Here is a 115343-nt window from a genome sequence, read left to right on the forward strand (position 1 = left end):
TGTGGCTAATCCGAACCTTCACTATGTCTGATAAAAGTCGCTCGGGTGAGATATATAGAAATTTCACATCCCCATAAATGCAATTATCTAAAGCAATATCTACTTCTCTTTTACCCATTCCTGAGATAAGAGCAATCGCTTTAATTCCCTTTTCATTTAAATTCTCCACTTGATCTTTCATCAAGGCAATTAATGGAGAAACAACGATACAGATACCCGGATTTAAGAGTGCAGGAACCTGAAAACAAATTGATTTACCTCCACCTGTTGGCATCAAGGCAAGTGTATCCCGCCCATCTAAAACCGATTGGATAATTTCTTCCTGTAGCGGACGAAACTGATCATAGCCCCAATAGTTAGAAAGAACGCTGTGGATGGTCATAAATAAAGCTTGTAAGGCTTAAAATTAAAGGTATTGAATTAATGAAGAAAGATATTTTTAAAATAAAAATTCTGAACAAATGAATTTACAACAGAATTGATTTTTCGTAAATATGAGTAAAAAAGCTTGTTTTTAGAATTCAACCTCAATCCTCCCTTATCATCTGCTCTGCTTCTACCGTTTCTCTACCTTTGAATTTCATTTTTCCAGACCAGGTTCCTTCACTCTATGTGTAGATATAAATCATATCGTTATCAAAGGTATAATCATCAAAGTCTCTCGGGTTCTTTTTTAAGTTCGGAATATTTGTTTTATCCGAATGTTTATAAATAACTATTTTATACTCTGCATACTTGGTTAGGTCTTTTGCCCTGTTTTTATAGGCAAAGCTATCTACGGTTCGTTCATTTTGGTAATTATCGCTATAGTTTTGAACAATAAAAACATGAGTTTTGTAAAAATAGGGCTTGCCATTGTCTGACATGGTGTCTATCCTAGAAAACTGAACTAAGCTTTCAAATTCTAAAGCCTCTTGTTTGCAAGAAACTATTGTACACAAAAACAAAAATAAAATTACATTTTCCATGGTTGTTCTTAATTTAATTACAATAACTAATGTTTATAATATGTTAGCCATTTGCTATTACAATATTTCATAAAAAAATTTAATAAACACCATTTTTAATTACATCATAGGCAATAATTAAATAATATTTTCAAAATAAGGGTAAACTTCCTTACGATAATTTTATGCTTTAGGATTTGCTTTTGTAACAAATTTCAAGACGATTAAAATTAATCATAATAACCTATGTAATCAATGAACCAAGTTGCATTTTCCTTAGTTAAAGTAAAAAGCATTTTAGTATAACCATAATTTTTAGATGGTGGGACATAAAATTGAACTATCGCTTTATCCTTCACGATCGATATTTTTTTAAAAACACCCGAATTGTATTGCAATAAAATTCCTTCAGGTTCAAAACTTTTAAAAACAACATCCAAGTTTAAACCCAGAATAGCATAAATTCCTTCGGTTTTTGGAGATGAATTAAAGGTCTTTAATTCATCTCCAATTTTTTGAAAATATTGCCTTAGATTATTAATAAAAGTTTCAGAAATAGAGCCGCTTGATTTTAGCCAGTTCAAATAATGCTCAACAGCCAGCATATCAACAGAAGGCTTAATAAGTGTATCAATCTCGTTCCAAACTAATATACTTCTATGAGACTCTAGGGTGTCCACAATTCTTGTAGGTTTTGATTGCTCTTCAACATACCACTTTAAAAAGTCTATTTTCGGGTAGGATTATAATAATCTACATTAAACTCAAGATCGTCAATTAGCCACTTTTCTTCAACTTTTGAAAGTGTAAAAATCAAGTGGACGTGATTAACTATATCAAATTGGGCAATAGCTTTATCGCCTACTATATAAATTCTTGTAAAAACACCTTTGTTTATATAATCTAATGTCTCTTCTGGTTCAAAACCCAGAATCAAGTCCGCTTCTAATCCTCCGATAGGGCCAAAATAATCGACTAAAGGATATTTTTTTAAGGTGTCGGCTATTTCTTGATAATAATATCGAATGTTATTTAAATAAGACTGCGAAACAAAATTTGATTTTTTTAGATTAAAAAGGTAAACATCAACTGCATCCATATCTATTCTTGCTAAACTATCCCCTTTTTTTTCCTCATTTTCGTTTAGGCCTTTAATTATTCGTACGGTTTCTATTTTGTTTTCATTGTTTTTATACCAATGCAAAAAAAATGTTATGGTATGCTTTATATTTAATTTATCACCATTTTTTTCTTGACTATAGCTATAATTAACAAATAGTAAGAGAATAAGTGCAAAGGCGTATTTTTTCATTTTTACTAATTTTTATACTTTTTCTAAATTGCTAACAATATAGTCATGCATTCCTTGCTGATTTCTGTATTGTGTTATTGATGTCTTTCCTGTAATTTTAGCAGCACTCGAGGAATAGTACAGACGATCATTATGATTTGCACCTATGCAGCGATTGTCTGTCGCACTATCAACAAATTGAATTAATCATAATAACCAATATAATCAATCAGCCAAACTCCATTTTCTTTAGTTAACGTAAAAAGCATTTTAGTAAAAGTTTTAGGAATGTTAAACTTTACAATAGCTTTGTTTTCCAGAATTAGTACTTCTTCCAATTTTCCCTCATCAATGTGATTTAAAATTAGCTCTGGTTCAAAATTTTGGAGAATAAAATCTACATCAAGACCATCTATTTTTACAATACTTCCAATATTAATTGGCGGACTTTTTATTAAAACACTATCTATTTCATAAAAATAACCTCTTAAATTGTTTAAATACATTTCTGATAAAAATGTACTTGTTCTAAAAAAGTCTATATCTTTCGACCCCTGCTTTATTTACTCTTCGCTTTTTTAAGTTTTTAGATACAATTAATTCCTTTATAAGTGTGTAAGGCTTAGGGGTGGGGTCATGAAGATGATTAATTTTATGCCATTCTAGAAAACCAACAATGTTGCGTTTAATAGAGTCTTGAATAGGTTGTTGGGCGTTTAAATTTATTGATACCCCAATTAATACTATTAGTGAAAATATCTTTTTCATGCCATTTATTTCTTAATGCTCTTTCTTATTTGAGAAATGATAAAATCTATATATCAAAACTAAACTGCTGCACTTGTATTTAAAATATCTTTATGGTTAAATTTAAACTAAAATTTGAATATAATTTATCTATTTGAGGCATTCTGATGAGAACTTTTTCAATTCTGCCTTTGCCAAAGAATCTAATTCACGACTGGCATAAAAATGCAATGCTTGTGCCATAAAATAATTTTGATCCTTTTTACATTCCACGCATAAAGCAGGCGGTGGTAGATTTTTGACAAATTCTTTGGAAATAGAGTCTATCTTTTTGAAAAGTGTAGGGTCATAAATTCCGTCATAAGGATTACCTAAATCTCTTTTATTGATTTCTTTTATGGCATCCGTGCCTTTATAACTCTCTTGAAGAATAGAAAAAAACACTCGATCTTTAAACGCATTTAAGCATGGCTTAGGGCCATTATTAAAGTCAAACCTTGGTAAATTATAGCTTGCTTTACAAGCAGAAAAAACCATGATGAAACAACTGGCATATAATTTAATTTTTTTCATAATTGTTAAACATTGTTTTATACCCAGATATCAATCCTCCTTTATCATCTGCTCTGCTTCTACTGTTTCTCTACCCTTGAATTTCATTTTACTTGTCCATGTTCCTTCACTCCATCTATAGATATAAATCATATCGTTTATGAAGGTGTAATTATCAAAATCTTTTGGGTTCTTTTTTAAGTTTGGAATATTGGTTTTATCTGAATATTTATAAATCTCCACTTGATAACTTGCGTACTTAGCTAAGTCTTTTGCTCTATTTTTATAGGCAAAGCTATCTACGGATCTTTCATTTTGATAGTTATCGCTATATTTTTTAACAATAAAAACATCGGTTTTGAAATAATAGGGCCTGCCATTGTCTGAAATGGTGTCTACCCTAGAAAACTGAACTAACTTTTCAAATTTTAAAGGCTCTTGTTCGCAAGAAACCATCACACATAAAAGCAAAAAAGTGAATATATTCCTCATATTATTGTTTTTTTAATACCTACCCTCAATTCTACTTTTAATTACAATCTTGGTTACAAATGGCTTGAATCCCTTGGTGTGTTGCAATAGCCACCATGCAGCAAAACCTGCATGTTTACCTTGGTACATGAGGGCATCGTTCTTATCCAGTCCAAAATTATCGAAAATAGTCACTTCTATATCTGCATACCATAAAACTCCACCCTCTTTTCTAAAGTTAATTAGTCTTATTTCGTTCGCCTCCGTATCATTAATGGCTATCTGTAAACCCGAAAATTTACACCATGTATCATTAAATTTTGGCCTGAACTGGTTGGTTTGTATTGCGGAAACTTGATCTATATTGCCAGATGTCTCTGTGAGCTTTTCACCAAGTCTCATTCCAAATATCTTCAAAAAATTTTGGTAATTTACTGATTTTTTGACATCCTTGGTAAGGATTGCGTTTTCAAAAGTTCCACCTGTATTACTCTCAAACTTATCGGCCATTTGGCTAGTTAAAGTACGCATTTCGGGGCTCAAAACCGATGTCTGCCACAAAAGACTACGCATCGAAGTAAATAATTCTGCATTAGTTTTATTAATCATTGAGCTCAAAATACCTGAGGTATTTCTTCCATGCACGAAAATTTTGATGTTTTTTTAAGGAAAACTGGGTGTAGGTATAAATCCAATTATTAAATTATTCTTGAAAAAACATTCCAAAGAAGAAATTAGATAATTCCAAAACTATGAATAATTGCTAAATTGCAGATTCAATTATATAAATTCATGAATAGAACGATATTATTTATTGTCGGCATGTTGCTGAGCAGCCAATTATATGCTCAAACAGCGCCAAAATGGAATGTAGAAAAGCCTACTGGTCCATCAAAATCCTTCACTTTCCAAACTAATGAAGGAACCTGGATGAATCTTGACGTGAGTCCCGATGGCCAAGAAATTGTTTTTGACCTCCTAGGTGATATTTACAAAATGCCAATTTCAGGCGGAAAAGCTGTTTTATTAGCCGGAGGTATGGCTTCCGAAGTACAACCTCGCTTCAGTCCCGACGGGAAATTAATTTCTTACACTAGCGATAAAAACGGTGGGGATAATATTTGGGTGATGAATACCGATGGTTCGGGAAAACGCGCCATAACCAAAGAAACATTCCGATTATTAAACAATGCTGTTTGGACTCCTGATAATCAGTATCTCATTGCACGTAAGCACTTTACGAGCAGCAGATCATTGGGTGCAGGTGAAATGTGGATGTATCATATTGCTGGCGGTGGTGATGGTATTCAATTAACCAAAAGGAAAAATGATCAGCAAGATGCTGGTGAACCAGAAGTATCACCTGATGGAAGATATGTTTATTTTTCTGAGGATGTTAGTCCGGGACCCTTTTTCCAATACAGCAAAGATCCAAATGGCGAGATCTATAATATCCGTCGTTTAGATCGTACAACTGGTAGAATTGAAACTATTGCAGGTGGTGATGGCGGCGCAATTCGTCCAGAGCTATCCCCCGACGGGAAATATTTAGCATTTGTTCGTAGAGTTCGCTTAAAATCCGAATTATATATTCAAGACCTTCAAACAGGTGAAGAATGGTCGGTTTATGATAATTTAACGCATGACATGCAGGAAGCATGGGCAATTTTTGGGCCTTATGCTAATTTTGCATGGACTCCCGATAGCAAAAACATTGTTTTTTATGCTCAAGGAAAGATCAAGAAAATTGAGGTTTCAACTCAGTATGTAAGTGATATACCTTTTGAAGCGACTGTAAATCAGACCATTGCTGAAGCACTTCATTTTGAGCAAAAGGTTCATAGTGATGAATTTGATGTAAAGATGATTCGTCAATTAAGCACCTCTCCAGATGGGAAGAAAGTTGCATTTAATGCTGCAGGTTATATTTATATCAAAGAAATGCCAAATGGAAAGCCCGTTCGTATTTCAAACAGTGCCGACTTTGAGTTTGAACCTGAATTTAGTCCCGATGGCAAGCAACTCGTTTATGTAAGCTGGAAAGATGAAAGCCGCGGTTCTATCATGAAATTTATTCTTGGTGATAGCGTTTCAACCAAGTTAACAACAGAAAAAGGCTATTATTACAGTCCGAAGTTCTCAAACAAAGGCGATAAAATCATCTTCCGCAAAGGTGTTGGAAATGATGTTTTGGGTTATTCTTTTGGTAAAAATCCAGGAATTTATGTCATGCCCGCACAAGGTGGAAATCCTACAAAAGTATTAGATAATGGTATCAAGCCAATGTTTAACACGGATGATAGTCGTATATTTTTCCAGAGTTCTGAAGGTGGAAAAAAAGCTTTAAAGAGTAGTGACCTGAATGGAGCAAATATTACAACTCACTATACTTCTACTTATGCTAACTCTTTTAATCCTAGTCCCGATGGCAAATGGATCGCATTTACAGAGCTTTTCAATGTGTATATCACTCCCCTAGCAATAAGCGGAATGCCTTTGGATCTATCTGCAGGTAATAAATCAATTCCACTTACAAAGGTTAGTAAAGATGCTGGGACTTATATTCATTGGAGTAAAGATTCACAGCGATTAAATTGGATTTTAGGTCCAAGATATTATTCTACAGATATCAAGAAGTCATTTTCTTTCCTTGGTGGCACTACCGAAAAGGCAAATGCAGCAGATACCTTAGGAATTGATTTGGGACTTAAATTAAAAGCTGACAAGCCAGAAGGTAAAATTGCAATTACCAATGCACGTATCATCACCATGAAAGGCGATGAAGTAATTGAAAATGGCACAATAGTGATAGAGAACAATAAAATTATTGCGGTAGGTGCTAAAATAGCTATTCCAAACGATGCCAAAATTATTGATGGCAAAGGAAAAACCATTATGCCAGGAATAGTGGATGTACATGCTCATTTAAGAGCAAGTTACGATGGTGTATCGCCTCAGCAAGATTGGAGTTATTACGCCAATTTAGCTTTTGGTGTTACCACCTCCCACGACCCATCTGCCAATACAGAAATGGTATTCAGTCAGGCAGATATGGTGAAAGCTGGAACATTAGTCGGACCACGCGTATACTCCACAGGAACGATTTTATACGGTGCTGATGGCGATTTCAAAACAGTTGTAAATAGTTTAGAAGATGCCCGTTCTGCATTAAGGAGAATGAAGGCCGTAGGTGCATTTTCAGTAAAATCTTACAATCAGCCACGTCGTGATCAAAGACAGCAAATTCTACAAGCAGCAAGAGAACTTCAAATGGAAGTAGTTCCAGAAGGAGGATCAACTTTTGTTCATAATTTAACACATGTTCAAGATGGACATACAAGTATTGAGCATAATATTCCGCCAGCACCACTTTATAAGGATGTAAACACACTTTGGAATAAGAGTACAACCTCTTACACTCCTACTTTAATTGTGTCTTATGGAGCTCAATCTGGCGAGAATTTCTGGTATGATCGCACCAATGTTTGGGAGAATGAACGCTTATTAAACTTTACTCCAAGAACTATTGTAGATTCAAGATCTAGAAGAAGAATGACTTCTGAGTTTGCTGATTATGGCCATGTTCATGTAGCTAGAGCAGCAAAAGTATTACAAGATGGAGGAACAAAAGTTAATTTAGGAGCACACGGACAGCTTCAAGGCTTGGGTGCACATTGGGAACTATGGATGTTCGCACAAGGAGGCATGTCGCCTTTGCAAGCTATTAGAAGTGCTACTTTAAATGGAGCAGAACACTTGGGAATGGGCAAAGAATTAGGCTCATTAGAAAGTGGCAAATTAGCTGATATGATTATTCTAGATGCTAATCCATTAGATGACATCAGAAATACCGAGAAAATTAAATATGTTATTATCAATGGTAGAGTGTATGATTCAGCTACAATGAATGAGACTATTAGCCGCGAGAAAGCTAGAAAGCAGTTTTGGTGGGAAATGAATAGATCAGAAAGTTATACCATTCCGCAAGGAAATGTAGAAACGTATACTTTTACTCACCCAGAATGTGATTAATTTTATTAATCAATTGAAAAAAGGAGCAGGATTTGGAATTCTGCTCCTTTTTTTGTATATTAAATTCAGTTATCAGTTATCAGTTGGCAGTTATCAGTTGGCAGTTATCAGTTGGCAGTTATCAGTTATCAGTTATCAGGCTAGCGACATCTGGATTAGTGGTTAGGTGGTTAGTGGTTAGACTAGCGACATAAGATAACCGGTGGCTGAGGTTCTCGAAGCCATTTCAGTGTAACAGAGAAATTAGGTGGTTAGATGGTTAGTGGTTAGTTGGTTAGTTGGTTAGACTAGCGACATCAGATAACCGGTGGCTGAGGTTCTCGAAGCCATTTCAATGTAATTTTGTCTTTAATCTTTGTTCCTTGTTCTAAATCAGTTGTGAGTTGTCAGTTGTCAGTTATCAGTCTAATAACATCTGGGACGTACATTAATCTTTGATCCTTATTCCTTGTTCCAAATCAGTTGGCAATTGTCAGTTATCAGTCTAACGACATCTGGGAAGAGAAATCTCAGGTTTACTGTAATCTTGTCTTTAATCTTTGTTCCTTAATCTTTGCTCCTTATTCCTTGCTCCTTATTCCAAACCAGGTTCTTAGATATTTTGTGCGATAACAAATCCACTCGACCAAGCCCATTGAAAGTTATAACCTCCGAGCCAACCGGTTACATCGACGCATTCGCCACCAAAAAATAAACCAGGTACCTTTTTTGATTCTAAAGTTTTAGAAGAAAGCTCATCTGTAGCCACTCCGCCCCTCATCACTTCGGCTTTATCATAACCTTTATCCCCAGCCGCCTTCACTTCAAATTGGTGTATTTTTTGGTCTATTAAAATCAAGTCTTCCTTAGTTAAGGAAGCTAAATTCTTTTCTACAGGAAGGTACTTATCTAAAGCTTCAGCAAATTTCTTTGTGTAGAGGTCAGAAAGCAAAGAAAGTAAGGTTTTACGTCCATTTTGCATTCTTTGACTTTGAATTAGTTCACTAATATTTTGATTGGGAAGAAGATCAATTCTAATCTGCTCGCCTGCTTTCCAATAAGATGAAATCTGCAGAATTGCTGGTCCGCTAAGCCCCCAATGCGTAAACAAAATATTCTCTTCAAAGCTGATGCGATCATTTGAAACCTTGCAAAAAATTGAATTTCCACTCAATTTGGCAAACCATTCGGCGTCTTTGCCAGTTATTGTTAGCGGGACGAGTGCTGGGGCAGTTTCAGTAATTTTTAATCCGAATTGGCGTGCTACCCTTAATCCAAAATCAGTAGCCCCCATTTTAGCTATGGGCAATCCACCGGAGGCAATAACTACGCTTGGAACAAGGACTTCCTTTATTTTATTTTGATGTGAATAGCTAACTTTAAACTCGCCTGAATCTAATTTTTGTACCTCCTTAACTTCGGCATTCGTCATGATTTTTTGATCTAGGTCTGCGCAAAGCGTTTCAAAAACACGAACAATGTCTTTGGCATTATTACTTTCAGGGAATAACTGACCTAATGTTTTTTCTTGACCATCAATGCCGAAACTTTCAAAAAAACTGATGGTATCTTCAACAGTGTATTGAGATAAAGCAGATTTACAGAAATGTAAATTTTCGGAAATAAAATTGACCTCAGAAGCATATAAATTAGTGTAATTACACCTTCCACCACCAGAAATAAGGATTTTAGCCCCTACTTTTTCATTCTTCTCAAGAATTAGCGTTCTTTTCCCGAGATAGCCAGCCTGCACAGCACACATGAGTCCGCAAGCTCCACCCCCAATTATTACAGCATCGAATGAATGATTCATGGGGTAAAGATAAGAGAAATGGTTGGTTTTGTCGGTTGGCAGTTGTCAGTTATCAGTTATCAGTTATCAGGCTGGGCGGTTATCAGGCTGGGCGGAGAATGTCTGAACTGTGATTTGGAATGATTGGATTGATTATTATGATTTTTAAAGGAATATTACAGTTTGAACGTAGGGACAGGTCGCGACCTGTCCTCTAAAAATTAAACGGAAAATGTCTGAACCGTGATTTGGAATGATTAGATTGATTCTTATGATTTTTAAAGGAATATTATAGTTTCAACGTAGGGACAGGTCGCGTCCTGTCCTCTAAAAACAGATAGAAATTGCTACGTACAACACCGACCAAAGGAACAAATATTTAAAATTCAAAAGAGGCTGTATCGCTTTATTTGATACAGCCTCTTTGAGGTTTTAAAAGCTTAAAACGACACTTATTTTAGCAATTTAGAGTCCTTTTTAAATCGCTCAAAAAATGCAGCTATTTCATCCTGATTCTTTACTTCTATCTCATTAATTCTTAAAATAATTTCTCTTCTTGGGTAATCTACTTTTTGGGTATCATTTTTAGGGACAGCATTATAAATAAGTTTAAACTGAAAAAACTTTCTTTTTTTAAGGCTATCTACTTTTTCACTTAGAGAAAAGTTAATATTTTTAAATTGTTTTTGAGGTAAATAATACAAATAGGTACTATCAGAATAAGTTTGATCAGGCTTGCTAATACTCGCGTATTTTTCATGTAAAATATTCGTTTTTTTATCTTTGGAAACACTAACTAATTTATCGTTAGGATCATTTAAAAGAGACATTTTATTGAATGCATTTGTTCTATAATTTGTGTTTTTATTTAAAAACTTAGCTACATCAAAAACCTTTCCTGTATCAACCATGATAGAATCGTACATAAGTCCTTTTTTTTCATTCGTTTTAAATAAATGGTTGCGATATCTAATTGTTACGTCCAAAATATTATTATCATCCATATCTACAACAAAATTGGTTGTATCGCCATTTTTATTGATGGTCATGTTTTTATAAGTTGTAGTAGCGAGTGGCACCCTATATAATACCATATCATCTAAATAATAAACTGAACAACTATCCTCCATAACAAGCACTTTACCGCTAACTGAATCCATAAAGGGCATTTTCGAGTAAACATTAACCGCGCTAATTAAATTTTGTTGCTTCTTATTTAATACCGTACAAGTAGAAAAAAAGATAATTATACCAAAGAGTTTTAAAAAAAGATTATTCTTCATAAGCATTGGGATTCATAATTAATTTTTCAACATTAAATACAGGAATTTCACCTATACTTAGAGTTTAGCACATGCGAATCTGAATATTAGCAAATATTTAAAAACTCCTGAATAGCAACCATTGCTTTATAATTAATTAAAAAATTAATTTAATAGTACAAAAAATATTTAAATACTACAAAAATTATCATAAAATATGGGCAATTAGGTATAGAGTATAATGAAGAGTTATTAAGGATTAGTAAATATGGAGAGTCTCCAGACACAATGTTTTGTTAGTTTGCCTAAGTTTTTTTGCTAATTAATTGTCCTTAAACAACTAGTTACGCTTATTCTTCCTTTTTATCTACCCAAAAATGTATTATGCTAGCAAACACAATGCTATAAGGAATAAAATAAAACAAATAGTAAATATTTTTCCAATAGGGAAAAGACCAAACATTGATAAATGTACCCAACAAGAAGAAAACAATTATCAAGATGAATTCAAATAGACACATTTTAACAATAAGCCTTTGTTTATATTTAATAACAACAAGATTATAAGGCAATAGCACAAATATTAGGAAAAACATAGGTGCCAAGAAAAATGTTGTTGTAAATATCAATTTTTCATACTCAATAAACGACCCGCTATATATAGAATTATCGTTTTTTATATCAATACTGATATAGTCTGAAATTAATTTTGGTATTGGTAAAAATATAAATGCCAATATAAGATTTGTAATTATTCGCTTCATCATTTTACTACTCATAGTTTAAATTTGGTAGGCATTTTTTTGATATGGAATTTAAAGGTTTCTTACCTTGTAATACATCTTTAACCAGATCCCAATTGGGACGGTTTTTTTCTGGAGCAACAATATTAGATTTACCTTGATGCTCTGCTATCCATAGAGTTCAGCGCAGCGTCACAACTAATTAGCAAATAATTGAAGTGTCCAAACTCCATAAAATTGTAAACCCAAATTAGGACAATAAAATAAAGTTAAGGCATTGCAGAATTGAATCAAAAATTATTTTTTTTTTAGGACGATACAATTTTGCTTTCACTCAATAAGTTCCCTCACTGCGTTCGGGATGACAGGTGCATGGCGCGCAAATACGTTCGGGATGTCAGGTACATAGCACTTAAAAAATCAATTTCATACCGAAACCTGCCCTTCCGCAGGTGAGGGACCTTAATTAAAACCGCAAAATCCGTAGTTTTCCATCGATTACAAAAATTGATTTTTTGTTACAACAGAAAAGCTGTTGTACTTTTCCTTAATAATCCTTAATTCCTTAATGTTTATAATTTTTACACGTAGGGACAGGTCGCGACCTGTCCTCTAAAAAACATTAAAAATTGCTAAGGTGACAATATCGACCAAACGAGCAATAATTTCAATCCTACAAACCTCTACCACTGTAGAATTTCCTTGACTATTTCCCCCCACTGTCCGTAGAGTTTCCATCGATTCCAGAAATTGATTTTCTATTACAACAGAAAGGATGTTGTATAGTTTCCTTAATAAACCTTAATTCCTTAATGTTTATAATTTATACACGTAGGGACAGGTCGCGACCTGTCCTTTTCAAATTCAATGAAACCATTAAGAAATTAAGAAAAATTATTTTTCAAGGTTCCTCTGGTCGGTGTTGTCACCGTACCAGCCCCACACAGTCCGTAGTTTTCCATCGATTATCAAAATTGATTTTCTATTTAACAGAATAGCTGTTGTACAGTTTCAGCGCAGCGGTCTCTACGGATTAAAAATATTGAGAGTCTCCAGACTCGACTCAAAAAATCTTAAATAAAAAAATACAAAACAAAAATTATTTTCCTACAAAAACTTCCCCTTCAATGCTGCCAATTTAATTGCCAAATCTGATTGTGGTTCATCAGATTCTACTTTATTTGCTCTTAATATTGGCTTTGGAGCTGGCGCCTGTGGTTTAGTTGCTTGAGGTCTTGCTTGTTCAACCGGTCTGGGTCTTGGAGCAGGTCTTTCCTCCGTTTTCATGGTCAAAGCAATACGCTTACGAGCAACATCTACTTCAGTAACTTTTACCATTACCTTCTGACTCACCTTCACCACTTCATTGGGGTCTTTAATGAATTTATTTGACATCTGACTCAAGTGTACTAAACCATCTTGATGCACACCTATATCAACAAAAGCTCCAAAAGCAGTAATATTTGTGATGATTCCCGGTAAGGTCATACCCACATATAAATCTGTGATCGCATTTATTCCATCCGAAAAGCTAAATGCTTCAAATTGTTCACGTGGATCGAGTCCCGGTTTAGCTAATTCACTCAAAATATCGTTTAAAGTAGGCAAACCCACAGTTTCACTAATATAATTTTGAAGTTTTATTCTTTTTCTAAGCTGATCATCTTTCATTAAATCTTCAAGCGTACAATTCAGGTCTTTTGCCATTTGCTCAACCAAAACATAGCGCTCAGGATGTACCGCACTACTATCCAAAGGATGTTCAGCATTTCGAATACGCAAGAAACCGGCAGCTTGTTCAAAAGCTTTATCTCCTAGTCTAGGAATCTTCTTTAAATCGTTTCTACGCTTAAAAGCACCGTTTTTATTACGGTATTCAACAATATTTTGGGCTAATTGCGGACCTAAACCAGAAATATAAGCTAAAATCTGCTTGGATGCGGTATTCAATTCCACACCAATGGAGTTAACACAGCTAATAACCGTATCATCCAATGAAGTTTGAAGTTGATTTTGGTCTACATCGTGCTGATATTGACCCACTCCTATTGATTTCGGATCAATTTTTACAAGTTCAGCAAGAGGATCCATTAATCGGCGACCGATAGAAACTGCTCCACGAACGGTAATATCCTTATCAGGAAACTCCTCTCTAGCTACTTCAGAAGCAGAATAAATAGAAGCACCACTTTCGTTTACCATGACTACGATGAGGTCAGAGATTTTCATTCCTCGAACAAATGTCTCGGTCTCTCGTCCAGCAGTACCATTTCCAATAGCTATGGCTTCAATTTTATATTTATCAACTAAATAACGAATAGTTTTCTCAGCTTCTTTAGACGATTCGTTCCCATTATGGGGATAAATATTGGTATTTTCTATCAACTGACCTTGTTCATCCAAAATAACCAATTTACAACCCGTGCGGAATCCCGGATCGATAGCCATAATACGTTTTTGTCCCACAGGAGCAGCCAGCAATAACTGACGTGCATTATCCGCAAATACACGAATAGCCTCTGTATCAGCTTGTTTCTTAGTTAAAAGACGAATTTCAGTCTCCATGGAAGGCTTCAGCAAACGCTTAAAAGCATCAGCAGCAGCTTGACGCACCTGTTCTGATGCAGCATTGGTACCAATCACAAAAAACGATTCCAAAAGATATTGTGCATCCTCTTCCGGTACCTCAATATCTAAAGTTAAAATAATTTCCTTTTCAGCTCTTCTCAAAGCCAAAATACGGTGTGATGGCGCTGTTTTTACGGCTTCCGACCAATCGAAATAATCCTTGTATTTTTGTCCCTCAAGCTCTTTACCTTTAATTAGTTTGGAGTGGAAAGTCCCAGAATTAAGGAATAATTCACGCATTTTACCACGCATTTCAGGATGTTCAGCCATAAATTCGGCTAAAATATCTCTGGCACCTGCAAGAGCATCATCAATGGTTAAAACACCCTTTTCATCATTAATATATTTAAGAGCTTCCGATTCAATATCCGATGAATGTTGCTCCATGACAAAATCAGCAAGCTTTTGCAAGCCTTTCTCTCTAGCTACAGAAGCCTTAGTTTTACGCTTAGGCTTGAATGGCAAATAAATATCTTCCAATAGAGTCATGGTTTCAGCTTCCAAAATCTGCTTTTCTAGCTCTGGAGTAAGCTTTTCCATTTCAGTCATGGATTTCAAAATAGCCTCTTTACGTTTTTCAAGTTCAACTAACTGCTGATTTCTATCGCGGATAGCTGCTACTTGAACCTCATCTAAACTTCCAGTCATTTCTTTACGATATCTCGCAATAAACGGTACTGTTCCCCCCTCCTCAAGCAAATTTATTGTTACTTGAACCTGTTTTTCTGTTACTGAAAGCTCGGAAGCTATTTTTTTATTTTTATTAATCGCCATTTTCAACTGTAGAATTTGTTGCGAATTTGAGGCTATAAATTTGAATTTCAAAAAAAGATGTGAGATATTAGAAATTAGATGTGAGACATGAGATTTGAGATGTGAGATGTTAGATTTGAGACATGAGATATTAGATTTGAGATGCGAGAGAATGAAGTGTTTTAATTTAATCTCTACAATTCATTTTCTAATTCCTGATCAAGGGATAAAATCATTCTCCCGCATAATGGTTGATTTTTACGGATTCTAAGAATTAATAAAGCAAAGAAATATTAATTTCCCCTCCAAAACTGATAACTGATAACTGATAAAGCCAACTGATAACTGACAACTAATAAATCATAACTGATAACTGATAACCGACAACTGACAACTGACAACTACCAACTGATAAAAACATTGGTGCATTCATTCAATTATTTATAAATTTGGGGAATGAACGAAGCCACACAACTTTCAGAGTTCGGTAAACTATTCATCTTTTTGATCATGGGTGTATTGTTCGTTCTATTTACTTTCTTTTTGGGATGGCTTGTTGCACCTAAAAAGCCTAATCCAGAGAAGTTAAGCTCCTATGAATGTGGTGAAGAACCTACTGGAAGCTCTTGGATTCAATTCAACTCTCGTTTTTATGTAGTTGCATTGATTTTCTTGCTTTTTGATGTTGAAATAGTGTTTATTTTCCCTTGGGCGACCGTTTTCGGACAGGAAAGTCTAATTGCTGCTGATCCACGTTGGGGCTGGTTAAGCTTAACAGAGATGTTTATTTTTATTGGGATTTTACTTATCGGACTCCTTTATGTTTGGAAAAAAGGTGATTTAAGCTGGATTAAACCTGAACCTTTTATGCCAAGCTCACCTGCCAAAATTCCATATTCCATCTACCAAGAATTTAACAATAAAACATATCAAATTAAAGAATTTTCATTAAATAATGGAGTATTGGAGGCCAAAAAAGAAGCTGAAATAATGAGTCCAGCGGCGCCTAAACCAGCATTTATACCTAAATTTAAAAGACCAAGCGCGTGAGTTTAGAGTTAAAAAGTGAAAATGGATCTGTAATGGTAGTCAAGGTTGACGATTTGCTCAATTGGGCACGTTTATCTTCGCTATGGCCAATGAGTTTCGGAATTGCATGCTGTGCAATAGAAATGATGGGATCTATGGCATCTACCTATGATTTGGATCGGTTTGGTGTCTTTCCACGCCCTTCGCCTCGTCAATCCGATGTAATCATTATAGCTGGAACGGTTACCTTTAAAATGGCAGAACGCATTAAAAGATTATACGAACAAATGCCGGAACCTAAATATGTAATTTCTATGGGTTCATGTTCTAACTGTGGCGGACCATATTGGCAGCATGGTTATCATGTGGTTAAGGGTGTTGATCGTATTATTCCCGTTGATATTTACGTACAAGGATGCCCACCACGACCAGAAGCATTGATTGGAGCGATACTAGAATTACAGAAAAAAATTGAACAAGAAAGCTTGTTAAATAGCTAATAAATAGATAGATACAAATTTTATATAAACAATTAAATTATTCATGAAAGAATTTTACGGAGAGCTTAAATTGGGTGTTTTGGGTGGCGGTCAGTTAGGTAGAATGTTGATTCAAGAATCCATAAATTTTAATATCAGCAGTCATGTTTTAGATCCTGATGCCAATGCTCCATGTAAAGACCTTTGTGAAAAGTTTGTTCAAGGCTCTTTAACCGATTATGAAACCGTTTATAATTTTGGTAAGAATTTAGATATTTTAACCATTGAAATTGAAAAAGTTAATGTAGACGCCCTCGAACAATTAGAAAAAGAGGGAGTTAAAGTTTATCCTCAATCGCGCGTAATTCGTTTGATTCAAGATAAAGGAACACAAAAGCAGTTTTTCAAGGAGAATGACATAGAAACAGCTAGTTTTCAGCTATTTAAAAACAAAGAAGATTTAATTAAAGCCAATATTCCTTTTCCCTTCATTCAGAAATTACGTCGTGATGGTTATGATGGCAAAGGCGTTTGCAGCATAAAAACAGAGACTGATTTAGAAAAAGCCTTTCATGAGCCGAGTTTAATTGAGGAATGGATACCCTTTGAGAAGGAATTGGCGGTGATTGTAGCTAGAAATGAGGATGGAAAAGTAAAAACCTTCCCATGTGTGGAGATGGAATTCAATCCGGAAGCCAATTTAGTTGAGTTTTTAATTTCTCCTTCAACTTTATCTACTGAAATCTTAGACTTAGCAAATGAAACTGCCATCAAGGTTGCAGAACGTTTAAAAATTGTAGGAATTTTAGCCGTGGAGCTATTTCTAACCAAGGATGGAAAGATTTTAGTGAATGAAATTGCCCCTAGACCACATAATAGCGGTCATCAGAGTATTGAGGGCAATTATACCTCCCAGTATGAGCAATTAATTAGGGCTATATTTAATATGCCTTTAGGAGATACTAGAAGCATTAATCACGCGGTAATGATCAATTTATTGGGTGAAAAAGGCTTTGAGGGACCAGCAAGATATGAAGGTTTGAATGAAGCTTTGGCTTTAGACGGAGTTTACCTTCATTTATATGGGAAAAAAAGCACAAAACCCTTCAGAAAGATGGGACATGTGACGATTTTAGATGAAGATCGTCAAAAAGCGATTGAAAAAGCTAAATTTGTGCAAAGAACAATTAAAGTAAAATCTTAATTAAGATTCAATTTTATATAAAATCTAGAATAACATGAGCGCAGCATCAAATTCAAACATACAGGTAGGCATTATCATGGGTAGCAAGTCGGATTTAAATATCATGCAAGATGCTGCTGATATTTTAAAAGAGCTAGGTGTAAACTTCGAAATGACCGTAGTTTCTGCACATCGTACCCCTGAGCGTATGTTTGATTATGCTAAAAGTGCCGCTTCTAGAGGTTTAAAAGTAATTATTGCAGGTGCCGGTGGTGCTGCACATTTACCGGGAATGGTAGCTTCAATTACTCAAATTCCTGTTATTGGCGTTCCTGTAAAATCATCTAATTCAATTGATGGTTGGGACTCTATCCTATCCATTTTACAGATGCCAAATGGCATTCCTGTTGCTACAGTTGCATTAAATGCAGCAAAAAATGCAGGTATTTTAGCAGCCCAGATTATTGGAACTGCCGATGCTAATCTTTCTCAAAGACTATTAGATTACAAACAAAGTTTAAAAGAAAAAGTGGAAGAAAGTGCCAGAGAGATTGAAGGGTAATTTGACAATCGTTAATAATTACACATAAATTAATCTGTCTTTAATATTTATTGTTTTTTTGAATGAATCTTGATTTCAAAATTGAGAATAAATTTATTCATAAATAAAACAGCTAAGCTGATATCCAGAACCTAGCCAAATTATATCAAGAAATCAATTCCAACGATGATCTTCCGGAAAATTAGCGATATGCGCATATTTAGGCCCTAAGCCAATAATTGCTTCTCTCCAAAGGTTTTCTTCATCTTCTACAAATACAAGTTCTGTATCATAGGCATTACTTGCCATCCAGGCATTATCAAGAATTTCAGCATCTATTTGTCCGGAACTCCAGCCTGAATAACCCACAAAAAACTTAATTTCATCATGCTTAATTTCATTGTTTTCAATGAGGATTTTCAAATCATGAAAATTACCTCCCCAAAATAAATCATCTTTAATTTTAGCACCACTAAGTAGTCGGTCATAGCAGCGATGCACAAAATGCAAACTATCTTTCTCTACGGGTCCACCGATAAAGACTGGAAAATCCGCCCATTTTAAGTCCGAAATAAGATCACTTAACAGGAATTCACTTTTTTGATTTAGCACAAAACCAACTGAACCCAGAGTTTCCAATTCGGTGAGCAATACCACAGATCGCTTAAAATTAGGATCGAGCATAAAAGGTTCAGAAATGAGTAAAGAGCCAGTTTGAGGTTGAATTGGGCTAATCATATTAATTTTAAGTTTAGGAAATGATTTAGTATCAAACAGATATTTTATCTTTTTATTATCTATATACAAAATTTCGCGATTGCGTTAAGGATGGAAGCGGCATCCTTTTTGGCTTCTTCAGCCAAAAAGATATAGCGGACAGCCTGTTAAAACGCCCTAAAAATTATAAATTTTAGATAATACATCAATATAGTCAAAATCTTTTGAATAATCTACAGCTAATAATTCATGAAATGATAGAATAACAAGGTGCATTTGTTAAGTTTGCATAAATGAGAAGATCGGGTAATTATCCTGATTATTAATTTATACTATGTCAGTAGAAAAACAAACATTAGAAAACCTTCGTCAGGAGTATAGTGCGGAGAAATTAACGGTAAAAGACGTTGCTAAAGACCCCATCAAGCAGTTTGGACATTGGTTAAAGGAGGCTATGGAAGCGGGAGTTTTTGAACCCAATGCCATGACTTTGGCTACCACTAGCATTGATAGAAAGCCTTCTGCGCGTATCGTTTTACTAAAGGGTTATGAGGAGCGTGGATTTATGTTTTACACCAATTATTTGAGTGCTAAGGGTAAAGAAATGGCCAAAAATCCGGTTGTAGCCTTGGTTTTCCATTGGGCTGAATTAGGCAGACAGGTACGTATTGAAGGTACCGTTGAGAAGCTTAGCAAAGAAGAATCTGAGCGTTATTTCCAAAGCAGACCAATTAAAAGCCAATTAGGCGCTATTGCATCACCGCAAAGTCAGGTGATTGATAGCATGGATGATATTGAAAAAGTTTGGGCTGAAACGGAGGCTCGATATGAAAATAAAACAATTCCGAAGCCTGCATTCTGGGGTGGATACTTGGTTAAACCTCAGGTAATTGAGTTTTGGCAAGGTCGCCCAAGTCGCTTACACGACCGTATTGTCTATAAAAAAGCAGATAAAAAGACCTGGAAAATTGTCAGACTTGCACCTTAATTCAAATGATGACTTTTGAGGAAATACATGCGCTTTTAAGCGACAAATTTGGTTCTAAAGTAATTGTGGATAGTCAAACAAGCGGTTTACAACCTGCTTTATTTATTCATCCAGATTACATTGTGCCTATTTGCGAAGAATTGAGAGATAATCAATTAACATGGTTTGATTTCTTGTCTTGTCTTACAGGTGTTGACCATGGACCTGAGAGCAATAAATTCTCGGTTGTTTATCATTTGGCATCCATTCCTCATCAACATCAATTGGTTTTAAAGGTTGAAATTGAACATGATCGCAATTTAGAAGTTTTACCCAGCTTTAAGAGTGTTTCAGACGTATGGAAGACCGCAGAATGGCATGAGCGTGAGGCATTTGATCTTGTTGGGATAGATTTTGAAGGTCATCCGGATCAACGAAGAATCTTGCTTCCTGATGATTGGGAAGGCTATCCTTTGCGGAAAGATTATCAGGCTGCTGAGGAATATAAAGGAATTAAAATAAATTAATTTGCCCATTTGCATTAGAATAGCATGCCGGTAAAAAAAACAAGATATGATCTTCTGACAGAGAATCTCCAAGCTGAGGAGATGATCATCAATATGGGTCCGCAGCACCCTTCCACCCACGGTGTTTTGCGCCTTGAGCTAATAACCGATGGCGAAATTGTGAAGGAAGTGATTCCACACATGGGATATTTGCACCGCTGTTTTGAAAAACATTGTGAGAGCCTCACCTATCAGCAAATTATACCTTTTGTTGACCGAATGGATTATTTGGCCTCCATGAACAATGACCATGCTTTTGTGATGGGTGTTGAACGGATGATGGGCATTGACAAGGATATTCCTAAACGGGTAGAATATATTCGTGTGCTTGTGTGCGAACTAAATAGAATTGCCTCACATCTCATTTCTATCGGTACTTATGGAATGGATATCGGTGCTTTTACCCCATTTTTATGGTGTTTTAGAGATCGTGAGCATATCATGAACATGTTGGAATGGGCTTCTGGATCGAGGATGCTCTATAATTATATTTGGGTTGGCGGATTATTTTATGATTTACCTGTGGGATTTGAAGAGCGCTGCCGAGAGTTTGTGGATTATTTTAAACCAAAATTAGCTGAGCTCAATCAATTATTAACTGATAATCAGATATTTATATCTAGAACTGCCGGAGTAGGTGTTTTGCCACTTGATGTAGCTATTAATTATGGTTGTTCGGGACCGATGTTAAGAGGTTCCGGATTAAAGTGGGATTTGCGTCGAGTTGATGAATATTCGGCCTATCCAGAATTAGATTTCGAAATTCCAATTGGTAAAGGTGAGATGGGCAAGAGTGGCGATTGCTGGGACCGCTACAAGGTTAGAGCCGATGAGGTGGCAGAATCCCTTAAAATCATAGAACAATGCCTTGACAAGCTTCAAAAAGATCTTAAACGAGGTCCTGAATTTGATCCAAGAGCTAAACTTCCCAAAAAGATAATACCTAAGGAACAAGATTTTTATATACGAGCTGAAAACCCACGTGGTGAGCTAGGCTATTATTTTATTACGGATGGAAAAACTGAAATTCCGAAGCGTGTGAAAGCTAGGGCACCAAGTTTCAATAATCTTTCAGTCTTACCGGAAATTTCTAGAAGCGTTTTAATTGCAGATTTAGTAGCAATACTCGGATCAATTGATATTGTACTTGGAGAAGTAGATAGATAAGAGCGTTTTTTTTATTAAATTCAGATTAGATAATCTATAAAACAGATTATAACAATTTAACAAAATGATTAAAAACAATAAACCCTTAGTAATAAATATAATAGCTAGCCTAATTTGCTTTTTTATATTTATTAATTCAATTAACCAAGAGACCTGGAGAATAGTCTTTTCATCGATTGGACTATTCGGTTTCACAATTCTGTCAATAGTTTCTTATAAAAAAACGTAATTGATAAATCTTAATCGATTCAAAAATTAAATAAAAAAAGAGGCTAATCATTAATCATGATAAGCCTCTTTTTTTGAGTTTATTCCAATTAATAAACCTTCACCATATAAATAAATGGCTCTAATTTTTTAAATTGATCTTTTCTACTGAGCCCGGATAAGCTATTTTTCTTACTTAAAACTAATTTCTCTTCTAATGAATCTTGAGGTATAGCCTCAATCGACTTCAAAATATAAGTTGATTTAATGGCAAATGCAGCTCCATCTACTTGTGTTTGCTTACCATTAATGATTCCAATCACATTTCCGCGCATATCTAATAATGGTCCGCCGCTATTACCTGGATTTACCGGAATAGAAACTTGATAAGCCACTGTATCGCCAGCATATCCATTTTTAGAACTCACATAACCTTTACCATAAACTTGATCATCTCTTGGGAAACCAATGGTAAATACATCTTCACCAACATCAGAAGCCGATTTTTTAAAAGTATAAGGCAATGCTGCAAGACCTTCAAAACTAGGATCCACAATTTGTAAAACTGCTAAATCATAAGCAGGATCAATATAAATCATTTTGGCTTTAAAAGCCTCACCTTCAGAGTTTTGCACATAAAGTGAATCTGCTCCTTTAATTACATGATAATTAGTAACCACATAACCATTGGATGAAAGTGCGAATCCTGTACCACCAAATTCACCTGGATTTGCTGGTCCCTTAGAAGGTTTTATATTTTTAATTAGGTCATTCTGAGACTTCTTAATACTGTTTATCTCTCTACGTAAAAGACTTACATTAGTAGAGATAGATTTAGAAAAGAAACCAGTAGAAAGCAGAGTACCAGATACAGCAATTAAGGCAACCGTTGCGGCAATGGCAGTATTGATTCTATATTTTTTCCAAAGACGGATATAAATAGGTGCTTCAGGAGCTACTTCATTCTTTAGTGCATAGATATCTAAAGATTCATGAATGATATTCATGTCGGATTTCAACTTAAGAGTTTCCGAATATTCAGATAAATGCGAAACTAAATTAGAATGCTCCACTACTTTAAGATCAAAAGCAGCATCATTAAGCCTTTTCTGTTCAAATTCAGAAATTTCGGCATCAGAAAGCTCCCCTCTTAGGTAGGCATCAATTTGATTAATAATTTCTATATCGCTTTTCATTGTTTGTTATTTAAGCTTGAAAAAATAATTTTTTCAAACGTTGCAGGCATTTATATTTTTGAGTTTTGGCATTATCCGCATTGGTATAACCAAACTTCTCACAAATTTCCTGCATGGATTTATTCTGCATGTAATAATCCTCAATAATGGTTTTGCAGGGTTCACCTAATTGAAGTAAAGCTGATTCCATTATGGCAAACTGTCTGTCTTTCTCTTCATGTCTTTCCAAATCATCTTCCACTGGAAGGAAATCTGAAAAATCTTGAACATTACGAACAGTTTTGCTTTGAGCGTTTAATCGCTTAAGCCATAATCTTCTACAAATAGAGTAGATAAAAGTTTTAAGCTTACTATTAAGCTCAAAATTTCCAGTTTTTACTTTATTGTAAAGAATAATAACAGACTCCTGAAAAATATCTTTTGCATCATCCTCATTTCCATTATTATTGAGTACTAATTGTAGCACCATCGGAAAATAAGTCACGTACAAGCGATTTAATATCTCTTTTGAGTCATTCAGTATTCCTAAAATAATCTCGCTATCTGCTGGAACTGAACTTTTTATCTCTTTTTTCACTATTAATACTTTTTATGCGGAATTGTAACCCAATGATAGCAAAAATATTTTTTTTATTTTTTTTCAATGTTAAGGGTTACCTTTTTAACTTTGAGGTATTAACTGTAAATTATTTAAATACATTTTAAAAACAAAAACATGAAAAATTCTTTCAAATTCGGTTTCTTAGCTTTAGCTATCTCTTTATCAGTTGCTGCTTGTAACTCAAACAAAACTGAAGAAGCTGCTGCTGATTCAACTGCTGTTGATACTACTGCTGTTGATACTACTGCTGTTGATTCAACTGTTGTTGATTCTACTGCTACTGATACAGTTGCTGCTCAGTAATCAATTAAAAACTACAAAAAGCCATTCAGATATTCTGAATGGCTTTTTTTGTGCCTATACCCCACCTCTGGTGGCTGAGGTTCTCGAAGCCAAATTCTCGAAGCAATTTCTTAAAGTTAAAAACAAACGAGTTTATTAAAACCCGCTTGTCCTTAACTTGTAATTTGAATTAGTCGAGAGGAGCCCCACCTCTAAACCAACCCTTAACTCTTTTTGAGTTTGAATCGCCAATTAATAACATACATGGGACTAAAATTAATGTTAAGAAGGTTGCGAAACTTAAGCCAAATATCATTGTCCATGATAATGGTCCCCAGAATGCCACATTATCTCCTCCAAAATATAATTTAGGATCAAAATCACTAAACAAAGTCACAAAATCCATATTTAGCCCTACTGCAAGAGGAATTAATCCTAACATAGTTGCCGTAGCGGTTAACAATACCGGTGTCATCCTTGTCCTGCCAGCCTCAATAATCGCTTCCTTCACATCCATCCCTTGTTCAATGAGTAAATCCGTAAATTCAACAAGTAGGATTCCGTTTCTTACCACAATTCCGGCAAGTGCTACAATTCCTACCCCCGACATTACAATTGACATCTCCATCCTAAAAATGGTTACTCCAAGTAAAACACCAATAATACTCAAGAAAATCTCACTTAAAATAATAAGTGGCTTTGTAATTGAATTAAATTGGGTTACTAGAATAATCAAAATCAATCCCAAAGAAATCATCAAAGCTGTTCCTAAGAATAACATCGTCTCTTGCTGTTCTTCTTGCTCACCCGCCATTTTGACTTCTACACCGGCAGGCGACTTAAATTGAGCGATTTCACTCTCGATAGTAGCTACTACTTCATTTGGATTATAATCACTAAGCACATTGGATGAGAGAATAATAATCCTCTTTTCTTGCTTGCGCTTAATTCCACCATAGGTATTTACATAATCAATAGATGCAAAAGATGATAAAGGTACTTGACGGATAATGCCACCCATACCCATATCCCTATATGTAACTTTCATGTTACGAAGCGCATCAAGGTTATTCTTTTGATCCTCATTGGCACGAAGATTTATTTCATAATCTTCATTTGCATCGCGGAATTTAGAAACTTCCTTGCCAAAAATGGCGGTACGAAGATCCATACCTATTTGTCCCGTAGAAATTCCCTCACGATTTGCACGCTCTCTATCAATATCGAAAATAATTTCAGGCTTATTATTCTGGAAATCTGATTTCAATTCCTCAACACCTGCAATTTGCTTAGCTTCAAGGTATTGCTTTAAATTTTCGGAAACTTTAACCAATGAATCGAGGTTATTACCGGTAACTTCAATGCTGATGGGCTTTGCTGTTGGCGGACCGGCCTGCTCTTGAGCAACCGTAATTTCGGCTCCAGGAATACCTTTAACAGCCTCTCTAATCTTATCTAGATACAATGAAGTACTTGGTCCGGTACGTTTCCCAAATTCAGCAAAAGCAACGGTTACCTTACCCATGTTTGGATATTGACCTTGATCCTCACTTTGTGGATCGGTTACTCCAATAGTCACATTTGATATAATCGAAGTTACATCCTTATTATCCTTGCCAACCACTTTGGTTACATCAGCTTCAACCTTTTTAAGGACCTCATTGGTATAAGCTTGGTCGGTACCCACTGGCAGCTGAACATATACATACACAAAATTAGGGTCGCCTTTAGGGAAAAACACAATTTTAGGCGGTACAAAATACAACAAAAGGAAAGTGAGAAGGAACAGTCCGAGTGTACCTAATAATATTGCACGAGGCCAATTAAGTGCTTTTCGAAGTAAACTAGCATACCTTTTTTGTACAGTAGGCCAAATATTGGTTTGGAAATTTTTAATTGTATTACTTAAATAGAAATGATTAAAAAGATACAATAAAGCGACAAAAACAATTAAATTTCCTAACCCGAAGTTGATTATATAAGCCAAAATAGCTATACCTGCAAAAATCAAAAGGTTACGCTTTACAGATTTATCGAAGCTTGGCTTTTCCTTTTCAAAATTTTCGGGCTTCATAAAATCAACGGCAAATACCGGATTAATGATGTAAGCCACTAACAATGATGCTAAAAGGGTAATAATCAGGGTCATAGGTAAGAAAAACATAAACTCACCAATAACACCAGGCCAGAAAAGTAAAGGCACAAAAGGTGCTAAAGTTGTTAATGTACCTGAAAGAACGGGCAAAAACACTTCAGCAGCAGCCATTTTAGCTGCTTTTTTAATGGGCACTTTACCATTATCAAAAATTCGGTGTGTATTTTCAATAACTACAATCGCATCATCCACAACAATACCTAATCCCAATAAGAAGGAAAACAATACCATCATGTTCATTGTGAAATTAAATCCAAGCATTGAACCTAATGCTGGCATAGCCATAAAGGCAATAAACATGGATAATGGGACTGATAATGCAACAAAAATAGCATTTGTAATTCCCATGAAGAACATCAATATCACCGTCACGAGGATAAATCCAATGATAATGGTATTAATCAAATCATGAAGAGTTACTCTAGTTTTATTAGATTGATCACCGGTAACGGTTATATTTAAATTTTTAGGTAATTGACCAGCCTTCATCTCTGCAATAAGCGCATTAATCTTGTCGGATGCATCAATTAAGTTTTCACCACTTCTTTTCTTAACATTCAGCGTGATTACATTTTTACCATATAAACGAGCATAACTTTCTTGCTCTTTGAAAGAATCTTTAACCTCTGCTAGATCTCTTAAATAAATAGATGATCCTGTAGGAGTTTTGATAATCAAATTGGCAATTTCATCAGCACTTGCGAATTCCTTCTTAACGTTAAGCGTTCTTCTAACACCATCCATTTTAATGGTACCACCAGAAATGGTCAAATTTTCATATCCAATGGCACGCTCAATATCTGAGAATGAAACTCTAGCAGCGGCCATTTTATTTAAGTCTGCATTGATTTGTACTTCCTGTTCCAATGCACCAACAATATCGACACCAGAAATTTCTTTTAGGCTTTCAATTTGATCTTGAATCTCTTCCGCATACTTCTTAAGACTTTTTAGGTCGTAATCGCCAGAAATATTTAGATAAATAATTGGCAAATCTGATAGATTAATATCCTGAACATTTGGTTCATTAGGCAAATCATTTGGAAGATCTTGCCTTGCCTTATCTACAGCATCTTTTACACGCTGTTTAGCATCCTTGATATCTACATTGGTATTAAATTCGGCAGTAATTATCGAAAAATCTTGATAGGAATTGGATGTGATTTTTTTTAATCCCGAGGCCGATTTTAATTGCTTTTCAAGCTGCTTAGTAACCAAATTCTCCATATTTGCTGGAGAAGTACCAGGATAAACAGTCTGCACAAATATTTTAGGAATAATAACCTCTGGGAAATTCTCTTTGGGTAAGGCTACATAAGAAAAGTATCCTATAACGGAAATAATAACAGTAAGCACATAAATGGCTGTTCTGTTTTCAATTGCCCAACTGGCAGGTTTAAATTCTTTGAAATCTTCTTTCATCTTATAATAATGTATAGCCTGTATTAATTGGATTTTATTGAATCACCTGGACTTAAACCTTGCATTCCGGCAACAATTACCTGATCACCAACTTTAAGACCCGATACTATCTCGGCGCGACCTTCAGAAATTTTGCCTGTTTTAATATCAACACGCTTAGCTTTACCATTATCAGAGATAAATACATAATCCCCATTTTCGGCCTTTTGAATAGCATTCACAGGAATAACCAATGCATTGGAGTTTTGATAATCGATGATTTTAAGCACTGCAAGCATGTTTGGGCGATAATTTTTATTAGAAGGCAGTTTTATTTCCACATTAAAACTTCTCGATACTGCATCAATTGTTTTTGAAGCGAAAGAAATTTTGGTAGCAACGGTATCTGGAACATCTGGTAAAATCACCTGAACTTTATCCCCTTGATTTACTCTGCTAGCATAAGATTCTGCAATTTGAGCCTTAGCAGTCAATTTATTAGCATTTACGACACGAATACCTGAAAGGCCTGGCATTACAGCCTGCCCTACCTTAAGATCCATAGCGTCAATAGTTCCAGAAATTGGCGACTTAATTTTATACATTGACATTTGCGACTTCACAGTTGCAATACGACGTTCAGCAGCTTCTTTTTGAGTTTTAGCGCTTAAATATTGGACTTCAGTACCAATTTTTTGATTCCAAAGGTTCTTTTGACGCTCAAAAAGTGTAGTTGCAAGCTCTAATTGATTTTGCAGCTCAGATATACTCTGACGTAAAACTTGATCATCAATTTGGGCTAAAACCTGTCCCTTAGACACATTCTGACCAACACTAGCATAAATGGCAGTCACCACACCTGGAGCCTCCGGATTTACTTGTACATTTTCTTCTGCATCAATTTTCCCTTGAACTTCTAAATAATTCTCAAAAGAACTTTCTGCTAATATTAATAAGTTTACATCCTTTAAATCGCTAGCGGCTGCAACAATACCAACTTCACTTTCAAGTTTTTCTATTTTAGCATTAAGCTCGGCACGCTCCTTTTTTAAAGCTTCAAGCTCAGATTTTTTATCTGTTGGTTTCTCTCCACAAGAGGCCAAAAAGAAGACTACAGCAATAAATAATAATTTTTTCATGTATGTTTTAATTTTATTTTTTGACGTTAATGCTTATCCATTTAAGAAGACAAGCAAATTGATTTGTATTTAATAAACGATTTTACCTAAAGCCCTATCCACATTTACCTTATTAATTAAAAGATCATAAAGTGCATTGATATAATTATTTTGAGACTCCTTTAAAGATGTTTCAGCAGATGTAACTTCAATACTTGAACCTACCCCCTGCTCATATTTAATTTTGCTAACTCTTAAAACTTCTTGCGCCAATTCCATGTTACGTTTTTGATTCTCGAGAGACTTTAAACCATTTCTGTACACCGTTTGGGCCTGCTCCACCTCTAGATTAATACCATTTTTAAGGTTTACTAGATTATTCTCAGTTTTTAGAAGTTCAAGCTTTGCATTTTTTACTTGGTAGCTTTTTATGCCTCCAGATAAAATAGGTACTGATAAACGCAGTCCAACCACTGTGGTTGGGAAACTTCTATCAAATAATGTACTGAACTTTTGAGACTGTAAACTTTGTAAAGAGCTCCCAAAAGCCACTAGCGATGGTAAAAACAAGCTTTTATATCGTTTTACATCCAATTCATTGATTTTTTTCTGTGTTTGAAGCAATGAATATTCAATACGATTTTGATAAGAAGTGCTATCATTCAAATCAATTGATTCTTCAACCTGTAAGCTAGCAATAGAATCTTTCAATTTTAGTTTCGTTTGAATATTCATACCCATTTGAAACTTCAAAAGATTAACATTCAATTCTAATAAACGGATAACATTTTCACGCTCAGTTTCGAGGTTGTTATTTAATACTTTTAAACGATCAACATCAATTTTTTCAACAAAACCATTCGCAAAAAGGGCTTGAGTATCGTTTAATGATTTCTTTAAGCGAGAGATATTAGCATCTAATAGGCTAAGCTGCTCATTGCTTACTAAAACCGAATAATATGCCTTGGTAACAGCTACGGCAGTCTCAATACGACTACGTTTTAGGCTTTTATTAGAAAGTTCTTTAAAAGTTTTGGATGCTTGCAATCCGACAAGATAAGAACCATCAAACAATAACTGACTTACCTCTATTCCAATGGATGATTGATATTGAACACCAAATCTAACCGGGACTTGCGTACCAGGTTTATCAAAAAACTCGCCAGGTAATAAACTAGTAGGCACTACCAGGAAATCTTGAAAACTGACATTACCATTCACTTGAGGTAAACCAATTCCGATAGTCTTCTTGACCGTGTTTTTTGCTATTTCCTCATCAATAATAGCATTTTGGACTGAAACCTGATGTGATTGAGCATAATCAATAGCTTCTTTCAAGCTAAAGCTGATGGTCGTATCTGATTGTTGTGCCTTAGCAGTAAGCACAGAAAAAAAGCAAACGATTAAGCTTATGTGTTTATAATTCATATTTTATTCTTCTTCAATTATTTCTTTGTATTTATTTATTAATTTATGGCCTTTAAGCGTACATATTCCGTATAAAAAGTGCTCTGTTAACTCGGCCATCACATGTGCTATCCCATATTTCCCATTGGTGTAGGATGTTGAATTACTAAAAATCAAATCCATTTGCTCTAAACGCATTTGAGTTAAAATATCTGCCTTTATATCTTTTCTGAAATAACCCTCAGCAATACCCCTTTTTAGATTATCATGAATGGTGGTGTATAAATATTTCTCACGAAAATTTTTAAAAAATAACCAAGCTTGAGGATGATACTTTTGTAAATCATAAAACAATGAGGGATTAATCCCCGACAATTGCTCTTTCATGTTAGTTAGGGCTATAAATATCTCATGGACAGCATTTTGGGAGATATTTATAGTCTCATTTATGAGCTCCCTATTTGAATTCAGCCTCTGCTCAATCACAATATTTACCAACTCATTTTTATCAGCGAAATGAGAGTAAATAGTTTTTTTTGACATCCCCAAATGCTTGGCAATATCATCCATCGTTACACTTTTAAAGCCATAGTGGCAAAAAAGCTTATCAGATTCAACTATTATATACCATTTTACGTCCAATTGTTAATTTATTTGAAAGTGCAAAACTATGGAAACTTTTTAAAACTCAAAAGTTTCCGCGAATATTTTTGTATTTGAAAACGTGAAATGGATGAAAAATACAATGAAATGACAAAGAGAGAATCACGTAGATATAATTCAAAAATCGTAACTTCGCAAAAAAAGTAAACATGAAATTATCTGCATTAACAGCCATCTCTCCTATTGATGGTCGCTATCACAATTCAACTAAAGATTTATCGTCCTACTTTTCTGAAGCGGCATTAATAAATTTCAGGGTTTATGTGGAGATAGAGTATTTCATTTCACTTTGTGAATTACCATTACCTCAACTAAAACATTTTGATAATAAACACTTTGATGCTTTAAGAGCAGTTTATATACAATTTAATGATGCTGATGCAGAGGCCATTAAGGAAATTGAAAAGACCACTAATCATGATGTAAAAGCGGTTGAATATTTTATAAAAGATAAATTTTCTGACTTGGCTTTAGATGAGTTTAAGGAATTTATTCATTTCGGATTAACCTCTCAAGACATCAATAATACGGCTATACCACATTCATTCAAATTAGCTGTTCAAGAATCATATTTACCAAATCTGCAAGAACTATTAAGTCATTTAAAGGAACGCGTTATAGAATGGTCGAAGATACCGATGCTTGCACATACCCACGGACAACCGGCATCACCAACCTTATTAGGAAAAGAATTACAGGTATTTGTAGAGCGTATAGAAGCACAATTAACTCATTTACAATCCATTCCATTTTCAGCTAAGTTTGGTGGAGCAACAGGAAATTTCAATGCACATCATGTAGCATATCCAGAGATAAACTGGGTAGATTTCGCTAATAATTTTGTAAATAATCGTTTAGGATTAAATCGCTCGCAGTTTACCACTCAAATAGAGCATTACGATAATTTTGCGGCACATTGCGATGCTTTAAAACGTATCAATAATATTTTAATTGATTTAAATAGGGATATGTGGGCTTACATTTCCATGAACTATTTCAAGCAAAAGATAAAAGCTGGAGAAGTAGGCTCATCAGCCATGCCACATAAAGTAAATCCGATAGATTTTGAAAATTCGGAAGGAAATTTAGGTATAGCCAACGCTTTATTTGAGCATTTGGCAGCTAAATTACCTATTTCACGACTTCAACGCGATCTTACCGACTCTACAGTTTTAAGAAATATTGGTGTTCCAGTTGCTCATACCCTCATTGCTTTAAAATCAACATTAAGAGGTTTTAATAAGCTTTTATTAAATGAAAGTGCTATCGCATCCGACCTAGAAGCAAATTGGCCGGTGGTTGCGGAAGCTATTCAAACCATTTTGAGAAGAGAGGGCTATCCAAACCCTTATGAAGCCTTGAAAGATTTAACACGTACCAATCAGCAAATTAACCAAAATACCATGGCTGAATTTATTGACCGATTGAATGTTTCAGATCAAGTAAAGAATGAGTTAAAAGCAATTACACCATCAAATTATACAGGAATTTAGGCAGTCATTGATGTGTCATAAATACTTGGAACCTAATTGTCGACTTAAAAATTGTTAATTTTGTATATTAAAATAAAAATATGAGTACTGCAGCTTCAACAACAAACGTATATACAGAAATCACCCCTAATCCGGCAACGCGTAAGTTCTTAGTTAACAAGCTATTAACAAATAATAGCATTGACTTTGCAACAAAGGAAAGTGCTGAGAAATCGCAATTTGCTAAGGAATTATTCAAGTTTAACTTTGTTACTGGAGTTTTCTTCGCTAGCAATTTTGTAACCATCACCAAATCTGAAAGCTCAAATTGGGAAGATATCGAACCTATTTTGAAGGAATTTGTGAAAGGTGCTGTGGAATCTGAGTATAAGATTCTTGAAAAAGAAGAAGAATTAGCAAGTTTTGAAGGAACAGAAACCGAAATCAAAATTCAGCAAATTTTGCACGACTATGTCCGCCCAGCTGTTGAGCAAGATGGTGGTGCAATTAGCTACCGTTCATTTAAAGAAGGTATTGTTACTGTGGAGTTAAGAGGTTCATGCAGTGGATGCCCATCTTCAACTATCACCTTGAAATCTGGAATTGAGAATTTATTAAAAAGAATGGTTCCAGAGGTTACTGAGGTGGTTTCGGAAGCATTATAAGAAAGAATATAAAATTGAAAGCCTCGAGAAATCGGGGCTTTTTTTATGCTTTTATTTTACACTTGGTTTAAGCTCATTTCTAATGGTTTGAGCCCAATTGATAATCTCTGTTTTTTGAGCTTCTGATAGTCTTGCATTACTATGAATCAGAGTGTATGATTTTAGAGGCATCTCCCCTTCCTGAATCATTTCTATTACCTCCTCCAATTTATGATCTGCCTTTTTAGGCTTATAAGTTAAGAATTCAGAAAAGTTCAATTCCGATTTACCTTCATTCACATGATCTGCGAGCCACCAAGCAAGCGGCTGTATTTCAGAATACCAAGGATAAACTGTATTATTTGAATGGCAATCGTAACATGACGTTTGAACCAATTGTTTAGTACTTTCAGATGCTGGAAAACTTGCGAAAATATCATTGGGACTAGCCAAAGTAGATTGATTTTTGTCTGGTCTGAAAAATTGAATGAGGATGAAGATTATTAGAAATGCTAGGAGAATCTTTTTAGTGATAGTCATAAGCTTATAATAAATATTGATAATCTAATTTAATGAAAAAATCTCTTAATTACAAGTAACAACTCCTCCGATATCAATCCATTGGTAGCAATAATCTGCCTTCTAGCAATACAGTCATCACCACCTTTAAAATCAAATACATGTCCCCCAGCCTCTTTAACCAGGACTATTCCGGCAGCTACATCATAGGAATTGAGGTTATATTCGAAATAGCCATCAAATCTACCACTCGCTACATAGGCCAAATCGATAGCTGCAGAGCCAATTCTGCGGATACCATGGCATTTCTGCATAAGTTCTCTCAATACATTTAAGTAAGGTTCCATATCGGCAAATTCATAAAAAGGAAAACCTGTTGTCAATAATGTATTTTCGATTATAGGAGCTTTTGAGACTGATATAGGTTTTCCATTTAAAAAAGCACCGCCATCTTTCCAAGCCGAAAAACATTCATCTCGATTGATCTCATAAACCACGCCCAAAACGAGTTCTTCATCGCTTTGAAGGGCTATGCTAATAGAAAATGTAGGAATTCCGTGAATGAAGTTAGTGGTTCCATCTAATGGATCAATTATCCAATGGTATTTTTCGCCCTGCTTAGAGCTTGTTTTCTCTTCTGTGACAAATCCGGCTTCAGGAAGAATTTCTGATAGTCCTTTAACTAATTTCTCTTCTGCAGTTTTATCTACATAAGAAACCATATCGTGTAAGCCCTTGTATTCTACCCTATTGCGATCAAAATTTTGTCCTTCAGCACGAATAAAAGCACCAACTTCCTTGCTTAAAGAAATTACTTGCCGACAAAGATTCTCAAGATTCATAAATCAGGAAATGGCGTATTTTTTACCATTTTTAATAGACCATAAAATGCCAATTATTCCTAAAAGAATTAAAATGGTTGAAATTAATTCGGCTTGAGTATAACTTATACCGAATGTGTGATATTTAGAATTTACCCGAATAGATTCAATCAAGAATCGTTCTAATCCATTGAAAATCAAATAAATAGACCACATAAGGCCTGGAATGTTTATTTTACTGCGAATGCTCCAAAGGAAAGCGAAGATGGCCATTCCCATTAAAACTTCATAAAAAGGTGTTGGAAATACAGGCAAGGGTAATTCATTACAGAAATTACCTACGCAACCAGGAATTGGAACACCTTCATTTACCACATTATGAGGGTATTTAAAAGACCAAACCCAATCTGGAGCCCAGCTAAGCCAATTCGGTTTTGCAGCAAGATTAACAATACCCCAATCGCCATCACCAGAAAGATGGCAGCCAATGCGACCAACGGCATAAGCAAGCATCATACCGGGACCACCAATATCTAACATGTGAATCCATTTTATACCGTATTTATTGGCATGGTAGAGTACCGCTGCACCTCCCATAATCAAACCGCCATAAAAGGTTAATCCACTGAAGGATAGTAGTCCGCCAATAGGATCCTTCACAAAATCATCCCAATACTCGAAATTATGGAATAGTTTAGCTCCTAGAAATCCCCAAATTGCAGCCCACATTAATAAATTGCCCATTATTTGGTGTGGGTGTACGGTTTCTTTAATAATTTTCGGCTGACTTAGTTTCTCTTTTTTATTCTCGGCATAAGCCCAATAAATAAATAAAGCGGCGAAGATTAGTCCCCCTAAAAAACTACCCCTTGTAGAAAGTATAAAGTCCTGAGGATTAGCCACAAAAGCGGTATAATTCAATAAACCATCCAGCAGTTTATAACCAACAAAAAAACCAAAAACACCATTTAAGGCAATTTCTTGAGCTGAAACAGGTTCACCAATTTTAACATCTCTGGTAAATGGCTTAACAAGCCCCAATTTTTCTTTCCTTTTAAATTCTTGTGAAAGTGCCCAATAGCCGGCCGCAAAAGCCAATGCAACGAAAAAACCAAAAGTTTGAATGGGAAGTGGAATATGTAATCCTGTTAAATATTCAATCAGGTGTGTAATGGTTGGGAACATATATCTTAAGAAATTGGATTATTTAGAATGTTAAGCTAATCTATAAATTATGATTAGAATTACGATTATTAATTATTGCTTTTAGTGTACAAATATTTCGGAAGGTTCAGAAATCTCCATATCTCCATCAGAAGCAATATTTTCAAGCTTAACCGTTTTAATCTCATTGATTAATAATGGATCATAAGGGGCCTTTACTTTTACGTAATTGCGAGTAAATCCATGCATGAAACCATTTTTTTGATCCGCTTCAAAAAGGACTTCCGTTGAGATACCCACTTGAGTTTCATAAAAAGCACGACGTTTTTTCTCTGATAAAATATGGAGCATTTTACTACGATCTGCACGTAAAGAACCTGGAACTGAATCTTTCATTTCTGCAGCTAAGGTGTTTTCGCGTTCAGAATAGGTAAAAACGTGTAAATAGGAAACTTCTAGCTCATTCAGGAAATTATAGGTCTCCAAGAAATCTTCTTTTGTTTCGCCTGGAAAGCCAACAATCACGTCGACACCAATGCAGCAATTAGGCATGAGTTTTTTTATTTCTGCTACCCTTTCGGCATATAATTCGCGCTTATATCTTCTGCGCATTAAGCCCAAAATCTTGTTGCAACCCGATTGTAGTGGAATATGAAAATGCGGGACAAACTTTTTCGATTGGGATACAAATTCGATTATTTCATTGGAGAGCAAATTAGGCTCAATAGAGGAAATACGAATTCGATCAATTCCTTCTACCTGATCAAGAGCTTGAACTAAATCAAAGAATTTATCTTCACGAACACCATCTCTGATGCCAAAATCGCCTAAATTAACTCCTGTAAGCACTATTTCTTTCACTCCAGATTGAGCAATTTCATTGGCTTGTTCAATCACATGTGAGATGGTATCACTCCTACTTGCACCTCTAGCTAAAGGAATGGTACAGAATGAACAGGTATAATCACAGCCATCCTGAACCTTTAAAAATGTTCTGGTTCTTTCTCCGAATGAATAAGATGAAATAAAGCTTTTTGCTTCAGATATATCCTGATTAAAGATTTGAGTTTTCTCTTTCTTAGTTAAATCAGTGATGTATTCAGTAATCATGAATTTCTCGGCAGCTCCAAGAACCACATCAACCCCAGGAATTTCAGAAATTTCTTTGGGTTTTAGCTGGGCATAACATCCAACAATAGCGATATAGGCATTTGGAGAGTGTTTTAGAGCCTCTTTTACAACCTTGCGACATTTTTTATCGGCATGATCAGTAACTGAACAGGTATTAATAAGGTACACATCCGCTTTGTCGGTAAAAGAAACCGTTTCAAAGCCTGCCTCATTAAACTGCCGACCAATAGCAGAAGTCTCAGAGAAATTTAACTTACAGCCAAGTGTATAAAATGCAACTTTTTTACTCATGATAATATGCAAATATACGAAATGTGCTTGATATGGCAGAAATAGACCACAAGCAATTGATAATCAATAAATTATTGCTCTCCCCAACGATAAGAATCATGATTAAATCCGGCTAAATCAATTACCCGATTGACCACCGTTGCGGCCACTTCTTCAATGGTTTTTGGAAGACTGTAAAAAGAGGGAGTTGCGGGGCAAATAATTCCGCCAGCCTCGGTAAGGGTCTTCATATTATTGATGTGAATCAAATTATAGGGACTTTCTCTCACTACCAAAATTAATTTTCTTCTTTCTTTTAGGATTACATCAGCAGCGCGACTGATTAGTTCATCAGAAATACCTCCCGCAATGCGACCTAAAGTACCCATAGAACATGGGCAAACGATTAAAGTATCATAACCCGCTGAACCTGAGGCAAATGGAGCGTTAAAATCACGCTTGGCATAGAATCGGTACCCATAATCATTAAAAGAGCTATTGCCTAATTCATGCTTCCAAACATCCTTGGCATTATCAGACATAACTAGTGCTAAATCAGCTATTTGATCACTTAAAGCACTTAATTTATCTAATAATACCTTGGCATAAATAGATCCACTGGCACCTGTTATAGCAATTGCAATTTTACGCTTATTCATATGATTTAATTAGATGCAGATTAACCTTTGATAATCAGGCACAAATAAAGATTTAATTTCTCTCAAAAAGTTAAAAATTAAATAAAATTACTTAGCCATTGCATAACGGATTCCTTCGAGGATATGCTTCAAGAATAAGGGGTTGGTATATTTATCATCAGCATGGCCCAAAGCGGTATAAAATGAGCGTCCGCCTTCAAATTTATGATACCATGCCATGGGATGAAAAGCACCATTGGTCCCCCCTTGATAGCTTGACTCATCTACAGTAAGCAGGACTTTAATATTGGGATTGATATTCTTGAAATTATAAAGCTCTTCTTTCATATTCCATTCGGAAGGAAAATGGCGTGTGGAAGGGTGTTTTTTATCAATAACTTTAAAAGTGGCATTTTGCTGAGCTGGGTGACCATCGAAAACAGCTCCCACCAATTTCCCATACCAAGGCCAGTCATATTCGCCTGCTGATGCCCCATGAATACCTACAAATCCGCCACCAGAGCGAATATATTGCTCAAATTGGGACTGTTGCTCATCATTTAGCATGTCACCAGAGGTACTTAAAAACACGATTGCATGATAGTTTTTTAGATTTTTAAGATCAAAAACAGTCGCATTTGAGCTTGTATCGACTAAGAAATTATGCTCCTGCCCTAATTTAGAAATCGCAGTGATTCCTGCAGGGATTGAAAGATGTTTATAAGCCGCAGTTTTATAAAAAACAAGGATTTTTTTAGGCTTAGGAGCCGATTCTACTGAAATACTTATGGCAAATAATATCAAAAAGCATAAAATTCTATGTTTCATAGCTTCAATATTTAATGATTATCGATTTTTGAATTTCATTTTAGCTTTTTCACGAGAGGTATAATTATAATCCTTCACATTACTATGCTTTTTGGGATGAAAGGCAGCACCAATTTCTAGCTCTGGGCTATCATTTTTATTCGATTTCTTTGGCTTATCCTTTTCAATGACTAAATCGTCAGGTAATTCGGCAATTGGAATTGGGAGTCCGATAGTCTGCTCAATCTTTTTAACCATTGAAAGCTCTAAATCGGTCGCAAAGCTAATTGCAAGCACATCCTCCTCCACATTGTCTGTATTTTTAACAATCCGACCGATAAAAGTTTCCATTTCAACAGGCATTTCCAGATGAAAAATAAATGGAATACCCTGAATATCAATTGATTCTCTCAAATCATCTGCAATGAGTAAAATTCGAGCATCTTCAGAATTTTTAAAATCTTCCATTTGGTCGAAGCCCGGATGATCAAAAAATAAAGGCTTATAAATTGCTATTTCTTTATCAAGGTATTTGAAAAGGCTTTTAAATATCTTTTCGGCGGTTAAACGAGTATTTACAAAGACCAATACTTTATTGAAAACATCCTTATCTTTTAGTAAAAGGTTCAGGAGGTTAACTTTAGTTTTAAAATCTGGGACTTTATACAAAATTTGATCGACGGTAGCGAGTTTTTGTTCGCCTAAATTATCCACCTCAATCATGGTTTCATTATTCATAAACTGACTGGTTAGAAGGTTCAGTTTATCATGAAAAACATCGGTAAAAACAAGATGTTGGCATCTTACAATGCTTCTAGCTAATTCAGCGACAGGAAGTTGCATTCCTCTTTTCACTATTTCGGCAGCATCATCAACAATAAACATCATGATTTTATTGAGATTAAGCCCTAGTTTCAAATAGATTGCTCTGGCACGATCAGGAGTTGCAACAACAATATCGGCACCATCTGCGAGCGCATTCATTTGAGATTCCATTCCTCCTTCTGGATATAAACCCACGATACGTATGGTCTGATTCTTATTTAAAAGCTCAAAGCGCTCAATTACTGCCAAAACATGGTCTTTGTCCGGAACCAATACCAAAGCTCTTGGAGCCTCTTCAAAACCATATTTAAGGCGCATTAGTGAACCAAGAACATAAGTGCTAGTTTTACCAGAACCTTCAGGGGCTATTGCAATGATATCTTGTGCTCCCAAAATACGTGACATTGTTTTCAGTTGAATGTCTTTGGGTCCCAAATAACCTGCATCTGTCATCGATCTGACAAGAGGTTTACTTAGTTTCAGTTTTTCTAAAAGCACCATTTAAATAGATTTTTAAATAAAATGCAAAAGTACTCATTTGAAACGAGTATTGAGGCAAAATAAGGTCATAAGACAATTAAAAACGAAGTTTAAGTTATTTGATCTTAAAAAACTAATACAAATCCTTTAGAAGTTATTCGACTAAAAATTTTCCTCATCATCATTGCTTCCTCTAGAGGGAATGATTGGCCACCTGATAGGCACTTTAATCTGTTGACATGCTTGATATTAAAAATGAGCACTAATGAACTAATAATATTAGTATTGCTCATTTATTTTCTTAATTAAACAAGAATTTATTATCCCGAAATTATTAAAAAATAAAAATTCCATCTTAAGCTGTATTTTTGAGAAAATCCAAGCAATTTTTTATTATCAAAATGGATGTTTTCGGCAAAGTATTAAAAGATCATTATTTAGGTCGCCAGAAAGGTAAATTATGGCTTCACAACAGCTATGGGAGCCCCGAGGATATGCCCGTTGACATTTTTTACCGTAATAAATTTGAAATTTCTGAGCTAGAAAGCATCGCAATTGACCTTTGCAAAGGCAAAACGCTCGATATTGGTGCTGGGGTTGGAAGTCACGCCTTGATTTTACAAAACAAAGGAATTGATGTTACGGCCATCGAAATATCGGAAGTGGCCTGCGACATCATGCAAAAAAGAGGTGTTAAAAAAGTTGTGAATAAGGATATTTTCCAATTTGAAGGAGAGCAATTTGATACGATCTTGATGATGATGAATGGTATCGGACTCTGCGGGGACATGGAAGGCTTGGAGCGTTTTTTGGAGTATTTGAAAAAGCTGATAGTGCCTGGTGGACAAATCATTTTTGATTCATCGGACATCGCTTATTTATACAAGTCGGATGATTTTATCTCAAGTAATTATTACGGTGAGATATCTTATCAATATGAATATCAATCTATTAAAGGCAATTGGTTTAAATGGCTATATGTCGATTTTAACAGCCTAGAACAAATTGCCAATAAATTAGGTTGGGATTGTGAATTGATTTTTGAGGATGATATGGACCAGTTTTTGGTAAGGATGGTATTAGTTGAAGGCTAAATTAATGAATCTCAATATTAAAGTCCGCTGCAAATTCTCCAAACTCCTCTAAACTTATCACCCCTTCTTTCAACTTAAACTCCTTCTGCTCACCCTCATGATCAGCATAGCCCAACCAAGGTTCAATGCACACAAAGGGCGCTCCCATTGGTGCCCAAATTCCCAGTGAAGTAAAATCCGGGAAGGATACAGAAATATAATGATTAGACTTATGGCTTTTAAGTCGGACTTCTCTAGAATTTAACTCCTTAAACACCAAGGCATCAGATTTAAATAAATCGGGATCTAATTGAAGTTTGCGGGTGTCTAAAGGTACTGCTTGCGTCAGCCCCGTAAAATATCCATCTTTATTTAAGAGATGTTTTTCTAGGGATTCATCTTCAGAAAACTCTATGTAATAATCAGACATCAGCTCTTCCGAGTTAAAGGGAATATTAAATGCAGGGTGAGCACCTAGAGAAAAATGAATGATTTGATTATCCAAATTTCGAACTTGATAGCTTATTGAAATCTTTGATTCATCAAGTTTATAAAGAATTTCGAATGCAAATTTATAGGGATATTGCTCAAGACTAGCTTCCGAATATTTGATTTGAAATTTAGCTTGTGTAGCACTTTGATCTATTAATTCAAATTGTGAATGACGAGCAAAACCATGTCGCTTGATTGGATATTTATTCCCGTTAATTAGCAATTCATTATTTAGGCAAGAGCCAACAATTGGGAATAAATTAGGAGCATGAAAAGCCCATACCGAAGGATCTGCTTGCCATAAATGTTCAACTCCGCTAAGCTTGTTAAAAACAGAACTTAACTCAGCTCCTTTCAAATTTATTCGGACTTTAAGGCTATTATTCTCTAAAAATATCATTTAACTATAAGTTAAAAATAAAATTTAAATAATTTAAAATCAGATACTTATAAATTTTAATTAAACTTAACGTTTAACCCAAACTTTCTTCTTTCTATTTTTATTATTTCCACCTGAAGATGGTCTTTTTGTGGTGGGGCTGTAAACCGGTGCCTCACCTAATTCTTCAGGAAGTGTCATTCTAGGTATTTCCTTGGAGATAAGATTTTCAATGAAGGAGAACCTACGTTGATCTTTTTCGTTCACTAAAGTAATGGCCGTTCCAGTAGTTTCAGCTCTGGCAGTTCTTCCAATTCGATGGATATAATCTTCAGGATCTGGCGGAACATCATAATTAATTACGAGACTAATTCCTTCTACATCTATTCCCCTACTCAATACATCGGTACCGATAATTACGGGTAGTGTGCGACTTTTGAAAGCTCTTAATACAGTCTCACGTTGTTCTTGTTCTAAATCAGAATGGAAAGCCTCTGATTTAATACCTTCTCTTCTAAGCGTTCTATTTAGATCTTTTACCGTTTCCTTTCGGGAGCAAAAAATCAAAATACTTTTATAGTCGCCAGCCTTGAGTAAAGAGCAAATCAATTTTACCTTTTGATGATCATGAACCATATAAACCTGCTGCGAAATACCGACAGCGGGCTGAGAAATGGCAATATTTATTTGTTGAGGATTTTTAAGAATGGTATTGGCTAAAGTTCTAATCTTTGGTGGCATGGTAGCCGAAAAAAGTAGTGTTTGTCGATCTTTAGGAAGACTGCTAATAATTCTCAAAATATCTTCATAAAAACCCATATCGAGCATGCGATCGGCTTCATCAAGCACTAAATACTTAAGGTGATCTAACTTTATCGTTCCTGAAGCTAAATGAGCAATGAGTCGGCCGGGAGTTGCAATCACAATATCCACCCCTTCCATCATGGCACGGCGTTGTTGTTCATAAATCATCCCATCTCCACCACCGTAAACAGCAATGGAGCTAATTCCGGCAAAATAGGCCAATCCTTCAACCTGCTGATCAATTTGCTGGGCAAGTTCACGAGTTGGAGCTAAAATAAGAGCTTGGGTATGTTTTTTATCAGAAATACTGATATGTTGTAAAACTGGCAATAAATATGAGGCTGTTTTTCCTGTACCAGTTTGCGCACAAGCGATCAAATCAGTGTGTTGAAGAATTAAAGGAATAGCCTGTGCTTGTATTGGAGTAGGTTTAATAAAACCCATACTTTGTAAACCCTCAAGTAATTGAGGATCAAAGTTAAAATCGCTAAATGTCAAATTGATAAAATAATGTTTAAATAATATACAAAGGTAGTTAAAACAAAGGACATTGATAATTTTGAGTTTTTAAACCAGTAATTAGACCATCTTGCAGTTAAATAATTATTATTTATTCCAAGTATTTAGGAAATAATAAGTGCCCTACTTATTAACACCATTTAATTTCTCAACAATTAAAATCTTTTTAGTTTTTTTTCCTAGTTTTGAATCCCGTACAGATGATGTTTTTTATTGTCTTTAATAGCTTTTATCTATTATTTTAATAAAAACTCTAAGAAATCCTACAGATATAATGACTAAATACATTTTTGTTACGGGCGGCGTTACATCGTCGTTAGGAAAGGGTATTATTTCCGCTTCTCTTGCAAAACTTTTGCAATCAAGAGGATACCGAGTTACCATTCAAAAGTTTGATCCATATATTAATATTGATCCAGGAACTTTAAATCCTTATGAGCATGGCGAATGTTATGTTACTGAAGATGGCGCGGAGACAGATCTTGATCTTGGTCATTATGAGCGATTTCTGAATGTTCCAACCTCGCAGGCAAACAATATTACCACAGGTCGTATTTATCAAAATGTAATCAATAAAGAGCGTGAAGGCGCTTATTTAGGCAAAACCGTTCAGGTTGTCCCACATATTACCGATGAAATTAAGCGTAATATGAAAATTTTGGGTGAGACTGGCGATTTTGATATTGTAATTACCGAATTAGGTGGGACTGTTGGCGATATTGAATCTTTACCATTTATTGAGGCTGTACGTCAATTACGTTGGGAATTAGGTTCTGGCAATTCTTTGGTAATCCACTTAACTCTTGTACCTTTCCTTGCTGCGGCTGGCGAATTGAAAACTAAGCCTACTCAGCATTCTGTAAAGATGTTATTGGAATATGGTATCCAACCTGATATTTTAGTCTGCCGTACCGAACATCACATTCCACAAGAATTACGTAAAAAAATTGCTCTTTTCTGTAATGTAAACCTAAATGCAGTAATTGAGTCGATAGATGCTTCAACCATTTATGATGTTCCATTATTGATGTTGAAGGAACAATTAGATAAAACTGTATTAAGCAAATTTAAACTTCCTCAAAAAAATGAGCCTGATTTAGGTAAATGGAAAGATTTCTTGGGTCGTTTAAAGAATCCATTGCATGAAGTAACTATTGGCTTGGTTGGGAAATATGTCGAATTACCTGATGCATACAAATCTATTACCGAATCATTTATTCATGCTGGAGCAAAGAATGAATGTAAAGTAAGAATTAAAAGTATTCAATCTGAAAGCATCACTCCTGCGAATGTTGCAGAGAAACTTAAAGGACTTGATGGAGTTCTTGTTGCTCCAGGTTTTGGTAGCAGAGGTATTGAAGGTAAAATTGAAGCTATTAAATACGTTAGAGAGCATGATATTCCGTTTTTCGGTATTTGTTTAGGTATGCAATGTGCTGTGGTTGAATTTGCTCGTAATGTGATTGGAATCAAGGATGCGCAAAGCAGCGAGATTGATGAAAACGCTAAAAATCCGGTTATCTCCATGATGGAGGACCAGAAAAAAATAAAAAACAAGGGTGGTACCATGCGTCTTGGTTCATATACATGTGAACTTAAAAAAGGAACTAAGGCAGCGGCAATCTATGGTAAATCTAGAATTACGGAACGTCATCGCCATCGTTATGAGTTTAACAATAAGTATTTAGAGCAATTTGAACAAGCTGGAATGATTGCCTCTGGGATTAACCCTGAAAATAATTTAGTTGAGATTGTTGAGCTTAAAAATCATCCATTTTTTATTGGAGGTCAATTTCATCCCGAATTAAAGTCAACAGTTGATAATCCTCACCCACTTTTTGTTAACTTTGTCGCCGCTTCTATTATTTATTCAAAAAAGAAGTAACATTTAACAAAACAGATTTTTAAACGGAATGGATAGAAATACATTTACGGGTCTCTTTTTGATTTTAATCATATTAGTAGGCTCAACCTTTTTAATGCAACCTTCTGAGGAAGATATTAAAAGAGAAAAAGCAAAACAAAGTCAGGATTCAATTGCTAGAGTTAATAAAGACAAAAATCCAGTTATTGTTAAGGATACAGCAAAAACAGCTGTTTTACCTCCAGTAGATTCGACCCTTATCAAATCTGGCCCTTTTGGAGCGGCTCAATCTGGTAGCGATGAGCCAATCATTCTTGAAAACGAGTCTATAAAAGTAAAAATTAGTCCCAAAGGTGGCAGAATTGCCTCTGTAGAGCTAAAAAACTATAAAACTTATAGCCAATTACCTTTAATCATGTTTGAAGGTGAAGGCAATAAATTCGGTTTAGTTTTTGGTTCAGCTGGTAAAAACATCAATACCAACGATCTTTATTTCCAAGCTCAAGGTGCTTCAGTAAATGTTGCCAAAACTGATTCTGCATCTGTAAGCATGCGTTTAAATTATGCTGAAGGAAAGTATATCGATTATATCTATTCTCTAAAAGGAACAGGTTATAACGTAGGATTAACTATTGCCACCAAAGGTATGCAAGATGTGGTTGCTCCTACTCAAAAACACATAACACTTAATTGGGAAAGTGTTTTAAAACAAAAAGAGAAGGATTTAGCAAGTGAGCAACGCTATTCTAGCGCCTATTTCAAACAAGGTGATGAAAGTGTTGATTACCTAAGTTTATCAGAATCGGAAACTAAAGAGTTAACTGAGGGCAAAATAAAGTGGTTTTCATTTAAGCAGCATTATTTCTCAAATGTCTTAATCGCTAAGAACAGCTTTGATAAGGGTGAGTTAACTGTGAATACTAGTCCCGATTCAAGTACAGTTAAGAGCTTTGCTGCAAACATGCAGATACCATTTGAGCGCCAAGAGATTACTAGCTATCCTATGACTTTCTATTTTGGCCCTAATCAATTAAACATCCTTGAAAAACAGGGTTTTGAAATTGAAAAGCAAATAGATTTAGGTTATTGGCCTTTAAAATACATCAATAGATGGATAGTTTTACCTGTTTTCAACTTCCTTGAAGGATTTGGATGGGGATATGGACTAATCATTCTAGTATTGACTGTACTCCTGAAAATGGTTTTATTGCCACTAACTTACAAGTCATACCTTTCAATGGCTAAGATGCGTGTCTTAAAGCCTGAAATGGATGAAATTAAGGGTAAAGTTGGGGATGATAATCCTACACTTTTACAACAGGAGTATTTAAAATTATACAAGAAAGCTGGAGTAAATCCATTGGGTGGTTGTTTGCCAATGTTATTGCAATTACCAATCATCATGGCCTTCTTCTTTTTCTTCCCTAATCTATTCGAATTACGTCAGCGTAGTTTCTTATGGATGGAAGATCTATCAACCTTTGATGCATTCTTCCAATTAGGTTTCAACATGCCTTTCTTAGGAAACCACATCAGTTTAATGTGTATCCTAATGACCATCTCGACCTTGATTTATACATATTTTAATAATCAAGTATCGGGTGCTACGGGTCAAATGAAATATATTGGTTATATCACTCCTATCATATTCTTTGGGGTATTGAATAGTTATCCTTCGGGACTAAACTATTATTATTTCTTGGCCAACATGATGACCTTTGCACAGCAGTACATTATCAGAATGTTTGTGGATGACAATAAGATACATGCACAAATTCAAGAGCATAAGAAAAAACCTCAATCTGAGAAGAAAAAATCAGGCTTCCAACAAAGAATGGAAGATTATATGAGACAGCAGCAACAAGCTAAAAGTCAGCCAGCTAGCTCAGCAAAGAAAAAATTGAAATAAAATTATAAAATTCAAGACTCAGCCGACAAATTAATTATTTGTCGGCTTTTTTTATTGCTTTAACTCTGGTGAAGCTTTGTTCCATGGTTTCAAAAACCAAAACATTTTCATTTAACTCTTTAATTAAGAAGGGAAAATCTCTTTTTGTACCGCCAGGTAATGTTTCGGTATAACGAATCATTTTACCATCCATTTTATAAGTGCCATGTGAAATTAGCTTAGCACCCCACTCTATTTTGAGCACATTACCTTCAGAAAATATGATCGCAGGAGATTGCAATTCGAGCTCCTGTTTTGTGATACTATCTGGCGGATTAAAACTAGTCACAGAAACATAATTCCAAGTCCCATAAAGATCATTGGCTTCGATTGATTTAGAACAAGAAGCAGTTAATAACAATACCGCGATTAAGCTAAAAATACAATATCTTATCATTTAATATGTTAATTGTCAATTATTTACAAACTATAAATTAAGAAAATGATCAGTAAATGCATTAAAATCATCAAATTTAAGATCATAATCATCAGAAGTCCCGAAGCCGTAGGTAACAAGAACAAAAGGCAAACCAGCTTTTCGAGTTTCTAGGCTATCCCCATGGGTATCCCCAATATAAATAGGGTTTTTTAATTGATGCCTATCGACCAATAATTTGATATTATGATGTTTTGGCATTGAATTTACACCATGGGCCATTTCATCTGTGATATAATTTTCAATATCAGCCCATTTCATAAATTCCGTAATCAAATTTGCCGGACAATTACTAACGATTAAGAGACGATATTTTTCAGAAAGTTTAATTAAACCTTCACGTACACCATCATATAAAACCCCACCCATTTGAGGCATAATTTTCAAGCGGTATTCATTGATTGTTTTATAAATCTCCTCTTGTCGCTCTTTGCTAGTTGCAGGAAACAAATGATCTAATACTTTAGAACGCTCCCATCCCATTACATAATGCAAATCATCACGAGTAAATGTTCTATTTAAATTTTCGGCCTTAGCCCCTAAATTCCAAGATTCAAGGTAGGTATCCAAAGCATCCCAAAGAGTGCCATCTAGGTCGAAAATTAAACTATCAGGTTTATTCATTATTATCGATATTTAAGAGCAAAAAAAAATGCGCAAAATATAAAAATTTGCGCATTTCGTTGATTTTTCGTATATTATAGTCTAAATGCTTGTCTCGCATATAATTTCCACGCAGAACCTTCCTTGCGCCATACCATCATAATTCCAATTTTAATATCAGTTGGCACACCAGCATTTGTAGCTTTAGCAACAAAAGTATGTCTAACGATGGCAGTTTTACCTGAGATGGAAATCGTTTGATTGCTAGGCTCAACACTTGAAAAATCAAAGGGGCCATTCAATAAATCATCAATAAATTCGGCTTTATTTTGAACTTTACCAGCAGAGTGCCCGTAAGATAATGCATCAGAAGCAATACTTTCCAAAACGGCACGATCTGGGTCTACAATAACTTTAGTTAATTTATCTACAGCTGCACTAACAGCTTGTATATCTTTTGATTGTGCATTTAAATTAATGGCAGAAAAAACCATTAAAGTCAATAGTAATATAGATTTATACATCTTCTTCATTTTAAATTATTTAAAATTAGTGGGAACGAACTTCACCTTCAAGCTCAGGTTCTATATAACCTTCAGGTGTTTTCTTATGCCAATAAGAAGCTAACATAGATCCGGTAATATTCATTAAAGGACCAAATACGGCCGGTGCTAAGCCCATTGTAGCAATCTTTCCGAGACTATTAGCAATTCCAGAAGCTAAACCACCATTTTGCATACCCACCTCAATAGCAACTGTTCTAGCATCACGCTCAGGCATTTTAAATAGGCGAGCAAACCAGTATCCTAAGAAATATCCAAAAATATTATGAATTAAAACCACTAGAATCAATAATCCACCAATATCCAAAAGACTATCACGACCTGCAGCAGTGATAACAACAATAATTAAAGCAATACCAGACATAGACACGATAGGCATAGCATTATCAAGCCATTTAGCTTTTCCTGCTAATAATTTATTAAACAATAAACCAGCGCCAATAGGAATAATAATCATTTTAGCGATATCCCACATCATTTTAAACATATCAATTTCAATAAACTCACCTGCAAGCAAATTCATGAGTAATGGAGTTAATACGGGAGCAAGCAGAGTAGCAATTGAAGTAATAGTAAGAGATAAAGCGAGGTTAGCTTTCGCTAGATAAGACATCACATTAGATGCCAATCCACTTGGAGAACAACCAATCAAAACAATTCCGGCTGCAATTTCAGGAGGAAAACTAGTCATGGAAGCTAAAAAATAACCCATACTAGGCATAATCAAAAATTGTGCAATAATACCAATTACAACCCCTTTCGGAGTTTTTACCACAGCCACAAAATCCTTAGCACTCATGGAAGTACCCATTCCAAACATAATAATCTGGATTAAGGGCGTAATTAATCCCGTTAATTTAAAATCACCAACAGTAATAAAATAGCTAGGATAGTAAAGCGCCATGGTAACGGCAGCAAAAATGATGGTGGTATAGGAGAAACCTTTTAGGCTTTCATACCCTCTAAAACCGAAAGTCAGAGCTAGAAAAAAGGCCATTAAACTAGGGCCAGCTAATTGAATATTACCCGTGAAAAACATTCCAAGAGAAATCAAAAGTAATATTGCTGCAATTCCAATTGCTACAGAATGAGAGTTTAACTGTTTCAAAATATCAGATTTAATTAAAATTTATTTTTTTACTATAATTTACCAAGTTCTTTTACTCATTATCACATCGAGCTCAGCTCTAGTCATTTTACCTTCTTCAGGATGTTTTTCCATCCATTTAATAAAATCATCTTTAATCTCGCTAGTCCACTCACTATCCAATTGACCACTTGAAAATTTACCTGATTTTATAACCTCAAAGGCATATTTATCTCTTCTAACAATAAATTCGGCAGTAGAGACTACATGTTCAGCAAGATGTGCTGGAACAAAGAGAACACCAATTTTACCGGCAATTACAAGATCCCCAGGTACGGCCATAGTTCTACCAATACGAATTGGAGTATTTAAACCCATCAATACCATATCCTCCATGAAGCTAGGATGAAAATCACGTACAAATGCGTTAAAACCTTCAATTTCTTCAAGACCTTGAACATCTCTAGCCGCGCCATCAAACACAACTCCATTACCCGATTTAGTATATATGGAAGTTGCAAGAGTACTTCCCATTAAGGTTCCAGCTACTATTTTCCCAAAACCGTCTGCCACATATACATCACCTTTTGTAAGCGTTGCAATAGGCCATGAATTCGTATTTCCAACGCGACCTTGCTGTGTGCCTCTAGCTTTAAGATTCTTTTCAATATCGGGCCTTGTAGGCATAAACATAGCCGTAACTGCTCTTCCAGTTATCATATCATCATTAAGAGTTTTCCAGCCATGTTCAAACTGATTAGTATAACCCATCACTTTTAAAACCTGCCAGGCATCATCAATTCCGATTTTCTTTGCTCTTTCTAATAAATTATCTGCAATTTTCGGGCGTCCATCGGGGAATCTTTCCCCCTTCCATTCAGAAGTTAAAAAAGTTAGCTCCTCTTTTGGGATAGTTTGAGCTGATAAAATCCCTGGTAATGAACTTAAAACTGCTGCAACAAAAACGAATATTTTAAATTTCATATCTTTTTTTCTTATCTAAATAAACAAAAATTTTTATTAAAAATGCTATAATTCAACAATTTAAGCATGATTTTATTTAAATCCAATTATCAATTTCTATTTGACTTTTTGTGTCCCTTAGGCAAAGTAATTTTCCAAATGCTGGCTTCAACAGCATCATATTCAATAACATACATTATGTTTTTAACTAAAATGGCATCTGTAGGATTATTGAATGAATCAATAATTCTTGTCGTTTTAACAAAATAATTATCGCTTCCTTTATCATAAAACATTTTTAAATGCAGTAAATCGCGACCTTGATCAGTAAAGGCTTTCATCATGCTTGAGCGACTTCCTAAGGAGTTTCGTAGAACAAATCCATCACCTTTAAAATCTGAAGCTAAAGCATGCTTTGTATCAAAAACTAATCCGAGTGGTGAGCTATGCGGGGTAAAAGTACTAGTGGTAACGCCTGTATTATCGCCATCTAAAATTTTACCTGAATGACCTCTATATTCATTAGCATCGGGGCCGAGGTTTTGTACACCGGGACTAAATTTTACACCTTCAGGGATTTTAGGAAAATCGGGGTCATTTCTAAAATATTTAACTGCCCAAGCATGGGCTGAACGAGGAATAAAGGGATCTGTATCAGGATTAGGCTGCCAATCAGGATATTGTTGCGGATTTTCAATTCCACTCATAATCCATGGAAAACCATAATGGCGACCTTCCCGAACCCAAAACATATCCTCATTATGATCATAATCGGAAGAGTTTACCACTGCAAACAAATTACCAGAAGGATCAAGAGCGATATCATAGGCATTACGAATCCCTTCTGCGTAAATATAACCCTTCGACTTAAGTTCATTTAAATCATCAGGTAATTCAATATTTAAGGCATCGACTGGAAATCTGAAAATTTTGGCAGTTAGAGCATTATCTCTTGCATTGGGATAAGCTCCCCTATTATCTTGAACTTCACCATGATCGGTTCTAGCGCCTGTATTCGCATAAATATATTTACCATCCTTACTTATTTCTAAAGCATTCCAACCATGGTCAAAAGTGGTGGCATTGGTACCATATTCTACGGTATTAAAAACTACGTTTAAAATTGGTTTAGCTGTAGATATTCCATCATAGCGTACCATTCTGCCCTTTGTTCCTTTACCATTATTTACACTGATATTGCCACATAAAAACAATTGATCATTTAGAAAAACAGCCCCTTGAAGTCGGGTAATTCCGTGATCTGATGCAGAAAAAATCTGTTTGGATTCTGTTTTATCAGAATTAGTATCAATTCGATATACCCCACCATCAAAATCAGTATAATACAAAGCACCTGTTTTGGGGTGCTGGAGAAATCTAACCGCTTTTGGTCCAATTGAAAGATATTTTTCGACTTTAATATCGTCTCTTAAGGGATTAGGAATAGTTTTAGCCTTCTCTTTATCCCTACGTGGTTTAGGATTTTCATTTTGCGCTAAACTAATTATTGGATTTAGCAGTAAAAAGAGAGTAAAAAGAGCTAAAATTTGAATTTTAGGGTTCATTAAAGCTGATTTTTATGGTTGTTTCCCTAATTCTCTGAGGTAGGTAATCAGTTGCCATCTTTCCTTCTCTGAAAGGATTTCCTTGTAAGGTGGCATATTTCCATTGCCATTCGTTAATTTCCAAAAGATTGCGCCATCCTTTTGCTTAATAACCCTCTGATCATGAAAATTAGCAGGTCTGGTACCCATTGAACCACCAGCTGGTCCATCACCATAACCTGTATCTCCATGACATGAAAAACAGTACATATTATAAAGCTCCTCTCCTGCCGAAATATTTTCAGGATTTACTGGTAAAATATTTTTAATGGTATCTGCCCATTCAGGTGCTAGCCATACATCTTTTTTAATTGTATCCTTATGGGAATAAAGGGCATAAATCACTTTTGAATCAGAAGAATAATTCTTTGAGGCCGATAAAACAAAAGAACAGATTCCTAATAATACAAATGTTTTAAAAAAACCAATGTTTTTCATTAGAGAAATAGATAAAAAAATAAGCGTAAAAATTTGATAAAATCAATTAATAAAATAACAGCCAAACAAGATTTATTTGGCTGTTATTTTAATTTAATTATAGATATGCGATACAATCCATTTCAACTAATGAGTCGCCAGGGACACCACCCTTAGCAACAGCAATTGTAGAACGTACTGGTGGTTTTTTACCAAAACGGCCTTTATAAACCTCATTCATTCCTTTATAATCAGCGATATCATTCAGGTAAACAGTAACTTTCAGTACCTTTTCCATTGAAGAACCCGCTTTAATCAATTCTTTTTCTAATTCCTGTAATACAATTTCAGTATGAGATTTTATGTCAAAAGGGTCTGTGTGAGCACCTTTACCGGCAATGTAAACTAGTCCGTTATGAATGGTATGCCCCGAGAAAAGTGGCACATCTTGGAAATTAGTAATGTTTCCAGCTTCTTTTTCTGGAGCTGATGAAATACCCTTCGCATCAGCAACCGCCGCAATACCGGTAACACCAACTACAGAAGCAAATAATTTCTTTAGGACTGATCTTCTTTCTGTTTTCATATTATTTCTTTTTTGATTTATGAATATTATTTCTTTTTTAACATTTGCCATTCACGGCCTGGTTTATCTACTCTAAAACTCTCTAAATAACCTTTATCTTGAAGCGTAATATAGGCTGTTTTACCATCTCTACCGCCAAAAGCAATATTACTTGGTAATTTGCCCAAGGTGTTAATTTCTCTAATTAATTTACCTTCTGGAGATAGCTTAACAACTGTGCCTTTACCATGTCTGGTGATATATAAATTACCGTCAATGTCACATCTCATGCCGTCCATTCCAAAATCTGGAAATTCATGAATTAGTCGCTTATTACTTAGCTCCCCCTTTTCATTTAGATCATATTTCCAAACTTTACGCTGAACAGATTCGTTAACGTATAAATATTTATTATCTGGACTAACTTCAATACCATTAGTGGTACCCATGCTATCAAGCATGGTAGTTTTACCATCAAGATCGATTCTCCAAATTCGTCCAGTTCCAGCTTTCCAATTGGGGTCACTAGCGAATAAACGATCTTTATTATCTATGGCAATATCATTTGGCTGACTCATGTTTGAATTATGTGCAAAAACAGTGATTTCCTTTGTCAACATATTGACTTTAAGGATATTATGTTTTGTATAATCAGCGATAAGCATATTACCTTTACTATCAAAACGAATTCCGTTTCCTACGCTACCTGAAGGTAATTCAACAAATAAACTTGCTGTACCATCTAGAGAGACTTGTCCGATTGTTCCTGGTTTTGCAAAATTAACTGCATAAACAGTCCCATTTGAACCAACTGCAGGGCCTTCAACTCCAGAAGGAAAGCTTTTCTCAGGTGTTAAAACTTTACTATTAAAAAGCTCTTGAGCATTAGCTCCCAAAAAAGGAGTAAAGAAAAGAGCTAAAAAACAAAAAGTTCTATTGATTGTATTTTTCTGAAAAACCATAAATAGTTATTATTAATTATTAAAGATAAGAGTTAAAATGGAGTGTTATCCCCTATTAAAAAAATATAATTATGCTTAATTTAAACCATGTATAATTATCAAAGAATATGAATAATATTACAAATTAAAATCAATTTAGAATAGGACGATTGAATTAGAATCAGCTAATATCATTTTACTTCAAACTTAATATATATAAAATCATATCGCGCGCATCATCATCTGATAAATTGGGATGAGGAGACATAGGAACAGCACCCCAAACGCCACTTCCACCCACTTTGACTTTATTAATGAGATAGTCAATGTTGGCTTTGTTTTTTGCGTATTTATTAGCAATATCTTTATATGAAGGGCCTAGTACTTTATCTTGAACTTTATGGCATGCAAAGCAATCAGATTTTGAAATTAGGACTTCCCCATTCTTAATATTTTCAAGGTCTGAATTTTCTACTGCCTTTATTTGAGGTACATCTTTAATTTCTTTAGCCAATGGCTTTTTATTCTCCTCTACAGTGCTTGCTTTAACTTCAGTTGCTTTATTATCAGTTGTAGCGTCTTGTAATTGTGTAGTATTAGATGTGTCGGGAGATGCACTAATTTCAGTTGTATCAGCTGCTTTTAAAACAGTTGAATCAGATGAGGTGTTTGTTTTTTCAGTTGAGCTATTACAAGCAAATAAAAGGGTAGCTAAACCCATTAATAAAATTCTTTTCATTTTTAAATTAAACCTAAATGTTTATAAAATTGTATAACACAATTCTATTCAAAAAATCTCGGATTTTAAATTAAAAAATGAAATATAGCAGCATTATTAACGCTAAACAGGCTAATGTTGAGAAATTGTTACAAAGTGTAAAAATCTATAAACAAATTAAAATTAAAAGCTATGCTGTTAAAATTCGGTATCAGTTTAGTTAAATTTTGAAGAAACTAAAGAACCAATTTTTTTACCTTCAATTAGCCCCTCTTCAATTGCTTCCCTATAGTGAATACCCCCATAAATACGGCTTATTGAAGCCTCTTGTGCAGCATGCTGTACATTTTTATAATCTCTATCAGGCCACCCCCAAGCACGCTCAGTATTATCAGTAAAGGGGGTATTGGGTCCGAATATTTTATCTAAAATGGTTGCAGAAGCGCTAGAAATAATTGAGTGACCACTGGTATACTCAGGGAAAGGTGGTGTTTGTAAATAAGGTCGCCATGAATAATCTATATGTTGATTTATATAGGTTTCAGGTCTTAATAAATCATATTTAAACTTGGTATTCCAACAAGCAATAAAAGCATCGAAAATACCAATAGAAACATTGGCAAATGCATAAACTGTCTTATTAAAGTCGGCAGATTGATTTTTACAAACAATACCAGTTATACCCATCCAATGCCCTCCTGGGGTCATTGCTTTAGTGGCAAACATTACGTGACCTGATACATTCATTCTAAAACCATTACAATCCCAAAAATCGGCGATGGCCTTTTGTTCTTGTGTGAGGTTTGTACCTACATCATAGACTTCTTTTGCTAGAGTATAAAATTTTGAATCCTTTTTAGTGCTAAAATCGCTTGGAGGATTTGGCAGAAACTGACTAGCGGAATCAATTAATAAGGGCCTAATTTTCATCCAATTAGGTTCAACTGCTGGCATATATGCTGGAGGAGTTGGAACCCATCTACTTGAATCACTATTGCTGACATTATATTTAATTGCACTTCTAGTTTCTTTGTAGTTATCTTTTTTAGCCCACTCGAAAATAGCCTGACTTACATTTTTCGCGTAAATTTCGGATGATTTTATCATTTCACTTGGCATACCATGTTTTTCAGCCAAATCAATATGATTATCAATTACAATCTGAATAGAATCTTTACTAAAAATCAAATTTTGCCCCATATACAAAAAAGCAAGAAGAGCGGTGAATTCTGTGTTTATTTTATTATTAGGCGACAAATTCAATTTAAAATCTTTTAATTTGGGTGCGATAGAAGAATATTCCGAATTAGACGCAATCACTTCATAGGCTGCAATATTACTATAAGCATAGATTCGACTTGCTACTGGGGGTGTAAATATATCATGAGTAATTACCTTAGTTAAATCGCCCACAGCATTGGTATAAAGTTCTGGATTATTAAAAACAGATTTATAATCTTCCTTTTTTATACATGATGTAAGCAAAAGACAAACAAAAAAAACAGCAAATATATTTCTCATTATTGTGATAAAATTTTACGGAAAAGCTACTAATTAATCATTTTTATGTTGCAAAGGTAATATTCGTAATAATAAACCTGTATCTTCTGTAAAGATGTACAAGAGTTTATCTTCACCGAAATTAACCCCCCTTATTCTGCCAAAATTATGCAATAATGATTCTTCTTTAATTACTTTATCATCTTTTAAAACAAGACGAAAAAGTTTTTTTGTAGCTAAACCACCAATAAAAATATTTCCATCCCAGGCTGGATAAGTATTACCATAAACAAAATCAAGATCTGAGGGCGCAAGAGCATAATGATACATAGGAGGCTCTATACCTTTTAAATACGGACTTTCAGAAATAATTGCACCATTATATTCTAAACTAAATGTAGCAATTGGCCAACCATAATTAGCACCAGGTTTCAAGACATTTAATTCATCCCCCCCTAATTCGCCAAATTCTACACTGAGCATTCTATTAGATTTAGGGTCTTTTCTCAAGCCTTGATGCATTCGGTGACCGAAGGTATAAATTTCTGGTAAAGCTCCTGGGGTTTTATAGAAAGGATTATCCTTGGGAATAGATCCATCATCATTTAACCTCATAGTTTTTCCATCGTAATTAGAAAGGCTTTGAGAATTTTTGCGATCGCTATGGATACCAATTGTGAAGTATAAGTAATTTTGTGAATCAAAGCCGATCTTACTACCAAAGTAGTTCCCTGAATTTTTAAAAGGCCCTGATTTGTAAATTATTGTATCATTTATAAATCTATTTCCAATTAATTGGCCACGCATTAATGCTGTATATCCACTTGTACCTAAGTTTTTATTGGGTTCTATATAATATGATAAATAAATTAATCTGTTTTTTTCAAAATCAGGATGGGGTTTTATATCGCGTAAACTTTTGGGAATATTCCCAATAAGAGTATCAATTTTATTTCCATTTTGGAATTGTAAAAGCCTACCACTCCTTTCCGCAATTAAGCTTATACCATTAGGTAAAAAGCTCATACTCCATGGCCTGATGAGTCCCGAAGCAATTGTATCAACCATAAAAACTAAGTCATCAGAGGCTGTAGCATTACTTACAAGCTTTGGCACTGGGAAGTAACTACTTTGTAAATTAGATTTTATATAATATTTGTTTATTGGTACAGATTTAGATTTAACGTTTGCACTATATTTAGCAAACTGCCGAATATAGGCTATTAGTTGCCAACGTTTTTCTTCGGATAATGCGAAATTATAGGCTGGCATAACACCTCTACCATTGCTCAACTTCCAAAAAATTGAGCCATCTGTTTGATTCACGAATTTTTTATCGTGAAAATTTGCTGGCTCTATATTAAATCTACCAGGTTGGCCATTCCCTAAACCATCTTGACCGTGACAACTAACACATAAGGTATTATAAAGCTTTTCACCTTCTGAAATAAATGGTGGTGAAAATGGCATGGGACTAATTATTGTATCGGCAAAAGCTGGAGCCTTCCAAGGATCTTGCTTTAAATAATTAGATTTAAAAGATAGAATAAACAGTGGAATTGATAGAATAATTAGAAAAACTAAGAGCTTATATCTTATAAAAACCATTGCTTAAAGGGCTAAAAAAGAATAATAAACGACATTATTTATTAATCTAAAAAGAACATATCAATTTAATAATTAATTTTCAAAAATTGCAAATTTGAATTGTTAACTCCGAAAATGAATTTTTCATTAGCCTTAGATCCAGAATTAATTGTTGTTAAACTCCTTACATCGCCATTAATTTTTAAACCACTTTGTCTTTGTGGAACATAATTAAACGTTCCATTTCCATTTCCAGTCAATAAAACCCCATTATTGGCATTAAATTGTCCGAATTTTATCCTTGTAGAGGAGTTATTACCTGCCAACAATAAATCCTTTTTACCATCTTTATTTACATCTAAGGATGTTAAAGCATAAATAGGTGCATATTGAACTTCAATTGGCAAGCTCTTTAACTTAAATCCATCTTTGGTATTTTCAAGGTAAACAGTTTCAAGAATTTCGGCTTTAAGAACCTTTGCATCACTTAATTGAGATTCGGTGAATAAATCACTAATTGTAGCATTTGCGTATTTATAGTATTCTAAGAAATTATTTTTTATTTGAGGCAACTGATCTGCAAGATCATCACGAGAAGCAGCAGGATAAGAGACTCCACCTAGGAAATAACAGAATATAGGATCAATTGACCCATTACCATCAAAATCTTTATAGTAAAGGCTCAATGGTTCCTTTTCACTCGCTTTAAATTGAGCATTAAATCCTAAGTTACCAATTATAAGATCAGCGTCGCCATCATTATCAAAATCATCTGCATAAATCCTATTCCACCAGCCTGTAGAAGCAAATTTGATATAACTGGATGAAGCATCCACAAGTTTGCCACTTTTATTGAGAAAAACCTTTATTGGCATCCATTCGCCAACAATAATCAAGTCTTTAATTTTATCATTATTTAAATCAAGCCAAAGAGCATCAGTAACCATTCCAATTTCTTTAATCTGAGGGGCTATAGTTGAGGATAAATCAGAGAAATTGCCCTTTTTATCATTTATCAGAATTTTACTTTCAGGAGAAACAGGATACATCCCAGGAATGAGTCGGCCACCAACAAAAAGATCTAAAAAGCCATCACCGTTTATATCAGAAGCTTTAACCACTCCTGTGCTAATCAACATATTAGGTAATGCTGAAAGTTTACGTGCAAAATCCCCTTTCCCGTCATTTAAATAGATCCTGTCTTGAAGTAAACTATTATCATATGAAAATTCATAACCACCGCTTGCCACATATAAATCTAGATCACCATCATTGTCAATATCAAGAAACTCAGCGGAGGTATCTTCAGATTGAGCATCATCATCAATAGAAGGTGAAGACTTTTTATTGAATAGGCCATTTTTGGATTGAATAAATAATGTTCCAGCCTGATTAGCGGCACCACCAATAAATAAATCATCAAGGCCATCGCCATTTACATCCCCTTTAGCCATGCAGGGGCCTTGTCTAGATAAGTAATTTGGCATTAAAGATTGAACAGTAAAGTCATTAAATGCATTTTCAACATGTGCATGATTAATTGATGTTGTAGCAGACAAATATGGAATAAACGAATCTTCAACAACAGATTTCAACTCAATATCAGCATTTTTAAAATCAATGGATAGCGTTTGATTAACCTTTACATTAGTTAATTTTTGAATTTTATCAGTTGGCCAAATAACTAATAAAGAATCTAAAACTTTTATTTCTCCTAAACCAAAATTTAAAACCGGATCAACAGAAGATTGAAAACCACGAGAAAGAAATTGTTCTTGAAAGTATTTCTTTCCTTTACTATAAGCAATAACCTTAGCACCAATACCAAGCGAATTATTCTTATCTCCTTTTAATTTTACTTTGAGGTAAGAATTAGGCTTAATTACTTCACTATTATTTCTGTATATACTAACATAGTCGTTAATATTAGAAACGATTAAGTCCATATCCCCATCATTATCCAAATCGGCATAGGCAGCGCCGGATGAAATACCAGATTGATCGATTCCCCAGTCTATATTTTTTTTAACAAATCGGTCATTTCCCATATTCTGAAAAGCATAATTTGGCATTTTTATAGTGGGCATTTTTTCGATATAATCTTTGACAGAAGTTTCTTTTCCTACTTGCCTAGATTTAATAGTTTGATCCATGGTAAACTTAAGAAAATCCATGTCTGTATAATCTTTAACATAACCATTAGTGATGAATAGGTCTTTATTTCCATCATTATCAAAATCTGTAAACAAAGCAGACCAGCTCCAATCAGTATTAGAAACTCCTGCTAATTGACCAATTTCAGAAAAAGTACCATCACCATTATTTTTCTGAAGCATATTTCGACTAAACTGATAATAAAAACCTTTGTTAAACAAAAACTGCATTTTATCGAAATTTTCGGATCCAGAATGCATTTTTTGTGTTTTATTATCTTCAGGCAACATATCAAGAGTTATTAAATCAGTATGACCATCATTATTATAATCAGCAATATCTGATCCCATTGAATACATCGAAATCTGATCCATCGATTCAGTCAATTTATCTGTAAATGTTCCATTTCCATTATTGACAAAAAGATAATCTGGTTCATTGAAATCGTTAGAAACATAAATATCAGGCCAGCTATCAGCGTTAACATCCGAAATGGCTACACCAAGACCAAAACTTAAAACATTAGAAGTGATACCTGCTTCAATGCTGACATCTTTAAAATACCCATTATCATTACGATATAACTTAGTAGCAAAGTTTGGATCTCTTAGTTTTCGTAATTGTAAATTTTCTTGAATACCTGTACTGTATTGTTGTAAAGAGTGATTGATAAGAAACATATCCAAATCACCATCTTTATCAAAATCAAAAAAGGATGCTTGTGTTGAATATCCGTCATCTGCTAAACCATATTCTTCAGCCCGTTCAGTAAATGTTAAATCACCATTATTAATAAAAAAAAGATTTTTCCTTCTTTCTGGATTTATATCTGCAGATCTTGAAACATAAATATCTAAAAATCCATCGCCATTAATATCTACCATGGTTGAACCTGTACACCATCCTTCTAACAGTGAAATTCCACTTTTAGAAGTAATATCTTCAAATTTAAAATCACCCTTATTCAAGTAGAGTTTATTTTTTACCATGTTACCAGTAAAAAATAAATCTAACAAGCCATCATTATTTATATCACCAACACTAACACCAGAACCATTATAGAAATAAGAATAATTCATCACGTTTAGTTCATCCCCTTCAACGAGCATGTTTCTAAACTCAACACCAGTGTCGCTCTTGTCAAGTAGAGTAAATAATTTATTGTTGTTATTACCGCAAGAAGTAAACAGAAAAACGGCTATAAATAATGAATAAAAGACTTTGGCCATATAAATTCTAAAGATTTAGTATAAATTAATGTTGCGAACAAAGGAATTACATTATAAATTCCATTAAAAAACTTATGATATACTTGTTAAGATAACAATTATATAAAAATAAATATAGGAAAGAAAAAACAAAAGCTCTTCAGAATAATAAAAAATAAGGCTTAGAGACTCAAATAAATGTAAAATCAAGAATAGGATGATAAAAAACCTTTAAAACAAGAAAGCCACCTCAAAATTTAAGAGGTGGCTTTCTTGTTAAATTATCAGATGAAATTATTTATTCCACCAAAGACGAGTAGCCTCATTATCGGTACCACCTAATTTAGTAACACCAGTAGCTAATCCTTTAGGATTAGTTTGCTGTTCACCAATTGTAAATGGAGTACGACGAACAACACCATCTTTTGCAACCACTAAACTTTCAGAATTAATTCTTGGATAAAGTTTAGGGAAACCTGTACGACGGTATTCAGCCCAAGCTTCTAGACCATCAGGCCATAAAGCAAGCCATTTTTGCGTATGAATTTGCTCTAAGTGCTTTGAGGCATCTGATGACCATAAAACAGGAATATCAGTCATTGCAGGTGAGTTAACTGCATCTGTTAATGCAATTGGCACCGAAGTACTTGCAGTATATGCTGCAATTGCACCAGCATCAGTAATTCCCCATTGACGCATAGATGCATTGATACCCGCCTCATAGTATTCTTTAGCGGTACCACCACCCATATTCCAGCCTTTTAGTGCACCTTCAGCTCTTAAGAACCAAGCCTCAGCAGCCATTATGATCCCAAAAGGCTGATTTGCTTGATTTCCTGGAAGGAAATTATCTGAAACGTTAGAAACAGCCGTAGCCTGGTTAGCTGCTGCACCAAGTTCAACTTGATTATAACCATTACGCAATCCTTTAAATTGTCCAGTCGCAGTAGCAGGAGCATAAAACTTAGACATTCTAGGATCATTATAACCTTTCAATACACTTTCCATTGCAGCACTCATACGAAACTCGTTCCATGCGGTAGCTTGATTAAGCGTGTTAATTGAGTTTGCAGTAACTTTAAGAAAAGCATCCTGTGCATTTGTTTCCAAAACACCACCAGCAACAGCCTCTTCAGCATTTGTCTTTGCCAACGCAGGCTCCACACCAGACATACGCATAGCAATACGAAGGCGCAAAGTATTTGCAAATCTAATCCAGTTATCAACATTACCACCGTAAATTTGATCATTATTACCTAAAATGTTTTTTCCTTTGTATGGTTGAAGATCTGTAACAGCTTTAGTTAATAATGTTAAGAAGTCTTTGTAAATAACATCTTGTGCATCATAATCAACTTGTTTTAAACCATTACCTACTTGAGAGTATGGTATTGGACCCCAATAGTCAGTTCTTGGAAGGAACATACGTACCTTCCAGATATTTGCCATTGCATAAACACCTGGATTTTCAGCTATACCGCCTGGTTTAGTATTATCTAATACCCCTAATAGTGGTGGAACAGCTGAACTGTAGAAGGTATTAAAAGCACCATTTAACCAGTTTCCCACCATCACATTACGATCTGACGGAAAGTTTTGTGCAACGTTTGCAAAATATTGAGATTGCAAATCTGCAAATAGAGACTGATAAGTTTGCCAAGATGCGGTAGCCCCTCTATATTGAGCAGCAGCAAATGCATTACCTACACCAGATGCATCTAGTTGAGTAAGCCTGGTAGGGTTGGTATTGTACTCTTCGAATTTGTCTGTACAAGAAGAAATACCCATGGATGAAACCACTAATAAACCCGTTGTAAGATATAAATTAATTTTTTTCATGTTTGTCTTTTTTAATATTAGAACGATAAATTCAAGTTCAAACCTACTTGACGAGTTGATGGCATAGCAAAAGATTCTAAACCAACTGTAGTATTTTGAGCACCAGCAGTTAATTCCGGATCAAAACCTTCAGCTTTGTTCAACAAGAAAAATAGGTTACGACCAACTAATGATATGGAAGCAGCTTGGAATGGTGATTTTTTCAATAAGTTATTTGGTAAAGCATAGCTTAAAGAAACTTCACGCATACGAATATTGGTAGCATCATAAGTAAATACTTCACCAACTGGAGTATTACGTCCACCTACTTTTTTCCAATATGACTCTGCAGTAATACTCTTAGTGTTAGGAGTACCATCAGCATTTACACCTTGAAATACAAATCCATCTCTACCAGCAAGAGTTTGCTCAACAACACCATCTGCATAAATAACAGCGTTAGTGAATGAAGAAACAATACCGCCTACCTGAGCACTGATTAAGAAATTAGCAGTAAATTTCTTGTACTTGAAGCTATTACTAATACCACCAATCCAGTCAGGTCTAGTATTACCCAATAAAACAGTTGTACCTGCAGTAATTAAAGGCATACCTGTTGCATCAACAAGAACTCTACCTTGTGCATCACGCTGATATCCTCTACTGTAAACATCACCTAATTGTTGACCTTCAACCGCACGGTTAAAGTTCATAAAATCACTTGTTAAGTTTAAAGTCTTCAAATCAGGAGTTAATTCAACTAATTTATTTCTATTTCTTGCAAAGTTTAGGTCAATATCCCAACGGAAATTATCCTTTCTGATTGGAGAACCGTTCATAGTTAACTCAATACCTGAGTTACGAACAAGACCAGCATTTACATATTCAGACGACCAACCAGATGCTGGTGGAATAGAAACTAAGAATAATTGATTTTTTGAATCTGAGTTATAATAACCTAAATCAAATCCTAATCTATTATTAAATAACTTCACTTCTAAACCAACTTCCAAAGCAGTTGTTAACTCTGGCTTTAGTTGAGGGAAAGGCTTAACACCATCACGACTAATGAAACCATTTGGACCACCAGGTACAAAACTAAAAGTCTGAGCAAGTAAGAAAGGTGATGCATCATTACCTGTCTGAGCCCATGAACCTCTTAATTTTGCAAAAGATACTGAACTTGGTAAAGTAAAGATATTAGACAAAATAGCAGAGAAACCTGCAGAACCAAACAAATAAGAACGACTATCTTTAGGAAGTGTTGAACTCCAGTCGTTACGAAGAGATCCTGAAATTGTTAAAGCATTCTTGTAAGTAAAATCAGAAGTTACAAACACACCTTGTTTTTCAGTAGGTACTACTGAACGATCAACTGTAGGAGTACGTGCATTTGAAGGGATAAATAAGTTATCACGATTTAACTGTCCTGCATTTGTTGATTGAGATAATCTATCAACATGCTGTAAGTTAGCTCCAAAAGTTGCATCCATAGTTAAATCTGTGGTCAGAGTTTTCTTATAGATACCGATTAAATCAAAGTTAACTTCAGCAACATCTCTAAATTGAGTAGCATAATTACCGAAATCAGCAATTGTGTAAGTATCATTAAACCATTTACCTTCGAAATTATCTAAGGTTTTATCAATACCTGCACGACCCATAATACTCAAATCATTAGTCACTTGATAGGTTAATGAACCAAAACCAGTAACACGATTTCTCTCATCAGTAGCTAAAATACGATTTTTAATCCAATATGGATTTTGACCACCATTAGAACCTGGATTCCAGTAGTTTTGACGAAGTCTTCCAGTAGAAGGATCAATATATTCAAAATCCTTAGCAGATTCTAAAGAAATGTTACGTGGAATACGTAAAATATGACGTTGATTGTTTGAGAAAGACTCTCCAGTTTGTTGTCTGTTGTCAACATCTTCTTTTAAATAAGTTACTTTAGAGTCATAAGATAATTTAGGACTTACTTTACCGCTAACACGTAAATTAAGTGTATTTCTTCCTAATTTATTGTTGTCTAAAATACCTGTTGCATTTACATTAGTATAAGAGAAATAAGTTTGAACTTTTTCATTACCACCAGTAAATGCTAAAGAGTTAGAAAACTGTTTTCCTGAATTAAAGAAATCCTTGTAATTATCAGGTTGAGCAGTCATATTGTAATTTTTGCCAACATTTGATGGAACAGGCCCCCATAAAGCAACCGATTGTCCAGTCATTTTTGGACCCCAAGAACCTTCATCAGCTCTGTTATAAATACCTCCAGCTCCTTGACCATAAACATTTTGGAAATCTTGAAGAACCATTGCATTCTCAATTTGAGAAGAACTGTTAAAGGAAACACCAAATCCTTTTTGAGAGCTACCTTTTTTGGTTGTAATAATTAATGCACCGTTTGCTGCACGAGATCCGTAAAGAGCTGTTGCAGAAGCACCTCTCAAAACGTTGATAGATTCAATGTCATCTGGGTTAACACTTGAAAGACCATCACTACCATCACGACCACCATTGGCATTTCCAGCACTGTAATTCGAGTTATCCATAGGAACACCGTCGATAACAATTAGAGCTTGGTTATTACCTGTGATTGAACGATCACCTCTTAAAACAACCCTTGAAGTACCTCCTAGACCTGAAGCAGTCTTAGTGATATTCAAACCTGCTACTCTTCCAGATAGAGAGTTAGCTACGTTTAATTCTTTTGCTTTTGCAAAAGCATCAGTATTAATTTGCTGTGTAGCATAACTTAATACTTTTTGATCTTTAGTTATACCTAAAGCTGTTACCACAACACCTTCAAGCAATTTACTGTCAGATTCAAGACGAACATTAATTGTTGTACGACCTTGAACAGAAACAGTTTGAGTTGTAAAGCCAATGTATGAAAATACAAGACTTGCATTAGAAGGCACTGAAATGGTATAATTACCATTGCTGTCAGTACTCGTACCCTGAGTTGAACCACTTACCTTGATACTAACAGCAGGCAAAGGTAAGTTGTCGCTGTCGGTAACCTTACCGGTTACACTAATATTCTGCGCAAACACATAGGTTTGGCACAATAAAAGTAACACGACTAATTTGTAAAATTTTCTCATCATAATTTTTTTTTTAAATGAAATTTAATTTAAATGATAATTACTAATGCTTGAAAAGACTATAAAGCAATTCCAAACAAATTAGATATTCTAAAATAAATATTATTTTTTGTTAACAAAAGATATTTAAAAAATTAATAATACACAATTTGATAAAATATAAAAATATATAAATAATTGATAATCAATATTTTAATTATTAAAAATGTATTTAATTGCACAGATTGTGTAAAAAACTATACAATTCACGGAGTGAATAAAGACTGAAAAAAGCCCAAATTAATGAAATATCACAAGTGTTTTTTTATGAAACGGCTACAACCCAATAATATTTTGAAGACTATCAGTTAAGCAAATCTTAATTTTGATAGATAGTTTTAATGAAAAAGATTATAAACCTATATTTAGATTTCTGCAGGAAAAAAGCTTGGAATTTAAAAAACAATGGGAATTTAATAAACTATTGATAGTTAAGAAGAAATATGCTTTCGATTAAAATATCTTAAATGGATATAGTTAGCCATTGTCATAATTATCAAGATAATCAATCCAAAAAACTCTCTTGTTTCTTCAATCCAAGGGGTAGTTGCCTTCATACTTCCTGCAATATTCTCAGCCTGATGGTCAACAATCCAAGTTAACACACCATATCTATCAAAAAATAAATAAATGCTATAAATGAAAAGTAATCCAGAGAATAAAAAACTTAACCTTGGAAAAAAAACACCCTGAAATGCTTTAAATGAAATTAAAGCACCTATCAAATAAATTGGAATCCACAGATAAGGATCCGGATCATTATATTGCAATCCTGCAGAAACAATAAAAAGCAGACAAAATACTAGATTAAATATTTTCATTTAACAAATTAAGTATTGACTAGCTCAACACGTTTTGATTTTCTTGTTAACAAATGAATTATCAACCAAGCAAATAAATAGGTAAGTCCACAGATAGTAAAAATAAGATTATAACCACCAGTTAAATTATTTGCCGATTTGTATAAATCCAATAAATATCCCACAAGAATTGGAAAGAGTATACCACCAATTGCTCCCATCATTCCACCTATACCCACAACTGAACTAACTACCTCCTTTGGGAACATATCAGAAGCCATAGTGAAAATATTTGTCGCCCATGCCTGATGAATAGCAACTGCAAGACTAATTAAAATCACGGCAGTCCATTTATCTGTAACAAATTGTGCAATAGCAATCATAATTACTAATTCAAAAGAAGCAAAAAGTAAAAGCACAGCTTTTCTAGCTTTTAAAATAGCCCATCCACGATTGATAAGTTGGGATGAAAAGTATCCACCTGCAATGCTTCCAATGGTAGTAGCACCATAAATAATCATTAACTCAAGACTAATTACCTTCAAGTCTAGGTTAAAGGTGGATGAAAAATACGATGGCAACCAAAAGAGAAAAAACCAGAAAATTGGATCAATAAAAAACTTGCCTGTTACAAATGCCCATGTCTGTGGAAAGGTAAATAGTTTAGCCCAAGAGATTTTTATAGAGCTTTGCACCTGATCTTGTATATCGTCCTTATCACTCTCAATATAATTCAATTCCTCAGGACTTAATCTTTTCTGTTTTGAGGGAATTTCATAAAGCCATAACCAAAACAAAAGCCACACAAAACCCATCGCTCCAGTAATCCAAAATACTTCCTGCCAACCATAATTCTGCATGATTATTGGGACTACTATCAAAGCTACTACCACACCAATGGCTGTACCGGAATTAAAGATACCCGTTGCTAATGCTCTTTCTTTTTTGGGAAACCATTCAGAAACAGCCTTCATTGCTGCTGGAAAATTACCTGCCTCTCCTATTCCTAAAGATAACCTTGCGATACTAAAGCCCGTCACAGATTTAGCCAAAGCATGACCCATACCAGCCAAACTCCAGAATACAACCGCTACGCTATAACCCACTTTAGTTCCAACTTTATCAATAAATCTGCCCGAAAGCAATAAACCAATTGCATATGCAAAAGAAAAAGCAGACATAATCTTACCAAAATCAGACTCTGTCCATTGAAACTCCAATTCGAGCGTTGGTTTAAGCAAGCCAATAATTTGTCGATCTAAATAATTAATTACCGTACCTATAAAAAGAAGAGTTACAATTAACCAGCGATAATTTTTTCCTTTAGGAGCAGTCATTTTATAATATTTTAAGAATTTTGAGATAATTTATCAATGTGCTTTTTAAAATGAAGCTCAAGACCATTCCAATCTTCATTATTTATCAGGTTTTTATCAAACAGCTGACTTCCAATTCCGAATCCATCAGCACCAGCCTTCATAAAAGCCTGAATATTATCAATATTTATGCCTCCAGTAGGCATTAATTTTATTTGATTAAGAGGCGCTTTAACATCTCTAATGTATTCCGGACCGAGGGATGTTGCTGGATATACTTTCACCATGCTAGCTCCCAATTTCCATGCTTGATAAATCTCTGTAGGTGTAAAAGCACCAGGAAACACAGGTATATTGGATGATACACAAGTTTTAACTACCTCTGCATCAAGAATTGGAGTAACAATAAACTGAGCACCCGCATCAAGAGCTAATTTTAAGTCCTGAGTGTTACAAACAGTCCCAGCGCCAATATTCAACTGTCCCTCATACTTTTGAGTAGCAAATTTGATAATCTCATCAGCAAAAGGAGTATTCATCGTAATTTCTATACTAGTTAAACCTGAAGAAATATATACCGGGAGAATTTTTTCAACGATTTCGAAACTTAAATTTCTAATTATCCCTATAATAGGTACAGCAGAAAAACTATCCCAAGAAAATGCTTGATTATTCATTAGAAGAATTAAGTTGTGAATATAATAGCTGTATTTGACCTGCTATGGTAGCTTTATCGATCATTTCTGGCTTAATAAAAGTTATATTTTCAATAGGAAAAATAGTATCGAAAGCTAATTTATAATAATCATATAAATTATTGCCACTACAAACAAAAAGATGATCAAATGCTTTTTGTTCAAGCTGCCTAATCTCGGCACCAATGAGCAATCCACTTAAATAAGATAAGTTATCCTTTTTCGCAAAGGTTCCAAAAAGCTGATTGGTTCGTACGGTAAAAAGATTGTGTAAAATAGAAGATTTACTTGAGACCTCAATTCCTTGTAAAAAGGCATCAATTTCTGACTTTGAAATCGATTCAGAAGCGGATTCAACAGAATCTTTTAAAATGCTATACTCTTTAACGATATTGAAAAGTTCGCCAGTCATGAAAGTTTGAAAGTCATGAATTATCCCATTTTTAATGAAAATATGTTTAGAATGAGTGCCAGGGAAAATAAAAACCAAATTCTGAGCACCTTGATTTTTTATCTCAATTAATTCAATTAGTCCGATAAGCTGCGTTTCCTCTCCCCGCATTACATCTTCAGAACTTTTCACCCCAGAAACCAAAAGCAATGGACCCTTTCCATTAAAATTTTGAAATGTTTTGATGGAAGCAGTGCTACCGAGAGTATCAAAAGGCACTTCTGAGTAAGAGAGCTCTTCCATTCCTATGGAGGAAGAAGCCATCCCTGAAACGATTAAAGGAACATTTTCAAGCGGAACAGTTGTTTTTTTAGCTAGCTCCTGAATGCTTTCCTTTATAAATAAGCTGTAAAAGTCGAAACGAGTTATTTCTTTTTGCTCTTGCCAAGCTTTAAAAATTGATGCCACACCATTTTGAGAAAGAAACTCTGCTATAATGGAATAGTCTTGACTTGCTACAAGTCTTAACCTGAATGAGCTCGTTCCCCAATCGCAGCATAAAACATACTTTTCTTTCAAATTTTGACTCACAATATAAAACTACTTGTTAACTCTTGATTTAAAGATAGCATCCAAATTACCAGAAATCAAATCATTTTCTGTGAATTTGCAATACAAAATATCTTTTGCTCCGGTTCTATCGCGATCAAAAACAACATGAATATTTCCATCGCTTGTTTGATCAGCATCAGGATAAGACACATTTTCACGCGCATCGAGCAAAAGTTTATGTGGCCAAGTTTTACCACCATCTTTTGAAAGAAAAGCAGTCATTTTATTACGGGTACTACTATTGTTAGCAATTAACAACAAATTGCCGGATGAAAGTTTTCCTAAATAAAATCTGCTTGAAGTTGTTGGGCCTGTTGCCGTAAATGCTTTTATTGGAGTCCACGATTTACCAAAATCATTACTATTGGTATAATAAATTCCTTTTGTAGTTCTTAGCATAGCTAATAAATCTCCAGAATTAGAAATTTGGACCAATTGAGGTTCATCATGAATTCGTAGATCTTCTTCAATATTGATTGAACTGTAATATTTTAATTGATTTTTATCTGAAGTACTCGAGTAAATAAAAACTCCATTTTTAGGATAATTTTTATCTGAAATACCAACCGAGAGTGGTTTATCAATATAAATTGGGAACAATATTTTATTTTTTGATGCCAGATAAAGAGGTTTATTGCTCATTACACCATCTGTAAGTCGCAAAGGTTTGGAAGTAGCAATTATCTCTCCATTCCAAGCCATTTGCAGGGAATTAACTCCGCCAAATCCATCCCAGATTAAATTATCTTTTGCGCTACCATAAAACAAGCGGATCACTCCTTGATTATCTCTCCATAGCATTGGATCAAAAAAGCGATGAGTTTGATTTTTGGGATAAACTACAAGTTGATCATTTAACCAGCTATTGCCGCTATCTAAACTAAGAGAAAGGGTAACATAATTCCCTGGACCTGGTGCTGCTCCTCCCGAATACCATGCCACAAAAACTTGCTTTCCATCAGCACTCGCTGCAATTGTTGGGACTTGCTCAAAACTTCTATTTTTTATTCGAAAATCATCCGAATTTGAGATTAATTCGAAAATAGTTGACTCGTTTTCTGAATTAGAAAACGAGGATTTAGAACTTTTTATTGAGCTACATGCTACAAACAAAAAAGGCGCTAATAGCGTGATAGCTAGATGGCTAAATGACTTGATTTTCAATTGCAATTTTATTTTTGACAAAAAGAGTTAAACCTCTCTTACGAGAAGTTTAACTTAGTGAATAATTTAAATCGAAGCCTTAGAAAGTTCTTCTTGAATCCTCCTAGCAACAATTTTATCTTCTCCTTTCTTAAGCATGAAAACGGTAATGTTTATTGAGTCTGGTCCAGTCATAACTTCTATTGAGGGACTTCCATCTTGAAGGTTTTTAAGAAGATCCTTAGGAGTAATTTTAACTTTAGTTTGATCCCAAGAAATTTTCAGTGATGGGGTATGATTTGCCACTGGTGGAACAAAATTTTCAGTTATAACACCATTTACTTTACTAGCAGCATTTTTAATATTAGCCACTCTATCTTCCCACATTTTCCATTCAGCCACATGATCAGTATTGATATACTTTTCAAGAGCCACATACATCCCAAGAATCTCTTCCTTATTTACTTTCATACCTCGACCGATATTTCCGCCACTTGGTGGAGCGCTTAATCTAGCAGCTGCAATAAGGTCTTTTCTTCCCATTAAAAGTCCGGCGCTTTGGGGTCCGCAAATAGCTTTTCCGCCAGATACACAAACTAGATCAAATCCAAGGTCGTTATACTTCCATAGATTTTCAACTGGAGGAACATCGGCAGCCATATCTATCATGGTTGGGACTTTATATTTTTTTCCAATAGCAACAAACTCTTCATGTTTCACCAATCCCATTGGTCCGCTAGAATTCAAAAACCACATCATTGCAGTTTTGCTATTGATAGCTTTTTCCATTTCTTGTGCAGTTTCTACTTCAACAATTGTAGCACCGGTATTGGTTAAAGCATGCACATAAGCCACATTATGCGTTTTTTGAACAATTATTTCAGTCTTTTCAAAAGATGAAAGATTAGGTAAAAGTCCGACCTTCTTACGATCCATACCAGTTAACACACCAGCTGTACCCAAAACTAAAGCTGACCAGCAGCCGGCAGTTACCATTGCAGATTCGGCATGACACATTGCTGCAATTTTTTCACCCACTTTATCTTGAACTTCATTAATCATCACAAAGTGATTAGAAGCAGATTGAATGGTATCAACAACCTCATCATGCATTAAAGATGCTGTCATGGTGGTATAAGTACCCGCTGCATTTATAAATGTTCTCAAACCAAGCTCTTTTATCACATCGCGTTTTGCAGAAGTGTTTTTTGCAAAAGATTGAAAAGGGATACCTGTTCCGATTGCGGCACCTGCTACAGGAGCTACAGAAAGGTATTTTATAAGATCTCTACGTTTCATAATTGTCTTATTAAATTTTTATTTAAAACGATAAGAGGAGATTCAATCTCCTCTTATCATATAATTAACTAAGATACCTAATACAAATGTTTTTAATAAACATTTTGGAAATATAACATATTAGTTACTTTGTCCAGTACCAGGACCCACATCCCACCACATTCTGCCTTGTAGAAGATCAATTTGCTCTTCAGAATAACTCTGACGCTTAATTGCTTCATTATAATTTGCAGGATTAACGTTTCTCTCAGAAATTGGTAAAGAGAACCTCCTCCACATTTTTCCTGCTGTTACGTTACCTGGGTATGAAACCTTCTGACCAGAGGTATTGGTCCAGTTTGCATAATTAAACACCGGATATTTCGTACGTCGCCAGTTTGAGTAAACCTCATAATCATCACCAAGCATTGAAACCCACTTTTGTGTAGAAATTGTTTCTAATTGTTGAGCAAAAGTTCCAGTCTCAGGATATGGATTAGCTAGAAGATAAGCATCCACTTGAGCGGTTGTAATCACTCCAGAATGAGGAGCTACACTTGGCCATAAGGCCCATTGTGCCATAGCAGCACGAACCGCGTTTTCATAGGCTGCCTTTGCTGTTGAACCTACACTCCAACCTCTTGCTGCAGCTTCTGCAATAATTAAATAAGCCTCTGCTGGTCCCATAGTAATTATAGGAGAACCTCTATCAATGTACAGCAAAGATGGCTCAGAATATGTGTCAAAATCAGTTGGTCTTGTATTAAGACTACCATTTACCATACCACGTTGAGCAGCAGGTGTATTATTAGGTGTATATGTTGCTCCTGCTGGCACCCAAACTACAGATAGAACTGGTAATCGTGGATCCGAAGTGTTTTTTAAATGATCAATAAATTTACCTGACCATTTACTTCCCTCAATATTATCACCACCAGGACTTGTAAAGTCGCCATTTATGTAGGTGTTAACCCGAGGGTTCATTTGACCGGTAACATTTGCATATTTAAGGTAAGCAATATCATTAAATGAGGTCATTACACCACCAGTGACAGCTTTTTCAACCCAAGCTTTAGCTGTTAGAGGCTCCACATCTGATAAACGCATACCCAAACGAAGCATCAAGGTATAACCAAATTTCTTCCATTTAGCTACATCACCTTTAAAATATGGATCTGCATTACCAAAAATGTTTGCCTTAGATACATCCATCGACTTTAAAGCTGTTTCAAGTTCTGTAAGCATGTCGGTATAGATACTTTTTTGAGTATCATATTTAGGCTTTAGATTATCTAAACCTTTCATTGCGTCTTTATAAGGCAAATCACCCATCAAATCTGTTTGTTGGTGAAATGCTAAAATCCTTAATATTTCAACCGCAGCACGTTTATTTACATTTTCAGGTCCCTGAATCTCTTTATTTAATTGAAGTAAACGATTCCACTGCCCAGTGTAAACATTAAAATTACCGGCCGTACCATTGAAATTATAAAATTTATCGCCAGTAGCTGGGACTTCCTTGTAAGAGGAAAAATATTGTAATCCTTGGCCTAAAGCTCTGTAATTTTCACCCGGACCGCTAGCTAATACAGCAGCGGTGAAGGAATATTCAGGAATTACATATTCAATTGCGTTAGGATTCTTGTTTAAATCAGTAAGCTTCTCGGTATTACACGATTGCATAGTTGAAAATACAAGAACAGCTCCAGCCGCATATATCATTTTTATGAATGTCTTTTTCATGTTCTTAGATTTAAATATTAGAATCTTAAATTCAGGTTAAAGCCAATATTTCTAGTTCTAGGAAAAGCCACACCCTGACTTCCCTGGGCATTACCAACAGTTTCCTGCATTTCAGGATCAATACCTGCTTCTTTAGTTCTTTTATCTTGGTACAAGATTGCCAAGTTAAAACCAGTGATACCCACAGAGGCAGACTGTACTTTCATGAATTTAAGTGCACTTACGGGAATATTATATTTCAATACAGCACGGCGCAATTTGATGAAATCAGTCTTGTAAACCCACATGCCTGGATATGCACTACCAAAGTTATTGTAATAGGTATCAAGATCCACAACGTTCCATAACTTGGTATATGGAGCTCCAGTAGCTGTAACACCAGTAACAGTTAAACCGCTCTCTCTTCCAGGAAGTGTCTGAGGGGTATGACCAAATCGGGTAGCGTATTGAATTAAGTTACTATAACCAACTGCTCCAAATTTAGAATCAAGATCAATTGTTAAACTAAAGCGCTTGTATCGTAAATTATTACTTAATCCGAGTAAATAAGGTGGATTTCCAACACCTAAATCACGTAATTCCTGAACTTCATAACCTGTAGCTGAATTATAAACCTTATTTCCGTTTGCATCCAATTTCATAACATTGGCTCTAACTGTTGAATAAGGTAATCCAACTGCATTAATCATTTGAGGACCACCAATACCATTTCCTAAAGTTAAAACATCGATTCCTTCTGCCAATTCAAGGATTTTACTTATATTATAGCTAAAATTATAACTTACATCCCATGAAAATTTATCATTTTTAATTGGAGAACCTGTTAAACTTATCTCCCATCCTTTATTTGATACTAAGCCGAGATTTCTTCTACCTGCTGCAAAACCTGTGGCTCCTGAAATAGGTGGAGAAAGAATATCGTTTCTAGTTCTTCTTGAATAATAGTTTACATCCAAACCAATACGACTATTCAGCATTTGTACCTCAAAACCCCCTTCAATTGTTTCAACGGTAACCGGACGAATATTTGGGTTATTCAAAACATTAGGATTGGTTAATGTTGGTAATCCATAAGCATTAACTGTACTCACAGCATAGGTTTGATTAATACTCCCTGCATTTACCGTTGCGCTACCAACTTCAGCCCATGAAGACCTTAATTTAGCATAGTCAATAAACTTAGGCATTTTTACTACCTCAGATAAGATAAAACTTGCTCCCACCGATGGATAGAAAATTGAGTTAAACCCTGGATTAAGTACAGAAAACCAATCCTGACGCCCCGTTACTGTTAAATAAAAGAGGTTATTATAGTCAATGTTTGCTTCTCCAAAAACAGAATTTGTACCAAAGGAAGCTTGTGAAGCGTTTACTAGATCTCTGTTCACTAAATTGGTAATACTATAAAAATCAGGAACAACCCACTGGTTACCATTGGCTGTACTACCTTTTGCGAAATCTCTTTCACTTTGTACACCCCCTAAAATATTCACACCAACTTTGTCTTTCAAAAATCTTTCATTATAATTAACTATTCCTTGAAAGTTTGTTTTATCTTCTTGCTGCGTACCTGATTGGAAATAACCAAGTGGAGTAAAGTTATTGGTATTTGGTACATACAATTGATCTGTACTGTAATTGAAATCACGTGCCACAGTACCTTTTACAAATAAATTAGGCAAAATATTGGCCTGAACACTAGCGCGACCAATTAAACGCTGACGAGCATCCTCATTACCAATTTGATATGCAACATAATATGGATTAAAAGCAACAGGCACAGGATTCCAAGGCAATTCTCTTCCCGTTGCAACATTAATACCTGGTCTAGATGGGTCAGTACCCGCCATGTACCTAACATCTACAGTATTTGCGGCAAGATAAACAGGCCATGCTGAGTTAAAATCTGCATATCCAACACCTGGTCTATTTTTGCCTTCTATTAAATTATATTGAACACTTGATTCAATGGTTAAAAAATCATTTTTACCCATTTTACCAGAGATATTCAGATTAGCTGTTTTTCTTTTATAATTAGAATTTGGCTGCTGATCTTGTGCACGCAAATCACTAACAGATAATCTAGTTTTCAATTTCTCACTTCCAGCACTAAATGCCACTGTATTGGTTAAATTCTGGCTTACTTCATAAAAGTTTTTAATGTTATCCTTTACTTTAAATGGCGAATAAGGTCGCATAACTCCGTCAAATTGCATAACCAATGACCCATCCATTTTAGCGCCATAAGATAAACGACCTGAGCTTAATGCTGCCGCTGCTGTTGCAGGCTTTACACCATCATTACCTTGTCCGTAAACATATTGATAATTTGGAAAAACTGATGGAGTGCCAAAATTGGCATCGGAAGTAACTTCAACTCCAACACCTTTTTGTGCAGATCCCTTCTTAGTTGTAATCAATATTACACCATTTGCAGCCTGACTACCGTAAAGAGCGGCAGCAGCACCACCTTTCAAAACTGAAATTGTAGCGATATCGTCAGGGTTAATGCTGGAAATACCATCACCACGGTCGGCATTCAAGCCTTCGGTTTGAGTTACCGGACCTCTATTATTATTGTTGATTGGCATACCATCAACAACATATAAAGGCTGCTGATTTCCATTCAAAGAGGTATTACCACGAATAATAACGCGACTTGAACCACCAGCACCAGAATTAGCTTGCGTAGCATCAACACCGGCAATTTTCCCTGTAAGTGAATTAGCAATGTTATTTTGACGTGATTCAGTAAACTCCTCACCTCGAACCTCTTGAACAGCATATCCTAATCCTCTTTTAGCTTTGGTTACACCAAATGCGGTAACAACAACTTCACTCAATGCCTGACGATCTTCGAGCATGGTCACATTAATTATTGCTCTTCCATTAACCGCAACCTCTTGGGTTATATAGCCAATATAAGTAAATACAAGTGTTGCATTCTCAGGAGCACTGAGTGTGAAATTACCATTTACATCGGTAGAAGCACCCATTTCCGAACCTTTTACACGAACACTCACACCAATTAAAGCTTCTCCTCCAGCATCAATTACCTTTCCACGAATATCAACTCGACGTTGTTCAATGGTGAAATTAGATACAATACCCAATGAACCAGCAGAGGCAATTTTATTCAAATCGCGATTCGAATTCATTAAGGAAAAACCGGAACCTTGCTCCATAAAGCGCTCATCCTTTCTCTTTAAAATAATTGTATTCTCAGTAATAGTATAAGTAAGAGGTTGACTTTTAAAAACCTGCTCCAATACTACTTCTAAAGAAGAATTTTTCGCTTTAACGGTTACGGGATTCGTATTCTTTAGTAATCTGGTATTATAAAGAAAATCATAACCAGTTTGCTTTCGAATTTCTGTGAAAACTTTATCTAAATGAACATTTGTTTCATTCAGCGTAACATTTTGAGAGAAGCCATTTGCACTTACTTGCATCAGACTTACTAAAATGAAAATAGTGGTAAGTTTCATAATTTTTAACGTTTTTTTTGAGACTAGAGTAAAAAGTCTCATTTCAGGATAATTCCTAAAACTGGTAATGCAGAGGGACCTGCATTCACTTAGTAAAACATTTTTCATACTTTTGCATTTTAAATTTTGTTATGGTTGATTAATTAAAATTTCGTGCTTACGGAATTTTTGAAGGATTAACCAGAAATTATTCCGTCTTGGAGGGCAATCCAAGGCGGTTTTTTCATTTTAATCCCTACTGATTTTTAACTACTATCATTCTTTTTCATATTATTAGATTTAGGATTTATTGTATCGTTTTTACTTTAATTTTCTTTCCCTTTACTGTGAATTTAACACCCCCACTCTGTTCCAAAATTTTTAACACAGCCGAAATATTAACGTCATTTGATATAAAACCAGTAAATTCATCTGTAGGCATATTACCCTCATAAATGAGCTCTACATCATACCAACGCTCTACTTCTCGCATAATTTCCTTTATAGGTGTATTTTTAAATTTGAAATAACCATTCTTCCAAGCTATCGCTTTTTCTGTATCTGCATTTTCAATTCTAATTCCAGATTGCTTAGTATTGGTTAAAGATTGTTCTCCAGGCTTAAGCATTTTAGTCTTTCCTAAAACATCTGATGTTGATTTAAGAATCACTCGCACACTTCCTTCTAATAAGGTAGTTTTAGTAAAATCCTCATCATCATAAGAGTTAATATTAAAATGGGTACCTAGAACTTCAACAATCTGCCCATTACTTATTACACGAAATGGCACTTTTTTATTTGAAGCAATCTCAAAATAGGCCTCTCCACTTAATGTAACCTTTCTTTCCTTACCCGTAAATGTTGTAGGATAACTTAATGTGGATGCCGAATTAAGCCATACTTTACTTCCATCTGGTAATCGGACTTGAAATTTACCCCCTTTAGGAGTTTGAATGGTATTTGTTACTGACTGACTCAATAAATCCCTGTTTTTCGATTCGATGTTTCTTTCATAAACAATTTCACCATTATCTGTTTTGGTGATTGCTATATTTCCCTGACTTGCCAATAATCCATTTGCTGCATCATCCAAACTAATCCTAGAACCATCTGCTAAAGTCAGAACAGCCTTATTGTTTCCAGGAAGAATATCGTTTTTAACATTTAGCTCTGCAAATTGTTCTACTTGAGGTAAAGTTCTATTAGAGTAAAAGTACAAACCAACAGATAATGCTACCATGATCATCGCAGCAATTGAAAATGATTTCATGTGAAAAAGTCTGAATGATGACCCATTTTCAACTTCAACATTTATATTCTCAGAAATTTTATTGAAAATTTTATGTTTTAATTCCTTCATATCAGGAAGCTCTTCATTTTTATTAGAAGGCTTAAAGCTTCCATAAAAATTAAGCAAACGCTGTTCCTCTTCCTTAGAAGCCTCCCCTGCAATATATTTATCTAATAATTTGTAAAAACTTTCCTTGTCCAAAATAATCCGATTTGTATATAAGAGTTAAAAACTACTAAATACCCCTAGTCCCAAATAAAAAAATATTATTATTTTTTAGGTAGTATTTAATTATAAGGATACTATTTTATAGAAAGGATTAGAAAAAGCGTCAAATACTATTGATATTCCGAATAAAAAATCGTATATTAAAACAAGCCTAAGGAAGTCCTTAATTGACGTAAAGCTTTATTCAGGTGATTTTCCACAGTTTTAGTTGAAATATCTAACTGATTTGCAATTTCTTTATGTGAAAGCTGTTCCTCGCGACTCATTTTATAAACCACTTTACATTTTGCGGATAATTTATCTACAATAGAATTAATCTGAGATAATAATTCCTTGTATTCAATATTGCCATATTCTGAAGGCGTTTCCAAACGCTCATGAACCTGGTCGAATATACTTTCTCTTACAGAACCTAAACGAACCTGTCTGTAAACTTCATATCGAGTAGAAGCAAAAAGATAAGCTTTTAGGGAAACTCTTATCTCAATTTGCTCGCGCTTATTCCATAAATTGATAAAAATATCTTGAATAACATCTTCACAAGCCTGCTGATCTTGCAACATATTAAATGCAGACGTGAATAGTTGATTCCAATATTTATCATAAATGAGCTTCAATGCAAAATCATCCCCAGACCGAAGTCGGTTCATTAATTCTACATCCTCAATTTTTATTTGTTCACTCATTTTATAATAAACTTAGAAAAAGGAAAATGAAATTCAAAATATGTTTATAAAAAAAATGATATTTATTTTACAAAAGTGCACATGAACAAAACATCCAAAATATGTTTGAATGCACTAGGGGTGATGGCGTTTTTTTTACTCATACTAATATACAATGTATTAAAATAAGGTAATTCACTAAATAAAAAACAAAATGAAACAGAAGCATTTTTTAATTATCGCCTTGATCTTGTTCCTTACAAATTCGTTACAAGCTCAGCAATCTGAAGCTGAAAAACCTTACAGTGTTGTTATCAAAGGTGGGCATGTGATTGATCCCAAAAACAATATCAATACCTTCATGGATATTGCGATTAAGGACGGCAAAATAGCTCTTGTAGCAAAAAACATTGATGGCTCCAAAGCTATACAGCTTGTAAATGCTAAGGGAATGTACATTACACCTGGTTTGATTGATGCTCATGTGCACTTTTTCTGGGGCCATGATGGAAGTTCTTATATGAATGCACCCGCAGGACTTCCAGCTGATGGATTTACATTCCCTGCTGGCGTTACAACTGTAGTGGATGCTGGTAGTCCTGGTTGGAAAAATTTTGAACTATATAAAAAACAAACTATCGACGGTTCGCAAACTAGGGTTCTAGCTATGTTAAACATTGTGGGACAAGGAATGGCGGGTGGAAAATATGAGAATGATATCAATGAGATGGATCCTCAAAAAGCTGCTGATATGGCAAAAAAATACCCAAATGACATTGTTGGGTTCAAATTAGCACATTATAATGGTCGTACTTGGGAACCGACCGACCGATTAATGGAAGCTGGTAAGCTCGCAAATCTTCCTGTGATGGTCGATTTTGGTGGCGCAAACCCATTTTTACCGCTCGACTCTCTCTTTAATGTGAAATTCCGCCCAGGCGATATCTATACTCATGCCTTCGGTGGAAATGGTAGTACTAGTCCTAATGGACGTGAATCTATTGTTGATGTAACCACAAATAAGGTAAAACCTTACGTTATAAAAGCTCAAAATAGAGGTGTAATTTTTGATGTTGGCTTTGGTGGTGCTAGCTTTTTATTTAATCAAGGAATTCCTGCCATTAAAAGTGGTTTTTATCCCAATTCAATTAGTACCGACCTCCACACAGGAAGCATGAACAATGCCATGAAAAATATGCCTAATATTATGTCTTTATTTATGGCAATGGGCATGGATCTTCAAAGTGTAATCAAAGCAAGTACTTGGAATCCGGCACAAGAAATCAAAAGACCAGATTTAGGAAACTTATCTGTGGGATCTGAAGCAGATATTGCTATATTCACCCTTAGAAATGGAGATTTTGGTTTTTATGCTCGTGATGGAAAAATATCAGGCAAAAATAGACTTGAAACAGAAATGACAATTAAAGCTGGAAAAATAGTTTATAATTTGAACGCAATTGCTGAGCCTAATGTTATCTCTAACCCTCCGCGACAAAAATAAGCTGAACAAAAAATATTAAATTTTTAAAATAGATGACTTTTTTAAATCGAAACATCAAAAAAACAGGGCTTTTAGCTCTGTTTTTTTCATATTCATTAATTTGTCTATCACAAGAAAAAACTACAAATGCAATTAATCAGAGGCCCATTGCTCCAATCAAGACCCCGATTTCTCTCCGACCAGATGTTCTAGTAGAAAAGGTAATGAATACTGGAAAACTTGGTGTACGGTTATTAAGAAATGAGAAAACAGGCGAATTTTGGTACAGTACTTTTGATGGAAATGTTTATAAAATTCTGAATTTTGATACTCCCAATGCCATTGAACAGAAAATTTTCTCTGCAGAGGATCACGGTATCACACGACTTCAAGGAGCTGCTTTTCTGAACAATACACTCTTCCTTTGCGGAAATATTAGTGCAAATAATGGCAAAGGCACCAAAGGTAGAATGGTTAAATACAATCTGTCTAAGAAAAAACCTGAATTAACTGAAGTATTTAATACGGTTGAATATGGCACAAATGCAACCACCTTCGACCATGGTTGGAATGCCTTGGTAATCAGTAAGGATAAAAAGTACATCTATGTAAATTCTGGCGCACGAACAGATCACGGAGAAGTCCAAGACAATAAAGGTGCTTATCCAAATGCAAGAGATAATGCTCTAACAGCCAATGTCTTCCGAATACCAATTAATTCCGAAAATCTAATATTTAGCACTGATGTAGCAAAGCTAAAAGCAGATGGCTATTTATTCGCTGAGGGTATTAGAAATGCTTATGACATGGAATTTGATGGACAAGGAAACCTATTTGGAGTAATCAATTCTGGGGATTATGATCAGCCAGAAGAGATGTTCTGGATTCGCCAAGGGCATCATTATGGCTTCCCATGGCAAATGGCGGGCATCGAAAACCCTCAGCAATATCCCGATTGGATTCCCGATCCTGCAAAAGATCCTTTTATAAGTCCCGGAGCCCATGCCTGGGTTGTAAAATATTTTAGAAATGATCCCGAATTCCCGAAAATCCCAAAAGGCCTAAAATTCTCACCTGGAGTACAAAATATGGGTCCAGATGCTAATGAATACCGAGATATTGCCTCCGGAAAAATAGTTGATGGTGATATAACAGGTAAAACGGTAAGCACATTTAATGCGCATTCTGTACCCCTCGGACTAGTATTTGATACTAAAAATGTGCTTTCTAATGAATTTAAAGGCGATGGTTTCGTATTTAGGTATGGTGGTGGGTCTGATCGTCCAGGGACAAACCTTTTACGCAAGGGCGGAAAAGATTTATTACACTTAAAAATGACCTATAACGCTGCCGCCGATAATTTTTACATGAAAACTACTAGTATTGTAAGTAATTTTAATGCTCCAGTGGATGCAATCATGCTTGACAACAAAATTTATGTGATGGAACATGGTACATCAAACTCGGATGGAGGTAGAATTTGGAAAATCACTTTGCCCAAAAATTAATTTTAAAATCATAAAAAAATGCAAGAAAATACACCCGATCAAAATTTCGAAAAAACAGGATTAACCCTCCCCCCTGCTCCAAGTCCCATTGGCGTTTATAAACCTTTTGTTGTGGATGGTAAATATTTATATTTATCTGGCCACGGACCAGTAAAAAACGATAAATCATTGATGAGAGGTCGCTTAGGACAAGACATGACCATTGAAGAAGGAAAGCTTGCAGCACAACAAGTTGCTTTAACCATGCTTTCAACCATCAAGACTAATTTTGGAAGCTTCAATAAAATAAAGCGTGTAATTAAAGTCCTAGGAATGGTAAATAGCACGGATGATTTTGAAAGACATCCCAATGTAATCAATGGTTGTAGTGAGCTTTTTGCTAAAATTTGGGGTCCAGATAATGGAATTGGTGTGCGAAGTGCCGTAGGTTTTAATTCCTTGCCGGATAATATTCCCGTAGAAATTGAAGCTCTTTTTGAACTTCATAATAGTCCGCAGGACCCATTTAAATAATCAATTTTATAATTTTTAGAATAATCTCTCATAGATGGAATTTGTCTGGCCGCAAAATTACGACCCCTTAAATAATGCGCTTTTATCAACTGTTTTGGCTTCACTACCAATCCTGGTTCTACTAGGTTCTATTGCCATTTTTCATATTCGAATACATTTGGCAGCAGTCTTCGGACTCCTAGTTGCAATTGCTGTGGCATTATTTGTTTATAAGATGCCATCGACTGCGGTTGCAGCAAGTACGGTGTATGGTGGGGCCTACGGACTCTTCCCCATTGGCTGGATAGTGCTAAATTTAATTTTCCTTTACCAATTAACGGTTGATAAAGGATTGTTTACCATCATCAGAATGCACTTATCGAATATTGCGCCCGATCCTAGAGTGCAAGTAATTTTAATTGCCTATGCTTTCGGTGCCTTTTTTGAAGGAGCTGCTGGCTTCGGAACTCCCGTTGCAATTACAGCAGCCATTCTAATACAGCTCGGTTTTAGGCCCTTGGCGGCATGCGGGCTAGCTTTGATTGCAAATACCGCACCGGTGGCCTTTGGTGCCCTGGGGACTCCCATAATCGCCCTATCAGCTGTTACAGGTATCGACATCCTTAAATTATCGGCCATGGTGGGACGCCAATTGCCCTTATTTTCATTTATAGTGCCCTTCTGGGTAATTTGGGCTATGGCAGGCTTCCGTGGGATGATTAGTGTATGGCCAGCAGCATTTGTAGCAGGATTTTCATTTGCTCTCACTCAGTATTTAGTATCTAATTTTCACGGTCCATGGTTAGTAGATATTTTTGCCTCTATAGCATCAATAATCTCTATCATTGTTCTACTTAAATTTTGGCAACCTAAAACCATTTGGCAACTCGAGAAAGATGAAAATAGCATCACCATGCAGCCAGATCCCCAAAATGTGCTTACAAAAGATATTGTTCGAGCATGGACTCCCTGGGTGATTTTAACCCTATTTATTTTTGCTTGGGGCATCCCAACGGTAAAAAACCATTTAAATTCAATTTCGGCGCCACAGTATGAGGTTAGCTATCTTCATAATCTTGTAAAACGTTCGCCACCAATTGCTCCAATACCAACTTTAGAAAAACCTGCTAAAACTGAAGAGGCTATTTTTAAGCTAAATTGGATTTCAGCAACAGGAACAGGTATACTTTTAGCAGCTATACTTGCCGGATTTGCAATTGGCTATTCCATTAAAGAAATGTTTAAAATCTACTTCCAAACATTATGGAGGGTACGATTTTCTTTAATAACCATTGCAGCAATGCTTGCACTAGGCTATGTGACTAAATATTCGGGGGCAGATGCAACCCTCGGACTAGCTTTGGCGAAAACGGGTGTTTTATATCCATTTTTCGGCACCATGTTGGGATGGCTTGGCGTAGCCTTAACAGGTTCCGATACAGCTTCTAACGTATTATTTGGCAGTCTGCAAACTATAACCGCTAAACAAACCGATGTGAGTCCCATTTTAATGGCCTCTGCCAATAGTTCGGGTGGTGTAATGGGTAAAATGGTGGATGCTCAAAGTATTGTGGTTGCCAGCACCGCAACCAACTGGTACGGTCATGAAGGTAAAATATTGAGATATGTATTCTTCCACAGCATCGCACTCGCAGCACTTGTTGGATTATTTGTCTTCCTTCAAGCCTATGTCATTCCATTTTCAAATATGGTAGTTAAATAGGATAATCCTTTAACAAAAAAACCTGATCAATTTCCTTGATCAGGTTTTTTTTGTTAAAAATCATACTGTCCTTCCTGCGAAAGCAGGAACAGGAATTAGCCTTTCAACAATTCCTCTCTAATACGCTTAGCAACAATTTTTTCCTCTCCTGGAACCATAATAAAAGTTACCAAGGAAATATTGTTTTTACCTGCATTTAATTCAATGCCAGGCTCGCCCAGACTTAATCGTTTTTGAATTTCTTGTCCCGTAGCTTTAATAACCGTCGGATCCCATGAAATTTCAAGATTTGGAGTACAATTAGCCAATTCTGGCACAAAAACACGAGTTTTAATGCTTGGAAGATCTTTAACTGAATCTTCAATATGAGCAATTTGCTTCATCCAGAAGTTCCACTCCTCCTCACCAGTACGGATAAACTTCTCAATGGCAACATATAAACCAAGAATTTCTTCTTTGTTCACTTTATGACCACGACCAATGGTACTTCCTCTAGGTGACGCACTTAAACGGGCTGCGGCAATTAGATCTTTCTTACCCATTAAAACGCCTGAGCTCTGCGGACCGCGAATTGCCTTTCCGCCGGATAAACAAACCAAGTCAAAGCCCATATCATTGAATTTCCAGAAGTTTTCAATTGGCGGCACATCTGCTGCAATATCAATTAAGGTAGGAATTTTATATTTTTTTGCAACTTCAAGCCATTCTTCATGCTTAATTTGACCTTGATTAGTATTGCAATTCATGAAGGCCATCATTGCTGTTTTTTCATTGATAGCTTTCTCTAAATCGGCACGAGTTTCAACCCAAACCATAGTCACACCACAGTTCTTCATCGCTTGATAATAACCAATATCATGACCTTTTTGAAGAATAACCTCAGTTTTCATACCCGAACCCTCTAAATGAGGAATCATTGCAGCTTTTTTAGCATCTAAACCAGAAAGTACACCAGCAGTACCAAGCATGATTGCAGAAAATGCCCCAGAAGTTACCGTTGCAGCTTCGGCATGGCATAATTCAGCGATTTTTGCTCCAACCTTATCTTGCAACTCATCCAACATGCAATATCTTTTAGAAGAATTATTGATTGCATCAATCACTTCAGGCTGCATTAAAGAACCCGTCATAAATGTTAGTGTGGCACGCGCATTGATGAATGTGCGAATCCCTAATTCTTTAAATAAATCTCTTTTTGCTGCCGTGGAAGCAACATTTGCTACTTCTGCAGCATTTGCACTTGTGCCTGAAAGCACTCCTCCTGCTAGAGGAAGGACTGTTAAACCCTTAATGAGGTCTCTACGTTTCATAGTTATATTGTTAATTATAAAATTTTAAACAGCTTGAATCAAATCAAACATCCATTATTTTTCTGAGCCATGCCCAAGGTAAGTTCTCAATTTTTCACTTTCAAATAAGTCTGCAGCTGCTTTCTCTGGTTTTGCTAGCGAAACAATAATCCCCACAACAAATGCTGCAGTCATCGATACGATGGTTGGGTTTTTTAGTGGGAAAATAGCGACTTCATTACCTAAAATATCTACCCAAACTGTCGGACTGATAACAATCAAAACTAGGGATAAAACTGCTCCAGTAACCATGCACCAAACAGCACCTTGAGTAGTAAATTTTTTCCAAATGATAGACATTAATAAAGCTGGGAAGTTTGCACTTGCCGCAATAGAAAAGGCTAATCCCACCATGAAAGCCACATTTTGTCCTTTGAACATCAAGCCTAAGGCCACAGCAAGTATTCCTAAGAAAATGGTAGCACGCTTTGCGACTTTAATCTCTCCCTTTTCATCAGAAACGCCTTTTTTAACAACATGGACATATAAATCATGTGAAATAGTTGAAGCTCCCGACAATGTTAATCCGGCTACGACCGCTAAAATAGTGGCAAATGCTACGGAAGCAATAAATCCAAGGAATGCACTTCCACCAGTATTTTCAGCAAGAAGTAAGGCCGCCATATTTCCGCCCTTATCTAAACTTAAAATAGCATCCTTCCCTACTAAAGCTAAGGCCGCAAATCCGATAAAGAAGGTCAAAACATAGAAATAACCAATAAAACCAGTCGCGACAAATACCGATTTTCTAGCCGCCTTATCATCAGGAACGGTATAAAAACGCATTAAAATATGTGGCAAACCTGCCGTTCCAAGCATCAAGGCTAATCCTAAAGATATCGCATCAAATGGGTTGGTAATAAATCCTCCAGGAGCAAGCATATCTGCTCCGTATTGAGTTTTTACGGATTGGAAAAGTTCTGCGGGACTAAAATTAAATTGAGCGAGTGCCAATAAAACCAGCATAGTTGCTCCAGAAAGCAATAATACTGCCTTAATAATCTGTACCCATGTGGTGGCAAGCATACCGCCAAATAAAACATACATAGTCATCACCACACCAACAACCACAACCGCAATCTCATAATTTAATCCGAAAAGGGTTTTAATCAAACTCCCTGCACCCACCATTTGTGCAATTAAATAAAATGAAATGGTTAACAAAGATCCTACAGAAGCTGCGATACGAATAGGTCTTTGTTTTAGACGAAATGCAACTACATCCGCAAAGGTATATTTACCTAAATTACGCAAAGGCTCTGCGACTAAAAACATGATTAGTGGCCATCCAACAAGAAATCCGATTGAGTAAATTAGTCCGTCATAACCCTTAGTAGCCACCATTCCGGCAATACCAAGAAATGAAGCCGCACTCATATAATCGCCGGCAAGTGCCAAGCCATTTTGAAAACCTGAAATATTACGCCCTGCAGCATAAAATTCAGAGCCTGTTTTTGTTTTTTTAGCTGCCCAGTAAGTTATATAAAGCGTAACCGCTACAAAAAGAAAAAATATCGCTATTGATACCGGATTTGCAGTACCCAAAGTAGAAGCTGTTCCGCTTGGGTTTACCTGAAGAAGTAAATTTAAAGACATATAATGTGTGAATAAAATTTAAAATTTATAACTTTTTTTTGATTTCGTGGACTTCATTATCGTAGTAATTATTTGCCCAATACACGTATAAACCTGTGATTAACCAAGAAAAGAATATAATTCCTAAGCCTACTACGATAGCTAAATTAATAGAATCGCCTAAAGGCATTTTTAAAAAATCTTTATTATAAGCTATGACTAATAAAAAGCCGATGTAAACAAATAACATCACAAAAGTGAAGGCCAATGAAATATTCCACCTGGTTTTTACTAACTTTTTAAATTCAGCACTTTCTAAAATTTCATGTGTTTTAGCACTATCCATAATTTGTAAAATATTGATTTATAACAGTTTATATAATTAATTAAAAAATACAATCATCTAAATAACAAAGCAATTTAAAAGGCTTTATCATTTTATAATTCTATGAAAAAAAAATCGAATTATTACAAATTCATGATGAATCTTTTGAAAGAACACAAAAACGTTACGTTTTCCCCTAAAATGTAAAAGATTAATTAAAATTAAATTCTCAATCGAACGCCACCAGAATTTAACTTCTTAGTGATAAAAACACACAATATTGCAAACAAAAAGGATTTTAACAGACCTATCCCTCCTATTGTGAGAATTTCGGGCAATTTAAAATCTGTCAATACATAGATCCCATAAAAAAAATAAGGAATGAGATAACATAAAAGGGTATCAGTACCAGCGGGTTTGATGAAATTAAAGTATTTTCCCCTCTGCAAAACATCAACAATCCAATAAATCAAAATAAAGGGTAATAAAGTGATTGCAGAACATAAAAACAACCATGCTGGTGTAGCACCCAATTTTGAGAGTCCCCAATAGGGACGAGTAAACAATGAAAGAATAATTAAAGCAATTGAACCTAAAATAAAGGATATAGTAAGCTTTAAATTGGCATTTTTAGATACAAAATACCTAAAAATGTAGGAAGAAAGAACGCCTCCCATGGTAAGCGCGACCAAGGTTCCGCTTTTTATAGTACCAGGAATATACTGAAAAAAATCGGATTTTGGAAATAAATCGGATTTATTCAGAATACTTAAGGCGCAGAAGAAGATCCATCCCAACAATAAAACATATCCATTATTCTTGGCAAAAACTGTGATTAAAGCCGAAACAAGATAAGCCCAGCCTATTAATCCGAGAATACCCCACCAATGCGTTTCAAATCGAGCATCCCCATTTTCGCCTCCGCGATAAAAGAAAGCAAGTATCAAAAGACTCAAAATTGCTGAATATTGAAGGATAGATTGTAAAAGTGCAGATGTTTTCGAGCTGTATTTATTCCAAATTAATATAAAACATAAACAAACCATCGGGAACCAAGTTCCTGCTTTAATTCCGCTTGCTTCGTTATTTATTGTCTCTCCATTAACCAAGAAAACACCCATTGTTAATAGTGCTAATGTTCGAAATAAAACATGTTTAATAATTTTAGTATTCGACTCCCCTTTTAATCTTCTATGTTCAATAGCATAAGGCAATGAGAGTCCGACGATGAACAAAAAAGCAGGAAAAATAATATCCGAAAAGCCAATTCCATCTACTCCGCGCGGAGCATGCTTCAACCAATCTGGAATATTAGTTAAAGTGAAAAAATCATTGACAAAAATCATGAGAACCATGGTGATTGCCCTAAGGATATCGATTGAATCTATACGCTGCGATAAGCTTTTAGATGCTGATGGATGCATTTCTGTGGGAATGGTGTTCATTATAAAAAAGGTGATATTTATTTTCAATTGTTAATATTCACAATCTAAAATAGTAATATCGATTTAATAAATGCTTGAAGATTAGCTACATTTATGAAAATAATAAAATCGTCATGAAATTCAGCTTCAGATCAATACTCCTTTTCGGATTAATCCTATTTTCTGGATACTCCTATGCACAAACATTCAGAACCTTTAATAAGCCTGTGGTTTTTGATGAAGAGCGAAAGAAACTTTCTATTCAATATTTAAGAGAGCGACATGGAATTATTCAAGACTCAGCAACGATTGTCCCGAGAATGATTGTGTTACATTGGACTGCCATTCCCACATTAGAACAATCATTTGATGCGATGAATCCTGCCGTACTTCCCGGAGCACGAAAAGGCATCGCTGGAGCGAGCAGTCTTAATGTTGCCGCACAGTTTTTAGTCGACCGCGACGGCATGATTTTCAGGCAACTACCAGAAACCGCTTTTGCACGACATGTGATTGGCTTAAATTATTGCGCTATTGGTGTAGAAAATGTAGGCGGCAGCAATGCCTTATTAACTGAAGAACAATTAGATGCCAATGAAGCCCTAATACGCTATTTAAAAAAGAAATATAATATTGAATATGTGATTGGACATCATGAATACCAGAGTTTTATTGGTCATCCGCTATTCAAAGAAACAGACCCGAATTATTTAACCGTAAAAAGCGATCCTGGAGATGAGTTTATGACAAAAATCAGAGAACGAATTAAGGATTTAAATATTAAGGGGGCGATAAAGAAATAGGTGGAACAGGGAACAAGGAGTAAGGAACAAAGAGCAAGGACTAAGGAACAAGGAGCAAGGAATAAAGACTAAGGAACAAAGAGCAAAGACTAAGGAGTAAGGACTAAGGACTAAGGAACAAAGAGCAAAGACTAAGGAACAAGGAGTAAGGAACAAAGATTAACTTACATCTCATATCTAAATACTAATCAACAATCTACCTAATGTCTGAACTATGATTTTTGAGATTTATATGATTGAGGGGAACTAGACGGTTTAATTACAGGAGTTTCTTGCGGGGAATAAGTTAATTTTATATTTAGGAGTTAATGAGATTAATCTATGCTGTTAATTTATAAAGGGCTAATTTAAAAAATGATACAAAAGACTACCTACAGTTTTTCCCACATGATAAAACACAAAAGCAATCAGCAATAATAAGCCGATATAAATAAGATATTTCGATTTTAAATTTTCCATGATGAATTTATGCTCTATCGTTAAAAACAGCTGTTTTAATAAAAATTGTAACCTAAAAAATTCGGCAAGCAATCAAATAAGCTCAATTGACTGTAAGAAATCTTATTTATTTGGATACATTCTTTCAGCAGCATCCCAACCACTTTGTGCGCCACATTTAAAATCAGCCCAATTATCATAAAAAAATATTAACGAATAGATTAGTAAACAAGCGGTAATTGTGATTTTTAACCTCTTGTATTTATACTCCCAATTAATTTCTTTTGAATCCATATCAATTGTTTTTTATTTATTTAAAATGAGTTATTTTTATTTGGACTTCGTTTTAATATTAGAGCTTGTTGTATCAGTTTTAATATGAGCCGTATCTGTTTTAGTCTCCGTAATTGTGGTATCACTTTTTGAGTGGTTGGTGCTCATCACATTAATTTGTGTACCTTCTCCATCATGTTTATTAACCTGAACACAAGCTGGACATAAAAACATGGCACAAAGAATAAATGCAGGTACAAAACTCTTGCTCAATAGAGTCAATTTATTGCCTGTAAATTCTTGAATAGCAAAAAAGCATTTTCTCATCATCTGATTTTCTGTTTATGTAAATATAATCTCAATAGTCTAATCCAATATTAATAAATTTATTTTTAAAGAAATAAATTATTTAAAAAAATAAATCAAAACAATAAAACAGCTTCAATAAACCCATCATAATCCAAATTCTATCCATCCCATTATTAAAAGATTTTCACAAAGTCAAATAAAAAAGTCCTTCATCATCTCGCTAATCAAAAAATAACTAATTTTAAAAATCCGATTGCCTTATTTTTTAATAATGAAAAGATTATTCGCCTTAATAATTCTGCTCTTTTGTTTGAACTCTTATGCTCAAACCATTCACCCAGATAGCATTCAACTCATTAAGCAAGGTTTAAATAAGAAGAAACAGGAGCTTAGTTTAGAACTATCAAAAAAAACGGGCGACCGCATAGTTCTTTTGGAACGAATGTTAGAATTAGGCATGTGGCAGGAGGCTTTGCAAGGCATAAATTCATTAAAAAAGGGTAGTAATGAACAAGAGCTTTTACTGGCTAATTACCTCATTCTAAGCAATGATTTTTCGGCGGCAGAAAAGCATGTCGAGCAAGTCATTAGTCGGGACAAACAAAACGAACAGGCCATTTATCTAAAATCTGTTTTGGAAATGCATGCCTGGCGATTAAGCAATGCCTCTACCCTCTTAGAAAATGCCCTAAAAAATAAATCCTCAGAGAAATTACAATTGATGCTGGGTCGTATACGAATTTTAGAGAAAAAATACCCAGAAGCCTTAGAAATAGCTAAAAAAACACTAAAATTAAATCCAAATAGTGCTGGAGCATACCTTTTAGAAGCTGATGCTTATTTTTGGGATCAGCAGCCTGATTTAGCTCTTGCACCACTTCAAAAATCACTTGAAATCGACCCTTTTAATGCCGATGCTCGCTTTTTTTATGGCTATGCGATTTGGCGTAAAATTGATGCCCGCCTACTAAACGACATGGCGAATCAATGGGATATCGCGCTCAGCATTAACCCTTTACATTATCAAACGCATTGGCATTGGGGAAATGGTCATACCAATTTAACATATGCCGATTATGCCGAAAAAGATGATGATCAAATTCGCAAAGAACTTGAAAAAAGCGACTTGTTAGTTCGCGATAAAAAAATACTCCAAGCGATAGAATTTATTGATTCAGTTAAAAAAAGATACCCCAGCTCTATCCTACCCGACTTACACAAAGGATCCATTTATTATGTAGCTTATGATCTCGACCGAAAAACGCGCCTAGACTCTGCAGAAAGCATTTTCAGGAATATACTTTTACGTAAAAAACATTATGGTCCCGCGCACAACGGACTCTCAGCAGTAATTAAATCGAAGCGTATTTCTTATCTATCTACTTATGATTCCATTACAAATGAGCTAAACAAGACAAAAATTAGTGATTTAGAAAACTTCAGCAAGGTATTTCCTGATGTAGATTATTTCCCTGGAGATGCTGTAAAAGCCATGGCCTGGAACCAACTTTATAGCTCAGTAGTATATTTTCCATTCCTTTCTAAGCAGAATAATTCATTCCGTATTCCCCCATTGCATAAAGATTTGGCTGTGACCATGAATGCACCCTATTTCAGGTTCATTAGCACTTTTGATAATAGACAATGGATGGATATCAGAGGTGTTGGCAGTGGCGCAGCAGCCATCGAATATGTGGAAAGAGGAGCATTTATGGAGCGTAATGTTATTCTACATGAATATGTTCACCTTTTCCATGGAAGAGTGCTTAGCGATGCAGAAAACCGAGCAATTAGAGCCTTATATTATCAAGCCATGAAGGAAAAACGCACGCTTGATTATTATTCTCAGAATAATGAAAGTGAATATTTCGCTCAGACCTATCCTGCTTATTTTGAGCCTGTTAAAGTACATCCATTGGACTTTAAATCGATGAATACACGCTCCGATTTAATGGAGAAGGATCCGGCAATGTATCAATTCCTCGATCAATTGATAAAAAAAGAACGTGCTTATTTGGCTGGTAATAAACAAGCAATGGCGACTAATTGGGCGCAGGTTTATATCAATTTGAGCAATGCTGCAAAGCAAAAAAATAAGGAACTGGGAAACGCATATTTAGATACCGCCCTACAATTTGATTCAAATTACCTTCCTGCATTTCTTGCTAAGGCAAGTTTAAGCATGGAGAATAATGATCTCGGTTTTGCGGAAGATTGGATTCAAAAAGCAGAGCTAATCAATCCTAAATATGCGCCCATCTATGTCACTTATGCCGAATTACGTGCTAATCAGTTTCTTGCTAAGAAAATAGATCAGCAAAAATCCCGAAATGATCAAGTATTTTATCTAAACAAAGCGTTTGCTCTGGAAGATGATTATCAAGAATTAGCTGATATCAATAGAAATTTAAGAGAAGTTTATAAAAGCTATGGAATGATTCCCGAAGCCATACAAGCAGCAGACAATTATGCTAAAAATGCTTCAGTAATCTCCACTTATCTAAGAGATCAAAGGAATGATGCTTTGGCCTTTTCGGCAGCACTTAGGGCAGATTTAGGCGATAAAATGGCTAAAAACACATTAAAAGAGCTCGTAGAAAAGAAGCCCCAGAATTACGAATTTAGAAATCTTTATGCCGATGCTCTTTCTGAAATTAAAGATTATGAAAGGGCTATTTCAACAATAAAAGAAGCGCAACGTATTTTGGCTGCATCAGGGAATTCTAGAGCCGATTTTAACCTCAGAATTGCTGAATTTTACCAAGAAATGGGCAAAATGGATAGCACTGAATCTTACTTGAAATCTGTGAAGGCTAAATCTTTAAGAGATCTAGATAAATTGAGATTAGCACGTTTATTAATTTCAAGTCAGGATATTAGCCAAGCAGAAGAAGTCTTAGCATTAACTAACAAAAAAGAAGAACCATACTTCACAGCTGAATATTTTTATACTCTGGCAATTCTTAATGAAGCAAAATCTGATAAAAAAGGTTCAATTGAGAAGCTAGAGAAGGCAATTGAAGCTAATCCTTTCCATTTAAAAGCTATTGTGAAATTAGTTGAATACTATGAAAAGGAAGGACTTAAAATCAAAGCTGAGGACTTAAAATCAAGGTTAAATGAGATTAAAAACATGAAAATCTAGCTCAAATTCTAAAATTTCTTTTTGAAAGGAATCTGAAATACTCAGAGTCAATTTTGATCGATAAATTAGAATTCATGAAAGATTTTTGTATTTTTATTTCGTGAAAAAGTTGATATCGATACTTCTTATTTCTTCATTTTTAATCTCAAGTACAGAGTTTTATCAAATCTTGAAGGTTCCATTTTTATTGGAACATTTTAAGGAACATAAAAGCTTGAACGAGGGCACCACATTTTGGAGCTTTTTATCCATGCATTATTCAAATAATGACATAAAATATGCAGATTACGATAAGGATATGCGTTTACCCTTCAAATCGAGTGAGGGTTCTTTGCACCTCTTGAGTATATCTTTTATTCATTATTCTAGCACCACAAAATTACACAAGCCATTCGCTAAGACATTAAAAACATACAAGGTTTTTAATGATCATAAATTCCAGTCCACCTACCTTTCTAATATCTGGCAGCCGCCAAAATCTTGCTAAAAAATTAAATATTGATGCAAAAAACGCTTTTGTCTCAATTATATTTTTTTTAGCTTATTTATTAATAAAATTTTATGCTTAATGCTATTATAGAGTTTTCTGTAAAGAATAAACTCATTATCGGATTATTTGTCCTAGGTCTTATTGGTTATGGTTCTTACGAAGCCACCAAACTACCTATCGATGCTGTTCCTGATATCACAAATAATCAAGTCCAGGTAATTACTGTTGCCCCTTCTTTTGGTGCTACAGATATTGAGCGACTTTTAACTTTCCCAATTGAGCAGGCCAATAGTAATATTAAAGGTCTGAAAGAAATAAGAAGTTTCTCTCGATTTGGCTTATCTTTAGTAACCATTGTCTTCGAGGATGATGTAGATATTTATTGGGCGCGGCAGCAGGTGGCTGAGCGACTTCAAAAAGTGCAGACAGAAATACCTCCTGGCATTGGAAATCCGGAATTAGGGCCAATTTCGACTGGTTTAGGTGAAATTTACCAATATGTTGTAAGACCCAAGGAAGGCTATGAAGAAAAATACGATGCTACCGAATTAAGAACCATTCAAGACTGGATTGTCCGTCGACAATTACTTGGTGTTGAGGGAGTTGCAGAGATTAGCAGCTTTGGTGGCAAATTAAAACAATACGAAATTTCGGTCGATCCCAATAAATTACAATCCTATAATTTAACAATAAACGATGTTTTTAATGCCTTAGAACGCAATAATCAAAATACAGGTGGTGCATATATTGAAAAAGGGCCTACTGTATTATTTGTTAGATCAGAAGGTTTAATTGGCAGCATCGCTGATATCGAAAAAATAAATATCAAAAGCAGTCAGTCGGGAAACCCAATTTTCATTCGTGATGTAGCACAAATTAACATAGGCCATGCAACTCGTTATGGATCAATGACTTTTAATGACAAGGGAGAAGTTGCTGGTGCAGTTGTCATGATGATTAAGGATGCAAATAGCAGTGAAGTTATTAAAAATGTCAAGGATCGGATTGAACTGATTCAAAAAACATTGCCAGAGGGAGTAATTATTGAACCCTTTCTTGATCGCACAAAAATGGTAAATAATGCCATATCAACGGTAGAGAAGAACTTAATTGAGGGAGCATTGATTGTTGTTTTCATCTTGGTTTTGTTTCTTGGGAATTTCAGAGCGGGACTTTTAGTTGCTTCGGTTATACCCCTATCCATGCTTTTCGCGATAATTTTAATGAATACCTTCAAAGTGAGTGGTAATTTGATGAGTTTGGGGGCCTTAGATTTCGGTTTGATTGTAGATGGAGCTGTAATTATCGTAGAGGCTGTAATGCATCAATTAGCACATAGCAAGAAATTTGGTATGGTAAACCGACTCACGCAGCCAGAAATGGATGGAGAAGTGAAGAAGTCGGCGAGCAAAATGATGAACAGTGCAGTTTTCGGACAAATAATCATTTTAATCGTTTACCTGCCCATATTTACACTTCAAGGCATAGAAGGTAAAATGTTTAAGCCAATGGCACAGACAGTCGCATTTGCCCTTCTAGGAGCATTTATACTCTCTTTAACCTATATTCCTATGATGAGTGCCTGGTTTTTGAGCAAGAAAATCAAGCATCAGCCTAATTTATCGGATAAAATCATGTTTAAGGTGGAGGAATTCTACCAGCGACAATTATCAAAAGTATTGAGAATACCAAAAATCATATTAGGAACTGTTTCTGCCTTATTTATTGCGGCTATTATCATTCTCTCCAATTTAGGTGGCGAATTTATTCCAGCCTTAGAAGAGGGAGACTTTGCAGTTGAGACCCGTGTATTAACGGGCAGTAACCTCAATACCACCATTGAAAGTACCACCCAGGCAGCCAAAATATTGATAGAAAAGTTTCCTGAAGTAGAAAAAGTGGTCACAAAAATTGGTAGTGGAGAAGTCCCAACCGACCCTATGCCCATGGAGGCCAGCGATTTAATGGTCATCATGAAGGATAAAAGTGAATGGACCAATGCCGAAACTTTTGATGAAATGGCTACAAAAATGGGCAAGGCGCTCGAAGATGTTCCTGGCATCACGGTTGGCTTCCAATTCCCTGTCCAGATGCGTTTTAACGAACTCATGACGGGTGCAAGGCAGGATGTGGTACTCAAAATTTTCGGTGAAGATTTAGACACTTTATCAAAATATGCTGAGAAACTAGGAAAGATTGTAAATGGAGTTGAGGGAAGTCAGGATCTCTATGTTGAACCAATTACTGGCATGCCTCAAATTATTATTGACTATAATCGAGATGCTATTGCTCAATACAATTTAAATATTGCAGATATAAACAGGGTGGTAAATTCTGCTTTTGCAGGTCAGAGTGCCGGTTTAGTATTTGAGGGTGAAAAGCGCTTCGACCTCAAGGTTCGATTAAACTTGGACAAACGCAAAAACCTTGAAGACGTTAGAAATCTATTGATTCCTAGTCCGCAGGGCACTTTTATCCCCCTCCATCAATTAGCCAACGTAGAAATTAAAAATGGTCCCAATCAAATACAACGTGAAGATGCAAAGCGCAGAATTGTTGTTGGTTTTAATGTGCGTGGCCGCGATGTGCAGAGCATTGTTAACGAATTACAAAGTAAAGTTGATCGAAACGTTAATCTGCCTGCCGGATATTTTATTACCTACGGTGGTGCATTTGAAAACCTAAATGCTGCAAAACAAAGACTTATGATTGCCGTACCTGTATCACTCGCATTAATTTTTATCCTGCTGTTTTTCGCTTTCAATTCCATAAAACAAGGATTAATTATTTATACCGCCATACCTTTGTCGGCTATTGGTGGAATTTACTTTTTAGCGCTCCGCGGAATGCCTTTTAGCATCAGTGCTGGTATTGGTTTTATTGCACTTTTTGGTGTGGCTGTATTAAACGGAATTGTGTTAATTGCAGAGTTCAACCGACTCAAAGAATCGGGCTTGAATGATTTAAGACGGATAGTTTTAATGGGAACAAAAACCAGATTACGACCAGTATTAATGACTGCTTTTGTGGCTTCATTAGGCTTTCTTCCAATGGCATTAAGCAATGGTGCCGGTGCTGAAGTCCAAAAACCATTAGCAACGGTAGTAATTGGCGGATTAATGATTGCTACTCTTCTAACCTTATTTGTTCTGCCTATTCTTTATATTCTTTTTGAAGGGACCACAATTTCTAAAAATCCTAAGAAAACGGCCACAGCTTTATTAATTCTATGCTTTGTAGGATTTTCAAATGTTAATGCACAAGAAAAAGTTGACCTAAAAACAGCGATAGATTTAGCCCTAAAGAACAATAGAAATGTAAAAAATGAGACTTTAAAGGCTGAGTACAATCAAAAACTGATTAAAACTGCTGCTAATATCAGTCAGGCGATATTAAGCAGCGAATTTGGACAAATTAATAGCATTTATGCCGATAGTCGCTTTGGTTTATCCCAATCTTTTAGCTTCCCAACAATTTATTCAAACCAGAAAAAAGTATTGAATGAAGAATGGAAATCGTCTGTTTTAAGTATTGCATTGAAAGAGTCAGAAATCAGAAAATCGGTGAGTCAATTGTATTATTCTATCCTCATCTTAAAAGAAAAAGAACGATTACTAAAGGAGGCCGATAGCATTTACAGTGTTTTTCAAGAAAAAGCTGAATTACGTTTTAAAGTCGGTGAGACTAATGTTTTAGAAAGTGCTACTGCCAAAACCCAAAGAGGAAGTATCTTCTTGCAGCTCAAGGCATTACAAGAGGAAATTGAATTAGCAAAATTGCAATTTCAGCTGGTATTAAATACAGAAAGTAGATTGGAGCCTGTACCAATGTCATCTTTAATACCACTACTCTATTCGCTTGATAATCAAAATATTGTAAAGCATCCACTACTGAAAATCGCTGAACAGCAAAAAAATATTGCTTCGGCAAATACGAAGCTTGAAAAATCGAAGTTTTTGCCAGAATTGAGCTTAGGATATTTTAATGCCAGCATCAGGGGGACAGGTGCAGATGATCAATATTACCCTAGTTCGAGGCGTTTTGGATCAGTATTTTTAGGAATTGGCGTTCCGATTTTTACTTCAGCACAAAAAGCCAGGGTAAATGCATCCGCTTTGACGGAAAAAATAGCTAAAAACAATTTCCAAATACAGAAGAGCGCTATTGAAACTGAATATTTAAGTGCCCTATCGCGATTTAAAACTTATATGGAAACGCTTAATTACTTTGAAGAATCATCCCTTCCAGAAGCTAAAAAAATAAGACAATCTTCTTATAATCAGTTTATTAATGGAGAAATTAACTATTTAGAATGGGTGATGTTGAACAATCAAGTTTTTACGCTTCAGAATAATCATCTTGATTTGATTAGGGGACTAAACGAAACCATTTTACAGATCAATTACCTAAATCATCAAGAAAAATAAAATCGTTTTTATAAAGATTAACCATCATTTTTAAGATAAATAAATGAAAAATATATACCTAATTGCATTCGCATTTTTGATTACAGCATGCGGATCTGGCACAGAGCAAGAAACAAGCACAGAGGCTAGCAATAGCACAGAAAATGTAGTCGTGCTCAATGAAAAACAATTGAATGCAGCTAAACTTTCATTCGCTAAACTAGAAGAAAAAGCAATTGGTTCGATTATCACCGCAAATGGCAGTATTGACGTACCACCTCAGAACATGATTTCTGTCAGCGTGCCTTTGGGAGGTTATTTAAAATCGACCAAATTATTACCCGGTTTACAAATTAGAAAAGGAGATGTTATTGCAATTATGGAGGATCAGCAATACATCCAAATGCAGCAAGATTACCTCACCACAAAGGCAAAATTAGTTTATAGCAAATCTGAATTTGAGCGCCAAAAGGAGCTTAATGCGAGCAAAGCAAGTAGCGATAAAGTATTCCAACAGATTCAAATGGAATACAATACGCTTCGAATTTCCTTGAACTCGCTGGAGCAAAAATTAAAAATGATAAACATTAAGCCTGAGTCTATAACTGAAAATAATATTTCAAGTAGCATCAAAATATTTTCACCAATTAATGGGTTTGTAGCCCAAGTAAATGTGAATATTGGCAAATTTGTAAACCCATCAGATATACTTTTTGAGTTAATTGACCCCTCTAATATTCATTTAAATCTTAAAATATTTGAGAAAGATTTGAATAAACTTAGTATCGGACAAAAATTGATTGCTTATTCCAATAATGATCCGAGTAAAAAATACGAAGCCAAAATTAATCTTATCAGCAGAGATTTATCATCAGAGCGTATAGCAGAAGTACATTGCCATTTCGAGAGTGCAGATAAAAGTTTGGCACCAGGCATGTACATGAATGCTGAAATCCAATTAAAAAATGATCGTAAATTGGCAATCACAGAAGAAGCAATCGTTAATTTTGAGGGCTCTGACTATGTTTTTGTTAAAAAGAGTGATAATAGCTTTGAAATGACTCCTATTAAAATTGGAAGTATTGAAAATGGATTTGCGGAAGTTTTAAATGCTGAAAGCTTTAAGGAAAAGCAATTAGTCACAAAAGGTGCCTACACACTTTTAATGAGCTTGAAAAATAAATCAGAAGAATAATTAAAATAAAAAGAGATGTATTCAAGCAATACATCTCTTTTGAATTTTCCATGAAATTTATAAATTTTAATTTTTTGTAAATCTATTAGGTTTACTGCAACAAGTTTTTGGGACTTCTTTATTCGTGCTATAAGAAACTTGCTTAGGCTCGGCTGTTCTTATTTTTTCGGGCTCTTTACATGATGATAATGAACTAATTATCCCGAAAATCAAAACTAAAACTATAGGTAAATTAGAAAGATAAATTTTCATAATTCTACTACTTAACGCATCTAAATCCTAAATTACTCATTCCAGAATCAGGAGAGCTTTTCATGCGTCTCGCCGATCGGTAGCCTGAACAATAAGACTCATTACACATGTAAGAACCACCTCTTGAGACCTTCTTTGGGGTATAAGGCTCATCTGGATCAAAGCTATCTTTTGGTCCCAGGGGGTTACTAATGCCATTCGGACTATCAACTGTTGAGTAATAGTCGTTGCGATACCAATCAGAACACCATTCCCATACATTTCCAGCCATGTCATAAAGCTTATAGCTATTTGGAGCAAAGGATTTTACAGGCGCTAAACCTGTAAATTTATCGAATGCAGTATTCACATTAGGGAAAGTCCCCTCCCAAGTATTTGCCTTAGCTTTTCCAGTATTTATATGCTCATTTCCCCATGGATAAATATTGTTTATTAGTCCACCTCTAGACGCATACTCCCATTCAGCTTCTGTTGGAAGTCGCTTGCCTGCCCATTTACAATAAGCCATCGCATCATCCCAACTGATATGTACAACTGGAAAATTCCCTTTGCCTTTAATATCACTTCCTGGCCCTTCTGGATGCTTCCAACTTGCTCCGGGCACCCAAGTCCACCATTGCGAGTAATCATTTAAATCTACCTGCTGACTAGGAGGCGTAAAGACTAAAGATGCAGCAACCAATAAGGATTCATCCGGTTTAGGAGTATCTGGAGGCAATTGTTTTTTCAATTCTTCCCAATCTGGTTTTCTTTCGGCGGTGGTTAAATATCCCGTACTTTCAACAAATTTGGCGAATTGATCATTAGTCACCTCATGCTGATCCATCCAAAAAGCATCAATCATTACTTTATGTTTAGGATACTCATCTGGAGAAGCTTGTTTATTATCAGCACCCATCATAAAAGTACCAGCTGGTATCATTACCATGCCGGTTTTAGAGGTATCACCATTAAAAGAAATTTGATCTAAGCCAATCGAATTTGTTGCTGATTCTTGTTTATTTGATGAATTTGTTGGCGATCCACAAGACATTACAGCTAGCAAGATGCTTTCAAAAACAAGAATATAAATTAGTTGACGTTTTGCCATTTTCATGCGTTAAAAGGTAAAATCAAGAACAATAATATACAAAATTTCAATGATATTTCCAAGGAAAATCGATTAAATCGGATCTGAGAAGCATCAGGCTGAATCCGCAAAACTTTTAATAATTCCATATTCCAAGCCCCTTAGCTCTGCTAGTCCACGCAAACGCCCAATAGCCGAATAACCAGGATTTGTTTTCTTTTTTAGATCATCCAGCATTTGGTGACCATGATCGGGGCGCATGGGAATTGATATTTTCCTAGCTTGAGATATTTTCACTAATTGCTTCACTACCTGATACATATCTACATCGCCATCCAAGTGATTGTCTTCATAAAAATCGCCCCATTCGTTCCTGCGGGTGCTTCTTAAATGAATAAAATTGATACGATCAGCAAATTGCTCAATCATTTCTGGGAGATTATTGTCTGCTCTTACCCCAAAAGATCCGGTACAGAAACAGAGTCCGTTAGCCAGCGAAGGCACCGCAGAAATCAATTCATTAAAATCGGATGCCGTACTAAGAACCCTCGGAAGCCCCAAGATTGCATAGGGTGGATCATCGGGATGAATCACCATTTTAACGCCACATTCATCCGCAATAGGAATAATCTCCTCTAAAAAATAGATCAGGTTTTTACGAAGTTTATTTGCATCAATTCCCTGATACGTATCTAGAGCTTTTTGAAACTGCGCAATGCTAAAGCTCTCCTCACTTCCGGGCAAACCGGCAATAATATTTCGGGTGAGTAGTTCTTTTTCATTTTCGCTCATTTCGCTAAAGCGGATTTTAGCACGTTCAATTTCTGCCTCAGAATATTCTGTTTCTGCGCCCGGACGCATTAAAATAAAGAGATCAAAGGCCATAAATGCTGCCTTTTCAAATCTCAAAGCTTTAGAACCATCTTCCACTACGAAGGCTAAATCGGTACGCGTCCAATCTAGCACAGGCATAAAATTATAAGTGATGATTTTTATCCCACATGAAGCCAAATTGCGGATACTTTGCTTATAATTTTCGATGTATTTCTGAAAACCAGAAGTTTGAGTTTTTATGTTTTCATGCACAGGTACACTCTCCACAACACTCCATACTAGTCCCGCTTCTTCAATTTCCAATTTTCTTTTTTCAATTTCGGCTATCGGCCAGACTTCACCATTTGGGATATGATGCAAGGCACTAACGATGCCCGAACATCCTGATTGTAAGATATCAGATAAGCTTACTGGATCATTTGGACCATACCAGCGCATCGTTTGCTGCATTCCGTAAGCACCTGTAATTGAATTGTTTACATTCATTTAAACCCCTCCAAAAATTGAAAATCCACCATCAACACAAATCATTGAGCCTGTAACAAATTTGGAAGCATCACTTAAAAGCCAGACCAATGCGCCTTGCAGTTCATCAGGGTGACCAAAACGCTTAAAGGGCGTATTTCTAATCACTTTTTCACCACGCTCAGTAAATGTCCCATCAGGATTAGTCAGGAGATTTCTATTTTGCTCCGTCAGGAAAAAACCAGGTGCAAGGGCATTCATCCGAATCCGATCACCATAGCGATTAGCGAGCTCCACAGCAAACCATTGATTATAGCAATCAACCGCTGCCTTACCCATATTATAGCCCAGAACACGAGTAATAGCACGTTTTGAATTCATGGAAGAAATATTGACAATACTTCCTTTTTCGGCAGTTTGAGCAATTGCCTCACCAAAAATTTGCGTGGGAATGATGGTCCCCCAAGTATTGAGTTCCATCACTTTCTTCATGCCCTCCAAATTCATTTTAAAAATATCCTGATCCGGCATTAGAACACCTTCAGGCTTATTCCCTCCTGCCCCATTTACAAGTCCGTCAATCCGTCCAAAAGCATCTAGAACCTTGTTTTTAGCATCAATTAATTGAGCTTCATCCATGGCATCGGCAATAAGCGCAATGGCACGACCACCCTTTTTATTGATAGCATTGGCACGTTCATTGGCCACATCTACATTTCTTCCCAGAATTCCAACCGCACCTCCAGCATTTACAATACCATTGATAAAGGAATTACCCAAGATACCTGTCCCACCCGTAACTACAATTACCTTATCCTTTAAAGAGAACTCATCCATGTTTTTATATCAATTTCATTAATTTATTTCGAATTTAAATAAATTTCAAAGGAATTCAATTCTAAGCCTTTTTTAATAAGAATTTATTGGGATTTGATGCTCCAGCGCAAGATAAAAGATGGAAGATCCTAAAAAAGCCAAATCCGACTTAAAAAGCCTTGTCATATCAAAATAATGTCAATGTAACATTAAGATTAGTATTCCTTCTAGGGCTAACAGATTCTGTATATTTACAGCTTATTTGAATTAAAAGCAGGAATTTTTTATCAATTCTTGTAAAAAACTCTATGAAAAGATTCACCATTTTTATTTTATTAATATTCATCATTTCTCCACTTTTTGCACAAAATTACCTCGTTAAGGGTATGGTTCAAGACAGTACTGGCACTCCTTTAACAGGCACATTAATTAAGTTAAAATGGGGAAAAGACAGCGTGGCTACTGCTGTTGACTTAGACGGTAATTTTAGTTTTAATAATGTAAAATGGACTGAATTTAATCTATCGGCTGCGTTTTTAGGTTTCGAGACCTTCATGAAGACCTATAAAATTACTTCAGGAAATAGCCTCATAATTCCTACAATTACCCTCAAAACTTCATCAAATACCCTTAATGAAGTGGTAATCAGTGCGATCACTTCTATAAAAATTGGAGAGGATACTGTTTCATTTAATGCGGCTGCCTACCCTGTCAGACAGGGAGATGCTGTAGATGAGGTACTTAGAAAGCTTCCTGGAGTAAAAGTTGATGTAGATGGCAATGTAACGAACCAAGGTCAAGCAATAACAAAAATAAGGATCAATGGAAAGGATTTCTTTGGGACAGATGTTGCTACTGCCATTAAGAATTTACCTGCCGATATCATTAAAAACCTTCAATTTATTGATGACTATGGCGATCAGGCAAGGTTAACCGGCATAAAAACTGGCGAGCCCGAAAAAATATTGAATTTAATCATTCAAGAAGATAAAAAAAAGGGTTATAGCCTTAGAATGTCGACGGGGAGGGGAAATGAAGATCGGTATAATAATTATATCCGAGCAAATACCTTCAAAAATGATCAACAAATATCATTTGATGGAACAATTAATAATTCGAATACTAGAGGCGGCGGAAACGGAATAACCACTACCAAAGCTTTTAATACCAATTACCGCAATGATTGGGGCAAGAAATATTCGGCCGATGCTGCCTATAGCTTTAGCAATAGAAGCAATAACACCCTCACAAAAACATTCACACAGAACTTTCTAGAAAACTTCACCCGCAGTGAAAATGCTTTTACTAATAATAGTAGCTTGAATTTAAGCCATGAATTTACAGGGAATTTAGAGTATAAACCTGATACAATAAATTACTTTAAACTTTCGCCACGCCTTACCTTCAACGATAATAATTCTAATAATTCTGGATTATATGATATCGAACAAGAGGCTTTAATTACAGAAAGAACGAACGAATCGGGTACAGATGCTAAGTCCCTAAATTTATCGACAAACTTATTTTATAACCATAGGTTTGCTAAGAAAGGCCGAAGCATGAGTTTTAGGGGTAATTTCAATCTATCTGATGGACAAAATTTCAGGAATGTTTTGAACAATTACTTGATTACTCAAAATGGGAAAGACTCAACAAGAATTCAAAATCAAGTTATTGATAATGTGAATGATAACTTATCTCTATGGGCTAATATTTCCTATATGGAACCCATTGCACCTAAGAATTTTGTTGAACTTAGCTATAGTCGCAGTTATTCTAACACAAATACAACACGTGAGACCAATGATGTGCTAAATTCAGTTTCTACATTCAATCCTGAATTAAGTAATGATTATGAATATTCATTTACAACCAATCGTTTCGGATTAAATTACCGCTTTATTGAGGATAAATTCAATTATACTTTAGGAGTAAATGCCCAACCGGCACTTTTGGAAGGTAGAAATTTAAGTAGAGGTATAGATACCCGAAATGAGACTTTCAATATTATACCTACGGCGCGACTATCCTATAAATTTTCGAAGCAGCAGGCATTACAAGTAAATTATTGGGGAAGAAATAACCAACCTGGCTTTTTACAATTGCAACCTATAACCGATAATTCCAACCTGCAAAATACGGTAACTGGAAATCCGGATCTAGACCCTGAATTTGTTCATTCATTTAATGCAAGATATAATCAGTCGGATTGGGATAAAGGTCATATTTTATATGCTAATATAGCCTTCAATCAGACTCAAAATAAGATTGTTACGACAAAAGTACAAGTCCCAAATACCATTAACCAGGTTACAAGCTATATTAATACCAATGGTTTTTATACCGCTCAAGGCGATTATTCGTATGGCGTACCATTTGCTGAACGTAAATTTACGATTACCTATTCAGGTCGTGGATCTTTCAATAATAACGTGGCCTTTATTGATCAGGCAAAAAATATTGCTAAAAACTTTGTAGTGCAGCAGGAACTGGAGTTTGAGGTTGATATTGAGAATGTTATAGATGTTGAACTAGAGACATCCTATTCGATTAATACTACCAAATACTCACAAGAAAGCTTCACTGATCGTAAGACTAATACCTTTCAATTCGTTTTAAGAGGAAGAAATTACTTCTTCAAAGACCTAACGTTGGGCTACGACCTACGAAAAACAATCAATTCTGGTTTTGATAATTCAATCGTTAGAAATCCTACTATTTTAAGATTATACACAGAATATCGCTTCATGAAAGCCGATGTTGGTGCCATTAGATTTGAAGCTTTTGATATTTTTAATCAAAATACTGGTATTTCAAGGGATGTATTCGATAATATCATCATTGACAGACAAGTAAACCGCTTAGGAAGGTATTTTATGCTTTCGTTTAATTTGAGGTTGAATAAGTTTGGAGGGAGAAGTAGTTAGGTGGTTAGTTGGTTAGTGGTTAGTAGTAAGTTTTATTATATCCTCGTAGGGGCGACCCTTGCGGTCGCCCAAAATTCGATTGCAATCAAATAAATCCCCGTTCAGACAATTTAGTTTTTAGTTGGTTAGGCTAACGACATTCGAAATAATTGTCTGTTTTTTTGTCTTTGCTCCTTGTTCCTTATTCCTTGTTCTAATAAATTTTAGGCTAAATACATCTGAGACATTTTTCTAGCAATCTTATCCCATAAACATTAACTTTGATAGTGAAATAAGCTACCATTCAAATGCGCGATATCAGTCACAAACAAATAACCCTACGAAGTGCAAGGGCTGTTGCCATTATATTTTGTTCAGAAAAAAGTATTGAGCTAATCCATACAAATCAACTCCCAAAAGGCAATTTATTTGATGTGGCGCGTGCTGCTGGATTTTTAGGGGCTAAGCTTACTCCACAACTTCTTCCCCACTGCCATCCTGTAACTATTGATGGCATGGATTTTACGTTCAATTTTATCGATAAAGAGCTGCATTCAGATCTTTTTAATGAAGAAATACTAAACAGGACAGGTATTGTCATTCTAGGTGAAGCTAAATCTATTGGCCGCACAGGAATTGAGATGGAAACATTAACCGCTGTTTCGGTAGCTGCACTCGAAATTTACGATATGCTCAAACCAGTGGATACTCAATTAGAAATTGGGAACATCCGTTTATTAGAGAAAAAAGGTGGCAAAAGCGACCGCAATCGTCATTTAGAATATACCCCTACTTGTGCTGTTTTAGTTTGTTCCGACTCCACAGCAAAGGGTGAGCGTGAAGATAAAAGCGGAATCCTAATCACAGAAATGCTCAAAAATGTAAATGCCTCTGTCTTACATTATAAAATCCTACCCGACGATAAAGAGTCGATTCAAGATCAAATCTTAACTTGGGTAGCCGATGATATTCAATTTATTTTCACTACTGGCGGCACAGGTTTAGGTCCCAGAGATAATACCGTAAGTGCTGTTAAAGAAATCATTGAGCGTGATGCAGATGGGATAACTGAGGCGATGAGGAATTTCGGACAAATGCGCACTCCCCTAGCCATGATGAGTCGCTCTGTGGCAGGTGCCATCAATAAAAGTATGATTATCACCCTTCCGGGAAGTCCCAAAGGTGCAAGAGAATCATTAGAAGCCATTTTACCCGGAGTTTTTCATGCCCGCAAAATGATGGATGGTGAAGGGCATTAAATGCTGCGTCTGAATTTATTTTCTATAACTCCAAGATTTACAAAGATTTCGTGGTGCAATGTTTTATTAATTTGAAAGAGGAAGAGTCACCATAATGCTTGTTTTCTGTATTTTTTGATACAATTCTCTGTGGCTTTGTAACTCTGCGAGAAATCTTCTCTGCGCTAATCTGCGAAATCTGCGGGAGCTTCTTTTTTGTTTCGCGCAGATTACGCAGAATTCCGCTGATTTTAGCACTGTTTTTTGCTCGCAGAGAGGCAAAGCAGAAAATAAATGATAATCTGCCGACTGGTACGGTGACAACACCGACCAGAGGAACGGTAATTTACGTAGTATTTAGTAGGTATTATTTAGAAATGAGTGGATTAGAAAATAGGGTTCTAAAAAACTATGGAGAGTTTTAGATATATAATTATTAAGAAATTGATAAAAGTCAGGCCCTTAATGAACCATAATTTCTTAATGTTTTTAATTTGAACCATACGTAGGGCCAGGTCACGACCTGTCATCTTTTAAATGAATAAAAACCATTAAGACATTAAAGAAATACTATTTCTTCTCTAAAAAATCAGGTGAAACTAATTCTCCATAAAATGAAATTGGCTGTCGGTGCATGCTATTAACTGTTAAAGTTGCAAACCCTGAACTAGTTATGGAAAGCATCATCAAATCTGGATCTGAGGGATTATTTATACGTATTTTTACCTGAAAACCAGCCTTCTTGGATTCCTTTATTGAATAATCGAAGTCGGTAGAAGTGAAACTCAAAGGACTTTCAGTTGTGCCCATTGGTGCTCTAAAAGCGACTCCAAAATAGGGCAAATGACTATCCAATGAATCTTTGTTGATTTTCAAAAAATAAATGGATGTAAGCCGTATAACCGAGCCGGAAAGTGGCGTTGCCGACTCAGCTAGGAAAACATACTCTTTACTTTCAATCATTCGCTTTACTTCAGCTTTCTTCTTTTCTTGACGCGTTTGTGCTTGAATAGATTGGGATAAAATCACAAAAAGCATTAAAAAAGAGATTCTGAGTGAATTTTTTAACTTTTGCATATCCTTATTTTATTGAATATACGCAAAAATCGTGCTATAAATATATAAGGATGGCCTAGTACAGTGGCAATAGTGAACAATGTCTTTCCTCCCCCTACCCCCTCCAGAGGGGGACATGCACACGACATCTAAGTAGTGCAAGACACTACTCAGCCACTTTTTTACAGATGTCGCCAGCCTGATAACTGTCAACTGATAACTGTCAACTGATAACTGACAACTGTCAACTGACAACCGACAACTGTCAACTCATCCTACGCCGTTGCAACCAATTTACTTGTACTCCTATACACATAATTAGTGTAAATATGCCTTCTAGCAAAGCGCGCAGGAGAATCCGCGTTGATTAGCTTTACATAAATTGCCTTTGGAACGTCAAAGTATTCGTAAACTGAACCATCCATGAAATAAACGGTCAGAATTTGGTTTTTAAACTCAAAATCGGCCAAACCTGAAGTTGTGGTCGTAAGTTTATAATCTTCAATAGTTTGTTGGCGGGTTTCGGCAGCAATACTTACTAGAAAATGATAAGCCTCAATAATCAGCTTACTTTTTTCTTCAGCTTCTAATTTACTTTCTTCAGAATCGGTAAATTTATCGGGATGCCAATTCTTCATCAAAGTACGGTAAACCGACTTTAACTCAGCCAATTCCACATTTTTGTCAACGCCTAAAATCTTTCTGTAATCAACTATTTTTCTCATGCTTCTTTATATAATCTTGGGAAGATTTTACTCAAAAAAGCAGACCTTCAGGAAAATAATGCCGCAAAGATACGCTTTTTTACCGTCAAAAGCTAATTAAAGCAGTGAGAATGAGTTCTTAATTAAGATTTAAAAATCAAAAATATCGTCAAGAAAAGATTTCTTTTTCTTGTGGGGATGTCCTTTATGGTAGTCGCCATGCTGCTCCTTGTAGTCATATTTTTTATAATCCGACTCATAATTATTACGATTTGATAAATGTTCGGCAGAACGCTCAAGTATTTTTTCAAGCTCGCCTCGATCTAACCAAATTCCGCGACAATCTGGACAATAATCGATTTCTACTCCTTTTTTATCGGCAATTAATAAGGTAGTCTGACAGGTTGGACATTTCATAATTCAATATTTTAATTATCTCTAAAGTTAATAAAGATATAATCCGCTAAAAAGTCGCGAATTACAAATTGACAATTCAATGTGAATACGAAGGTTTTCAAACAAAAAACCATTAGAAATTATCTATCGGCTATAAAAATCGTTTTGAGAAAAGGTCATATTTAGAAATATTGCAATACAAAGATGAGAAGTTGGAATGAAAATAGGAATATTTTTAAAAAGAGGAGTATGAAGACTCCTGATATTGAATAATCAGAGGAGATGCCTGCGCCTCACTAGGACAGTCGTAAAGGATTAAAAATTTTGAAATTATACCAATAATTGGTATTTTTATATAAAATATATCATCATGAGTAAAAACACATCGATTACTTTAGGCAATTATTTTGATCAATTCATTCAAAACATTTTAAAAGAGGGTCGTTATAAAAACACTAGTGAAGTATTACGTGCAGGTTTACGATTATTAGAAGAGGAGGAACAAAAAATCATTGCCTTGCGATATTCCATTCAAGAGGGAGTTAACAGTGGTTTTGCTGAGGATTTTAATCCAGAAGATCATTTAAAGAAATTAAATGCTGAGCGAGTGAAATGACAAAGGTTAAATTCACTAAAATTGCTGTAAAGGATTTATCTGACATTTGGAATTATACGGCTGATAATTGGTCAGAACGTCAAGCAAATATTTATTATCAATTAATTATCAAGGCATGTTCTGCAATAGCTAAGAAACCTAAAATTGGTAAAGATTATAATGAAATATTCCCCGATTTAAAAGGTAAAAAATCATCAAAGCATATCATATTTTATCGAATAATAGATGATCATTCAATTGAAATTACGAGAATCCTGCATGAACAAATGGATTTAAAAAATAAATTAGATATTGATTTTTTTTAAACACTATGCACCTGTAATCCCGAACGTTTGAGGGAAATAAGTTTTATAAAGGCTAAATTTTGGTGCTTTAACGAAGGTCCCTCACCTGCAGAAGAGCAGGTTTAGGGATGAGATTGATTTTTTGAGCGCTATGCACCTGTCATCCCGAACGCAGTGAGGGAACTTAGTGAGAGAAAGCAAAGTTGTGCTAAGAAAACGAAGGTCCCTCACCTGCGGAAGGGCAGGTTTCGGGATGACATCGCTTTTTAAGGTTGAAATTGATTTTTTATTTATGAAATGGTTTTAAACACATCTTCCTCAATAAAAGGTTGATTTCTTAAACGCTTACCTGTAGCCTTAAAAATAGCATTGGCTACTGCCCCACCTGTTGGCGGTAATGCTGGTTCACCTAATCCTGTAGGGTCAATTCCATTATCAACGAAATGTGTCTCAATTTCTGGGACTTCCTTCATCCGGATTAAACGATAACTATTATAATTATTCTGATCGGCAGCACCCTCTCTAAAGCTCAATTTGCTGTACATGGCATGCCCTAAACCATCTACAATTCCACCCATTACTTGATGAGTTGCACCATTTAAACTCACTACTTGTCCGCAATCAGACACCGCATAAATCTTTTTAACCTGTGGGAGACCAGCTTTCATCACTACTTCTGCAACTTGTGCAACATAAGATGCGTGTGAGAAGTAAACGCTAAATCCTTGAGATACATCCTTTTTCTTACCCCAACCCGATTTTTCAGCTGCCATTTTAATAACTGCTTCCATTCGATCAATATCATAGCGAATTTCACCTGCAGGCGATTTTTTAGCCTTAGCCAATAAATCAAGTCTGAATTGTACTGGATCTTTTCCCGCTGCCACAGCCACCTCATCAAGAAATGCCTGCTCAGCAAAGGCAAGGAAATTAGTTATCGGCGCACGCCATGCACCCGTTGTAATGGGCGATTTATGCTCAACTGAATCAATCAAAAGGTTATCAACAGCTCCTGAAGGGAAATTATTTTCACGTGTTGGATTACCTGAATTTATTCCCACACCCCTTAATTTATATCCTGTAAGGTTGCCAGAAGCATCCAATGCGGCCTCAAAACGATAACGCACCGCCGGACGATAAGTCCCAGCTGTCATATCATCCTCTTTAGTCCAAATTAATTTAACAGGCGACTTAATAATACTCGATAACTCAGCAGCTTCAAGCGCAAAATCATTGTATAACCTCCTACCAAAACCACCCCCTAAACGCGTAAGTTGGACCGTGATTTTATCCTCAGCGATATTTAAAAGCTGTGCAACTTGAGTACGTGCCCTGCCGGGAGTTTGTGTGGGTCCGACTAATTCAACGCCATCTGGGCGAACATGAGCGAAGAAATTCATGGGTTCCATCGGACTATGAGAGATAAATGGACATTGATATTCGCCTTTAATCACTTTAGCTGCACCTTTAAAAGCATCATCAACATCACCCTCTTTTCTACGAACAGTAGCTTGTCCATTGTCCATGAGGTTCAAAAATAATTGATCATGATCCTCAGTGCTTTCTAATGCAAACTCCTTCTCATACTCAATTTTAAGCATTTTACGTGCTTTGAGTACTTGCCAAGTAGATTTACCAACAACAGCCACATTATTTTTAAAAGAAACCACATCAATAATTCCAGGCATTGATTTCGCCAAAGAACCATCAAAGGATTTAAGCTTCATCCCAAATTGTGCGGGACGTTGAATCATAGCATACACCATCCCTTCACGGTAAAAATCCAATCCGAATAAAGGCTTTCCCGTTACAATTTTATGATTCTCAACATTTTTAAGTGATGTACCAATCAGTTTAAAATCCTTACGATCTTTTAACTTCACTGTACTTGGCACCGGAATTTTGGAAGCAGCCTCAGCAAGATCTCCAAAAGCTAATTTTTTACCGCTTGCACGATGAATAACAAAGCTTTCTGATGCAAAACATTCAGAAGCAGGAACTCCCCATTTCTGTGCTGCTGCTTCAACAAGCATGAATTTAGCCGTTGCCCCAGCATTTCTCAATAATTTCCAAGAATGAGGTACTGCCCCACTCCCTCCCGTTAATTGGCGATCAAATTTATTATCAAGATTAGCCTGCACAACCTTCACTTTTTTCCAATCGGCTTCCAGCTCTTCTGCTACAACCATTGGAAATGAAGTGATAATATTTTGCCCTAATTCAGGGTTTGGTGAAAGAATGGTTATCGTACCATCTGTTGCAATAGATAAATAACTATTGAAATTGATGTCTCCAGGAGCCACACTCGTAAATACTGTAGACGCATTGGCATCGCTAGTAAACCAATTGAATCCTAATACGAGTCCGCCACCAGTAATAGCGCTCATTTTCAAAAAATCGCGTCTGCTATTGTTTGTTGTACTTTTCATAGGAATCAAATTTTAGTGCTTGCCAATTTAACTGCCTCACGGATACGGTGGTATGCGCCACAGCGACAAATATTGCCGTTCATAGTAGCTTCAATCTCATCCATGCTTGGATTGGGGTTCTGCTTTAACATAGCTGCAGCAGTCATAATTTGACCTGCCTGACAATAACCACATTGGGCCACATCAATCTCATCCCAAGCTTTTTGCAGTGGGTGATCACCCTTTTCGGATAAGCCTTCAATGGTAATTACCTGCGAATTGCCAACTGCTGCAATTGGATACACACATGAACGTGTTGCCGAACCGTTTACATGGACGGTACATGCACCACATTGCGCTATTCCGCATCCATATTTAGTCCCAACCAAGCCTAAATGATCGCGCAAAACCCACAATAATGGGGTATCCGCTTCAACATCAGCTTGGAGTGTTTTTCCGTTAACCTGAAGTTTGTAAATGGCCATATTTTTTATATTTTGATTTCAAAAAGCGTAAAAATGCGATGTCTAAATGCTAATTTCTATGATTTTAATAAAAATACATCAAAAAATTTCATTTTTAATAATTTTAACAATCTTGATACAAAGAATTATTGCTTCATGAGCCATTTTAGAGAAAAGCTAGCAAAAACATTTTCCTTATAGTCCTCTTTTTCAAAAAAGACGCCTATTTGGCCGTTTGCTAATACTTCAATATCAGAATAAGCCGCAGAACCCGTATAAATCACTTTTCCTTTCGACCAAGTTTTGCCTTCATCCTTACTATATTTTACCGTTAAATTAGCACGCTCCTTTTTAGAATCTAAATTTGAAAACAATAATAAATTACCATATTTCTTTGATTTATAGCGAATTATAGCACCATTACAGCTTGGATCAACTAATGAAGGTTCATTTTTGCTAGTCCATATTTTACCCTCATCAGATGATGTATGAACAACTCGCATACCGTTTTTGTTTACTCGGGAGTTTACCATCCAGCGGCCATCAATAAGCTCAATAACCTTCGACTCATCGGCAGGTGTTACAGGAGTTTCCTTGAAAAACCATGTCTTACCATGATCATTAGATCCAAAAATAAATACTCCATATTTTAAATTGACTAAGGTATGAAGCAATGTACCTGAAGCTGTTTGAGTCCCTTTTCCTGAAGTCACAAATTTGAAATCCTTTTTCCATTCAGGTTTGCTGATTTGAGCAGTAATATCTTCGGGTTTAGACCAAGTTTCACCATTATCGGTACTTTTTATTACATGAAGATAATAGATGTCCTTTTCCTTATTCAAATCCATGTAATTATAAAACAAGAAAACTGTTCCAGTTTGGGTATCTGATATCATGGAAGGATCAGAAGCGGAAAAACCAAATGGAAAATCGATAACAGTCTGTATATCAGACCAAGTTTTACCATTATCTTTACTTTTTCTAATCACAATATTGATATTTTTATGGGTTCTCAAATCATCACAAGATTGATTACGTTCATCAATTGCTGCAATGAGATCTCCATTTGGCGCCTTTAACAAAGCAGGAATACGATAACATGAAGGAGAAGTTTTCATGGCAGCCATCATCGAAGCATTCATGGATGTATTGAACAAATCTTGAGAATAACTAATGCCTTCTGCAAGACCTTTTACCTGACTATTAACAGAGCCAATGCTGCC

At 35.4% G+C, this 115343-nt stretch carries 95 protein-coding genes (2 of these 95 running past the window's edge); 27 read left to right on the plus strand and 68 right to left on the minus strand.

Annotated features, from left to right (window positions below; genetic code table 11):
* The 9 genes from QZ136_RS08360 to QZ136_RS08400 all read right to left on the minus strand — a co-directional run.
* Positions 1-382: the 5' portion of an ATP-dependent DNA helicase RecQ gene (locus QZ136_RS08360; RefSeq protein WP_291402358.1), read on the minus strand. The gene continues 1511 nt to the left of window position 1, outside the view; the window shows 382 of its 1893 coding nt (coding positions 1-382); its start codon is at positions 380-382; its stop codon lies off the left edge, out of view.
* Positions 383-608: 226 nt separating this feature from the next.
* The gene (locus tag QZ136_RS08365) at positions 609-968 is read right to left on the minus strand and encodes a hypothetical protein (RefSeq protein ID WP_291402359.1); all 360 of its coding nucleotides are present in this window, start codon (positions 966-968) and stop codon (positions 609-611) included.
* A 209-nt stretch (positions 969-1177) separates the two neighbouring features.
* Positions 1178-1627 (minus strand): hypothetical protein, encoded by a 450-nt coding sequence (locus QZ136_RS08370; RefSeq protein ID WP_291402361.1) that lies wholly within the window; start codon positions 1625-1627, stop codon positions 1178-1180.
* A gap of 47 nt (positions 1628-1674) precedes the next feature.
* A complete protein-coding gene (locus QZ136_RS08375; RefSeq protein WP_291402363.1) occupies positions 1675-2259 on the minus strand; it encodes a hypothetical protein in 585 nt (194 codons plus the stop codon).
* A gap of 182 nt (positions 2260-2441) precedes the next feature.
* Positions 2442-2744, minus strand: a complete 303-nt coding sequence (locus QZ136_RS08380) for a hypothetical protein (RefSeq protein ID WP_291402365.1) — start codon at positions 2742-2744, stop codon at positions 2442-2444.
* Positions 2745-2766: 22 nt separating this feature from the next.
* Positions 2767-3006 carry a hypothetical protein gene (locus QZ136_RS08385; RefSeq protein ID WP_291402367.1) on the minus strand — a complete coding sequence of 80 codons (240 nt, stop codon included), beginning with the start codon at positions 3004-3006 and terminating at the stop codon, positions 2767-2769.
* A gap of 129 nt (positions 3007-3135) precedes the next feature.
* On the minus strand, positions 3136-3558 hold the full coding sequence (locus tag QZ136_RS08390; protein WP_291402370.1) for a hypothetical protein: 423 nt from the start codon (positions 3556-3558) through the stop codon (positions 3136-3138).
* 30 nt (positions 3559-3588) lie between these two features.
* The gene (locus tag QZ136_RS08395) at positions 3589-4029 is read right to left on the minus strand and encodes a hypothetical protein (protein WP_291402372.1); all 441 of its coding nucleotides are present in this window, start codon (positions 4027-4029) and stop codon (positions 3589-3591) included.
* Positions 4030-4041: 12 nt separating this feature from the next.
* Complete coding sequence (locus tag QZ136_RS08400; RefSeq protein WP_291402374.1) at positions 4042-4617, minus strand: DUF3289 family protein; 576 nt, start codon at positions 4615-4617, stop codon at positions 4042-4044.
* A gap of 183 nt (positions 4618-4800) precedes the next feature.
* Between QZ136_RS08400 and QZ136_RS08405 the strand changes: the two genes are divergently transcribed.
* Positions 4801-8040, plus strand: coding sequence for an amidohydrolase family protein (locus QZ136_RS08405; RefSeq protein ID WP_291402376.1), 3240 nt, complete (start codon positions 4801-4803; stop codon positions 8038-8040).
* A 592-nt stretch (positions 8041-8632) separates the two neighbouring features.
* Here the strand turns inward: QZ136_RS08405 and QZ136_RS08410 are convergent.
* The 3 genes from QZ136_RS08410 to QZ136_RS08420 all read right to left on the minus strand — a co-directional run bounded on the left by QZ136_RS08410 (position 8633) and on the right by QZ136_RS08420 (position 15218).
* Entirely contained in the window at positions 8633-9832 is a 1200-nt protein-coding gene (locus tag QZ136_RS08410; protein WP_291402379.1) for an NAD(P)/FAD-dependent oxidoreductase, read from the minus strand.
* 431 nt (positions 9833-10263) lie between these two features.
* A complete protein-coding gene (locus tag QZ136_RS08415; protein WP_291402383.1) occupies positions 10264-10971 on the minus strand; it encodes a hypothetical protein in 708 nt (235 codons plus the stop codon).
* A 1952-nt stretch (positions 10972-12923) separates the two neighbouring features.
* A complete protein-coding gene (locus QZ136_RS08420; protein ID WP_291402385.1) occupies positions 12924-15218 on the minus strand; it encodes a Tex family protein in 2295 nt (764 codons plus the stop codon).
* 435 nt (positions 15219-15653) lie between these two features.
* Between QZ136_RS08420 and QZ136_RS08425 the strand changes: the two genes are divergently transcribed.
* From QZ136_RS08425 to purE, 4 genes are read left to right on the plus strand one after another with little or no spacing between them, the layout of a single operon-like run.
* Positions 15654-16247, plus strand: a complete 594-nt coding sequence (locus QZ136_RS08425; RefSeq protein WP_291402387.1) for an NADH-quinone oxidoreductase subunit A — start codon at positions 15654-15656, stop codon at positions 16245-16247.
* Complete coding sequence (locus tag QZ136_RS08430) at positions 16244-16726, plus strand: NADH-quinone oxidoreductase subunit B (RefSeq protein ID WP_291402389.1); 483 nt, start codon at positions 16244-16246, stop codon at positions 16724-16726. Before QZ136_RS08425 ends, QZ136_RS08430 begins: the two co-directional genes overlap by 4 nt.
* Before the next feature lie 43 nt (positions 16727-16769).
* Positions 16770-17909 (plus strand): 5-(carboxyamino)imidazole ribonucleotide synthase, encoded by a 1140-nt coding sequence (locus tag QZ136_RS08435; protein ID WP_291402391.1) that lies wholly within the window; start codon positions 16770-16772, stop codon positions 17907-17909.
* 34 nt (positions 17910-17943) lie between these two features.
* Entirely contained in the window at positions 17944-18450 is a 507-nt protein-coding gene (gene purE / locus QZ136_RS08440) for a 5-(carboxyamino)imidazole ribonucleotide mutase (protein WP_291402393.1), read from the plus strand.
* A 153-nt stretch (positions 18451-18603) separates the two neighbouring features.
* On the opposite strand, the gene QZ136_RS08445 is transcribed toward purE, so the two are convergent.
* Positions 18604-19167 (minus strand): YqgE/AlgH family protein, encoded by a 564-nt coding sequence (locus QZ136_RS08445; RefSeq protein ID WP_291402395.1) that lies wholly within the window; start codon positions 19165-19167, stop codon positions 18604-18606.
* A 313-nt stretch (positions 19168-19480) separates the two neighbouring features.
* Between QZ136_RS08445 and pdxH the strand changes: the two genes are divergently transcribed.
* The 3 genes from pdxH to QZ136_RS08460 are packed head-to-tail and all read left to right on the plus strand — an operon-like array spanning position 19481 to position 21846.
* Positions 19481-20134 (plus strand): pyridoxamine 5'-phosphate oxidase, encoded by a 654-nt coding sequence (gene pdxH / locus QZ136_RS08450; RefSeq protein WP_291402396.1) that lies wholly within the window; start codon positions 19481-19483, stop codon positions 20132-20134.
* 8 nt (positions 20135-20142) lie between these two features.
* The gene (locus tag QZ136_RS08455) at positions 20143-20640 is read left to right on the plus strand and encodes an NADH-quinone oxidoreductase subunit C (RefSeq protein WP_291402927.1); all 498 of its coding nucleotides are present in this window, start codon (positions 20143-20145) and stop codon (positions 20638-20640) included.
* A gap of 24 nt (positions 20641-20664) precedes the next feature.
* A complete protein-coding gene (locus QZ136_RS08460; RefSeq protein ID WP_291402398.1) occupies positions 20665-21846 on the plus strand; it encodes an NADH-quinone oxidoreductase subunit D in 1182 nt (393 codons plus the stop codon).
* A 317-nt stretch (positions 21847-22163) separates the two neighbouring features.
* On the opposite strand, the gene QZ136_RS08465 is transcribed toward QZ136_RS08460, so the two are convergent.
* The gene (locus QZ136_RS08465; protein WP_291402400.1) at positions 22164-23249 is read right to left on the minus strand and encodes a serine protease; all 1086 of its coding nucleotides are present in this window, start codon (positions 23247-23249) and stop codon (positions 22164-22166) included.
* A gap of 10 nt (positions 23250-23259) precedes the next feature.
* Complete coding sequence (locus QZ136_RS08470; RefSeq protein ID WP_291402402.1) at positions 23260-23826, minus strand: sigma-70 family RNA polymerase sigma factor; 567 nt, start codon at positions 23824-23826, stop codon at positions 23260-23262.
* 138 nt (positions 23827-23964) lie between these two features.
* On the opposite strand from QZ136_RS08470, the gene QZ136_RS08475 reads away from it, so the two are divergent.
* Positions 23965-24153: a hypothetical protein gene (locus QZ136_RS08475; protein WP_291402404.1), complete on the plus strand. Its 189-nt coding sequence runs from the start codon at positions 23965-23967 to the stop codon at positions 24151-24153.
* A 169-nt stretch (positions 24154-24322) separates the two neighbouring features.
* Here the strand turns inward: QZ136_RS08475 and QZ136_RS08480 are convergent, their stop codons facing one another.
* The 4 genes from QZ136_RS08480 to QZ136_RS08495 all read right to left on the minus strand — a co-directional run bounded on the left by QZ136_RS08480 (position 24323) and on the right by QZ136_RS08495 (position 30855).
* On the minus strand, positions 24323-27709 hold the full coding sequence (locus QZ136_RS08480) for an efflux RND transporter permease subunit (RefSeq protein ID WP_291402406.1): 3387 nt from the start codon (positions 27707-27709) through the stop codon (positions 24323-24325).
* Positions 27710-27732: 23 nt separating this feature from the next.
* A complete protein-coding gene (locus QZ136_RS08485) occupies positions 27733-28827 on the minus strand; it encodes an efflux RND transporter periplasmic adaptor subunit (RefSeq protein WP_291402407.1) in 1095 nt (364 codons plus the stop codon).
* Between the two features lie 69 nt (positions 28828-28896).
* Positions 28897-30234 (minus strand): TolC family protein, encoded by a 1338-nt coding sequence (locus tag QZ136_RS08490; protein ID WP_291402409.1) that lies wholly within the window; start codon positions 30232-30234, stop codon positions 28897-28899.
* Between the two features lie 3 nt (positions 30235-30237).
* Positions 30238-30855 (minus strand): TetR/AcrR family transcriptional regulator, encoded by a 618-nt coding sequence (locus tag QZ136_RS08495; RefSeq protein ID WP_291402411.1) that lies wholly within the window; start codon positions 30853-30855, stop codon positions 30238-30240.
* Between the two features lie 170 nt (positions 30856-31025).
* Between QZ136_RS08495 and purB the strand changes: the two genes are divergently transcribed.
* Together purB and QZ136_RS08505 are read left to right on the plus strand one after the other, a co-directional pair.
* Positions 31026-32369 (plus strand): adenylosuccinate lyase, encoded by a 1344-nt coding sequence (gene purB / locus QZ136_RS08500; RefSeq protein ID WP_291402413.1) that lies wholly within the window; start codon positions 31026-31028, stop codon positions 32367-32369.
* 80 nt (positions 32370-32449) lie between these two features.
* Entirely contained in the window at positions 32450-33013 is a 564-nt protein-coding gene (locus tag QZ136_RS08505) for a NifU family protein (protein WP_291402415.1), read from the plus strand.
* Positions 33014-33064: 51 nt separating this feature from the next.
* Here the strand turns inward: QZ136_RS08505 and QZ136_RS08510 are convergent, their stop codons facing one another.
* From QZ136_RS08510 to QZ136_RS08540, 7 genes are all read right to left on the minus strand, one after another.
* Positions 33065-33532, minus strand: coding sequence for a heme-binding domain-containing protein (locus tag QZ136_RS08510; RefSeq protein ID WP_291402417.1), 468 nt, complete (start codon positions 33530-33532; stop codon positions 33065-33067).
* 29 nt (positions 33533-33561) lie between these two features.
* Positions 33562-34353, minus strand: coding sequence for an inositol monophosphatase family protein (locus QZ136_RS08515; RefSeq protein ID WP_291402419.1), 792 nt, complete (start codon positions 34351-34353; stop codon positions 33562-33564).
* 3 nt (positions 34354-34356) lie between these two features.
* Entirely contained in the window at positions 34357-35517 is a 1161-nt protein-coding gene (locus tag QZ136_RS08520; RefSeq protein ID WP_291402421.1) for a prolipoprotein diacylglyceryl transferase family protein, read from the minus strand.
* 81 nt (positions 35518-35598) lie between these two features.
* Complete coding sequence (gene mtaB, locus QZ136_RS08525; protein ID WP_291402423.1) at positions 35599-36918, minus strand: tRNA (N(6)-L-threonylcarbamoyladenosine(37)-C(2))-methylthiotransferase MtaB; 1320 nt, start codon at positions 36916-36918, stop codon at positions 35599-35601.
* Between the two features lie 71 nt (positions 36919-36989).
* Complete coding sequence (locus tag QZ136_RS08530) at positions 36990-37556, minus strand: UbiX family flavin prenyltransferase (RefSeq protein ID WP_291402425.1); 567 nt, start codon at positions 37554-37556, stop codon at positions 36990-36992.
* Positions 37557-37643: 87 nt separating this feature from the next.
* A complete protein-coding gene (locus QZ136_RS08535; RefSeq protein WP_291402426.1) occupies positions 37644-38363 on the minus strand; it encodes a ThuA domain-containing protein in 720 nt (239 codons plus the stop codon).
* An 18-nt stretch (positions 38364-38381) separates the two neighbouring features.
* The gene (locus QZ136_RS08540) at positions 38382-39668 is read right to left on the minus strand and encodes a DEAD/DEAH box helicase (RefSeq protein WP_363245077.1); all 1287 of its coding nucleotides are present in this window, start codon (positions 39666-39668) and stop codon (positions 38382-38384) included.
* 380 nt (positions 39669-40048) lie between these two features.
* On the opposite strand from QZ136_RS08540, the gene QZ136_RS08545 reads away from it, so the two are divergent.
* Positions 40049-40741 (plus strand): class I SAM-dependent methyltransferase, encoded by a 693-nt coding sequence (locus QZ136_RS08545; RefSeq protein ID WP_291402429.1) that lies wholly within the window; start codon positions 40049-40051, stop codon positions 40739-40741.
* Between the two features lies 1 nt (position 40742).
* Here the strand turns inward: QZ136_RS08545 and QZ136_RS08550 are convergent, their stop codons facing one another.
* Together QZ136_RS08550 and QZ136_RS08555 are read right to left on the minus strand one after the other, a co-directional pair.
* On the minus strand, positions 40743-41612 hold the full coding sequence (locus QZ136_RS08550) for an aldose 1-epimerase family protein (RefSeq protein WP_291402432.1): 870 nt from the start codon (positions 41610-41612) through the stop codon (positions 40743-40745).
* 66 nt (positions 41613-41678) lie between these two features.
* Positions 41679-42893, minus strand: a complete 1215-nt coding sequence (locus tag QZ136_RS08555; RefSeq protein ID WP_291402434.1) for a DEAD/DEAH box helicase — start codon at positions 42891-42893, stop codon at positions 41679-41681.
* 295 nt (positions 42894-43188) lie between these two features.
* Between QZ136_RS08555 and QZ136_RS08560 the strand changes: the two genes are divergently transcribed.
* Both QZ136_RS08560 and yidC read left to right on the plus strand, forming a co-directional pair.
* Positions 43189-44799 (plus strand): CTP synthase, encoded by a 1611-nt coding sequence (locus QZ136_RS08560; protein WP_291402436.1) that lies wholly within the window; start codon positions 43189-43191, stop codon positions 44797-44799.
* Between the two features lie 28 nt (positions 44800-44827).
* Complete coding sequence (gene yidC / locus QZ136_RS08565; protein WP_291402438.1) at positions 44828-46687, plus strand: membrane protein insertase YidC; 1860 nt, start codon at positions 44828-44830, stop codon at positions 46685-46687.
* A gap of 34 nt (positions 46688-46721) precedes the next feature.
* On the opposite strand, the gene QZ136_RS08570 is transcribed toward yidC, so the two are convergent.
* The 25 genes from QZ136_RS08570 to QZ136_RS08690 form a co-directional block, all read right to left on the minus strand.
* Entirely contained in the window at positions 46722-47123 is a 402-nt protein-coding gene (locus QZ136_RS08570) for a hypothetical protein (protein WP_291402441.1), read from the minus strand.
* A gap of 30 nt (positions 47124-47153) precedes the next feature.
* Complete coding sequence (locus QZ136_RS08575) at positions 47154-47786, minus strand: HAD family hydrolase (RefSeq protein WP_291402443.1); 633 nt, start codon at positions 47784-47786, stop codon at positions 47154-47156.
* 74 nt (positions 47787-47860) lie between these two features.
* Positions 47861-48298: a nuclear transport factor 2 family protein gene (locus QZ136_RS08580; RefSeq protein WP_291402445.1), complete on the minus strand. Its 438-nt coding sequence runs from the start codon at positions 48296-48298 to the stop codon at positions 47861-47863.
* A gap of 16 nt (positions 48299-48314) precedes the next feature.
* Positions 48315-49436 carry a bile acid:sodium symporter family protein gene (locus QZ136_RS08585; RefSeq protein WP_291402447.1) on the minus strand — a complete coding sequence of 374 codons (1122 nt, stop codon included), beginning with the start codon at positions 49434-49436 and terminating at the stop codon, positions 48315-48317.
* A gap of 39 nt (positions 49437-49475) precedes the next feature.
* Positions 49476-50399 carry an RraA family protein gene (locus tag QZ136_RS08590; protein WP_291402449.1) on the minus strand — a complete coding sequence of 308 codons (924 nt, stop codon included), beginning with the start codon at positions 50397-50399 and terminating at the stop codon, positions 49476-49478.
* Between the two features lie 89 nt (positions 50400-50488).
* The gene (locus QZ136_RS08595; RefSeq protein ID WP_291402451.1) at positions 50489-51943 is read right to left on the minus strand and encodes a hypothetical protein; all 1455 of its coding nucleotides are present in this window, start codon (positions 51941-51943) and stop codon (positions 50489-50491) included.
* Between the two features lie 12 nt (positions 51944-51955).
* Positions 51956-52420, minus strand: a complete 465-nt coding sequence (locus tag QZ136_RS08600) for a cytochrome c (RefSeq protein WP_291402453.1) — start codon at positions 52418-52420, stop codon at positions 51956-51958.
* A gap of 97 nt (positions 52421-52517) precedes the next feature.
* Positions 52518-52985 (minus strand): RidA family protein, encoded by a 468-nt coding sequence (locus QZ136_RS08605; RefSeq protein ID WP_291402455.1) that lies wholly within the window; start codon positions 52983-52985, stop codon positions 52518-52520.
* Positions 52986-53011: 26 nt separating this feature from the next.
* Entirely contained in the window at positions 53012-53926 is a 915-nt protein-coding gene (locus QZ136_RS08610) for an SMP-30/gluconolactonase/LRE family protein (RefSeq protein ID WP_291402457.1), read from the minus strand.
* Positions 53927-54101: 175 nt separating this feature from the next.
* Positions 54102-54644, minus strand: coding sequence for a c-type cytochrome (locus QZ136_RS08615; protein ID WP_291402459.1), 543 nt, complete (start codon positions 54642-54644; stop codon positions 54102-54104).
* 195 nt (positions 54645-54839) lie between these two features.
* Positions 54840-56144 carry a vanadium-dependent haloperoxidase gene (locus QZ136_RS08620; RefSeq protein WP_291402461.1) on the minus strand — a complete coding sequence of 435 codons (1305 nt, stop codon included), beginning with the start codon at positions 56142-56144 and terminating at the stop codon, positions 54840-54842.
* A 33-nt stretch (positions 56145-56177) separates the two neighbouring features.
* Positions 56178-57731, minus strand: coding sequence for a PQQ-dependent sugar dehydrogenase (locus QZ136_RS08625; protein ID WP_291402463.1), 1554 nt, complete (start codon positions 57729-57731; stop codon positions 56178-56180).
* Positions 57732-57796: 65 nt separating this feature from the next.
* Positions 57797-61093, minus strand: coding sequence for a VCBS repeat-containing protein (locus QZ136_RS08630; protein WP_291402465.1), 3297 nt, complete (start codon positions 61091-61093; stop codon positions 57797-57799).
* Between the two features lie 273 nt (positions 61094-61366).
* Positions 61367-62911 carry a SusD/RagB family nutrient-binding outer membrane lipoprotein gene (locus tag QZ136_RS08635; protein WP_291402467.1) on the minus strand — a complete coding sequence of 515 codons (1545 nt, stop codon included), beginning with the start codon at positions 62909-62911 and terminating at the stop codon, positions 61367-61369.
* A gap of 17 nt (positions 62912-62928) precedes the next feature.
* Positions 62929-66009 (minus strand): SusC/RagA family TonB-linked outer membrane protein, encoded by a 3081-nt coding sequence (locus QZ136_RS08640; RefSeq protein ID WP_291402469.1) that lies wholly within the window; start codon positions 66007-66009, stop codon positions 62929-62931.
* A 467-nt stretch (positions 66010-66476) separates the two neighbouring features.
* Positions 66477-66866: a transmembrane 220 family protein gene (locus tag QZ136_RS08645; RefSeq protein WP_291402471.1), complete on the minus strand. Its 390-nt coding sequence runs from the start codon at positions 66864-66866 to the stop codon at positions 66477-66479.
* A gap of 8 nt (positions 66867-66874) precedes the next feature.
* The gene (locus tag QZ136_RS08650) at positions 66875-68182 is read right to left on the minus strand and encodes an MFS transporter (protein ID WP_291402472.1); all 1308 of its coding nucleotides are present in this window, start codon (positions 68180-68182) and stop codon (positions 66875-66877) included.
* 11 nt (positions 68183-68193) lie between these two features.
* Positions 68194-68838 (minus strand): bifunctional 4-hydroxy-2-oxoglutarate aldolase/2-dehydro-3-deoxy-phosphogluconate aldolase, encoded by a 645-nt coding sequence (locus tag QZ136_RS08655; protein WP_291402474.1) that lies wholly within the window; start codon positions 68836-68838, stop codon positions 68194-68196.
* On the minus strand, positions 68831-69826 hold the full coding sequence (locus QZ136_RS08660; protein ID WP_291402476.1) for a 2-dehydro-3-deoxygalactonokinase: 996 nt from the start codon (positions 69824-69826) through the stop codon (positions 68831-68833). Before QZ136_RS08660 ends, QZ136_RS08655 begins: the two co-directional genes overlap by 8 nt.
* Positions 69827-69847: 21 nt before the next feature.
* Complete coding sequence (locus QZ136_RS08665; RefSeq protein WP_291402477.1) at positions 69848-71023, minus strand: sialidase family protein; 1176 nt, start codon at positions 71021-71023, stop codon at positions 69848-69850.
* A 66-nt stretch (positions 71024-71089) separates the two neighbouring features.
* Positions 71090-72301 (minus strand): PLP-dependent transferase, encoded by a 1212-nt coding sequence (locus QZ136_RS08670; protein WP_291402480.1) that lies wholly within the window; start codon positions 72299-72301, stop codon positions 71090-71092.
* A gap of 120 nt (positions 72302-72421) precedes the next feature.
* Positions 72422-74023 carry a SusD/RagB family nutrient-binding outer membrane lipoprotein gene (locus QZ136_RS08675; protein WP_291402482.1) on the minus strand — a complete coding sequence of 534 codons (1602 nt, stop codon included), beginning with the start codon at positions 74021-74023 and terminating at the stop codon, positions 72422-72424.
* A gap of 17 nt (positions 74024-74040) precedes the next feature.
* Complete coding sequence (locus QZ136_RS08680) at positions 74041-77511, minus strand: SusC/RagA family TonB-linked outer membrane protein (RefSeq protein ID WP_291402484.1); 3471 nt, start codon at positions 77509-77511, stop codon at positions 74041-74043.
* Between the two features lie 286 nt (positions 77512-77797).
* The gene (locus QZ136_RS08685; protein WP_291402486.1) at positions 77798-78982 is read right to left on the minus strand and encodes a FecR family protein; all 1185 of its coding nucleotides are present in this window, start codon (positions 78980-78982) and stop codon (positions 77798-77800) included.
* Between the two features lie 167 nt (positions 78983-79149).
* Positions 79150-79695: an RNA polymerase sigma-70 factor gene (locus QZ136_RS08690; RefSeq protein WP_291402488.1), complete on the minus strand. Its 546-nt coding sequence runs from the start codon at positions 79693-79695 to the stop codon at positions 79150-79152.
* Between the two features lie 193 nt (positions 79696-79888).
* Here QZ136_RS08690 and QZ136_RS08695 point away from each other — a divergent pair, with 193 nt between their 5' ends.
* Genes QZ136_RS08695 through QZ136_RS08710 form a run of 4 tightly spaced genes read left to right on the plus strand, consistent with a single transcriptional unit; the run spans position 79889 to position 84880 of the window.
* Positions 79889-81178: an amidohydrolase/deacetylase family metallohydrolase gene (locus QZ136_RS08695; RefSeq protein WP_291402490.1), complete on the plus strand. Its 1290-nt coding sequence runs from the start codon at positions 79889-79891 to the stop codon at positions 81176-81178.
* Between the two features lie 32 nt (positions 81179-81210).
* Entirely contained in the window at positions 81211-82665 is a 1455-nt protein-coding gene (locus QZ136_RS08700; RefSeq protein ID WP_291402492.1) for a PQQ-dependent sugar dehydrogenase, read from the plus strand.
* Positions 82666-82683: 18 nt separating this feature from the next.
* A complete protein-coding gene (locus tag QZ136_RS08705) occupies positions 82684-83178 on the plus strand; it encodes a RidA family protein (protein ID WP_291402495.1) in 495 nt (164 codons plus the stop codon).
* Between the two features lie 34 nt (positions 83179-83212).
* Complete coding sequence (locus QZ136_RS08710; RefSeq protein WP_291402497.1) at positions 83213-84880, plus strand: L-lactate permease; 1668 nt, start codon at positions 83213-83215, stop codon at positions 84878-84880.
* A gap of 95 nt (positions 84881-84975) precedes the next feature.
* Here QZ136_RS08710 and QZ136_RS08715 read toward each other — a convergent pair whose 3' ends face one another.
* From QZ136_RS08715 to QZ136_RS08730, 4 genes are all read right to left on the minus strand, one after another.
* Positions 84976-86190, minus strand: a complete 1215-nt coding sequence (locus tag QZ136_RS08715; RefSeq protein WP_291402499.1) for an aminotransferase class V-fold PLP-dependent enzyme — start codon at positions 86188-86190, stop codon at positions 84976-84978.
* A 54-nt stretch (positions 86191-86244) separates the two neighbouring features.
* Positions 86245-87825, minus strand: a complete 1581-nt coding sequence (locus QZ136_RS08720; protein WP_291402500.1) for a sodium/solute symporter — start codon at positions 87823-87825, stop codon at positions 86245-86247.
* A 25-nt stretch (positions 87826-87850) separates the two neighbouring features.
* Positions 87851-88150, minus strand: coding sequence for a DUF485 domain-containing protein (locus tag QZ136_RS08725; protein WP_291402502.1), 300 nt, complete (start codon positions 88148-88150; stop codon positions 87851-87853).
* A 200-nt stretch (positions 88151-88350) separates the two neighbouring features.
* Entirely contained in the window at positions 88351-89574 is a 1224-nt protein-coding gene (locus QZ136_RS08730) for a DUF5009 domain-containing protein (RefSeq protein ID WP_291402504.1), read from the minus strand.
* 113 nt (positions 89575-89687) lie between these two features.
* On the opposite strand from QZ136_RS08730, the gene QZ136_RS08735 reads away from it, so the two are divergent.
* Complete coding sequence (locus QZ136_RS08735; RefSeq protein ID WP_291402506.1) at positions 89688-90356, plus strand: peptidoglycan recognition family protein; 669 nt, start codon at positions 89688-89690, stop codon at positions 90354-90356.
* A gap of 561 nt (positions 90357-90917) precedes the next feature.
* Here the strand turns inward: QZ136_RS08735 and QZ136_RS08740 are convergent.
* On the minus strand, positions 90918-91088 hold the full coding sequence (locus QZ136_RS08740) for a hypothetical protein (RefSeq protein ID WP_291402508.1): 171 nt from the start codon (positions 91086-91088) through the stop codon (positions 90918-90920).
* Positions 91089-91124: 36 nt separating this feature from the next.
* Positions 91125-91397 carry a hypothetical protein gene (locus QZ136_RS08745; RefSeq protein ID WP_291402510.1) on the minus strand — a complete coding sequence of 91 codons (273 nt, stop codon included), beginning with the start codon at positions 91395-91397 and terminating at the stop codon, positions 91125-91127.
* 250 nt (positions 91398-91647) lie between these two features.
* Between QZ136_RS08745 and QZ136_RS08750 the strand changes: the two genes are divergently transcribed.
* The 4 genes from QZ136_RS08750 (at position 91648) to QZ136_RS08765 (ending at position 100612) form a co-directional block, all read left to right on the plus strand.
* Complete coding sequence (locus QZ136_RS08750) at positions 91648-94521, plus strand: tetratricopeptide repeat protein (RefSeq protein ID WP_291402512.1); 2874 nt, start codon at positions 91648-91650, stop codon at positions 94519-94521.
* A gap of 100 nt (positions 94522-94621) precedes the next feature.
* Positions 94622-95008, plus strand: coding sequence for a hypothetical protein (locus QZ136_RS08755; RefSeq protein ID WP_291402514.1), 387 nt, complete (start codon positions 94622-94624; stop codon positions 95006-95008).
* A gap of 74 nt (positions 95009-95082) precedes the next feature.
* Entirely contained in the window at positions 95083-99438 is a 4356-nt protein-coding gene (locus QZ136_RS08760; protein WP_291402516.1) for a CusA/CzcA family heavy metal efflux RND transporter, read from the plus strand.
* 43 nt (positions 99439-99481) lie between these two features.
* Positions 99482-100612, plus strand: coding sequence for an efflux RND transporter periplasmic adaptor subunit (locus QZ136_RS08765; RefSeq protein WP_291402518.1), 1131 nt, complete (start codon positions 99482-99484; stop codon positions 100610-100612).
* A gap of 259 nt (positions 100613-100871) precedes the next feature.
* Here QZ136_RS08765 and QZ136_RS08770 read toward each other — a convergent pair whose 3' ends face one another.
* The 3 genes from QZ136_RS08770 to QZ136_RS08780 form a co-directional block, all read right to left on the minus strand.
* The gene (locus tag QZ136_RS08770; protein ID WP_363245092.1) at positions 100872-101954 is read right to left on the minus strand and encodes a formylglycine-generating enzyme family protein; all 1083 of its coding nucleotides are present in this window, start codon (positions 101952-101954) and stop codon (positions 100872-100874) included.
* 93 nt (positions 101955-102047) lie between these two features.
* Complete coding sequence (uxuA, locus tag QZ136_RS08775; RefSeq protein ID WP_291402522.1) at positions 102048-103253, minus strand: mannonate dehydratase; 1206 nt, start codon at positions 103251-103253, stop codon at positions 102048-102050.
* Positions 103254-104069, minus strand: coding sequence for an SDR family oxidoreductase (locus QZ136_RS08780; RefSeq protein ID WP_291402525.1), 816 nt, complete (start codon positions 104067-104069; stop codon positions 103254-103256).
* A gap of 287 nt (positions 104070-104356) precedes the next feature.
* On the opposite strand from QZ136_RS08780, the gene QZ136_RS08785 reads away from it, so the two are divergent.
* A complete protein-coding gene (locus QZ136_RS08785) occupies positions 104357-106975 on the plus strand; it encodes an outer membrane beta-barrel protein (protein WP_291402527.1) in 2619 nt (872 codons plus the stop codon).
* Positions 106976-107262: 287 nt separating this feature from the next.
* Positions 107263-108213 (plus strand): bifunctional molybdenum cofactor biosynthesis protein MoaC/MoaB, encoded by a 951-nt coding sequence (gene moaCB / locus QZ136_RS08790; RefSeq protein WP_291402529.1) that lies wholly within the window; start codon positions 107263-107265, stop codon positions 108211-108213.
* Positions 108214-108762: 549 nt separating this feature from the next.
* On the opposite strand, the gene QZ136_RS08795 is transcribed toward moaCB, so the two are convergent.
* The 3 genes from QZ136_RS08795 to QZ136_RS08805 all read right to left on the minus strand — a co-directional run bounded on the left by QZ136_RS08795 (position 108763) and on the right by QZ136_RS08805 (position 110369).
* Positions 108763-109269: a DUF4251 domain-containing protein gene (locus QZ136_RS08795; RefSeq protein ID WP_291402531.1), complete on the minus strand. Its 507-nt coding sequence runs from the start codon at positions 109267-109269 to the stop codon at positions 108763-108765.
* 254 nt (positions 109270-109523) lie between these two features.
* A complete protein-coding gene (locus tag QZ136_RS08800; protein WP_291402533.1) occupies positions 109524-109973 on the minus strand; it encodes a KTSC domain-containing protein in 450 nt (149 codons plus the stop codon).
* A gap of 129 nt (positions 109974-110102) precedes the next feature.
* A complete protein-coding gene (locus QZ136_RS08805) occupies positions 110103-110369 on the minus strand; it encodes a zf-TFIIB domain-containing protein (protein ID WP_291402535.1) in 267 nt (88 codons plus the stop codon).
* Between the two features lie 349 nt (positions 110370-110718).
* On the opposite strand from QZ136_RS08805, the gene QZ136_RS08810 reads away from it, so the two are divergent.
* Together QZ136_RS08810 and QZ136_RS08815 are read left to right on the plus strand one after the other, a co-directional pair.
* Positions 110719-110964, plus strand: coding sequence for a type II toxin-antitoxin system ParD family antitoxin (locus QZ136_RS08810; RefSeq protein WP_291402537.1), 246 nt, complete (start codon positions 110719-110721; stop codon positions 110962-110964).
* Complete coding sequence (locus QZ136_RS08815; RefSeq protein WP_291402538.1) at positions 110961-111269, plus strand: type II toxin-antitoxin system RelE/ParE family toxin; 309 nt, start codon at positions 110961-110963, stop codon at positions 111267-111269. The genes QZ136_RS08810 and QZ136_RS08815 overlap by 4 nt, the downstream gene beginning before the upstream one ends.
* A 269-nt stretch (positions 111270-111538) precedes the next feature.
* On the opposite strand, the gene QZ136_RS08820 is transcribed toward QZ136_RS08815, so the two are convergent.
* The 3 genes from QZ136_RS08820 to QZ136_RS08830 all read right to left on the minus strand — a co-directional run.
* Positions 111539-113677, minus strand: a complete 2139-nt coding sequence (locus QZ136_RS08820) for a molybdopterin cofactor-binding domain-containing protein (RefSeq protein ID WP_291402540.1) — start codon at positions 113675-113677, stop codon at positions 111539-111541.
* A 5-nt stretch (positions 113678-113682) separates the two neighbouring features.
* A complete protein-coding gene (locus QZ136_RS08825; RefSeq protein WP_363245164.1) occupies positions 113683-114135 on the minus strand; it encodes a (2Fe-2S)-binding protein in 453 nt (150 codons plus the stop codon).
* A gap of 131 nt (positions 114136-114266) precedes the next feature.
* Positions 114267-115343, minus strand: the 3' portion of a protein-coding gene (locus QZ136_RS08830; RefSeq protein WP_291402544.1) for a sialidase family protein. Its footprint extends 45 nt past the window's final position; only the last 1077 of its 1122 coding nucleotides appear in the window; its start codon lies off the right edge, out of view; the stop codon is at positions 114267-114269.

Source organism: Daejeonella sp. (assembly GCF_017495225.1).
In the GTDB taxonomy this organism is placed as follows: Bacteria; Bacteroidota; Bacteroidia; order Sphingobacteriales; family Sphingobacteriaceae; genus Daejeonella.

Coding starts and splice junctions, on each gene's coding strand:
- QZ136_RS08365 (WP_291402359.1), bottom strand. CDS start 968: ATGGAAAATGTAATTTTATTTTTGTTTTTGTGTACAATAGTTTCTTGC.
- QZ136_RS08375 (WP_291402363.1), bottom strand. CDS start 2,259: ATGAAAAAATACGCCTTTGCACTTATTCTCTTACTATTTGTTAATTAT.
- QZ136_RS08380 (WP_291402365.1), bottom strand. CDS start 2,744: ATGTATTTAAACAATTTAAGAGGTTATTTTTATGAAATAGATAGTGTT.
- QZ136_RS08385 (WP_291402367.1), bottom strand. CDS start 3,006: ATGAAAAAGATATTTTCACTAATAGTATTAATTGGGGTATCAATAAAT.
- QZ136_RS08390 (WP_291402370.1), bottom strand. CDS start 3,558: ATGAAAAAAATTAAATTATATGCCAGTTGTTTCATCATGGTTTTTTCT.
- QZ136_RS08395 (WP_291402372.1), bottom strand. CDS start 4,029: ATGAGGAATATATTCACTTTTTTGCTTTTATGTGTGATGGTTTCTTGC.
- QZ136_RS08400 (WP_291402374.1), bottom strand. CDS start 4,617: ATGATTAATAAAACTAATGCAGAATTATTTACTTCGATGCGTAGTCTT.
- QZ136_RS08405 (WP_291402376.1), top strand. CDS start 4,801: ATGAATAGAACGATATTATTTATTGTCGGCATGTTGCTGAGCAGCCAA.
- QZ136_RS08410 (WP_291402379.1), bottom strand. CDS start 9,832: ATGAATCATTCATTCGATGCTGTAATAATTGGGGGTGGAGCTTGCGGA.
- QZ136_RS08415 (WP_291402383.1), bottom strand. CDS start 10,971: ATGGATTCAGTTAGCGGTAAAGTGCTTGTTATGGAGGATAGTTGTTCA.
- QZ136_RS08420 (WP_291402385.1), bottom strand. CDS start 15,218: ATGGCGATTAATAAAAATAAAAAAATAGCTTCCGAGCTTTCAGTAACA.
- QZ136_RS08425 (WP_291402387.1), top strand. CDS start 15,654: ATGAACGAAGCCACACAACTTTCAGAGTTCGGTAAACTATTCATCTTT.
- QZ136_RS08435 (WP_291402391.1), top strand. CDS start 16,770: ATGAAAGAATTTTACGGAGAGCTTAAATTGGGTGTTTTGGGTGGCGGT.
- purE (WP_291402393.1), top strand. CDS start 17,944: ATGAGCGCAGCATCAAATTCAAACATACAGGTAGGCATTATCATGGGT.
- QZ136_RS08445 (WP_291402395.1), bottom strand. CDS start 19,167: ATGATTAGCCCAATTCAACCTCAAACTGGCTCTTTACTCATTTCTGAA.
- pdxH (WP_291402396.1), top strand. CDS start 19,481: ATGTCAGTAGAAAAACAAACATTAGAAAACCTTCGTCAGGAGTATAGT.
- QZ136_RS08455 (WP_291402927.1), top strand. CDS start 20,143: ATGACTTTTGAGGAAATACATGCGCTTTTAAGCGACAAATTTGGTTCT.
- QZ136_RS08460 (WP_291402398.1), top strand. CDS start 20,665: ATGCCGGTAAAAAAAACAAGATATGATCTTCTGACAGAGAATCTCCAA.
- QZ136_RS08465 (WP_291402400.1), bottom strand. CDS start 23,249: ATGAAAAGCGATATAGAAATTATTAATCAAATTGATGCCTACCTAAGA.
- QZ136_RS08475 (WP_291402404.1), top strand. CDS start 23,965: ATGAAAAATTCTTTCAAATTCGGTTTCTTAGCTTTAGCTATCTCTTTA.
- QZ136_RS08480 (WP_291402406.1), bottom strand. CDS start 27,709: ATGAAAGAAGATTTCAAAGAATTTAAACCTGCCAGTTGGGCAATTGAA.
- QZ136_RS08485 (WP_291402407.1), bottom strand. CDS start 28,827: ATGAAAAAATTATTATTTATTGCTGTAGTCTTCTTTTTGGCCTCTTGT.
- QZ136_RS08490 (WP_291402409.1), bottom strand. CDS start 30,234: ATGAATTATAAACACATAAGCTTAATCGTTTGCTTTTTTTCTGTGCTT.
- purB (WP_291402413.1), top strand. CDS start 31,026: ATGAAATTATCTGCATTAACAGCCATCTCTCCTATTGATGGTCGCTAT.
- QZ136_RS08505 (WP_291402415.1), top strand. CDS start 32,450: ATGAGTACTGCAGCTTCAACAACAAACGTATATACAGAAATCACCCCT.
- QZ136_RS08510 (WP_291402417.1), bottom strand. CDS start 33,532: ATGACTATCACTAAAAAGATTCTCCTAGCATTTCTAATAATCTTCATC.
- QZ136_RS08515 (WP_291402419.1), bottom strand. CDS start 34,353: ATGAATCTTGAGAATCTTTGTCGGCAAGTAATTTCTTTAAGCAAGGAA.
- QZ136_RS08520 (WP_291402421.1), bottom strand. CDS start 35,517: ATGTTCCCAACCATTACACACCTGATTGAATATTTAACAGGATTACAT.
- mtaB (WP_291402423.1), bottom strand. CDS start 36,918: ATGAGTAAAAAAGTTGCATTTTATACACTTGGCTGTAAGTTAAATTTC.
- QZ136_RS08530 (WP_291402425.1), bottom strand. CDS start 37,556: ATGAATAAGCGTAAAATTGCAATTGCTATAACAGGTGCCAGTGGATCT.
- QZ136_RS08535 (WP_291402426.1), bottom strand. CDS start 38,363: ATGAAACATAGAATTTTATGCTTTTTGATATTATTTGCCATAAGTATT.
- QZ136_RS08540 (WP_363245077.1), bottom strand. CDS start 39,668: ATGGTGCTTTTAGAAAAACTGAAACTAAGTAAACCTCTTGTCAGATCG.
- QZ136_RS08545 (WP_291402429.1), top strand. CDS start 40,049: ATGGATGTTTTCGGCAAAGTATTAAAAGATCATTATTTAGGTCGCCAG.
- QZ136_RS08550 (WP_291402432.1), bottom strand. CDS start 41,612: ATGATATTTTTAGAGAATAATAGCCTTAAAGTCCGAATAAATTTGAAA.
- QZ136_RS08560 (WP_291402436.1), top strand. CDS start 43,189: ATGACTAAATACATTTTTGTTACGGGCGGCGTTACATCGTCGTTAGGA.
- yidC (WP_291402438.1), top strand. CDS start 44,828: ATGGATAGAAATACATTTACGGGTCTCTTTTTGATTTTAATCATATTA.
- QZ136_RS08570 (WP_291402441.1), bottom strand. CDS start 47,123: ATGATAAGATATTGTATTTTTAGCTTAATCGCGGTATTGTTATTAACT.
- QZ136_RS08575 (WP_291402443.1), bottom strand. CDS start 47,786: ATGAATAAACCTGATAGTTTAATTTTCGACCTAGATGGCACTCTTTGG.
- QZ136_RS08580 (WP_291402445.1), bottom strand. CDS start 48,298: ATGAAGAAGATGTATAAATCTATATTACTATTGACTTTAATGGTTTTT.
- QZ136_RS08590 (WP_291402449.1), bottom strand. CDS start 50,399: ATGAAATTTAAAATATTCGTTTTTGTTGCAGCAGTTTTAAGTTCATTA.
- QZ136_RS08595 (WP_291402451.1), bottom strand. CDS start 51,943: ATGAACCCTAAAATTCAAATTTTAGCTCTTTTTACTCTCTTTTTACTG.
- QZ136_RS08600 (WP_291402453.1), bottom strand. CDS start 52,420: ATGAAAAACATTGGTTTTTTTAAAACATTTGTATTATTAGGAATCTGT.
- QZ136_RS08605 (WP_291402455.1), bottom strand. CDS start 52,985: ATGAAAACAGAAAGAAGATCAGTCCTAAAGAAATTATTTGCTTCTGTA.
- QZ136_RS08610 (WP_291402457.1), bottom strand. CDS start 53,926: ATGGTTTTTCAGAAAAATACAATCAATAGAACTTTTTGTTTTTTAGCT.
- QZ136_RS08615 (WP_291402459.1), bottom strand. CDS start 54,644: ATGAAAAGAATTTTATTAATGGGTTTAGCTACCCTTTTATTTGCTTGT.
- QZ136_RS08620 (WP_291402461.1), bottom strand. CDS start 56,144: ATGAGAAATATATTTGCTGTTTTTTTTGTTTGTCTTTTGCTTACATCA.
- QZ136_RS08625 (WP_291402463.1), bottom strand. CDS start 57,731: ATGGTTTTTATAAGATATAAGCTCTTAGTTTTTCTAATTATTCTATCA.
- QZ136_RS08630 (WP_291402465.1), bottom strand. CDS start 61,093: ATGGCCAAAGTCTTTTATTCATTATTTATAGCCGTTTTTCTGTTTACT.
- QZ136_RS08635 (WP_291402467.1), bottom strand. CDS start 62,911: ATGAAAAAAATTAATTTATATCTTACAACGGGTTTATTAGTGGTTTCA.
- QZ136_RS08640 (WP_291402469.1), bottom strand. CDS start 66,009: ATGATGAGAAAATTTTACAAATTAGTCGTGTTACTTTTATTGTGCCAA.
- QZ136_RS08645 (WP_291402471.1), bottom strand. CDS start 66,866: ATGAAAATATTTAATCTAGTATTTTGTCTGCTTTTTATTGTTTCTGCA.
- QZ136_RS08650 (WP_291402472.1), bottom strand. CDS start 68,182: ATGACTGCTCCTAAAGGAAAAAATTATCGCTGGTTAATTGTAACTCTT.
- QZ136_RS08655 (WP_291402474.1), bottom strand. CDS start 68,838: ATGAATAATCAAGCATTTTCTTGGGATAGTTTTTCTGCTGTACCTATT.
- QZ136_RS08670 (WP_291402480.1), bottom strand. CDS start 72,301: ATGAAACGTAGAGATCTTATAAAATACCTTTCTGTAGCTCCTGTAGCA.
- QZ136_RS08675 (WP_291402482.1), bottom strand. CDS start 74,023: ATGAAAAAGACATTCATAAAAATGATATATGCGGCTGGAGCTGTTCTT.
- QZ136_RS08680 (WP_291402484.1), bottom strand. CDS start 77,511: ATGAAACTTACCACTATTTTCATTTTAGTAAGTCTGATGCAAGTAAGT.
- QZ136_RS08690 (WP_291402488.1), bottom strand. CDS start 79,695: ATGAGTGAACAAATAAAAATTGAGGATGTAGAATTAATGAACCGACTT.
- QZ136_RS08695 (WP_291402490.1), top strand. CDS start 79,889: ATGAAACAGAAGCATTTTTTAATTATCGCCTTGATCTTGTTCCTTACA.
- QZ136_RS08700 (WP_291402492.1), top strand. CDS start 81,211: ATGACTTTTTTAAATCGAAACATCAAAAAAACAGGGCTTTTAGCTCTG.
- QZ136_RS08705 (WP_291402495.1), top strand. CDS start 82,684: ATGCAAGAAAATACACCCGATCAAAATTTCGAAAAAACAGGATTAACC.
- QZ136_RS08710 (WP_291402497.1), top strand. CDS start 83,213: ATGGAATTTGTCTGGCCGCAAAATTACGACCCCTTAAATAATGCGCTT.
- QZ136_RS08715 (WP_291402499.1), bottom strand. CDS start 86,190: ATGAAACGTAGAGACCTCATTAAGGGTTTAACAGTCCTTCCTCTAGCA.
- QZ136_RS08720 (WP_291402500.1), bottom strand. CDS start 87,825: ATGTCTTTAAATTTACTTCTTCAGGTAAACCCAAGCGGAACAGCTTCT.
- QZ136_RS08725 (WP_291402502.1), bottom strand. CDS start 88,150: ATGGATAGTGCTAAAACACATGAAATTTTAGAAAGTGCTGAATTTAAA.
- QZ136_RS08730 (WP_291402504.1), bottom strand. CDS start 89,574: ATGAACACCATTCCCACAGAAATGCATCCATCAGCATCTAAAAGCTTA.
- QZ136_RS08735 (WP_291402506.1), top strand. CDS start 89,688: ATGAAATTCAGCTTCAGATCAATACTCCTTTTCGGATTAATCCTATTT.
- QZ136_RS08740 (WP_291402508.1), bottom strand. CDS start 91,088: ATGGATTCAAAAGAAATTAATTGGGAGTATAAATACAAGAGGTTAAAA.
- QZ136_RS08745 (WP_291402510.1), bottom strand. CDS start 91,397: ATGATGAGAAAATGCTTTTTTGCTATTCAAGAATTTACAGGCAATAAA.
- QZ136_RS08750 (WP_291402512.1), top strand. CDS start 91,648: ATGAAAAGATTATTCGCCTTAATAATTCTGCTCTTTTGTTTGAACTCT.
- QZ136_RS08760 (WP_291402516.1), top strand. CDS start 95,083: ATGCTTAATGCTATTATAGAGTTTTCTGTAAAGAATAAACTCATTATC.
- QZ136_RS08765 (WP_291402518.1), top strand. CDS start 99,482: ATGAAAAATATATACCTAATTGCATTCGCATTTTTGATTACAGCATGC.
- QZ136_RS08770 (WP_363245092.1), bottom strand. CDS start 101,954: ATGGCAAAACGTCAACTAATTTATATTCTTGTTTTTGAAAGCATCTTG.
- uxuA (WP_291402522.1), bottom strand. CDS start 103,253: ATGAATGTAAACAATTCAATTACAGGTGCTTACGGAATGCAGCAAACG.
- QZ136_RS08780 (WP_291402525.1), bottom strand. CDS start 104,069: ATGGATGAGTTCTCTTTAAAGGATAAGGTAATTGTAGTTACGGGTGGG.
- QZ136_RS08785 (WP_291402527.1), top strand. CDS start 104,357: ATGAAAAGATTCACCATTTTTATTTTATTAATATTCATCATTTCTCCA.
- moaCB (WP_291402529.1), top strand. CDS start 107,263: ATGCGCGATATCAGTCACAAACAAATAACCCTACGAAGTGCAAGGGCT.
- QZ136_RS08795 (WP_291402531.1), bottom strand. CDS start 109,269: ATGCAAAAGTTAAAAAATTCACTCAGAATCTCTTTTTTAATGCTTTTT.
- QZ136_RS08800 (WP_291402533.1), bottom strand. CDS start 109,973: ATGAGAAAAATAGTTGATTACAGAAAGATTTTAGGCGTTGACAAAAAT.
- QZ136_RS08805 (WP_291402535.1), bottom strand. CDS start 110,369: ATGAAATGTCCAACCTGTCAGACTACCTTATTAATTGCCGATAAAAAA.
- QZ136_RS08810 (WP_291402537.1), top strand. CDS start 110,719: ATGAGTAAAAACACATCGATTACTTTAGGCAATTATTTTGATCAATTC.
- QZ136_RS08815 (WP_291402538.1), top strand. CDS start 110,961: ATGACAAAGGTTAAATTCACTAAAATTGCTGTAAAGGATTTATCTGAC.
- QZ136_RS08820 (WP_291402540.1), bottom strand. CDS start 113,677: ATGAAAAGTACAACAAACAATAGCAGACGCGATTTTTTGAAAATGAGC.